At 50.3% G+C, this 115343-nt stretch carries 97 protein-coding genes and 1 pseudogene (1 of these 98 running past the window's edge); 63 read left to right on the plus strand and 35 right to left on the minus strand.

Going from position 1 to position 115343, the window contains the following annotated elements; all coding sequences use genetic code 11:
• Nucleotides 1-370: 370 nt before the first annotated feature.
• The 11 genes from ACO5JD_RS04890 (at nucleotide 371) to ACO5JD_RS04940 (ending at nucleotide 11982) form a co-directional block, all read left to right on the plus strand.
• Entirely contained in the window at nucleotides 371-1099 is a 729-nt protein-coding gene (locus ACO5JD_RS04890) for a GntR family transcriptional regulator (RefSeq protein WP_021625835.1), read from the plus strand.
• 302 nt (nucleotides 1100-1401) lie between these two features.
• Entirely contained in the window at nucleotides 1402-2859 is a 1458-nt protein-coding gene (locus tag ACO5JD_RS04895) for a YfcC family protein (protein WP_084170305.1), read from the plus strand.
• Nucleotides 2860-2943: 84 nt separating this feature from the next.
• Nucleotides 2944-4488 carry an amidohydrolase family protein gene (locus ACO5JD_RS04900; protein ID WP_021625833.1) on the plus strand — a complete coding sequence of 515 codons (1545 nt, stop codon included), beginning with the start codon at nucleotides 2944-2946 and terminating at the stop codon, nucleotides 4486-4488.
• Between the two features lie 8 nt (nucleotides 4489-4496).
• Nucleotides 4497-5342, plus strand: coding sequence for a sugar phosphate isomerase/epimerase family protein (locus ACO5JD_RS04905; protein ID WP_484988083.1), 846 nt, complete (start codon nucleotides 4497-4499; stop codon nucleotides 5340-5342).
• A gap of 57 nt (nucleotides 5343-5399) precedes the next feature.
• A complete protein-coding gene (locus ACO5JD_RS04910) occupies nucleotides 5400-6368 on the plus strand; it encodes an SIS domain-containing protein (RefSeq protein ID WP_021625831.1) in 969 nt (322 codons plus the stop codon).
• Between the two features lie 46 nt (nucleotides 6369-6414).
• Nucleotides 6415-7278, plus strand: coding sequence for a PfkB family carbohydrate kinase (locus ACO5JD_RS04915; protein WP_021625830.1), 864 nt, complete (start codon nucleotides 6415-6417; stop codon nucleotides 7276-7278).
• 342 nt (nucleotides 7279-7620) lie between these two features.
• Nucleotides 7621-9036, plus strand: a complete 1416-nt coding sequence (gene fumC, locus ACO5JD_RS04920) for a class II fumarate hydratase (RefSeq protein ID WP_035438402.1) — start codon at nucleotides 7621-7623, stop codon at nucleotides 9034-9036.
• A complete protein-coding gene (locus ACO5JD_RS04925) occupies nucleotides 8984-10021 on the plus strand; it encodes an ABC transporter substrate-binding protein (protein ID WP_484988085.1) in 1038 nt (345 codons plus the stop codon). Before fumC ends, ACO5JD_RS04925 begins: the two co-directional genes overlap by 53 nt.
• 94 nt (nucleotides 10022-10115) lie before the next feature.
• Entirely contained in the window at nucleotides 10116-10511 is a 396-nt protein-coding gene (locus tag ACO5JD_RS04930; RefSeq protein ID WP_484988087.1) for a hypothetical protein, read from the plus strand.
• Nucleotides 10512-10516: 5 nt separating this feature from the next.
• Nucleotides 10517-10903 (plus strand): ABC transporter permease subunit, encoded by a 387-nt coding sequence (locus ACO5JD_RS04935; protein ID WP_484988089.1) that lies wholly within the window; start codon nucleotides 10517-10519, stop codon nucleotides 10901-10903.
• 2 nt (nucleotides 10904-10905) lie between these two features.
• Entirely contained in the window at nucleotides 10906-11982 is a 1077-nt protein-coding gene (locus ACO5JD_RS04940) for an ABC transporter ATP-binding protein (protein WP_484988091.1), read from the plus strand.
• Here ACO5JD_RS04940 and ACO5JD_RS04945 read toward each other — a convergent pair.
• Nucleotides 11960-13168, minus strand: coding sequence for a cation diffusion facilitator family transporter (locus ACO5JD_RS04945; protein WP_484988093.1), 1209 nt, complete (start codon nucleotides 13166-13168; stop codon nucleotides 11960-11962). The two genes, ACO5JD_RS04940 and ACO5JD_RS04945, sit on opposite strands and share 23 nt — an antisense overlap.
• A 259-nt stretch (nucleotides 13169-13427) precedes the next feature.
• Between ACO5JD_RS04945 and ACO5JD_RS04950 the strand changes: the two genes are divergently transcribed.
• Nucleotides 13428-14237, plus strand: coding sequence for a MarR family winged helix-turn-helix transcriptional regulator (locus ACO5JD_RS04950; protein ID WP_484988095.1), 810 nt, complete (start codon nucleotides 13428-13430; stop codon nucleotides 14235-14237).
• A 206-nt stretch (nucleotides 14238-14443) separates the two neighbouring features.
• On the opposite strand, the gene ACO5JD_RS04955 is transcribed toward ACO5JD_RS04950, so the two are convergent.
• The 4 genes from ACO5JD_RS04955 to ACO5JD_RS04970 form a co-directional block, all read right to left on the minus strand.
• Nucleotides 14444-14761, minus strand: a complete 318-nt coding sequence (locus ACO5JD_RS04955) for a hypothetical protein (RefSeq protein WP_484988097.1) — start codon at nucleotides 14759-14761, stop codon at nucleotides 14444-14446.
• Nucleotides 14762-14827: 66 nt separating this feature from the next.
• Entirely contained in the window at nucleotides 14828-16306 is a 1479-nt protein-coding gene (locus ACO5JD_RS04960) for a 3'-5' exonuclease (RefSeq protein ID WP_484988099.1), read from the minus strand.
• Nucleotides 16307-16383: 77 nt separating this feature from the next.
• Nucleotides 16384-18255 carry a DNA helicase RecQ gene (recQ, locus tag ACO5JD_RS04965; protein WP_484988101.1) on the minus strand — a complete coding sequence of 624 codons (1872 nt, stop codon included), beginning with the start codon at nucleotides 18253-18255 and terminating at the stop codon, nucleotides 16384-16386.
• Complete coding sequence (locus tag ACO5JD_RS04970) at nucleotides 18252-20276, minus strand: DUF3825 domain-containing protein (RefSeq protein WP_484988103.1); 2025 nt, start codon at nucleotides 20274-20276, stop codon at nucleotides 18252-18254. Before ACO5JD_RS04970 ends, recQ begins: the two co-directional genes overlap by 4 nt.
• Nucleotides 20277-20475: 199 nt before the next feature.
• Between ACO5JD_RS04970 and ACO5JD_RS04975 the strand changes: the two genes are divergently transcribed.
• Entirely contained in the window at nucleotides 20476-21180 is a 705-nt protein-coding gene (locus ACO5JD_RS04975; RefSeq protein WP_484988105.1) for a phosphatase PAP2 family protein, read from the plus strand.
• A gap of 292 nt (nucleotides 21181-21472) precedes the next feature.
• On the opposite strand, the gene ACO5JD_RS04980 is transcribed toward ACO5JD_RS04975, so the two are convergent.
• The gene (locus ACO5JD_RS04980) at nucleotides 21473-22873 is read right to left on the minus strand and encodes a Na+/H+ antiporter NhaC family protein (protein WP_484988107.1); all 1401 of its coding nucleotides are present in this window, start codon (nucleotides 22871-22873) and stop codon (nucleotides 21473-21475) included.
• 204 nt (nucleotides 22874-23077) lie between these two features.
• Between ACO5JD_RS04980 and ACO5JD_RS04985 the strand changes: the two genes are divergently transcribed.
• From ACO5JD_RS04985 to ACO5JD_RS04995, 3 genes are read left to right on the plus strand one after another with little or no spacing between them, the layout of a single operon-like run.
• Nucleotides 23078-24034, plus strand: a complete 957-nt coding sequence (locus tag ACO5JD_RS04985) for a LysR family transcriptional regulator (protein WP_484988109.1) — start codon at nucleotides 23078-23080, stop codon at nucleotides 24032-24034.
• 8 nt (nucleotides 24035-24042) lie between these two features.
• Entirely contained in the window at nucleotides 24043-24951 is a 909-nt protein-coding gene (locus tag ACO5JD_RS04990; protein ID WP_484988111.1) for an RluA family pseudouridine synthase, read from the plus strand.
• A 48-nt stretch (nucleotides 24952-24999) separates the two neighbouring features.
• On the plus strand, nucleotides 25000-26571 hold the full coding sequence (locus ACO5JD_RS04995; RefSeq protein WP_021626398.1) for a 4Fe-4S dicluster domain-containing protein: 1572 nt from the start codon (nucleotides 25000-25002) through the stop codon (nucleotides 26569-26571).
• Nucleotides 26572-27422: 851 nt separating this feature from the next.
• On the opposite strand, the gene ACO5JD_RS05000 is transcribed toward ACO5JD_RS04995, so the two are convergent.
• The 3 genes from ACO5JD_RS05000 to ACO5JD_RS05010 form a co-directional block, all read right to left on the minus strand.
• Nucleotides 27423-27731 (minus strand): hypothetical protein, encoded by a 309-nt coding sequence (locus ACO5JD_RS05000; protein ID WP_035438705.1) that lies wholly within the window; start codon nucleotides 27729-27731, stop codon nucleotides 27423-27425.
• A 65-nt stretch (nucleotides 27732-27796) separates the two neighbouring features.
• Nucleotides 27797-28051 carry a hypothetical protein gene (locus tag ACO5JD_RS05005; RefSeq protein WP_484988113.1) on the minus strand — a complete coding sequence of 85 codons (255 nt, stop codon included), beginning with the start codon at nucleotides 28049-28051 and terminating at the stop codon, nucleotides 27797-27799.
• A complete protein-coding gene (locus tag ACO5JD_RS05010; RefSeq protein WP_484988115.1) occupies nucleotides 28052-28702 on the minus strand; it encodes an HAD family hydrolase in 651 nt (216 codons plus the stop codon).
• A gap of 119 nt (nucleotides 28703-28821) precedes the next feature.
• Between ACO5JD_RS05010 and secG the strand changes: the two genes are divergently transcribed.
• Complete coding sequence (gene secG, locus ACO5JD_RS05015) at nucleotides 28822-29070, plus strand: preprotein translocase subunit SecG (RefSeq protein WP_035438704.1); 249 nt, start codon at nucleotides 28822-28824, stop codon at nucleotides 29068-29070.
• 529 nt (nucleotides 29071-29599) lie between these two features.
• On the opposite strand, the gene ACO5JD_RS05020 is transcribed toward secG, so the two are convergent.
• From ACO5JD_RS05020 to ACO5JD_RS05035, 4 genes are all read right to left on the minus strand, one after another.
• Nucleotides 29600-31372 (minus strand): ABC transporter family substrate-binding protein, encoded by a 1773-nt coding sequence (locus tag ACO5JD_RS05020; protein WP_484988117.1) that lies wholly within the window; start codon nucleotides 31370-31372, stop codon nucleotides 29600-29602.
• A 218-nt stretch (nucleotides 31373-31590) separates the two neighbouring features.
• Complete coding sequence (locus tag ACO5JD_RS05025; protein ID WP_484988119.1) at nucleotides 31591-33633, minus strand: dipeptide ABC transporter ATP-binding protein; 2043 nt, start codon at nucleotides 33631-33633, stop codon at nucleotides 31591-31593.
• 80 nt (nucleotides 33634-33713) lie between these two features.
• Nucleotides 33714-34751 carry an ABC transporter permease gene (locus ACO5JD_RS05030; RefSeq protein ID WP_021626389.1) on the minus strand — a complete coding sequence of 346 codons (1038 nt, stop codon included), beginning with the start codon at nucleotides 34749-34751 and terminating at the stop codon, nucleotides 33714-33716.
• Nucleotides 34752-34761: 10 nt separating this feature from the next.
• Entirely contained in the window at nucleotides 34762-35754 is a 993-nt protein-coding gene (locus ACO5JD_RS05035) for an ABC transporter permease (RefSeq protein WP_484988121.1), read from the minus strand.
• A 432-nt stretch (nucleotides 35755-36186) separates the two neighbouring features.
• Here ACO5JD_RS05035 and ACO5JD_RS05040 point away from each other — a divergent pair, with 432 nt between their 5' ends.
• The 17 genes from ACO5JD_RS05040 (at nucleotide 36187) to uvrB (ending at nucleotide 53543) form a co-directional block, all read left to right on the plus strand.
• A complete protein-coding gene (locus ACO5JD_RS05040) occupies nucleotides 36187-37113 on the plus strand; it encodes an ABC transporter permease (protein ID WP_484988123.1) in 927 nt (308 codons plus the stop codon).
• Nucleotides 37114-37121: 8 nt separating this feature from the next.
• Complete coding sequence (locus ACO5JD_RS05045) at nucleotides 37122-38180, plus strand: ABC transporter permease (RefSeq protein ID WP_035438701.1); 1059 nt, start codon at nucleotides 37122-37124, stop codon at nucleotides 38178-38180.
• Between the two features lie 17 nt (nucleotides 38181-38197).
• Entirely contained in the window at nucleotides 38198-39220 is a 1023-nt protein-coding gene (locus tag ACO5JD_RS05050; protein WP_021626383.1) for an ABC transporter ATP-binding protein, read from the plus strand.
• 1 nt (nucleotide 39221) lies between these two features.
• Complete coding sequence (locus ACO5JD_RS05055) at nucleotides 39222-40235, plus strand: ABC transporter ATP-binding protein (RefSeq protein ID WP_021626382.1); 1014 nt, start codon at nucleotides 39222-39224, stop codon at nucleotides 40233-40235.
• 128 nt (nucleotides 40236-40363) lie between these two features.
• On the plus strand, nucleotides 40364-42265 hold the full coding sequence (locus tag ACO5JD_RS05060; RefSeq protein ID WP_484988125.1) for a peptide ABC transporter substrate-binding protein: 1902 nt from the start codon (nucleotides 40364-40366) through the stop codon (nucleotides 42263-42265).
• Nucleotides 42266-42505: 240 nt separating this feature from the next.
• Nucleotides 42506-42988, plus strand: coding sequence for a ribonuclease HI (gene rnhA / locus ACO5JD_RS05065; protein ID WP_484988127.1), 483 nt, complete (start codon nucleotides 42506-42508; stop codon nucleotides 42986-42988).
• 260 nt (nucleotides 42989-43248) lie between these two features.
• Nucleotides 43249-44460, plus strand: coding sequence for a 30S ribosomal protein S1 (gene rpsA / locus ACO5JD_RS05070; protein WP_484988129.1), 1212 nt, complete (start codon nucleotides 43249-43251; stop codon nucleotides 44458-44460).
• A gap of 145 nt (nucleotides 44461-44605) precedes the next feature.
• Nucleotides 44606-45682, plus strand: a complete 1077-nt coding sequence (gene pepT, locus ACO5JD_RS05075; protein WP_484988131.1) for a peptidase T — start codon at nucleotides 44606-44608, stop codon at nucleotides 45680-45682.
• Nucleotides 45679-45870, plus strand: a complete 192-nt coding sequence (locus ACO5JD_RS05080; RefSeq protein ID WP_484988133.1) for a hypothetical protein — start codon at nucleotides 45679-45681, stop codon at nucleotides 45868-45870. The genes pepT and ACO5JD_RS05080 overlap by 4 nt, the downstream gene beginning before the upstream one ends.
• The gene (gene coaE / locus ACO5JD_RS05085) at nucleotides 45863-46480 is read left to right on the plus strand and encodes a dephospho-CoA kinase (RefSeq protein ID WP_484988135.1); all 618 of its coding nucleotides are present in this window, start codon (nucleotides 45863-45865) and stop codon (nucleotides 46478-46480) included. Before ACO5JD_RS05080 ends, coaE begins: the two co-directional genes overlap by 8 nt.
• A gap of 135 nt (nucleotides 46481-46615) precedes the next feature.
• Nucleotides 46616-47593: a glutamate ABC transporter substrate-binding protein gene (locus tag ACO5JD_RS05090; protein WP_484988137.1), complete on the plus strand. Its 978-nt coding sequence runs from the start codon at nucleotides 46616-46618 to the stop codon at nucleotides 47591-47593.
• Between the two features lie 61 nt (nucleotides 47594-47654).
• The gene (locus ACO5JD_RS05095; protein ID WP_021626375.1) at nucleotides 47655-48314 is read left to right on the plus strand and encodes an amino acid ABC transporter permease; all 660 of its coding nucleotides are present in this window, start codon (nucleotides 47655-47657) and stop codon (nucleotides 48312-48314) included.
• Nucleotides 48311-49153: an amino acid ABC transporter permease gene (locus ACO5JD_RS05100; protein WP_484988139.1), complete on the plus strand. Its 843-nt coding sequence runs from the start codon at nucleotides 48311-48313 to the stop codon at nucleotides 49151-49153. The genes ACO5JD_RS05095 and ACO5JD_RS05100 overlap by 4 nt, the downstream gene beginning before the upstream one ends.
• A gap of 55 nt (nucleotides 49154-49208) precedes the next feature.
• Nucleotides 49209-49961, plus strand: coding sequence for an amino acid ABC transporter ATP-binding protein (locus tag ACO5JD_RS05105; RefSeq protein ID WP_484988141.1), 753 nt, complete (start codon nucleotides 49209-49211; stop codon nucleotides 49959-49961).
• Between the two features lie 61 nt (nucleotides 49962-50022).
• The gene (locus ACO5JD_RS05110; RefSeq protein WP_484988143.1) at nucleotides 50023-50781 is read left to right on the plus strand and encodes a gamma-glutamyl-gamma-aminobutyrate hydrolase family protein; all 759 of its coding nucleotides are present in this window, start codon (nucleotides 50023-50025) and stop codon (nucleotides 50779-50781) included.
• A 56-nt stretch (nucleotides 50782-50837) separates the two neighbouring features.
• Nucleotides 50838-51254 carry a hypothetical protein gene (locus tag ACO5JD_RS05115; protein ID WP_484988145.1) on the plus strand — a complete coding sequence of 139 codons (417 nt, stop codon included), beginning with the start codon at nucleotides 50838-50840 and terminating at the stop codon, nucleotides 51252-51254.
• Nucleotides 51255-51260: 6 nt separating this feature from the next.
• Nucleotides 51261-53543, plus strand: a complete 2283-nt coding sequence (gene uvrB, locus ACO5JD_RS05120; RefSeq protein WP_484988147.1) for an excinuclease ABC subunit UvrB — start codon at nucleotides 51261-51263, stop codon at nucleotides 53541-53543.
• 50 nt (nucleotides 53544-53593) lie between these two features.
• On the opposite strand, the gene ACO5JD_RS05125 is transcribed toward uvrB, so the two are convergent.
• The 6 genes from ACO5JD_RS05125 to ACO5JD_RS05150 form a co-directional block, all read right to left on the minus strand.
• Nucleotides 53594-55066, minus strand: coding sequence for a polysaccharide deacetylase family protein (locus tag ACO5JD_RS05125; protein WP_484988149.1), 1473 nt, complete (start codon nucleotides 55064-55066; stop codon nucleotides 53594-53596).
• A gap of 55 nt (nucleotides 55067-55121) precedes the next feature.
• The gene (locus ACO5JD_RS05130) at nucleotides 55122-56822 is read right to left on the minus strand and encodes an NAD(P)/FAD-dependent oxidoreductase (RefSeq protein WP_484988151.1); all 1701 of its coding nucleotides are present in this window, start codon (nucleotides 56820-56822) and stop codon (nucleotides 55122-55124) included.
• Between the two features lie 18 nt (nucleotides 56823-56840).
• Complete coding sequence (locus ACO5JD_RS05135) at nucleotides 56841-58124, minus strand: aminoacetone oxidase family FAD-binding enzyme (protein WP_484988153.1); 1284 nt, start codon at nucleotides 58122-58124, stop codon at nucleotides 56841-56843.
• Nucleotides 58125-58127: 3 nt separating this feature from the next.
• A complete protein-coding gene (locus ACO5JD_RS05140; RefSeq protein WP_232204053.1) occupies nucleotides 58128-58997 on the minus strand; it encodes an Mrp/NBP35 family ATP-binding protein in 870 nt (289 codons plus the stop codon).
• A gap of 100 nt (nucleotides 58998-59097) precedes the next feature.
• Nucleotides 59098-61254 (minus strand): LTA synthase family protein, encoded by a 2157-nt coding sequence (locus ACO5JD_RS05145; RefSeq protein WP_021626365.1) that lies wholly within the window; start codon nucleotides 61252-61254, stop codon nucleotides 59098-59100.
• Complete coding sequence (locus ACO5JD_RS05150; RefSeq protein ID WP_156894178.1) at nucleotides 61251-62273, minus strand: glycoside hydrolase family 25 protein; 1023 nt, start codon at nucleotides 62271-62273, stop codon at nucleotides 61251-61253. The genes ACO5JD_RS05145 and ACO5JD_RS05150 overlap by 4 nt, the downstream gene beginning before the upstream one ends.
• 179 nt (nucleotides 62274-62452) lie before the next feature.
• Here ACO5JD_RS05150 and ACO5JD_RS05155 point away from each other — a divergent pair, with 179 nt between their 5' ends.
• The 4 genes from ACO5JD_RS05155 to ACO5JD_RS05170 all read left to right on the plus strand — a co-directional run bounded on the left by ACO5JD_RS05155 (nucleotide 62453) and on the right by ACO5JD_RS05170 (nucleotide 65489).
• The gene (locus tag ACO5JD_RS05155) at nucleotides 62453-62821 is read left to right on the plus strand and encodes an ArsR/SmtB family transcription factor (RefSeq protein ID WP_084170342.1); all 369 of its coding nucleotides are present in this window, start codon (nucleotides 62453-62455) and stop codon (nucleotides 62819-62821) included.
• A 3-nt stretch (nucleotides 62822-62824) separates the two neighbouring features.
• Nucleotides 62825-63904 carry a nucleoid-associated protein gene (locus ACO5JD_RS05160; protein ID WP_484988155.1) on the plus strand — a complete coding sequence of 360 codons (1080 nt, stop codon included), beginning with the start codon at nucleotides 62825-62827 and terminating at the stop codon, nucleotides 63902-63904.
• 107 nt (nucleotides 63905-64011) lie between these two features.
• A complete protein-coding gene (locus ACO5JD_RS05165; RefSeq protein ID WP_021626360.1) occupies nucleotides 64012-64332 on the plus strand; it encodes a glutaredoxin family protein in 321 nt (106 codons plus the stop codon).
• A complete protein-coding gene (locus ACO5JD_RS05170; RefSeq protein WP_021626359.1) occupies nucleotides 64332-65489 on the plus strand; it encodes a glycerate kinase in 1158 nt (385 codons plus the stop codon). The genes ACO5JD_RS05165 and ACO5JD_RS05170 overlap by 1 nt, the downstream gene beginning before the upstream one ends.
• A gap of 35 nt (nucleotides 65490-65524) precedes the next feature.
• Here the strand turns inward: ACO5JD_RS05170 and ACO5JD_RS05175 are convergent, their stop codons facing one another.
• Nucleotides 65525-66946, minus strand: coding sequence for a lipopolysaccharide biosynthesis protein (locus ACO5JD_RS05175; protein ID WP_156894177.1), 1422 nt, complete (start codon nucleotides 66944-66946; stop codon nucleotides 65525-65527).
• A gap of 194 nt (nucleotides 66947-67140) precedes the next feature.
• Between ACO5JD_RS05175 and ACO5JD_RS05180 the strand changes: the two genes are divergently transcribed.
• The 5 genes from ACO5JD_RS05180 (at nucleotide 67141) to feoB (ending at nucleotide 73229) form a co-directional block, all read left to right on the plus strand.
• On the plus strand, nucleotides 67141-69852 hold the full coding sequence (locus ACO5JD_RS05180; RefSeq protein ID WP_484988157.1) for a phosphoenolpyruvate carboxylase: 2712 nt from the start codon (nucleotides 67141-67143) through the stop codon (nucleotides 69850-69852).
• Nucleotides 69853-69863: 11 nt separating this feature from the next.
• Nucleotides 69864-70187: a hypothetical protein gene (locus tag ACO5JD_RS05185; RefSeq protein ID WP_484988159.1), complete on the plus strand. Its 324-nt coding sequence runs from the start codon at nucleotides 69864-69866 to the stop codon at nucleotides 70185-70187.
• 53 nt (nucleotides 70188-70240) lie between these two features.
• Nucleotides 70241-70522, plus strand: coding sequence for a FeoA family protein (locus ACO5JD_RS05190; RefSeq protein ID WP_484988161.1), 282 nt, complete (start codon nucleotides 70241-70243; stop codon nucleotides 70520-70522).
• 102 nt (nucleotides 70523-70624) lie between these two features.
• The gene (locus tag ACO5JD_RS05195; protein ID WP_484988163.1) at nucleotides 70625-70846 is read left to right on the plus strand and encodes a FeoA family protein; all 222 of its coding nucleotides are present in this window, start codon (nucleotides 70625-70627) and stop codon (nucleotides 70844-70846) included.
• 121 nt (nucleotides 70847-70967) lie between these two features.
• Entirely contained in the window at nucleotides 70968-73229 is a 2262-nt protein-coding gene (feoB, locus tag ACO5JD_RS05200) for a ferrous iron transport protein B (RefSeq protein ID WP_484988165.1), read from the plus strand.
• Nucleotides 73230-73511: 282 nt separating this feature from the next.
• Here feoB and ACO5JD_RS05205 read toward each other — a convergent pair whose 3' ends face one another.
• On the minus strand, nucleotides 73512-74012 hold the full coding sequence (locus ACO5JD_RS05205; RefSeq protein ID WP_484988251.1) for a dioxygenase family protein: 501 nt from the start codon (nucleotides 74010-74012) through the stop codon (nucleotides 73512-73514).
• Nucleotides 74006-74287 (minus strand): dioxygenase family protein, encoded by a 282-nt coding sequence (locus ACO5JD_RS05210; protein WP_484988167.1) that lies wholly within the window; start codon nucleotides 74285-74287, stop codon nucleotides 74006-74008. The genes ACO5JD_RS05205 and ACO5JD_RS05210 overlap by 7 nt, the downstream gene beginning before the upstream one ends.
• Nucleotides 74288-74577: 290 nt before the next feature.
• Between ACO5JD_RS05210 and ACO5JD_RS05215 the strand changes: the two genes are divergently transcribed.
• The 8 genes from ACO5JD_RS05215 to ACO5JD_RS05250 all read left to right on the plus strand — a co-directional run bounded on the left by ACO5JD_RS05215 (nucleotide 74578) and on the right by ACO5JD_RS05250 (nucleotide 85167).
• Nucleotides 74578-75543: a lactate/malate family dehydrogenase gene (locus tag ACO5JD_RS05215; RefSeq protein ID WP_484988169.1), complete on the plus strand. Its 966-nt coding sequence runs from the start codon at nucleotides 74578-74580 to the stop codon at nucleotides 75541-75543.
• Nucleotides 75544-76434: 891 nt separating this feature from the next.
• The gene (locus ACO5JD_RS05220; protein ID WP_484988171.1) at nucleotides 76435-78162 is read left to right on the plus strand and encodes a hypothetical protein; all 1728 of its coding nucleotides are present in this window, start codon (nucleotides 76435-76437) and stop codon (nucleotides 78160-78162) included.
• 19 nt (nucleotides 78163-78181) lie between these two features.
• Nucleotides 78182-78937 (plus strand): ABC transporter ATP-binding protein, encoded by a 756-nt coding sequence (locus tag ACO5JD_RS05225; protein WP_484988173.1) that lies wholly within the window; start codon nucleotides 78182-78184, stop codon nucleotides 78935-78937.
• On the plus strand, nucleotides 78938-81307 hold the full coding sequence (locus ACO5JD_RS05230) for an FtsX-like permease family protein (protein WP_484988175.1): 2370 nt from the start codon (nucleotides 78938-78940) through the stop codon (nucleotides 81305-81307).
• A 157-nt stretch (nucleotides 81308-81464) separates the two neighbouring features.
• Entirely contained in the window at nucleotides 81465-82871 is a 1407-nt protein-coding gene (locus ACO5JD_RS05235) for a cation:proton antiporter (protein ID WP_484988177.1), read from the plus strand.
• A 97-nt stretch (nucleotides 82872-82968) separates the two neighbouring features.
• A complete protein-coding gene (locus ACO5JD_RS05240) occupies nucleotides 82969-83751 on the plus strand; it encodes a ZIP family metal transporter (protein ID WP_484988179.1) in 783 nt (260 codons plus the stop codon).
• 163 nt (nucleotides 83752-83914) lie between these two features.
• Nucleotides 83915-84676: a DUF3793 family protein gene (locus ACO5JD_RS05245; protein ID WP_484988181.1), complete on the plus strand. Its 762-nt coding sequence runs from the start codon at nucleotides 83915-83917 to the stop codon at nucleotides 84674-84676.
• A gap of 80 nt (nucleotides 84677-84756) precedes the next feature.
• Nucleotides 84757-85167 carry a flavodoxin domain-containing protein gene (locus ACO5JD_RS05250; protein WP_484988183.1) on the plus strand — a complete coding sequence of 137 codons (411 nt, stop codon included), beginning with the start codon at nucleotides 84757-84759 and terminating at the stop codon, nucleotides 85165-85167.
• 153 nt (nucleotides 85168-85320) lie between these two features.
• On the opposite strand, the gene ACO5JD_RS05255 is transcribed toward ACO5JD_RS05250, so the two are convergent.
• Nucleotides 85321-85746 (minus strand): Fur family transcriptional regulator, encoded by a 426-nt coding sequence (locus tag ACO5JD_RS05255; protein ID WP_484988185.1) that lies wholly within the window; start codon nucleotides 85744-85746, stop codon nucleotides 85321-85323.
• A gap of 155 nt (nucleotides 85747-85901) precedes the next feature.
• Between ACO5JD_RS05255 and ACO5JD_RS05260 the strand changes: the two genes are divergently transcribed.
• A complete protein-coding gene (locus tag ACO5JD_RS05260) occupies nucleotides 85902-86429 on the plus strand; it encodes a hypothetical protein (RefSeq protein ID WP_484988187.1) in 528 nt (175 codons plus the stop codon).
• 88 nt (nucleotides 86430-86517) lie between these two features.
• On the opposite strand, the gene ACO5JD_RS05265 is transcribed toward ACO5JD_RS05260, so the two are convergent.
• Nucleotides 86518-88176, minus strand: coding sequence for a DUF438 domain-containing protein (locus ACO5JD_RS05265; protein WP_484988189.1), 1659 nt, complete (start codon nucleotides 88174-88176; stop codon nucleotides 86518-86520).
• 243 nt (nucleotides 88177-88419) lie between these two features.
• Here ACO5JD_RS05265 and eno point away from each other — a divergent pair, with 243 nt between their 5' ends.
• Nucleotides 88420-89709, plus strand: coding sequence for a phosphopyruvate hydratase (eno, locus tag ACO5JD_RS05270; RefSeq protein ID WP_484988191.1), 1290 nt, complete (start codon nucleotides 88420-88422; stop codon nucleotides 89707-89709).
• A 463-nt stretch (nucleotides 89710-90172) separates the two neighbouring features.
• On the opposite strand, the gene ACO5JD_RS05275 is transcribed toward eno, so the two are convergent.
• A complete protein-coding gene (locus tag ACO5JD_RS05275) occupies nucleotides 90173-90709 on the minus strand; it encodes a hypothetical protein (RefSeq protein WP_484988193.1) in 537 nt (178 codons plus the stop codon).
• 523 nt (nucleotides 90710-91232) lie between these two features.
• A complete protein-coding gene (locus tag ACO5JD_RS05280; protein ID WP_484988195.1) occupies nucleotides 91233-91748 on the minus strand; it encodes a ferritin in 516 nt (171 codons plus the stop codon).
• Between the two features lie 162 nt (nucleotides 91749-91910).
• Here ACO5JD_RS05280 and ACO5JD_RS05285 point away from each other — a divergent pair, with 162 nt between their 5' ends.
• Nucleotides 91911-93305, plus strand: coding sequence for an MATE family efflux transporter (locus ACO5JD_RS05285; protein WP_484988197.1), 1395 nt, complete (start codon nucleotides 91911-91913; stop codon nucleotides 93303-93305).
• Between the two features lie 101 nt (nucleotides 93306-93406).
• Here ACO5JD_RS05285 and ACO5JD_RS05290 read toward each other — a convergent pair whose 3' ends face one another.
• The 3 genes from ACO5JD_RS05290 to ACO5JD_RS05300 all read right to left on the minus strand — a co-directional run bounded on the left by ACO5JD_RS05290 (nucleotide 93407) and on the right by ACO5JD_RS05300 (nucleotide 96675).
• The gene (locus ACO5JD_RS05290) at nucleotides 93407-94333 is read right to left on the minus strand and encodes a putative ABC transporter permease (protein ID WP_484988199.1); all 927 of its coding nucleotides are present in this window, start codon (nucleotides 94331-94333) and stop codon (nucleotides 93407-93409) included.
• A gap of 67 nt (nucleotides 94334-94400) precedes the next feature.
• The gene (locus ACO5JD_RS05295) at nucleotides 94401-94913 is read right to left on the minus strand and encodes a nitroreductase family protein (RefSeq protein ID WP_484988201.1); all 513 of its coding nucleotides are present in this window, start codon (nucleotides 94911-94913) and stop codon (nucleotides 94401-94403) included.
• Between the two features lie 976 nt (nucleotides 94914-95889).
• Nucleotides 95890-96675, minus strand: a complete 786-nt coding sequence (locus ACO5JD_RS05300; protein ID WP_484988203.1) for a hypothetical protein — start codon at nucleotides 96673-96675, stop codon at nucleotides 95890-95892.
• A 236-nt stretch (nucleotides 96676-96911) separates the two neighbouring features.
• On the opposite strand from ACO5JD_RS05300, the gene ACO5JD_RS05305 reads away from it, so the two are divergent.
• Nucleotides 96912-99095, plus strand: a complete 2184-nt coding sequence (locus ACO5JD_RS05305; RefSeq protein WP_484988205.1) for a family 78 glycoside hydrolase catalytic domain — start codon at nucleotides 96912-96914, stop codon at nucleotides 99093-99095.
• A gap of 815 nt (nucleotides 99096-99910) precedes the next feature.
• On the opposite strand, the gene ACO5JD_RS05310 is transcribed toward ACO5JD_RS05305, so the two are convergent.
• Nucleotides 99911-101137 carry an ATP-binding protein gene (locus tag ACO5JD_RS05310; protein WP_484988207.1) on the minus strand — a complete coding sequence of 409 codons (1227 nt, stop codon included), beginning with the start codon at nucleotides 101135-101137 and terminating at the stop codon, nucleotides 99911-99913.
• A gap of 245 nt (nucleotides 101138-101382) precedes the next feature.
• Here ACO5JD_RS05310 and ACO5JD_RS05315 point away from each other — a divergent pair, with 245 nt between their 5' ends.
• The 5 genes and pseudogenes from ACO5JD_RS05315 to ACO5JD_RS05335 all read left to right on the plus strand — a co-directional run bounded on the left by ACO5JD_RS05315 (nucleotide 101383) and on the right by ACO5JD_RS05335 (nucleotide 106338).
• Nucleotides 101383-101934, plus strand: coding sequence for a hypothetical protein (locus ACO5JD_RS05315; protein ID WP_484988209.1), 552 nt, complete (start codon nucleotides 101383-101385; stop codon nucleotides 101932-101934).
• A gap of 273 nt (nucleotides 101935-102207) precedes the next feature.
• Nucleotides 102208-103545, plus strand: coding sequence for an ATP-binding protein (locus ACO5JD_RS05320; RefSeq protein ID WP_484988211.1), 1338 nt, complete (start codon nucleotides 102208-102210; stop codon nucleotides 103543-103545).
• A gap of 43 nt (nucleotides 103546-103588) precedes the next feature.
• Nucleotides 103589-104839 (plus strand): PucR family transcriptional regulator, encoded by a 1251-nt coding sequence (locus ACO5JD_RS05325; RefSeq protein WP_484988213.1) that lies wholly within the window; start codon nucleotides 103589-103591, stop codon nucleotides 104837-104839.
• Between the two features lie 214 nt (nucleotides 104840-105053).
• Nucleotides 105054-106006 (plus strand): annotated as a pseudogene (locus ACO5JD_RS05330) (hypothetical protein).
• On the plus strand, nucleotides 105958-106338 hold the full coding sequence (locus ACO5JD_RS05335) for a hypothetical protein (protein ID WP_484988215.1): 381 nt from the start codon (nucleotides 105958-105960) through the stop codon (nucleotides 106336-106338). Before ACO5JD_RS05330 ends, ACO5JD_RS05335 begins: the two are co-directional and overlap by 49 nt.
• Nucleotides 106339-106612: 274 nt before the next feature.
• Here the strand turns inward: ACO5JD_RS05335 and ACO5JD_RS05340 are convergent, their stop codons facing one another.
• From ACO5JD_RS05340 to ACO5JD_RS05360, 5 genes are all read right to left on the minus strand, one after another.
• Nucleotides 106613-107152 (minus strand): hypothetical protein, encoded by a 540-nt coding sequence (locus ACO5JD_RS05340; RefSeq protein ID WP_484988217.1) that lies wholly within the window; start codon nucleotides 107150-107152, stop codon nucleotides 106613-106615.
• Nucleotides 107149-107643: a hypothetical protein gene (locus ACO5JD_RS05345; RefSeq protein WP_484988219.1), complete on the minus strand. Its 495-nt coding sequence runs from the start codon at nucleotides 107641-107643 to the stop codon at nucleotides 107149-107151. The genes ACO5JD_RS05340 and ACO5JD_RS05345 overlap by 4 nt, the downstream gene beginning before the upstream one ends.
• Before the next feature lie 27 nt (nucleotides 107644-107670).
• Nucleotides 107671-108204, minus strand: coding sequence for a relaxase/mobilization nuclease domain-containing protein (locus ACO5JD_RS05350; RefSeq protein ID WP_484988253.1), 534 nt, complete (start codon nucleotides 108202-108204; stop codon nucleotides 107671-107673).
• A gap of 34 nt (nucleotides 108205-108238) precedes the next feature.
• On the minus strand, nucleotides 108239-108772 hold the full coding sequence (locus ACO5JD_RS05355) for a hypothetical protein (RefSeq protein WP_484988221.1): 534 nt from the start codon (nucleotides 108770-108772) through the stop codon (nucleotides 108239-108241).
• 322 nt (nucleotides 108773-109094) lie between these two features.
• Entirely contained in the window at nucleotides 109095-109724 is a 630-nt protein-coding gene (locus tag ACO5JD_RS05360) for a PBECR4 domain-containing protein (protein ID WP_484988223.1), read from the minus strand.
• 783 nt (nucleotides 109725-110507) lie between these two features.
• Here ACO5JD_RS05360 and ACO5JD_RS05365 point away from each other — a divergent pair.
• The 3 genes in view from ACO5JD_RS05365 to ACO5JD_RS05375 are tightly spaced (each overlapping or abutting the next) and all read left to right on the plus strand, a layout consistent with a single transcriptional unit that may run on beyond the window.
• Nucleotides 110508-111935 (plus strand): hypothetical protein, encoded by a 1428-nt coding sequence (locus tag ACO5JD_RS05365; protein WP_484988225.1) that lies wholly within the window; start codon nucleotides 110508-110510, stop codon nucleotides 111933-111935.
• Nucleotides 111935-115072: a DEAD/DEAH box helicase gene (locus ACO5JD_RS05370; RefSeq protein ID WP_484988227.1), complete on the plus strand. Its 3138-nt coding sequence runs from the start codon at nucleotides 111935-111937 to the stop codon at nucleotides 115070-115072. The genes ACO5JD_RS05365 and ACO5JD_RS05370 overlap by 1 nt, the downstream gene beginning before the upstream one ends.
• On the plus strand, nucleotides 115059-115343 hold the start of the coding sequence (locus tag ACO5JD_RS05375; protein WP_484988229.1) for a hypothetical protein. Its footprint extends 1314 nt past the window's final position; only the first 285 of its 1599 coding nucleotides appear in the window; it begins with the start codon at nucleotides 115059-115061; its stop codon lies beyond the right edge, outside the window. Before ACO5JD_RS05370 ends, ACO5JD_RS05375 begins: the two co-directional genes overlap by 14 nt.

A 115343-nucleotide genomic window follows, 5' to 3' on the forward strand; every position in this document is an offset into this window, starting at 1 on the left:
AAGTCCCACCTTGCGCCTATCTACCTTTTGAGCAGGGTAGATGGTAAGGGTAACTTATGCCTTTCTAGCTGCATATATTCATATCCTCATGATAACAGATATAACATGCCATAACAACCAGAAATATTCAAAAATCGACAAAAATATAGTCCCTAAGCTGGGACTTCAACAAAATAGGGTCTAGTTAAACTTCGGAATCATGGGGCTGGCAATTCCTGACTTTGATGTTCCTGCAGGCACTCGTTTGAGCTAGTTTGTTAGTTGATGCGCCACCCTTGATATAAACAGCTGTATTATCGGCATGAGAGTAGACTACTCTCATGCCGATATCTGAGTGAAGAGACTTTTAGAAAGAAAAGGATGAGTCGCAGTGAAGCTCAATGAGGACGCACTTACGCCCCTTTATAAGCAGATAACGGATGTCCTTAAGGCGGATATTCAATCTGGTAGATATCATACTGGCGACAAAATCCCTTCTGAGGCGGAGCTGTCTCAAATTTACTCGGTAAGTCGAATTACTGTACGTCGAGCAGTTGAAGATTTGGCAAACGAAGGTTATCTCACTAAACGGCAGGGTAAAGGTACTTTTGTCAATCCGCGTAAACTCGCACGTAAAATTTGTCCTGAAAGCAATGTGCAGAGCTTTACGGAAGCATGCCGTGCAGATGGTCGTGAAGCGAGTGCACATGTATTGACCCGTGATGTTGTAGCTCCTAGCCAGGAAGCGCGGGAGTTTTTGCAGCTAGGAGATAGTGACGAGCTTGTTTATGTGAAGCGTGTTCGTTGCGCTGATGGTATACCTATTATGCTTGAGAATAACTATTTTCCCACGGACCGATTTGCATTTATGTTGAGTGAAGAGCTTGAGGATGTTTCGGAGTTTGAGCTTATCAAGAAACATCTGGATTTGACTCCCAGTGCAACTGCACTCTGTACGCTTGAAATTGTGCTTGCTGATGCCGAGAAGGCGGATGCGTTACAGGTGGCAGTAGGAGATCCGCTTTTCTATGAGGATAATTATTTCCTTGATGAATATGGGAACCCTCTCTTTTTAGGTCAACAATACATTGCTGGCTCTCGTTATATCTTCAACATTTAGTTGTGACACCAATTCAGTAGACCTTGATTCCAAAAAAATGTAGGTTGGAATTATCTACGCTTGATTTTCATGGAAAACCGAGTGCTTAAGATGTGTGCGGATTGGTTGTGCGGAAAGCACTGTCGGGCATAACTAGACAAGCGGTATCTACCGAATACCACTGATTTTCGACCGCTTACATGATATATAACGTTATATAACAACTTGATAATATGAATAGCGTATTCTTCACATTTAAATAATACGACCTATAACGTATTACGTGTGAGAGCTAAGTCGAACTTATGGTGGAGAGGAGACCTATGGCTACTGGAGAGGCTAAAGAGCCAAAGAAGAAGTTTCAGCTTCCTCACGTGTATACAATCGTCTTTATTTTGATGATTGCCTTTGCAATCCTTACCTGGATTGTCCCATCTGGTAGGTATGATCGACAGACAATTAATACAGCTGCTGGCGAGCGTGAAGTTGCTGTAGCGGGTACCTATAAGCCTGTAGATAAAATATATACTGATGAGGAAACGGGTGGGCAGGTCGATCTCCGACAGGGTGTTTTCGAATTATTCCAAGCTCCTACAAAAGGTATCCAAGAGGCAGCTGATGTTGTGGCTTTTGTTCTGCTTATTGGCGGTGCCTTTGCCATTATCAACAAGACTAATGCTATTAATGCGGGCATGAGTCACCTAATCGGAAATTTAAAGGATAAAGACATCATCATTATTCCTGTAGCGATGACGCTGTTTTCGATAGGTGGCACCACTTTCGGAATGTCAGAGGAATGCCTGCCTTTCTTTGCCATCTTTATGACCATCATGATGGGTATGGGTTATGACTCTATGACTGCCTTTATGGTGAGTTTTATGGGCGCGCAAACAGGTTATATTGCCTCCACGTTAAACCCCTTTAATGTGCTTATCGCCCAAGGCATCGTCGGCATTCAGGGCAATCCACAGCTATGGTTACGTGCAATTGTGTGGGTAGTACTTACAGTGCTGGCAATTGTGTGGGTCATGATGTATGCCCGTAAGGTAAAAAAGAACCCCACAAGCTCAATTACCTACCAGGATGACGCTGCAAAACGTGAGGAATTTGCAGTTATTGATCAATCCACGCCTGAGGAGTTTACTGGCCGCCAAAAGGGTGTTTTGCTTGTTTTTGCCGCAGGTATGGGCCTCATTGTTTGGGGCCTTATTACCAAGGGCTGGTATATGGATGAGATTTCAGCCGTCTTTGTGGGCATGGGCATTCTTTCGGGTATTGTGGGCGGTCTTAATGAGCGTGAGATGGCAGAGGCATTCGTCAAAGGTATGGCAGACTTCGCTTACGCTGCTGTCATTATTGGTTTTGCGCGTTCAATTCTCGTTATCGCCGAAAACGGCATGATTATTGATACCATCCTTGATTTCCTTGCAAATATGCTTGCGGGTATGCCCAAGGTTCTCTACACCTCCATCATGTATGTAGTACTTGGTTTGTTGAGTTTTCTTGTTCCGTCCTCTTCGGGCCTTGCAGCTCTGACAATGCCTATTATTGGGCCCTTGACCGAACTTATGGGGGTTAATCCCGAAGCAGCGGTGACGGCACTCGCCATGGCAAATCAGACCTTCAACACCATTAGTCCTACAGCAGGCATGACGGTTGCAGGTCTAGCTGTCTGCAAAATCTCCTTTGGTCAGTGGTGGAAAACCTCGTGGAAGTTTGTTTTGCTCGTGGCCTTGATTGGCATTTTGGTGACGGGTATTTCAGGTGTCCTTCCCGTCTAATCACTCTTAGTTTTTGATTGAACTAATTGCAGAGCAGACGCCCTTAAGTAGTATCTGCTCTGCTTTAAAAAAGGAGTGTCCTGCATGTCAGATCCTCTAGTTATTCTGTCACGCAATATCTTTGATGCAACAAGTGATACATCATTCGATGGTTTTGTTGCTGTTGAGGACGGGGAAATAGTGGCAACTGGTCCTCGGGGGTTCGCTTTGCCATACACTTCTCATGCCTCGCGAGTTATTGACGTAGAAGATAAACTTGTGATGCCTGGTCTTACAGATACACACACCTTTTTTTCGGGATGGGTGCTTGATAGTCTGGGTTGCAATTTAGCGAGGATAAAGACTGCGGCCGAAGGCATTGATTGCCTTACGCAATGGGCTCATATGATTCCTGAGAACCAAGTAATCTTTGGGCATGGCTGGAATCCTGCTTTGGAGCTTCATTCAAAAGCATGTCTACTTGATGAAGCCTTTCCTTCGCGTCCTGTGGTTGCATTTTCTCGAGGAAGAGGAACTTGCTGGATGAATGAGGTGGCACAAGAACGCTATCTTTTTACCCCAGATGCATGCTGGTCAGAAATGATTTGGCGTATGATGCCAGAATATTTATCACTTCCCGAGATGTCAGAACTATATATTAATTATCAGCATATGCTGAATGCACGTGGTGTGACCCAGATTAAAGAAATGGCATTTGATGACTACTATGGCTTCATAGATGTCATGGAGGAGCTTGCTCATAAAGAACGATTGACTGCTCGTGTTTCACTGATGAGCCAACCTGTTGGAGCAGGAATAAATCTAGCTTATGGCCGTGCGCTGCGCGAACACTTAACGGATGGCTTTTTAGGATTTAGCGGCTACAACCGTATGACCGATAGAGGAGTAGCAGACGGTTTGGCTGAGTATATTAATCCCTATACAAGTAGCCCTTCTGAATGTGTCAAAGTACCTGTGGAGTGGGAGCTTATTGAGCGAGAGACTCTTGCAGCTGATGCAGCAGATTTTCGTTATTCTTTGCACTGCCAAGGTGATGGAGCAGTGCGTCATGCAATTGAACTCTTTAATCGTTGTAAAAAAGATGCTAGTGGTCACCTTGTTAACCGTCATGCGATTACGGATAACGAATGCACCAGTCCTGGTGATCTTGAGTGTTTTGGTGTAATGGGCGGTATCTGTGAAGTCTATGCGCAAATTCAGATACTTGATTCTGTAGAAGACATTCGACAGATGGCGCTACACCAAATTGGACCAGAACGCTTTGCATATTTTTGGAATCGTCGGAAGATGCAGGATTCTGGTATCAAAATTTGCTGTGCCACAGATTTACCACTTCTTATCCCGCATTTAGGCGAGTCTATTTATTGCGCTTGTGGTGGCTATTTTAATGATGGGGGTCAGGCAAATGTCGCAAACACGCTAACTATTCCAGAGCTTTTGCGTGCTTGGACTGTGGGTGGTGCATATGACTGCTATTCAGAGCAGCTGGTAGGTACTTTAGAGGCGGGCAAGCGAGCAGATCTTATTGTTGCAGAAGCTAATCTTCTTCATCTCAATCCAAAAGTTGCACGCAATATAGGAGTAGCGCTTACTTTGTCTGATGGTCGCATTGTTTATGAGAATCTTTAGGAGCAACGATGAGTGAACATCTAAAACGTAATCAACCAGCGGGGATGAATATTCATTGGTTGTTTTATTCGTTAGATGATTTCCTTGACTCTCAACAGCATATAGGCTTTGAAAGCATTGAACTTTGGGGTGGTATGCCCCATGTTGAGCTGGATCGTCTGAGTTATTTTGATGCGAAGGAGATTCGCTACAAGATTGAAAAACGTGGCATGAAAGTGCATGTCTTTACACCTGAAAATTGCACTTACCCATATCAATTTGCTGCAAAGGGTGAACGTTATGTGCAGCACACCTATGACTATTTTACCAATGGCTTACGAATGGCATCTGAACTTGGTTGCGATGTGATGGCGGTCAATAGCGGTTGGGGATATTGGAATGAAAACCGCGAAGAAGCATGGAAACGTAGTCGCGAGATGCTTCATCGTCTGGCAGAGTTTGGCGAAACAGTTGGCGTAACACTTGCGATGGAGACTTTACGTCCCCAGGAAAGCCAACTTGTGATCAACATTGCTGACGCGCGTAGGATGTATGACGAGGTTGGTCATCCCAATCTGAAGTTGATGATTGATACCTGTGCTATGGCAGTATCAGGGGAAACTATTGCCCAGTGGTTTGAAGAATTTGGCGTAGAAAATATTCGTGATATCCACTTTATTGATGGCACACCATATGGACATCTTATTTGGGGTGATGGAAATCGCGATATGACAGCGTATGTCCACGACCTCAATACCTATGGATATGAGGGATATTTAGGGCAAGAAATAACTGACTTTAAATACTTCAATAATCCCGGTGAAGCGGATAAAAAGAACTTTGCGGCATTTCAGAAGTTTTTTGTAGATGATTAACGCGCAGAGCAATTACGACAATCGCATATATGAAGTTATGTATTAGAAGGGAAAAATATGAATATACATGAAATTATAGAAGCAGTAATTGCTGAGAAAAGTGCCATCAAGCAGGTTTACTGGGTTGCATGTGGTGGATCCATCATCGATCTTTATCCAGCTCACTGTCTCATGCAGACTGAGAGTTTGACTGCAGAATCCGGCTACTATACAGCTCGTGAATTTACCACAATGGTGCCTCGTCGTTTGGGGGAACAAAGCCTTGTCGTGCTTTGCTCTCACTCTGGCGGAACACCTGAGGTCATGGCTGCAGGTGAGTTGGCTTGTTCTAAAGGTGCCTCTGTTATAGCGCTCACCAATAAGGCAGGTTCTGCTATCGATAGCGCAAAGTGGCTCTGCTGGGTTTATGCTTGGGGCCATGAGGTTCCGACCGCAGAGATTCCCCTAGGTATTGGCTTGCGCCTTGCTGCCGAAGTCATAAATCAGCAGGATGAATACGTCGACTACACTGCGCTTCAGCAGGGTTTGCGACAGATTGATGAAATCATTGCCACAGACCGTATCAAGATAAATAACGAGATGAGCGAGCAGTTCGCTGCTCTTTGTAAGGGCCATCCCTTCTTCTACATACTGGGCTCGGGCCCGACTTTCAGCCAGACCTATGGCTTTGCAATTTGCTCGCTTATGGAAATGCAGTGGCAGCACTGTAGCTACATCCATACAGCAGAGTATTTCCATGGACCCTTTGAATGTACAGAGCCTGGCGTGTTCTATTTTCTGCAAATGAGTGATGGTGCCCACCGTGATATGGATCAGCGTGCGCTGGATTTTTTGCAGACCCATACAGACACCCTGATGGTACTTGATGCCAAGGATTACGGCATGGATGCCATTGATGTGTCGGTGCGTGATTATCTAGAACCGGCAATGTTTTACATGATGAACTGTGAATTGCGTGCTGCTCGTGGACGCCTCTTTAATCACGATCCAGATATACGCCGGTATATGGGCAAAGTCAGCTACTAATAAATCCCCGCAGTTTTATGCGGCTCCAGATACGAGAGGACTGACGATGAAACAGATGAATGTAAGTGTATGTGGCTTTGGCGATAACGTAGTTGATTGTTATGAGCATACGGGCACCATGTACCCTGGTGGTAATGCGGTAAATTTTGCAGTATATGCCAAGAAATGCGGTGCTGAGCGTTCTGCTTATATGGGGATTTTTGGTAATGATGCTGCTGCAGAACATGTCATTTCTTCGCTGCAAGATGAGGCTATTGAACTGGTCAAATGCAAGCAGCTTATTGGCCCTAATGGTGCGGCACGCGTGACTGTTGATGATCAAGGAGACCGCATTTTTCTTGGCTCGAATGAGGGCGGTATTCGTGGCGATGCACGTTATGTGCTTGGACGTTTTGACTTGGAGTATCTCAAACAGTTTGATGTGGTTCATTCAGGAAACTATTGCTTTACTGAGCGCGAATTGCCAAAGATTCATGATGCTGGTATCAAACTATCCTTTGACTTTTCAGATGATTCAAGCTGGGAATATTACCAGCAAATCGCGCCCTATGTAGACTATGCTTTTTTCTCCGCAAGCGAGCTTTCTGAAGAAGAGACTCGAAATCAGCTTCGGCGTGTGGCAGAGTTGGGGCCTTGTTTTGTTTCCGCGACGCGTGGTGTTTGGGGTTGCCTTGCTTATGATGGCAATCAGTATTATCGCCAAGAATCCAAGCCGGTTGCGGAGATGCATGATGCAATGGGTGCAGGTGACGCTTTTCTGACCGCATTTAATGTCAAGTGTGCTGCCTTAGTCAAGCAGAACAAAACGGGTGCAGATGCTTATGCTGAAGCTCTCGACTTTGCAGCGGGTTTTGCTTCTGAAGTCTGTGGCCTTGATGGCTCTTGGGGTCATGGGACTCCTATTGCCTAAGGGATGTGAATGATGGCAAAATCTCCCGTTGGACAGGTATTTTCTAGAAAGTTAAATTTTTTAGCCCTGAGGAGCCAAATTTAGTCGCATCCCGACCAAAAATGCGTCCATGGGGCTAAAAGATTTAACTAAGCAAAGAAAACCGTGGTAAGACAAGACTTCCACAGTAAGGTAAGACTTTCCCAGAAGGTAAGACTTCCACAGAAGGTAAGACTTTCCCAGTAAGACAAGATTTTTTAGCTGCTAAAAGAAAAAAGATAGTCAGACACACATATATCCCATAGTCCTATTTAACTGGCACTGCTACACTCGACTCATCCAAGCATGACGAGGGGAGAGAGCATGGGCAAGAGTAGCGAAATGCGCGTTGAGCACGATTCGATGGGCGAGATGTTAGTACCTGCCGATGCACTTTGGGGTGCACAGACCCAGCGTAGTCATGAAAACTTTCCCATTGGCACCGAGTGTATGCCCATCGAAATTATTCGTGCTTTTGCGCGGATCAAAAAAGCCGCTGCCCTCGCCAATGCTGAGCTTGGAAGTCTTAATCAGACGTGCTGCCAGCTCATTTGCCAAGCAGCTGATGAAGTGCTTGCAGGTAAATGGGACGAGCAATTCCCTTTGGTGGTGTGGCAGACAGGATCGGGCACCCAATCCAATATGAATATGAATGAGGTGCTTGCCACCCGAGCAAATCAACTTGCTTTTGAGCAAAACATCGTCCTTGATCAGCCTATTCACCCTAATGACACGATTAATATGTCGCAATCGAGTAACGATACCTATCCGACCGCTATGCATGTTGCGGCAGTCTGCGCGTTACAAGAACAGCTGCTTCCTGCTCTTGATTGCCTCATCTCCACATTAGTCCGTCTTGAAAAAGAAAATCAGGGTGTGGTGAAGTGTGGCCGTACTCATCTGCAGGATGCAGTGCCCATAGGTTTTTGGCAGGAAATCTCAGGTTGGCGTGGTTTACTTGAGGGTGCAAAAGAAGAAATTTTGGCAAGCTTGAGTGGACTTTTGCGCCTTGCTTTGGGTGGAACTGCGGTGGGTACAGGATTGAATGCACCTGCAGGTTTTGCTGAATGTGTAGCAACACAACTAGCGGGTCTTACTGGATATGGCTTTGTTACTGATCCAAATAAATTTAGGGCACTTTCTGCTAAAGATGCACTGGTTTTTTCGCATGGAGCACTTAAAGCGCTTGCAGCCAATCTCATGAAAATTGCCAACGATATACGCTGGCTTGCGTCGGGCCCACGCTTGGGTTTAGGTGAGATTTCTATTCCTGCCAATGAGCCTGGTAGTTCAATCATGCCAGGTAAAGTTAATCCAACTCAATGCGAAGCGGTGACAATGGCTGCTGTACAGGTTATGGGTAACGATGCCACAATCGGTATCGCGGCTAGCCAGGGTAATTTTGAACTCAATGTCTTTATGCCTGTTATTGCCTATAACTATTTGCAATCTGTCCGTTTACTTGCCGACGTTATGAATTCTTTTGAGCAGCGTTGCGTAGCAGGTATCAAGCCTAATATCGACAAAATGGCAGACAATCTCTCTCGTTCTCTTATGCTCGTAACAGCGCTTTCTCCTGAAATTGGTTACGAACATGCAGCTCAGGTAGCAAAAAAAGCATATTCAGAGGGTACAGGCTTGCGCGAAGCTTGCATAGAACTGGGTTTTCTAACAGCGGAGCACTTTGATGAAGTCTTTCATCCTGAGCATATGGTCTGGTGCGAGCGCCGAACTGATTGATGCGGCCAAGAAGGAAGGTTCCCTCGTGGTCTACGTCTCCTGTGAGGAGGACTACGGCGCAGCCGTCTGCAACCACTACCAGGAGCTTTATGGCATTGAGACTTCCTATCAGCGTCTGTCTATCGAAGAGGTAGAGGCCAAGATTGAGGAGGAGAAGGGCAAGCCTTCTGGTGATGTTTGGTTTGGTGGCACTACTGATCCTTACAACGTTGCTTCCTCCAAGGGTCTGCTTGAGAAATATGAGCCAGAGAATGCCAAGCACCTTATTGATGAGTCCTATAAATCCACCGAGAATGACTGGTATGGCATCTACAAGGGCATCTTGGGCATCATGTACAACAAAGAGGAACTTGAGCGCCTGAAGCTCGATGCCCCCAAGGATTACGATGACCTGCTTGATGAGAAGTACAAGGGTCTTGTCTGGATGGCCAACTACAACACCTCTGGTACAGCCCTGCTTTTCCTGAATACCATGATTCAAAAGAAGGGCTCCGAGGAAGCTGGTATCGAGTTCCTAAAGAAGCTTGATAAGAATATCGCTCAGTACACCAAATCTGGCTCGGGTCCTTCCAAATCTGTGGGTACTGCAGAGTGCACCATTGGTATCGGCATGCTTCACGATGCTATTTACCAGATTGTTGACAACGGCTATGACAATATTGGCCTGCAGGTTCCCAGCTCTGGTGCATCTTATGAGATTGGCGCTACTGCAATGTTTGCTGGTTGTGCTCATCCTAATGCGGCAAAGCTTTGGCTTGAGTATGCATTGAGCCCTGAGTGCGTTGGCCTCGCCCAGAGCAATGGCTCTTATCAGTTCCTCGTTATTGATGATGTTGAGCAGCCCAAGGTTGCTACAGAGTACGGCCTTGATCCTGACAATGTCATGAAATATGACTTTGAGGATGCAAAGAAGAACAGCGAGAAGTACAAGAACAACCTTATGCAGGCCTTGGGCGGTGGCGACGATCGCTTTAAGACCGAATAAGGCCCGTTAATTGCTTTTTAGAGTTTTGAATTTCTAGGGCCAAGTGGGTACATACCCGCTTGGCCCTAACTGCCGATGGGAGGTAGATTGCCTCATGGTAAAGGCTAAGACAAAGCAGGGCGCTGCACTTGATAGGGCAAAATTCTTTGGCGACCCCGTCATGGTAACCACAATTGTGGTGCTTATTGCCTTGCTTGTGCAGTTCATCCTGTACCCGCTTGCGATACTGCTGGTGGACTCCGTTATTACCGATAAAGGCCTGTCTCTTGAGGTCTTCCAACGCATTTTTAATATGCCGTCCTTCAATAAAGCAATCTCAAATACGCTGAAGGTAGGTTTTGTCGTTGGAATCCTGTCGGCACTGGTAGGTCTGCTATTTGCATATGTCGAGGAGTATGTTGAACTCAAGACAAAGTTTTTGACGGGGCTTTTTAAGGTGGTCTCTATGTTGCCTGTTGTCTCGCCGCCCTTATTATCGTCTTTGTTGTGAGATCTTTGCCTACTGGTACACGTTCAGGTATCTCGGCTTTGCGGCAGATTGACAAATCTATTGAGGAAAGTGCCTACGATATGGGTGCTGATAGCTTCACAGTATTCAAGACTGTGACGCTGCCACTTATTAAAGACTCGTTCCTCTCGGGCTTTGTGACAACTTTTGTCCGCTCGATTACTGCAATTTCAGCGGTAATTCTTTTGGTTTCGCCCAAGATTTTGATGATTACTGTCCAGATTAACGAGTTTGCAGGTAAGGGTCAGTATGGTATTGCCTGCGCCTTTGCCACCATCTTGATTATTATCACCTACGCATCCGTACTCATCATGAATGCAATCATCAAGCGTTGGGGCAAAAATAGTGTCGCCAGGCGCGTTGAGGAGGACTAACAATGGCCAAGGAAAAGCAGAGCGTCCGTTTGGAACATGTATCCAAGATTTATCAGGACCCTAAAACGGGTAAAGATTTTTATGCTGTACAAGATGCCAATCTGATGATGGAGCCTGGCTCGTTTACTTGTCTGCTGGGCCCTTCAGGCTGCGATAAGACTACGATTTTGCGTATGATTGCTGGTTTTGAGAGCCCTGATGAGGGTGAGATTTTTATGGGCGAGGCCCCCATCAACAAGCTCACACCCAACAAACGAGATACAGCGATGGTCTTCCAGAGCTATGCTTTGCTTCCGCACTACAACATTTTTGACAACATTGCCTATGGCCTTAAGTTGCGCAAGCTAGATGCGGCAACCATTAAAGATAAGGTTGAGCATATCATGGCGCTTGTGGGTCTTGAAGGTATGGAAGATCGCATGACCAACCAGCTTTCGGGTGGTCAGCAGCAGCGCGTTGCGTTGGCTCGTGCGCTGGTTATCGAGCCGGGCGTGCTGCTTTTTGACGAGCCGCTTTCTAATCTTGATGCCAAATTGCGTGTGGATATGCGTACCGAGATTCGCCGTATCCAGCAGGAGGCGGGCATCACCGCGGTCTACGTTACTCACGATCAGTCCGAAGCAATGGCCATTGCCGACCAAATCATCATTATGAAAAAGGGCGTGGTCGACCAGATTGGTGGTCCGCACGAGGTGTACAACCATCCCGTTGATGAATTTGTTGCTGACTTTATTGGTGAGTCAAACTTCCTTCGTGGCAAGCTTTCCGAAAAAATGGGTGACACAGGTGTTGTGGAGACCGGGGGCTTCAAGGTTCCCGTGACGGCTGTCAGCCATCTAGAGCTGGGCGCCGATGCAACGCTGGTTTTGCGTCCCGAGGCATTGACCTTGGCTGATCATGGTCTGCTTAAAAGTGAGGTTGTATTATCTCGCTTTATGGGCGCATATCAAAACTATCATGTTCGTATTGGTCAAGCGTTGGTCAAACTTGCTGTATATAACCCTCGTAACAAGAAGATTTACAACGTGGGCGACACAGCATATGTGGACTTTAACCCTAAGGATGTTCATGTTCTTTAGGGCTGACATCATCGGCAATATGCAGGTAGCCCTCGTCAATAACGATTGAGAGTGTGCTATTGCCAATGAGAGGCTTGAGCACTCTATTTAAAGCCTCACGTAGCTCATCGTCTGTCATAGGTAAGCCTTGTGGGCGCGTGCAATCAAAAGAGATTGTCGCGCCCGTTTTTTTGTCACTAAGCGAACCCTCGACATGTATATCGTGGATGGTCAGGCGGGGATCGATTGAGCGTATGCGGTGGGCGATGCTGTTGTGCAAATCGGTATGCTCGGGGTCGCAGGTGATGATTGGGTCGTAGTGCAATACCAGATGAAGACCATCTTGGGAAAGAAAATCCTGCTCTATCTGGTCGAGGATTTTGTGGGTTTCAAGTGGGTTGCGCTCGGCTGCCATCTCGACATGTGCGCTAGCAAACTGCCTACCAGGACCGTAGTCATGCACCATGAGATCATGGGTAGCAAGTACTCCTGGATAGGAAAGAATGCGACGACGAATGTGTTCAACTTTTTCTGCACTAGGGGCGCGGCCCAGCAAGGGGTCAACTGTATCTTTGACAAGCTGTATGCCGCTATAGATAACAAAAGCAGACATCGCAAGGCCAGCCCATGCATCAAGATTAATACCAGTTAAACGTGTAATGATGACAGCACTTAGCACACCAGTGGTCGTGAGGGCGTCATTACGAGAGTCGATAGCCGCTGCTTTGAGGGTCTCGGAGGAGATCTGCTTGCCTACCTTGTGTGTGTAGTGCATCATCCAGAGTTTAAGCAAGATAGAGACAAGCAGAGCAATGCCAGTAAGTATGCCAAAATCAGTGGGACTGGGATAGATGAGTTTTTCAATAGAGCTTTTGAGTAGCTCAATGCCCATAGCCATGACTAACAGTGCCACTACCAGTCCTGCAACATATTCATAGCGACCATGCCCATAGGGATGCTCAGCGTCAGCAGGTCTGCCAGCTAGTTGGAAGCCAACAAGCGAGATAATATTGCTCGAGGCGTCCGAGAGGTTGTTGACTGCATCGGCTATGACCGAGACAGAACCTGCAGCAATACCCGCTATAGCTTTTGCGGTGGCTAAAGCAACATTGCAGATGATACAGACGATGCTTGCATGGCGACCGATTGCAATGCGGTCGAGTGGCTGTTTGCTCTGCTCTGCTTTTTGTTGTTGATTGTTGGACATGCGTTCTCCATAGCTATTGACGATTAGCAAACAGTGTACCCTCCGATTGCCTTTTTTATAGGTACATGGATTGATATAAACTGCACATCTTGTATATAAGCAGGACAAATTCGTGTGAATCAGCTGTGTTTATAAGGGATGTTGCTTGGGTAGTTTAGACTTGTTTTGACAGCAGCTGGCTGTCCGGAAAAACCTTGACATGGGGTCGGGGTCGTGTGGAAGCGCGGGTGCGGGAGCACCGGAAGAAAGATGCGGGTATATGAACGATAACGAGATGATGGATCCGGCACGCGAAACTTTGCCTGAATGGGCCCAAGAGCCGGAGATGACGGAGCAAGTAAAGGAGGACTCCGCAGCAAGCAAGACAGATGATGACAAGTTGTTTATGGACGAGTTGATGAAAGCATCTCGTTTGATGCGTCAGCGTCAGCGCATGATGGGCGACGAGCGTCGCGATGCTGCTGAGCGCGATCGTGAGGGTCAGCGTGCTCTCAAAATGTTGACTCTCAAGCCTGAGATGGAACAAAAAGAAATGGCAGAGCTGATGGGTACTCGCCTGCGCGCTTTGGACGAACTGTTGGCTGGTCTTGAGAAGCGGGGCCTAGTTACTCGTGTGCAGCCCGAAGAGCCTGACATGCGTATTGTACGAGTTTCTTTAACCGAGGAAGGCAAAGACGTTTCTGAGGATGAGAGCGCCGATAGTGTAGAGCCTGCTTTGATTCCTGGCTTTGCTGAAGAAGATCGCAAGGACTTGGTCGAACTGCTCAAGGGTCTTAACGCATCATTGGAGGCTTTGGGCCTGCGCGATGAGGATCGTGGACCTCGTGGAGGCTTCCGCGGCGGTGACCGTGGTGGTTTCCGTGGTGGACACGATGACAATAGGCGCAGCGGAGATCGTGGCGGCTTCCGCGGCGAGCGTAATGACTACGGTGGTTTCCGTGGTAATCGTCCCAATCATAGTGCTCGCTATGAGCACAATGACCGTGGCAACCAGCGCTTTGGCGGTCGCCGTAGCGGAGGCTTTGGCAGTGGTGGTCGTAGTGGCCGTGGCTTTGGTAGCAGCAACTAAAAGTTCTGTGATATATGCACGTCTTCAGCACTCCTTCCTGAGGGGGTGCTTTTTTTGCAGGCTCTTTTTGTGTGCTATTTGTTTGGCGCGTATGTCCCAATTTGTTTGGCGTGTATGCTTCCTTCGCAAATGGTTCAAGTTTCGAGCGCGGCAATCGCAAAAGGGCAGGTCAGATTTTTCCAAAGCTCGAAAGATGAACCATCTTGTTAAAGTGTGGCTACAACGGGTTCAAGAAGCACCTTTTGACTCGCATCGGGTTCAATATGCACCCTTGCGACGATTTTTATCTGGGGTTTCTCGAGTCGTTTGGTACGGTTTTGAACCGTCTGCATTAAAGGGAAGACAACGGGTTCACAATGCACCTTTTTATTTGCAGCGGGTTCATAAAGCACCCTCAGTAAAAAAGTGAGCAGCATTTTTGTTGAAGCAGAGCGACGGTTTTGAACCGTTTGCGAGAGAAGGATGACTGCTTGTGAAGATGCGCTGCCTACGAAGATGCGCTGCTTACGAAGAGGACGAACCACCTACGAAAGCGGATGCACTTTGCCTCATAAACCTTGTTCCATAGAGCTGTTGCTATAAAGCTGTTGCTAACTAAAGCAGGCAAGCGAGATGGAGTGGGTGGGGAGTTTGCCAGTAGCACTCATTTGGGCGAGCGCCACTGCAAAGCAGGCAAGCCCGTGAGCCAAACCAGTCTGGTCTACTACGCTTAGGCGTGCTTGAATGACCTGCGGATTGGCGTTGCTTTCGCCTGCAATAGAGGCAACAAAACCCCCTTGCTCAACACTTCCTATACGTACAGCTAACTTAAGATGCTCGGGTAGTTGAGATGCCGCTTGAGTAAGCCAGGAAGCAGACCAATTTGCAAGTTCGAGAGAGCCTCCCTGTGCAACTGTAGAAAGAGGCGCAAGCAATGCTTGCTCGAGTTTTTTGCTCGCAGTTTTGAGCTTGGGCGAGTGCTTTGTCTGCGTACGATTTGCATCGTTTGATTTTGTAGTTGTGGTCGCAGCGCCCGCTTTTTTGTTAGGCGTGGTTGTGTGTGGGGATTCGGCTCCTGCATGCGTGGAGCTCGTAAACATATTACGGAGAGCAAACTCGGCTTGTACCGTGCGCAGCATCAGGTCGGTATCATCAAGACCAAGGTGTTTCTCTGCTTCTCCAGTATCCAATGTTCCGCGGCGACGTGCCCAGTTTTCTAGTGAAGCAGGGCGAGATTCGCGGGGCAGCCCTACCATATCCTTGTCAATACGACGGCAAATATCGCGTGTGTCGATAGGTATAATCTTGCCTGCTTTGCGTGCTTCGGCATAGCCGTTGAGATGCAGCATCATCCAAGAATCCTCAAATGAGGCATTGTGTGCCATAAAAGGATACTTAGAAAGCAGGGCTACCAGCTGTTTTTGTAGTTCTTTGTCCTGACGCAGGGGCTTTTTGCCAGCAAGCATATCGGGGGTAATGTGATGGACACGTTCCATCGGAATCTTACGGCCAGCCCATGCATCAGGAAGTCCACAGTAGACAGCCCGGTCATTTTGGGGAGTTGCTTCGGGCGTGAGCTCCATGGTTTCCCAGCCAATATTGATGATGTAGCCGCGGTCAGGGTTACGCCCAGTAGTTTCGAGGTCAATACCAACAACGGTACCCTTGACGGGGGCAGCAACATAAACCACAGCAAGGTTGTCCATAATGCCGCCGACTTCGCGTTCGACCTTTTTGAATGAGCGATGCTGTAGTGCAGCTACACCATGGACAAGGTCGGATTCAGTCATACCCCGTGAAAGATTAGGGCTGTTGGATTCGGCACGACGAGTGGCAAGGGCAACTGCCTCTGGTGCATCGGAGGTTTCTACCAGATCACAAAGAGTGCGATTGCGGTCGGCTAGCTCACGTACTAAATCAAAGGAGAAAGACTCCTTGCCCAATGGTTGTGAAAACCAGTCATCGCGCAGTACCTTAATTGCTTCCTCGGTCTTGAGACGCTCTGATTCAACGGCGGAAAGACCGTCAGCAAGAAGAAATTCAGGAATAAAAAATGAGCCGGCAAGTTCAATAGCTTGACTAACGTTCATTGTGCTCCTTGTGGTGCTAATTTAGTGTATGGAGCCACTGGACATCCAACTGCCCCATCTTTTTTCTGTCTTAGATTCTACCCCTCAATCAGGACACCCAAAAAGCGCTCTCCATAGCGTTTTGCTTTTATTTCACCAACGCCAGACACTTCAAGCAGCTCAGACATTGTTTGCGGTTTGAGTCTGCACATATCCTCGAGTGTGGAGTTATTAAAAATAATATAAGGAGGAACCCCTTGTTCATGCGCAAGGGTCATGCGGAGACTGCGTAGTTTCTCAAAGAGTACTTCGTCTTTACTATTTTGGGAAACAGAGCGAGTTTTTTTGCGAGTCTTGCTTGAGGTTGTGGGACTTTGCTCTTGAGCTATGCGTAGTATAAAACGCTGACCATCTGTTTTTGAAGCACTACGAAGAAAATCCCCACTGTGCTTGCTAAGACCGATAGTGGGGTATGCTCCGTTGCTACGTTGGAGAATTTCTTGATTTACCAGCTCATCTATTAATTCATGCATCTCAGGAATAGGCGTTTTGGGCATAATGCCGTAAGTCGAGAGTTCCTCGAGCTTGTTATTGAGAATACGTCGATCTTTGCTTCCTCTGAGGATTTGACAAATCATGCCTGCACCTAGATTCATGTTGCGCTGCGCAAGGCGTGCCACACAAGAGACAATTTTGAGCGCTTCTACGGTGCAGTCTTTTTCTTGCCACTCCTTGAGACAATTGGAACAGTTATCGCAATGATCTGCAGTATTTTCGCCAAAATATGCCAATAGTTGTTGGCGCAGACAGCTTGTTGATGTGGCGTAGTGAGCCATATCTTGGAGCCTGCGTTCGTCATGTGCGATGAGCTTGCTGGTCTCTTCAGGGTCCAAATCATCACGACTAACTGTTGAGATAAGAAACTTTGCAGTATGCAAGTCGCGTGGAGAATACAGCAAAAGACAAGTAGCGGGACTATCGTCACGACCCGCTCGCCCTGCTTCTTGGTAATAGGCCTCCATCGAAAGTGGCAGATTGTAATGCACAACAAAGGCGACATTTGATTTATCAATGCCCATGCCAAATGCGTTGGTTGCTACGATGACTTGTACGCGATCAAAAAGAAAATCATCCTGATTTTGCTTGCGCTCATCAGCTGACATACCCGCGTGATAACGCGCGGAGGAGATGCCTCGAGCGTTTAGTTCCTCGCAGATATCATCAACAGTGCGACGAGCTTGACAGTAGATGATGCCACTGGAGCCCTTTTGCTTTTTGATGAAATGTAGAAGCGCGTGAAGCTTTTCTTTGCTACTACGTGGGTGTTCAACTACAAAATGGAGATTAGGACGGTCAAAACTGGCAATGACGCGCAGCGGATTGATGAGTTCGAGTGACTGCAAGATATCATTTTGAACGGCTTTAGTTGCAGTGGCTGTGAGAGCGCAGATAACAGGGCGCTCAGGGAGTTGCTCGATAAAGCTGTGTATTTCTTGGTAAGACGGGCGAAAATCATTGCCCCATTGAGAAATGCAATGCGCCTCATCGACGGCAAGCAGGCTGGGTTTGCATGTCGTTAAAGTGCTAAGGAGACGGGGGTCACCAAGGCGTTCGGGCGCCAAATAGAGGATGCGCAGTTTGCCGCTACGAAGATCAGCAAGCGTGTTTGCCTGCGACTCCATATCAAGGCTGCTATTGAGGTATGCTGCCTGTATGCCCAGCTGGAGTAAGGCTCCTACCTGATCTGTCATCAGTGAAATCAAAGGTGAAACAACCAGTGTCATGCCGTCTGAGAGCAGCGCTGGTATCTGATAGCAGATAGACTTGCCAGCAGAGGTAGGCATGACGGCAAGCACGTCACGACCATGCAGAATGGCATCTATGATTTCGCACTGATGCAGCCGAAAGTTTTCGTAGCCAAAGACCTGCTGGAGCACATCTTTGGGCGATGCGTAGACTTGCTTTGTCATGCTTCAAGGGTTCCCGAGAGCCAGCTAGGCATTTGAGCTGATACCACGCGAGCGCATGCATAGGCATCACGCAAGCAGAGCGTCTTCAAGGGGCATAGGCGACCTGCTTGGTATTTGGCTATAAGAGCTGCGTAAACCTGGGGATTTTTCTGCTCTGCCGTTGTTTTTTCAAGTGGAAGCAACAGGTAATTTTCACTTGTTTGAGGATCCCAAATGGGCGCCAGCTCGCGGAATGAGGCTTTTGCGCGAGCGAGCGCGCGTGTGCAGGCTTCTGTTGTAATGTGCGCGCGAGGATTGTCGAGAAGTGTGGTTTCGTATGGCAGATAGAGGTCCTCGAGAGAAGAGATATAACTTGCAGGGGCAGGGGGCGTGCCCCAGCTGGCAAGGCGAGAATCTGTCGCCGTGAGCGCCGCGAAGAATTCCGCGGGCTCAGACTCTGCGGCTGAGTCCGCATTCATGAGACAGAAAATCTCCTGGTAAGCTGTATTTACCAGACCCGTATTCCAGAGTTTTTGCTTGCCGTCGGCAGACGCTACAATGCGGTTCTGCTCAAGTGCGCGAACAAAGTTGACACTGAGATATTCACGCAGAATAGGTAGGTCATCCTCGTTCGTCTCACCCCAAGCTTCATGAGCTGCAAGTGAAGAAAAGCTTTGACAAAATTCTGTCCAGCTTTCGAAATGCAGATGTCTAGAGAGTTCTAAGGCGAGATTACGGCGACGATAAGGCGCCAAAGAGGTGGCAGAGATTGCCATCCAGAAGTCCTGTGTTGTACGAGGGGTTGTGGCTGACTCTATAGGCTCTGGAGCTGTTATGTGCTCTGTATGTGTCTGGACATCAGAGATAATCCAGCGCTTGCCTGCGTTTAGACCATTACTGCGTTGGAGATACACCTCAATAGGTTTTTTGTATGTATCGTGATAGCGCAAGGGGAAGTGAGCATCATTGCGAGTGTAACTCACATTGCCAGTGGCGCGGGCGACCTGCCAATCTTCTTCTAGTGTTGATAGGACGTCAGCCCCTAAGGGTAGCGCTAGGGCGAGCTTACTCATGAGTTCTTCAGGGCAACGCACCTCAGGCCAGAATTGCTTGGGCAGGGCACGCTCTGCAGCACTTTGAGTGGGAACAGTATGAGTAGGAATAACGGCCTGTGACGTAGGACTAGGCTCGGGAGTTATGTGCTCGGATCTGGGAAGCAAGTCTTCTTCTAAGATTTTTTCTTTTTCCAAGGTTTTTTCTTCCTTCAGGCTGCCTGCATCAGCTCCAGATTTGGAAACAATAGTGAGATGAATTGAGGGCTGAGGGGTCAGAAGGGGAGTGATGGTCTCGACTTCTGCTTTAGCGTCGACCTCTGCTTTGGCCTCGGAGTTGGTTTCATTTTCAGTTTTTGCTTCTATTTTGGCGGTTGCTTCAATTTCTGTTTCTACCTTAGCGCTAACACCAGCTGCTGCTCCAGCTTTGGCAGGGGCATCCGCTGCCGCTCCAGTGGAAGCATCGACAGTCTGGCTTTGCTCAAGCTCGTCCTGGACTGTTGTCTTTGCAACACCTATTTCATCCTGTGCAGACTTTTTGGCAGTTGCTTCCTCGGATTCTGTCTTACTGACTAGCTCAGGTGCAGCAGGCTCTTCTTTTGCTAGTTCCTCATGCAGGGGTTTTGGCGGCTCGCGATGAACGGGGCGCACAGGTTTAATCTGAGCCTTTTTGCGTTTCCAAGGCTTGCCACCTTTTTTGGGTGCCTCATCTTCAGCAGCTGTTTTTAGCGCGGCCAACGCTTCATCAAACTTAGGTTGTGCCTGTAGCGTGGCATATACGCGCCCACCCTTAAATTTGGTTAGGCTCACAAACTCAAATTTTTCCAAAAGCTCCTGCACAGATTCGCAGTCTAGGTCATAAGGAGTAATGCCATCTGCTTGCAATACTTCTTCGATGCGTGGCAAAAAGATTTGCTTGCCTTGACCAAATGCCTCAAGAAACAGACGGTACAAATAAAGCGCGTTTCCCGTGCTAATTCGAGATGTCATGATATCCTCTCAAAGCTGTAAAACAACTCTTGTGAGGAGTTGTAAAAGTTCATGTCTGGCAGTGTACGTACTCTATGGTAGCGCCCACAGGGGACATAAGTTTGCGACGTTACGATGCCTTTATTCTTAGTTAAGGATAAGCAAAGAATTATTGGACAAAATAGTTAACGCCTCAATGAACGGCGAGCGGAGATTTTGAATGGATAATGAGTTGCTTTCACAAGAAGCCCAAGAAGTGGCTGAGAAGGGTCGGCGCCTTGCATGGGCAAACCGGCGCTCAGTAATTTTTGCTATCTGTGTAGTAATTTTTTTGCTATTGCTAGAAGATGTGTGGGGCGGCGAGATATTGCGTCTTGATCGTCTGGCATACCACTATATCGTTGAGGATTTGCGGAGTGATTTACTTACGCCAATTATGCAAACGATTACGAGCCTAGCAATGCCAGTAGTGTTAGTAGTGGTATGGATTGTTGCGTCTGCTTTTGCGCCAGGGCGTCAGCCGGGACGGTGCATGTTGTTCAATTTGGCAGGTGCTTCTTTGCTTAACGTTTTGCTTAAACAGCTGGTACAGCGCCCGCGCCCTGAGGGTTTTCGCCTCGTGGCGGAGAGTGGTTATAGTTTTCCATCGGGACACTCGATGGTGGCGATGGCTTTTTATGGTCTGCTTGCTTATTTGGTATGGCATTACGAGAAAGATCGCGTAATGCGTTGGGTATGGTCAGCCTCACTTGCGCTCGTGGTGCTAGCTGTGGGTGTAAGCCGCATTTATTTGGGTGTGCATTATGCATCTGATGTGTTGGCTGGCTTTTGCGTCTCGATGGCTTGGTTGGCGGTGTACACCAAGGTAGTTTGCCCGCTTTTCTTGCCCGAACCAGCTGAGCTGTCCTTACGCTCCCATGTCTAAAATCTGGTGCAGTAAACATCCTTTTTCTCACGTCGGGTTCAATAAGCGCCTTTCAACCCACATCGGGTTCAAAAAGCACCCTTGCGACAATTTTTACCTGGGATTTCTCGAGTCATTTGGTACGCTTTTGAACCGCTTGTGAGAAATGCTATACAACGGGTTCAATAAGCATCCGCAGCAAAAAAGTGAGCAGTGCTTTTGTGGAAGCAGAGCGACGGTTTTGAACCGTTTGCGTAAGGATGTGCGCAAAGACACATGACGCGCAACGTAAAAGCGGTGGAATGCGCCGCTATTATGCGACCTTCGGAAGAGCATCTATAGTGCCACGGACACGGCGGACATCATCGTGTTCGGCAAGACCCAGTAAACGTCCCGCTTCCGAGGCAACGAAGTTAGGATCCTTGCGAGACTTAAAGGACAGCAGCAGCGTCCACAGTGGAATGAGATATAACAGGAAGGCCCACACAACGCAGCTGGCGGGGGCACCTACAAAAGAAAGAATAGCTGCGCAGGTAATCGACCAAGGTACTAGCGCTGAAATCACCACAACGCTGTTTTCCAGGTCAAGTGCCAGAGCAGAGCCATCGCCTTCGACATCGTCGCAAAGCTGCTGGGTTAGCATGACTGCCAAAGTCTGCTCGCAGCTAATAATTGCAGTCAGCGCCGAGGTAATAAGCACACTTACAAAGGGCGTATAGCGCTGGGAAATTTTATTAATTATGCCGCGCATACCGCAAATAAGGCCAGTGCCTTCAAAGATGGTTGCGTAGCTGCCAGCAATAGCGATGATGGCGATAATTTCGAGCATTGTGTGAATACCGCCGCCGTCAACCATATGTGCCAAGGCAGGATTAATCGAGTGGAAGCCATCAAAGTAAAGCGCTGGCAGCTCACCTACAGGGATACCCTGGACAAAGACGCAGATAATGCTTGCCAACGCGAGACTTACCAGCATGGTCTTGTGTACGCGCACCTTAAAAGCAGAAAGCACAACAACAGCAAAAGCAGGAAGCAGGACTACAGGTGACATATCAAAACTTGATGAAAAAGCGGCAGAAACATTGGGGATCTTGCCCGAGCCTGCACTAAATATGCCTATCAGTACGTAGAGAACGCAGCTGCCTACAAAAGGAACGATGCCTGTGCGCAGCATACGTTTAACATTGTCAAAGATGTTGGTATCAGTGATGGTTGCTACGATAAAAGCGCTTGATGACATAGGGGAGCAACGGTCGCCGCAATAGGCTCCAGCCAAAATTGCACCGCCAGCAAACATGGGATTAACACCCATAGCATGAGCGATGGTCATGCAGATAACGCCCATTGTTGCTGCTGAACCAAAAGAGGTGCCCATGAGTGTTGACATTGCTGAGCAGAGCAAAAAAATTGCAACCAAGCAAAGCTGCGGAGAAATAATCTGGGTTGACAGACAGACGATAGCTGGAATAGTACCTGCTGCACGCCAGCTTGCGGTAATGGCTCCAATGATGAGCAAAAGAAGAAGTACGGGGCGAACCTTGGATACGCCCTGCTTGATCATGCCAAAAAGTGCACGAGGGCTGTTGCCACGAAAGAGACCGTATGCCAAAAAGATAATGAGTCCAATTGTGAGTGATACAACAAGAGGAATACCTGAAGTGAGCGTGACTAAAAGCATTACGACGAACAATCCAAGAGTAATGTACTCAGCCATGCGGCAAGTCCCCTTCAATTCATACTCTTACACACAGGGTTATTGTTGCCGCATTAGAACATTGAGTCCAACTGTATTTAGATGTATTATATACAAATATAATTTGTGTTAAAAAAACGTCAGAATGCGCCAAAAAGCGCCAAGCAAAGTTAAGTTATTGTTCAGTATGAGCTCAGAAATGTGCCTACTTAAGAGAGGGAAGATATGAACTTTAGCTCCTTTGATTACTTTATTGCAGTTGCAGAAGAACTTAGCTTTACTCGTGCGGCCGAGCGGCTCAATGTAACTCAGCAGACGCTTTCTGCTCATATAGCTGGTCTTGAGCGCGAGTTGCATGTGAGATTAGTTGATCGCCATGTGCCCTTGGCGCTGACATATGCTGGTGAAGAATTTCTTGAACATGCGCGGCATTTCCAGGCTGAGCGTCGCGTGATGGAGCAGGAATTTCGCGATATTTCTGGCAACCAGCGTGGTCTTTTGCGTATTGGTGTGGCGTCTACGCGTGGTCACATTATCATGCCGCGTGCTATTGCCAGTTTTCAGCGTCGCTATCCTCAGATTACGGTCAGCTTGTATGAGAGCGAAAACCAAGACTTGGTACAGCTGTTGCGCGAAGGACGCGTTGATATGGTTGTGGCAACAATCGAACCCGATGCACAGGGATTGGTGGTGCGAGATTTGTACGATGAGGCAGTTATGCTGCTTTGTCGTCAAGATTTGCTTGAACGCTACTATCCTGGTCACGTAGAAGAAGTGGTGGCAGAGGCGGCGAAGGACGGTGGTCTCAAAGCACTAGAAAAGCTGCCGTTTTTGCTGGTAGGAGAGGGAGATGTACCAGGGGCGGTGCCTCGCCAGGCTTTTCGTCGCGAAAACATTCATCCTGACGTGCGTGTGATTTCCAAAAATGCTGAAACCCTGGTGGCACTGGCATACCGTGGGGTAGGTGCTTGTTTTTGCTCATCTGAACTGGCTCACACGAGTTTTCCCAACTCAGCAGAAGCAGGTATGCGTCTTATAGACCTTGGTGAGGGCGCAAAATATCCCATCTGTGTCGCATGGCGCAACTCCCCCCATACGTGGTCTATGGTTACGGCCTTTTATGATTTGCTCCAAGTCAAAGTTAGGGATGGCAAGGGCTGGTCGGCAGAAGATCCTATCTAGGAGCTGCAATGAGCAAAACTCAGGCATTTCATGTGATCTCTGGTGGAGGGCAGCTACGCTTTGTGCCTACAAAAGAGATGCTGGCAGGAGAACTTCTTGTGGCAGCAGGCATTTCTAGACGGCAGACTCAGCGCATCTTTGCCGAAGGACGCTTGCGTTCGGCAGAGCAGATCCTGCATCCTGAGGGCATGCTCAGTGCTTGGGAAGAAGTAACGCTTCAGCTAGCCGTTAAACCAGTGCAGCAGCTGAATCCATCTGCAGCGGAAGGCTTTTCTTTGCTTGCGGCGGATGAGTTTTTCCTTGCAGTCGATAAACCTGCGGGTATATTGGTGCATGGAGATGGAACAGGAGCTCCCAATCTGAGCGAGCGAGTTGCAGGATATCTACACACGCAGGGTTATGCTGTGCGGCCTCAGGCAATTCAGCGTCTCGATGTGGCAACGACGGGACTTGTGATTTTCTCTCTTACAGAGGAATTCCAACCTGCCTTTGATACTCTGGTGGCAAGCAGTGCTTTGCATAAAAGCTATTTGGCTGTGGTCTCAGGCGTTTTCCCCTTGCATATTCATCAGATAGATGCAGCTATCGGTCGCGATCGTCATGATGCTCATCGCATGCGTATAAATCCCTATGGAAAAGAAGCGCATACTCGTGTTCATGTACTTCAACGCCGCAATGGTTTGAGCTTACTGGAGCTTGAGTTGCTCTCTGGACGTCGCCATCAAATTCGAGTGCATCTTGCTTCTGTGGGATTTCCTTTGCTAGGAGATGGCCTTTATGGTGGAGCGCCACACCCTGACGGTCTGATGCTGCATGCTTGGCGTGAGGAGTTTGAGCATCCAGTAACTCAGCAGCAAATAACGCTCGAAACCGCCTTTCCAAAACGCTTTGTCAAGCTGGGCTTTACTGCGTCATAATAGGCTTTAAGAATTGGGGGAGAAATACGGCAAAAGAGAGAGGCAACCATGGCTGATACCATGCGTGGCGTGTACACCAACCTAACTAAAATTAGGCGTGATGTGTTCCGCGAAGTCGCAAAGATTTGCTATAGCATCCCGAGTCATCCCGAAAGTGGTGATGAATATTTTGATGATGCATTTGAAAATCTGCCGTACAAGATTTTGCCTGGTGATGTAGCTACCTATCGTGAGTCAGTTTTTCTTGAGCGTGCTATTATTTCCGAGCGCATTCGTCTAGCTTTGGGCCTGCCTTTGCAAGGTGTTGACAAGCCCCGTCGTGTTTCTGAGGGAATCAAAGAAGCTACAACGAACGGTTTGGACTACTATAAGCCGCCACTGATTAACGTTATCAAGTTTGCCTGCAATGCTTGCAAAGACAATGTGTATGAAGTCACCAACAGCTGTCAGGGCTGCCTTGCGCATCCTTGCCGTGAGATTTGTCCCAAGCAGGCGATTTCGTTTCACAACAAGCGCGCGGTTATCGATCAAGACCTTTGCATCAAGTGTGGCCGTTGCGCTCAGATTTGTCCTTACCACGCAATTCATCATCACGTGCGTCCCTGTGCTGATGCCTGCGGCATGCACTGCATTGGTTCTGATGAGCATGGACGTGCTGAAATTGATTATGAAAAATGCGTTTCTTGCGGCCAGTGCCTCATTAACTGCCCCTTTGGCGCTATTGCCGATAAGAGTCAGATTGCGCAGGTTATATTCTCCATTCTTCAGGGAGAAGAAGTGATCGCTGCGGTTGCGCCTGCCTTTGTTGGCCAATTTGGTGGTAAAGGCAATGTTGGCAAGCTGCGTGAAGCTTTCAAGTTATTAGGCTTCTCGGGTGTTGAAGAAGTCGCTTTGGGTGCCGACCTCTGCACGGTACAGGAAGCCGAGGATTACCTTTCCGAGGTACCTGATAAGCTGCCGTTTATGGGCACATCTTGTTGTCCTGCATGGGCTTCTATGGCAAAGAAGGAATTCCCCGAGCACAAGGAAGCTATTTCAATGGCGCTGACTCCGATGGTTTTGACAGCGCGTATGATTCGTAGCCAGCATCCCAATGCAAAGATAGTTTTTGTAGGGCCTTGTGCAGCAAAGAAGGGCGAAGCGCTTCGCAAGTCTGTTCGCTCTGAGGTTGACTTTGTGTTGACCTTTGAGGAAATGGCAGGCATGATGGAAGCCAAGGATATCGATTACCTCAGATTGCATGATGACAATAAGAGCGATTTTGATGTTGCGAGCGCCGACGGTCGTGGCTTTGCGGTCGCAGGTGGTGTGGCAAACGCGGTTGTCAATGCAATTCATGAGAAGTACCCTGACCGTGAGGTGCCCATCGCAAATGCTGAGGGTCTTGATGAGTGCCGCCAAATGATGAAAGATGCCATCAAAGGCAAATATCCCGGCTATCTATTGGAGGGTATGGCCTGTCCTGGTGGCTGTGTGGCTGGTGCTGGTACTTTAGTACAGATCAAGAAGTCAGCCTCTGCAGTTAAGCGTTATGCCAAGAGGTCGCCACACAAGTTTGCTACCGAAAATGAATACCTCGATCAACTGGAGAGCCTTACGGCTGATTTTGATTCTGAGTAAGTAATTTGCGCAAATAGGTATAACCAAGCAGAGCTTATGTTTAACGTGCTCTGGGATATATGGCACAGAGCTTATAGGATAAAAGTGTGCCTGATTTTAGAGGCGTTGACATAGGTCAGCGCCTCTTTTCGGCTCTGAGCGTATAGGGAAATGCCGTGGTCTGACACATACGCAGGCGTGCAACCGATAAGTGGTAGAGGAAAAGATGCTTTCCAACACATGCAAGTTTCGCTATTTGGAATACGGGTGGGATACACACCACAAACACAAGCCACAAATATCAACCGCAAATGGTTCATCCTTCGAAGTGAGCAAACGTAAAACCGCTGGTCATTTTTTTCGCAAGTCTGAAGGATGAACCATCTATCGAAACGAACCATCTATCGAAATTTTGGCAGTGCGGGGAAAGGGGTTCATCGTGCATCGCCTCTAAAGCTCCTCATTCACTGCCCCATTTGGGAAGAGGGTTCCTCTTTCATCATCCCACTCGGAAAGGGTTCCTTTTCCACGTTTGGCTTCACAAAAGGCCTGGAAAATTTTTTGGTCAATGATGAATCGTGAACCGAATTCCGATGGAGCTGATGAATCGTGAACCGTTTTCGACCCGTTGCAGCTTTGCGCCGTAACACGTAGCGCGTTGAGGGTTGTTGTGGCCTGCTTCTTAACAACTTAAGGCTGTGTCTGGGGTCATCTCAGGCTCTATGTATGACGCATAATCAGACACACTTTTTGTTCTGTATGCATGGCTTTGCTTGCATTTTTGTTCTGCTCTTATGACTAAGGTCCGCTGACTTACGCCAGCGGACCCCGAGTCGTTTTAGAACTTCGTACAAAACTACGATCGGCTTTGCTTACGCGCTCTTCTCACCAGAAATAGATGCGTAGAACTTGGAGTCGGAGAAGACATCCTTGATGGTTTTGCCGTGGATGAAGGGAAGAGCCAAGAACTCGTCGACCGTAGGAACCAAAGGACTGCAATCTACAAAGTGATTCTTGCTATTACGCCTGCTGGTGTCCTGTGCACGCCACGCCTCGAAGTTAACGTCGGTCAGGTAATAGACATTGCCGTCGACCTTCATATACACTGAGTGATTGCAGTGCAGATAGTCGGCGAGCTCGTCGTAATTAATCTCGAGTGCCTCAGCAGCTTTCTTGCCCATGTGTGCCACCTTTCCTCGGATGAGCGATGCTTCCATAATCCAATAGTAGCCCGAAATTACTGTTTTTATACGCACAGCCATTTACCGATAGGTAAGCGTTGTATTCGCGGGATTTTCTGAGGAAAAAATACAAAATCCGCAGTTGATTGCCCAAAAAAATAAGCATAAATGATGCCTTGGTGAGCATGCTTTGAAGGCATTGTGAATATCAAGAATTTGTTGGTTTCTTTTTTGCTTATGCGTTTTGTAGGATAAGCAAATCGCGTCTGCCTGCGGCGTGTGCCAAGCATATTATGCTTCATCGTTGCTTTGAGTTTCAACTAGCTTAGGATTGTCTGCAGCAGTGCTGTTGTGTCATTGACAATACGTGGCGCTCCATGCTCAAGCAAAAAGTCATGGTCACGGAAGCCCCAACCCACCACAATACAGTCACAGCCAGTATTGTGAGCGGTATCGATGTCAACTTCTGAGTCGCCAATGTAGACACAATCAGCTGGTGCGAGTCCAAAGCTTTTGAGCGCTGCTTGTACCATGTCGGGAGCGGGTTTGCGCCGCACGCTTTCGCGCTCACCGACGGCAATATCAAACCTACCAGGGAAATACTGCTTCACAAGTTCCTGAACAGCGAAATCGCCCTTGTTAGAAACCACAGCGCAGCGAATATTTTGCGCGTGTAAGGCATCGAGCAGCTCATATATACCTGGATAGGGGGCAGTTGCCTGTGCGCAGTGATCTGCATAATAAGCTTTGAACTCTGCTAGGATTTGCTGTGTTAGCGACTCAGGCGTATGTGCGGGTACCGAATGTCCAATGAGAAACTCCATACCATTACCTAGATTGCGGCGAGTTTCTTCATGACTTTTTTTGGGCATGCCGTGGAGCTCGAGGGCATAGTTAACCGAGGACCAGAGGTCCTCAAGGGTATTCAAGATGGTGCCATCCATATCAAAAATTGCTGCTGAATAAGCCATATGTATCCTTAGTCTTGAAACGATGTGGCAAGCACTAATAGATGCTATTCTGCTAGAATTCTATGCTATCCGTCTTGGAGTTGGTATGCGGTTGTGTCTACCGCGTGAAGGAGTCTTTTGTGAACGTGCTTAATATCATCCTTGTTGTTCTGCTTATTGCTTCTGGTTTGTTCACGGGGTTGCTTATCCTGATGCACTCTGGCAAAGGAACAGGCGTCTCTGACATGATTGCTAGCTCCATGTACAATTCCGCTGCTGGCTCTGCTGTTTGGGAAAAGAATCTTGACCGTTTGACTGTTATTTCTGCGGTGGTCTTTGGTTTGTGCATCGTGATTATGGCCCTGACTTTCCCTCTTGGCACCATCTAAGCCCTGCTTACATCGCGTACGTCCAAACCCGCAGTTTCCCCTGCGGGTTTTTCATGCCTTGCGCCACTGCGCCATGTCAAATGCTACCGGTTATTTCATCCCCTCGCTGCTTTGCTTGCCAAAATACCGATCATTTCATCCAGCGCGGCCCTATTTGCCAAACGCCACACATTCTTTCAACCAACACGGCCTTGTTTGCCAAAAGCCACATATCATTTCAAATGACGCAGCTCTATGTGCCAAAAGCCACGGATTACTTCAAAAAAATGTCAGAAGTCACAGATCTCTTCATTGCCATCAACATTTGTGCAGGTAGATTTTTTTCGCGTGAAATGCAATGTGGCTTTTGGCAAAAAAAGTGAAATAGAACGTGGCTTTTGGCGCTTGGGCATGAAACGACATGTGGCGTTTGGCAAGCAGGGCGGGGCGAGGCTTGAGATGACTCGCAACATATCGTGAATCTCGCGGCAATAAAAAGAGAGCCTCCCGAAGGAGGCTCTCAGCCGCGCTTATTTGGCGTAAGACGAGCTTACTTTGCCCAACCGATGTTCTCGGCCTGGATGCCGGAGAGCAGAGCGGGGCCCCAGTTGGCAAGACCAGCCTTGCAGAGCATGCAGTCTGCACCAGCGTACAGAGGGATGAATGCGTAAGAAGCGAGAGCTTCTTTCTCAGCCTCGTTGAAGGCCTTCATCTGCTCAGCGTGATCGGAGATGCCGGTGACAGCGACAAACTTCTCGTCGAGCTCCTTGGAGCCAGTGTGCGTGAAGTTGGAGAAGCTGTCGATGCCAAAGATCTGCTTACCGTTGTTGTAGGAAGCATAGCTGGAGTTCCAACCAAGGAGGAAGGTATCCCAGTTGCCGCCGGTCAGAGTCTTGGAGAACTCAGAACTAGGCTTGTTGTCGATGTCAATCTTCATGCCAGCATCCTTAGCCATCTTCTGGATAGCGGCTGCACGATTCTTGACGGTGTTGGAGTCACCAATGGCGGTAAAGGTAAAGGCGACCTGCTTGCCGTCCTTCTCGTAGTAACCGTCCTTGCCCATGGTGTAGCCAGCATCCTCAAGGGTCTTCTTGGCGGCAGCAATCTGCTCGTCGCCAGGCTTGGGATCAGTGACATCCTTGGGCAGGTTGCTCTCATAGCCGTCCATCCAAGGCAGAATAATCAGCGAGCCCAAGCGCTTCTCAGACCAGTTAACGCCCTGATAGACGATGCCCAAGATGGTCTCGGTGTTGATGCATTGGGCGAAAGCCTTGCGGACTGCAATGTCCTTGAGGCCCTCACGGGAAGCGTTGACCTCGATGCAAGCAATGCTGGGGGAGTCGCCACGACGTACTTCGGTGTTTTCCATACCCAAGAAGTTGGAGAGCATCTCGGCAGTACCGCTTTGACCAGCTTCAGTTGCGTCAATCTCACCATTCTTGAAGGCGTTGAACATTGCCTGAGCGTCCATCTGCTTGAAGGTGATGGACTCGAGTTTAGCCTCATCGCCCCACCATTTGTCATTGCGTACAAAGGTAATTTCAGTCTCGTCGGCCTTGTCGATGACGAAAGGACCGCAGCCCCACTCGTTGTGCCAGTTGTTGACCCATCCTTCGTTGAAGACCTTAGGATCAGCAGCTGCGGGATGTAGAGCACCCATCAGAGCCTCATAGGGGTAGTAAGGTTTATCAAAGGTGATGATAGCCTGCTTGTCATTCTCACCCTTCTCGACGCTTGAAATCTGATCAAAGCCGTCGGTACTAGAAGGAGTAAAGTCCTTGTTTTGGCCATTCATGCAGGTCCACAGGGCCTTAATAGCGGTCCAATCGATGGGGGTGCCATCGTTAAAGACTGCCTTCTCGGCGAGATTGATGGTTACAACCTGCTTACTGTCCTTATCTTCAACAGAGCTGGACTCAACAAAGTTGGGGTTGGGCTTGAATTCCTTTGCAGTAGGATCGCAGTCATAAAGAACTGCAGCCTGGTTGTAAAGGCTCCAGAACCACCTTATGTAGGTGGTGTTGCCATTTACGCTGAAGTAGTTGAAATCCGGGCCAATCTCGGTAACGGGGAGCACGAGGGTGCCGCCGTCCTTGATTGCATCGCGCTCGAGCGGGTTGTTGTAGATCTTGCCCTTCTCAGGGATGGGAAGCTTATCAAGCGGGGTGGTTGCGGGAGAGCCGTTCTGGGGCTCGATGCCTGCGTCGCCTGCGTTAGAGCCAGCGCCGCTGTTGCCAGACTTGCCGCAGCCAGCCAGACCAAGTCCGGCGATGGTGGCAGCAGTGCCTGCCATACCCAAGAACGAACGACGAGAAAGTGCCATGTTTCCTCCAAAATGTCAGCGAACAGGTAACTGGTGCTGAAAAAGCACCTTTTGGTGCTCCGCAATATCCTATTAGAAATCACATAAAAAGTGGTGGCATATCTGTGGATAGACGTTTCTAGTCTGTTACATAATGCCAAGAATGTCCTGTACATACAAAAAAGTGACCCGCAAATTGCGAATCACTTTCAGCTTGTTTATTTGCAATGAAGCTATGCTTAACCCTTATGGCCAGAAAGGAGACTAGAGGAGGAAACCAACTTGCCATCCTGATAGACCATGCGCTCGCGCGTGCGTTCAATCTTGGGGTCAGGAATGGGGATAGCAGAAAGCAGAGCCTGAGTGTAGGGATCTTGCGGATTGGTAAAGACTTCCTCAGTATCTCCCTGCTCGACAATCTTGCCTAGGTGCATAACGGCAACACTGTCGGAGATGTGGCGAATAACTGCCAGGTCATGGGCAACAAAGAGATAAGAAATCTTGAGCTGTACCTGCAGATCTTCAAGCAGGTTGATGATACCTGCCTGAATGGAGACATCCAAGGAGGCAATAGGCTCATCAAGCAGCAAAATCTTGGGGCTGGTAGCAAGGGCACGTGCAATAGCAATACGCTGACGTTGCCCACCTGAGAACTGAGAGGGGAAGCGGTCAACATAGTCGGGATTGATACCGACAAGATGCATCAGTTCACCGATACGTTTATTTATATCCTTGGGTGCCCACTTTTGCGCACGTAGGGGTTCTGCCAGCACATCATAGATGGGCATACGAGGGTCAAGCGAGCTCATGGGATCTTGGAAGATAACTTGCAAATCACGCCTAAGCTCGCGACGCTCGCGGTTGTTTTTAAGGGTTGCAATATCCTTGCCCAGTACAGTAATGCTGCCGCTTTCAGGTTTAACGAGATCCATGATCTGCATCAGGGTGGTGGACTTACCCGAGCCAGACTCGCCAACCAATGCCAGTGTCTCACCCTCATGGAGCTTGAAAGAGACATGGTCAACAGCGGTCATCGTACCCTTGTCACGACGAATTAAACCCTTGCCCTGAACAGGGAAAGTCTTTACCAAATCCTTAACCTCAAGGACAATGGGTCGCTGATCGCGAGGTACTTCGGCCCACTTGGCAGGCAAGGGCTCAAGCTCGGGATATACATCCTGGAAGTTTAAGTGGCGATCGCGGATGGTTGCGAGCTTGTGACAGCTTACAAGGTGGCCTTCGGCAGCATTAAAAGGATCAAGAGTTGGCTCAATCTCAAAGCATGATCCGCTTGCCATGGGGCAACGCGGTGAGAAGGGGCAACCCTTGGGAATAGCGGCCAGTGAAGGGGGATTGCCCTTGATGGGAACCAGACGATGCTCAGCCGCCATGTGGGGTTTGGGAACAGCACCCAAAAGGCCCATGGTGTAAGGATGAGAAGGCTGGTCAAAGATCGTATCGATACTGGCGCGCTCGACAGCACGACCAGCATACATAACCAAGACATCGTCTGCGGTGCCCGCGATAACACCCAAGTCGTGGGTAATTAGGACAACAGCGGCGCCCGTCTCACGTTGGGCTACGGCGAGTACATCTAAAATCTGTGCCTGAATGGTTACGTCGAGTGCTGTGGTAGGCTCGTCTGCAATGATGACATCAGGGTCATTAGCAATAGCAATGGCAATAACAACGCGCTGACGCATACCGCCAGAAAACTCGTGAGGATAGGCGTCCAGACGATCCTCAGGGTTGGTAATACCAACCATGGTAAGCAGTTCGATGCAGCGATCATGTAGCTGCTGATTGGTCATATTGGGGTTATGAATTAGCAAAGTTTCTGCTAGCTGATCACCAATACTAAACATAGGTGTCAAGGCAGACAGAGGGTCTTGGAAAATCATTGAGATGGATTTGCCGCGGAAGGCTGCCATCTCCTCGTCCGTCTTGCCTACCAGCTCTTCTCCATCAAATTTGACCGAACCAGTGACATGAGCATTGTCATCAAGAAGGCCAATCAAAGAAAGAGCAGTTACCGACTTGCCTGAACCCGACTCGCCTACAATGCCCAAGGTGCGCCCGCGCCAAAGGTCAAAGTTAACACCACGTACGGCGTCGACTCGGCCTGCCTCGGTTGCAAAAGACACCTTGAGGTTGCGAATACTCATGATAGGGTCGCCCTGAGGGGCGCCCTTGGGTCCGTTATTTTCAAGCAGCTCATAGCGCAGGGTATCGTCCTTGGCGACCCAAGAGGTCTGCGTGCTTGTACTTGTCGTTTCGGCCATTTTGTAGCTCCGTCACTTTCATTTGTTGTGCGCTCGCAGGTGAGCGCGCCATACCCAAGACGTTAAATCGTGAATTGTCTTTAAGCCTTAGCGGTCTCGGTAGTAGCTGCATCCTCTTCGGCGTCATCTTCTACAGTGCCGGCAGCGCGGGAATACGGATCGATTGCATCGCGCAGACCATCGCCGATGAGCTGCATACTGACGCAGAGCACAATCAAAACGATAGAGGGAATGAGAATAACCCAAGGGGCAGAAAGCATGGCAGATGAGCCCTGGCTCAAAAGGTAGCCCAAGGATGTATCGGGAGCCTTGATGCCTAGACCCAAGAAGCTATATGCGGTCTCGGAGTTAATACCGCCAATAACACCCAATACCGTGTCCAAAATCAAGATGGAGCCAAGGTTGGGGATGAGGTGACGAATAATGGTCTTGATAGGGGAGACACCCATGTATTTTGCGGCGCGAACATAGTCGCGTTCACGCAGAGAAAGCGCCATGGTACGCAGGGTACGGGCGTAGCCAATCCAACCAAAGGCAGTCAGGCCCACAATCAGCATCCACCAGCCCTCAGTACCACTGGAGGCACGGACCACCATAGCTACAAGCAAAAAGCTTGGGATGATGAGTAGCATGTCGAGGAACCACATGCCGATTTTCTCAGGAACGCCGCGGACATAGGCAATAGAGGTGCCAACAATTGCAGCGATGATGGTGGTCAGCACAGAATAAATAATGCCAATTGCCAAAGAACGGCCCAAACCATGGACAACGCTGGCAAAGAGATCAAAACCACCGCCGTCGGTACCAAACCAGTGCGTCGCATTGGGGGGCACATTGAGTGCCGTGAAATCGGGATCGGTATAGGTAAAGGGCGTCATATATGGCCCAAAAATAGCGAGAATAATCAAAATAATCAGGATAACAAGACCCACCATAGCGCTGCGCTGGCGCACAAAACGGCGGCCAATAAGCGAAAAATAGCCAATGCGTTTGACCTCGCCGCCGGAGCTACCTAGCTCGTCAGCCAAAAGCTCGAGCTCTGCGTTGGTGAGGTGGGTTTCGTCAGTTTTTGCGTCCGTATTTTCAGGGGACGCAACCTGTCTTTTTTCTTCAGACATCGTGCTCTCCTTAGCTCATCTTGATTCGAGGATCGAGTGCTGCAGCAAAGAGGTCGGCAAGCAGAGCACCGACGAGCGTACAAGCACCACTGAAGGCGGCAACAGCAACCGCACCATGAATATTGTTATTGTTGATGCAGTTGATGAAGTATTCACCAAGGCCGTGGATAGCAAAAATCTTCTCGGTCATAACGGCACCAGTAAAGATGCCAGCGATGGAGAAGGCTACAGATACGGCAGTAGGAATCAAAGATGCACGAAGAGCGTGCTTGCGAATAGCCTGCTTTTTTGTGAGACCTTTTGCACGAGCAGTGCGCACATAGTCAGCATGCATTTCGTCAAGTAGATATGTACGCTGACCCAAGTGATAACCAACGGCACTGATAATAGTAAGCACGATGGTTGGCAGCAAAATGTGCTGGAGGAAGTCGAGCAAACCAATAAAGAAGTTGGAACCGCTATAGCTGGAAAGTCCCGTTACATAGAAGATGCGTGTGCCAGTCGCGGTATTGACCTCGATTGCAAAAAATACAATCAGAATTGCCAAAACAACAGTTGGGATAACCATAAACAGCGAGGCGACACCGCTCCAAAAACGGTCTTGCCATTGATATTGGCGTTGAGCGGTGTAGACACCTAGGCTCACGCCGACCACGATAGAAATAATGGTAGCAAGTAGCATGAGCTGGACAGAAGCGCCAATGCGGGAAGAGATTTCGTGGTTAACCGAAGCGCCCGTAGGAGTCTTGCCAAAGTCACCCTTGGTGAGGATGTCGCCAATCCACTTTTGATAGCGCTCCATGATAGGCGTCTTATCGTTGAGGTTGGCAGCATCAAGCGCCCACTCGATGGATTCTTGTGGGGGACGTGGAGTACGAGACTCATAATTAGAACGTGGACTCATAAAAGCTGAGGCCAGAAAGTAAGTGAGCGAGGTTGCTACAAAAATCATAACTATGTAGTTCAAAACTCGCTTAACGACGTATCCGACGAATCGCGCCATGAACGCTCCCCATTCCAGTCCGCATCGTGTTTGATGCGGGAGACGTACAGTTACTTGTTAACTGCTGCCCCTTCTTGCATTATGCGTACATACAGAAGACCCAGACGAGCAGTCTGCTGTATAACGCAGCTAGGCATGCCAATTAAACAGTGGGGTAATAGGGTACCTCATAGACAATGGGCACGCAGCACAGCATTCGATATTTTATCATGTTTGAAATTTCTGCAGCAAATTTATGAAATTTTCTTCTGCGTACTAGGAGCTTGCTGTTCATCTTTGCTAAACCTTCGAGCCCCCTAAATGAAACCCCCCTGTAATCCATCCGCAATGTGGGTTAGCAAAGATAATTTAAGTTTTGTTTAGACGAGTCTGCGTTATTCCACAAATTTTTGATGCGAACTGGGGATTTGTATCCGGCGACAGGAGAGCTTTATGAACTCAAAAGAAGTTGCCTACATCATTAAGAGGGTCCTCTTTGCTTTTGTCACAATCTGGGCAGTCATTACAATCACTTTTTTTGTAATGCACTCTGTACCAGGTGGACCCTTTGCGAGTGAGAAGGCAGTTACGCCTGCTGCAAAAGCAGCACTTGAAGAGAAATTTGGTCTCGACAAGCCCTTGTTTGAGCAGTATCTCACCTACCTAGGTGGTGCTGCACACTTTGACTTTGGTCCCTCGCTCAAACAGCGCGGTCGTGAAGTAACCACTATTGTTGCCGATGGCATGAAGACTTCAGCAAAGCTTGGTGTTATTGCGCTGATTATCGCTACAGCATCAGGCGTTTTGCTTGGCGCTCTTGCTGCACTGAGGCGCAATACTGTCGCTGATAAGATCATCATGGTTATCACGACAGCGTTTGTATCGATGCCGTCATTTATTATGGGCACGCTGTTCTTATTACTTTTTGCCATTGAACTGCATGTGCTACCAGCAAACGGTGCAGCCAAAGGTGGCCTGATACTGCCCATTGTGACCTTGGCGCTTTATCCGATGGCATATATTACGCGTTTGACGCGCTCCTCAATGCTTGATGTATTGGGACAGGACTACATTCGCACTGCCAAGGCAAAAGGCGTTTCTCAGCGCAACATTATTCTTAAACATGCTCTGAAGAATTCCTTGATTCCCGTTATTACGTATCTGGGGCCCGAACTTGCCTACATCACTACAGGTTCGCTGGTTGTTGAGCAGATTTTTGCGGTGCCTGGCATTGGTCGTGCATTTGTTAACTCAATCACTGGTCGTGATTACCCGCTCATCATGGGTACCACAATTATTCTCGCCACACTCATTGTGGTTATGAACCTTGTAAGTGACATTTTGTATCGCGTGGTTGATCCGCGCATCAGCCTGGATTAGGAGCGATGATGAACAAGAATCCCCTGAGTATGCAGGTTGACATGGACGATTTTCTTCCTGCATCTGAGGAAGAAAAGTCCTACATGGTGCAAATGCGCGCCAGCTCGACCTTCTTCCGTGATGGTTGCAAGCGTTTTTACAAAAACAAGGTTGCCTTTACTAGCTTGGTAGTCATTGTGTTGATTGTCATCTCGGCTATCGTGCTGCCGATTGTGTGGCCATATTCCTATGATGTGCAGCTGGGTGTTCAGCCGGGTAAACCTGTTGATGCTTCTTATAACAATTTGGCTCCGATGGAGTATTCCCGCAGCGAACAGCAAATGATGGAAGACGGGCAATTTGTCTTTCCACATATTTTTGGTACTGACGCCTCTGGTCGTGACTACTTCATTCGTGTAGTTTACGGTACCCGCATCTCGTTGGCAGTAGGTTTCTTTGCCTCCATCATCGTGTTGATTGTGGGTCTGACCATGGGTTCCATCGCAGGTTTTGCGGGTGGTCGTGTCGACATGGCAATCATGCGTATCGTTGACATCATCTACTCCCTGCCCGATATGTTGATGGTTATCTTGTTGGCCTCAGTTATGCGAGCAAGTTTGGGTAGTGCCTTTGAGGGTACGGTGTTTGCAAAAATTGGTTCGAATATTTTGTCGCTGTTTATCATTTTTGCTTTGTTGTATTGGTGCTCGATGGCACGTCTCATCCGTGGCCAGATTTTGTCTTTGCGTGAGCAGGAATATGTTCTTGCAGCTCAGGCGGCAGGTGCTAAGGCAAAGTGGATTATTACCAAGCACCTGATTCCCAACTGCATTTCTATCATTATCATTTCGACAGCACTGCAAATTCCCTCTGCCATCTTTACGGAGAGCTTCCTGTCTTTCTTGGGCTTGGGTGTCAACGCTCCTATGCCTTCGCTGGGATCCCTTGCTTCTGATGCTCTTAACGGTATTTCAAGCTATCCCTCGCGTTTGGCAATTCCGGCTCTTGCCATTTCTCTTATCGTCTTGGGTCTTAACCTCTTTGGCGATGGTTTGCGTGACGCATTCGATCCCAAGCTTAACAACTAGGAAGGGAGGGGATTTAGATGGCGCTTCTTGAAGTAAAGGATTTGCATACATCCTTCTTTACGGATGCAGGTGAGGTAAAAGCAGTTAACGGTGTAAACTTCAACCTCGATCACGGCAAGGTGTTGGGCATTGTAGGCGAGTCCGGCTCGGGTAAGTCGGTAACCGCATACTCCATCATGCAAATCTTGGCCCCTACGGGAAAAATTGTCAGTGGCTCTATCAAGCTTGACGGCCAAGAGCTAGTGGGTGCGGGTGAGCAGGTCATGCGAAATGTGCGTGGCAACAAAGTCTCAATTATCTTCCAGGATCCGATGACCTCTTTGAATCCCACCCTGACCATTGGTCACCAGTTAATGGAAGCCATTCTTTTGCATACCGATCGTACGCGCGAACAAGCAGAGGCGCGTGCCATTGAGATGCTGAGCTTAGTTAACGTCAATGAGCCTGCAAAGCGTATGAAGCAGTACCCACACGAGTTTTCGGGTGGCATGCGGCAGCGTGTCATGATTGCTATGGCGCTCGCCTGCGAACCCGATATTTTGATTGCAGATGAGCCAACTACGGCGCTTGACGTAACGATTCAGGCACAGATTCTCGAGCTGATGCAAAAGCTACAGCGCGAGATGGGCATGGCAATTATCATGATTACTCATGACTTGGGTGTTGTTGCCCAAATGTGTGATGAGATTGTTGTTATGTATGCGGGCTCTTATTGCGAGCGAGGCACCGCAGACGAGATTTTCTACAACCCACGTCATGAGTACACTCGTGGCCTGCTTCGCTCTATTCCGACTTTAGGATCGATGGGCCAAAAGTTGCACCCTATTACGGGTACCCCGATTGACCTGCTCAATCTTCCTGAGGGCTGTCCTTTTGCCCCTCGTTGCGAAAAGGCCATGAAGATTTGCATTAAGCACCCTGCCGAGTCGATGGATATCAATGAATTCCACAAAGCGTCTTGCTGGCTTAATGTCAAAGATCTCTACGAAAAGCAACAGTCTGCTTCTGTTGTGAGTGCTCAGGAAGGAGGCGAGGCATAAGATGGCTGACGAAATCAAAGCCTCTGCAAACGAGGAAACTCCTTTGGTTGAAATTCGCAATCTCAAGAAATATTTTCCCGTAAAGACAGGCTTCTTTGGCTCGACGCCGCTTAAAGCGGTCGACGATGTTTCGTTTTCGATTAAGCGTGGCGAGACCTTGGGCTTGGTAGGTGAGTCTGGCTGTGGCAAAACTACCGTCGGCCGTACCATTTTGCACTTATATGAACCCACCGCGGGTCAGGTTATTTACAACGGCAAGCCTGTCAATTCCAAGTCAAAAGAAGAGATGGCAGAGTTCCGCCGCAAAACGACGATGGTCTTTCAAGATCCCTATTCCTCGCTGAATCCTCGTATGACGGTTTCCGATATTATCGGTGAGCCTCTGGATGTACATGGTATGTACAGCTCAAAAAAGGAGCGCATGGATCGCATCCTCGAACTTATGGATCGTGTAGGTCTCAACTCCGAGCATGCCTCGCGTTATGCCCATGAGTTTTCAGGTGGTCAGCGTCAGCGTATTGGTATTGCGCGCGCTTTGGCAAGTGGTCCTGAGTTTATCGTCTGTGACGAGCCCGTTTCGGCACTAGATGTCTCCATTCAGGCACAGGTCATCAATATGTTTGACGAGTTGCAAGACGAGCTTGGCCTGACCTATCTCTTTATTGCTCATGACCTACTGGTGGTGCGTCATATTTCCGACCGTATTGCTGTTATGTATTTGGGCAAGATGGTTGAGCTAGCAGATGCTGCTGAGATTTATGACCACCCCATGCATCCCTATAGCAAATCTTTGCTTTCTGCAGTACCCATTCCCGACCCCAAGATTGCTCATGCCAACAAGCGAATTCCTTTGCAGGGCGATATTCCAAGTCCTCTGCATGCGCCGTCGGGTTGTCCGTTCCGTACTAGATGTCCGTTTGCAAATAAGAGTTGTTCTGCTTCCATGCCTGAATTCAAAGAAGTTAAACCAGGTCATTTTGTAGCTTGTCATCGCGTGGAAGAGATTAATTCTTAAGCATATTAATTCTTGGGTTCATCTTGGTTTCTGTTGCACTAAAAGTGCACTGAAATACTTGGTAACAGCTCGCTGTTATCAGAAGCTGGACAGTATCAAGTCTCAGGTCCGATAAAGGGGGAGTTAGCATGTCTCAGCTCACACGTAGGAATTTTGTTAAGACTGTTGGTCTGGCTGGTCTGACCTCGATGCTCGCTGCATGCGGCAACGGTGGTGGATCTGGTGCCGGGTCCGCAGCTGCAGGCGAGACCGTTGACAGCATTAGTGTTTGCTTGGCTTCCGAGCCTGACAGCATTGATCCCGCTCTCAACTCTGCAGTTGACGGCGCTACGATGATTTCTCACCTTTTTGCTGGTCTTGCAAAGTGGGAGAAGGATGGCAAAGGCTTCAAAATTGTCCCCGACTGCGTCACTGAGCTTCCCAAGGGTGAAGATACTGGTGATGGAAAGCTCACCTATACCTATACCTTGCGCGACGGCCTGAAGTGGAGCGATGGCAAGGATCTTACGGCCAACGATTTTGTCTACTCTTGGAACCGTGCTGCAGGACCTGTACTATCTGGTGACTATAACTATATGTTTGACCAGATTGATGGCTATGCCGCAATGTGGGAGTCCAAGGAGACAGGCGAGACCAAGAAGAATGAAGAGACTGGTGAGGACGAACCTGTTCTCGAGTTTGTGAATCCTGACGCCAAGCTCAATGTCACTGCCAAGGATGACAAAACTCTCGTAGTTGTTGCGTCCAAGAGCTGCGAGCCTTACTGGAATGAGCTACTTGCCTTCCCGACCTTCTTCCCTGTTCGTGAGGACATCGTTAAGAGCGATAAGTGGGCGACTGATCCTTCGACCTACATCAGCAATGGCGCCTACAAGATGACCGCGTGGGATCACAACTCGGTCATTACTGTTCAGAAGAACGATAATTACTACGATGCTGACGCTGTCACGATGAAGGAGATTCAGTTCTACCTCTCTGACGATGCCAATAACATGCTATCCAACTTTGAGAATGGCACGTGGCAGCTCATCGATGATGTTCCCACTAATGAGATTGCTTCTCTGAAGGATAAGTATCCTGATGAGTTCAAGGTTGATGGTCAGCTGGGCACCTATTACGTCAACTGGAACGTCAATCTTGAGATTCTTCCTGCTGGTACCAAGCTTACCGGTGTCGAGGCCGAGAATGCGCGCGCCGAAATCCGCAAGGCAATCGCTCTGCTCTTTGACCGCAACCACATCATCAACGATATTGCTCAGGGCGGACAAGTACCTGCTTCTTCCTTTGTTGCTATGGGCATGACTGATGCTGACGGTTCTCAGTTCTACGAGAACGCTGGTGACAAAAAGAAGAATGGTTATATCGGCTACATTGATGTTTCAGACAAGTCTCTGGAGAAGAACTTTGATTCCGCTATTGAGACGCTGAAGAAGTACTACAAGTATGACGAGAAGCAAAAGACCTTTAGCGACTTCCCGTCTCTGACCTATCTGTACAATACCCAGGAATCTCACAAGATGATTGGTGAGTACCTGCAGGCAGCCCTATCTGGTATCGGCATCAATATCAAGCTGGAAAACCAAGAGTGGAACACCTTCCTGAATACCCGTAAGAACGGTGACTACGGTATTGCTCGTAACGGCTGGTTGGCAGACTACAACTACCCGATGACCTTCTTGGATATGTGGACTACGCAGTCTGGTAACAACGACGTCCAGTTTGGTAAGGGAGCTCACGCGAGCGTTAAGGCCTATAGCATTGATACCACTGATGTGGGCGGCGACCTCAAGGTTGAGAATGGTACTTGGGCTGAGACCTATGACAAGCTGATTGAGGCTATAAAGGCTGAGACCGATACCAAGAAAGCCTACGCTATGATGCACAAGGCCGAAGATTTGCTGATGTCTACTGGTTGCATCTGCCCTCTGTACTTCTACACTGACCTCTATATGGTTGACAAGAACCTCAAGGGCTTCTTCAGCATTCCTCTGGGCTACAAGTTCTTTACTTACAGCACGCTCAAGAAGTAGTTTGCATGTAGATTGTGGTGCGCTTGCGCTGCATGAGCTGGAATGAGAGGTGGCTGCCTTCGGGCGGTCGCCTTTTTTGGTGTGTTACCTGCCCTGCTGATGAATCGTGAATCCTTTTCCGCTGTCGGGGGAGAATCGTGAACCCCATTAAGCGATGGCAGCGGTGGCATGAGGGCGGCATGAGATGTGTGGAAGTTCCATTTACCTATAGACTAGGGAGAGCAAAAAAGGAGGGCGTAGATGCGCGTGACGATATATACCGATGGATCAAGTCGGGGCAATCCAGGCCCTGGTGGCTATGGTGCAGTGCTCATATATATAGATAAGCAGGGTGTAGAGCATCGTCGCGAGTTATCTGCGGGTTATCAGCGTACAACCAACAATCGTATGGAGCTTATGGCGGTCATTGCGGGTCTTGAGGCGCTTAAAAAGCCTTGTGAAGTAGAGCTGCATTCCGACTCCCAATATGTTGTTAACGCTTTTAACAAGCATTGGGTAGACGGCTGGAAATCTCGCGGTTGGAAAACCGCCTCAAAGCAGCCTGTCAAAAATCCCGATCTTTGGAAACGCCTCCTACAAGCAAAGCAGCCCCACAAAGTGAGCTTCATATGGGTCAAAGGACATGCAGGTCACGAGCTTAATGAGCGCTGTGATGAACTGGCAACCAAGGCGGCAGATGGTGAGTTGGGCCCCCTTCTTATCGACAAAGGTTTCGCTGATTAAGCCAAACTATGTTTTCTGCAAAAAAGTGCATGAAACTTATGGCTTTCTGCTTGAAATTAACCGCCGTTACAGGGTAATCTATGCTTTGTGTGAGTTCTGCCCACACACTGTATCTGTTGGCCCCCGATAGCAAGGTCAGTTTCCACACGTGCGAGGTTGCACGGCGAGCGGGTGCGTTGCGGCGCCCATCGTACGTTAGACAGCGCCCTACGGCAGCGATCACCGCGATCGGGGCCCCGTTGTTCGAAAGGGGTCCACCTTTGAGTGAGATTCAAAACTCGTCCGTCTTTGCGTTGGATGAAGTATCCGACGAGGAGATGAACAAGCTCATTGACGGCACCATTACTGCCTTTGATGAGGGCGACTTGGTCACTGGTACCGTCGTCAAGATTGAGCATGATGAGGTTCTGCTGGACATTGGCTTCAAGAGCGAGGGCGTTATTCCTTCTCGTGAGCTCTCCATCCGTAAGGATGTTGATCCTTCCGAGATCGTGCACCTTGGCGATCAGATTGAGGCTTTGGTTCTCCAGAAGGAGGACAAGGAAGGCCGTCTGATTCTCTCCAAGAAGCGTGCTGAGTACGAACGTGCTTGGAATAGCGTTGAGGAGAAGTTCAACGCCAACGAGAACGTCGAAGGCGAAGTTATCGAGGTCGTTAAGGGTGGTCTTATCCTTGACATTGGCCTGCGCGGCTTCCTGCCTGCTTCTCTTGTTGACCTTCGTCGCGTCAAGGATCTTGCAGCATTTATGGGCACTCGTATTGAGGCTCGTGTCATCGAGATGGACCGTAACCGCAACAACGTTGTCCTTTCTCGCCGTGTTGTTCTTGAGGAGGCTCGTAAGGCCGAGCGTTCCGACATTCTCTCCAAGCTCAAGCCTGGCATGCACCTCAAGGGTCAGGTTTCTTCCATCGTCGACTTTGGTGCTTTTGTCGACCTTGGCGGTATCGACGGTCTGGTTCACATCTCTGAGCTCTCTTGGAACCACGTTAACCACCCCTCCGAGGTTGTTAAGGTTGGTCAGGAGATTGAGGTTCAGGTCCTTGACGTTGATCTCAACCGCGAGCGTATCTCCTTGGGTCTCAAGCAGACCACCGAGGATCCTTGGCGTGTTCTCGTCAAGAAGTACCCCGTGGGCGCTATCATCGAGGGCGTTGTTACCAAGCTCGTCTCTTTTGGTGCCTTTGTCGACTTGGGCGACGGTGTCGAGGGTCTCGTGCACATCTCCGAGATGGCACGCCAGCACGTCGATCAGCCCAGCCAGGTTTGCAGCGTTGGTACCAAGGTCCAGGTCAAGGTCATGGAGATCGACCTCGACCGTCGTCGTATCTCCCTGTCGATGAAGTCCGCTGCTGAGACTCTCGGCTTTGAGGTTGACGTGACGCCGCTTGAGAACCCCGAGGCCGCTGAGGTCGCCGAGGAGCAGGAGCCCGAGGCTGTTGAGGCTGAAGTCGAGGCTACCGAGGCTGAGTAAGCTCGCGTTTTGTCCAGTTTGCTCGGATACATAGTTCGTTTAAGCGGAGTCGCCTTGTGTGGCTCCGCTTTTATTATGATGAGAGTAATTCTTTTGCTTAGCAATTGCTTGCCTCGGCGAGCGTTTTCGAGTTTTAGGAGCATCCATGGTAGAACAGAATATGAGTGATGTAGCCCAGCGACTTATGAGGTACTGCTCTATTTCTTCACCCTCAGATGCACTCTCTCAAAGCGAAGTTCCCTCATCTCCTGAACAGCATACGATGTCAGCTTGTATTGCAGATGATTTGCGTGAGCTGGGAGCCGAGGATGTAAGCATTGACGAACATGCCTATGTTATTGCTCATTGGCCAGCGAGCGTGGGCTCAGAAAACCTGCCTACCTTGGGTTTTTGTTGTCATGTTGATACCGTGCGTCAGGTGCATAATGCTCCTGTTTGTCCCCAGATAGTGACCTATCAGGGCGGTCGCTATGTGATTGGACATGATAGCGAGGGTAATGAAGTCGCCATCAGCCCAAAGACAAATCCTCAGCTGGCTCAGATGGTAGGCGAGCAGCTCATCTGCGCAGATGGAAGCACTTTATTGGGTGGAGATGACAAAGCAGGCTGCGCAGAAATCATTTCTTTGCTTGCTCGTCTCAAGGACAATCCCAGCCTGCCACATCCACGCCTTGCCGTAGCTTTTGTGCCTGATGAGGAGATTGGCCACGGTGCTTCTCTGCTTAATCTTGAGTGCTTTGGCGCGCGCTGGGGCTATACCATTGATGGCGGTCCGATGGGGGAGTTTTGCTATGAGACCTTTAACGCCGCAGAGGCACATCTCAAGGCGCGCGGTGTTTCGGTGCACACGGGCACCGCAAAAGGTTTGATGATTAATGCTGCCGAATGTTTGATGCATTACAACGAGTTGCTACCAGCGCAGGATCGTCCCGAATATACCGAGGGGCGCGATGGTTTTTATTATCTCGAGCGGATAAGTGGCGACTGCGAGGCAGCGACAGCTGATTACATTATTCGCGACCACGACGCTGTTAAGTTTGCCCAACGCAAGCAGTTGATGCAGGATGCGGTGGATTATTTTAATCAGCGCATAGATCCGAAGTGCTTAGTATCGGTATCCATGATCAGTATCACAATCTTGCAGATATTGTGCTACTTCCCGAAAATACGCCCCTTATTGAGCGCGCCCGTGCTGCATACAAGACTGTGGGCTACGAAATGAAGTGCATTCCCATGCGAGGTGGTACTGATGGCTCGCAGCTTTCTTTCCGTGGGTTTGCATGCGCAAATCTTTCTGCCTGCTATTACAATGCACATGGACCCATGGAATTTGTTCCTGTTGGCGAACTCGAGAGTATGGTCGATATGCTCCAAGAATTGGTGGCGCTTTATGCCCAACCCCATGCCTAGAACAAGCAAAGCGCGGATAGTGTTTCTCGTAGGTGGCATTGCTTCGGGAAAGTCAAGCGTGGCATCACAGCTCGAACAGTTGGATGCTATACGCATTGATCTTGACCAAATTTCGCGTGAGGTATTGGCTCCTGGTTCCGCCTTGCTTAAACATATTGCAAAGGAATTTGGAGCAGATCTTATTCAGGCAGACGGAAGCCTTGACCGAAAAAAGTTGGCCCTAAGGGCTTTTGCGACAGCTGAACGTACGGCGGCTCTTGAGGCACTCGAGCTGCCAGCAATTAAAAATAAGCTCGTAGAGCAGGTCAAACGTATTCAGGCAGCCCAGATACAGGTGCCCTGTGTTGTGGTTGAGGTTCCACTTCCCGATAAAATGGGACCACTTTTGAAGCTTGCGGATGAGGTGCTTGGTGTTATCTGTCCACTGGAACTTCGTCGTGTGCGCGCAATTGGCCGTGGCATGAGCGAGCAGGACTTTGATCGGCGTGCTGCGCGTCAACTCAGTGATGCTGACTTACTGGCCCTCTGCGATAGTACGCTCGACAACTCAGGTGACCAAGAAGGCCTAAAAGAACAAGTACAAAACTGGTGGAACGAACGTTTTGTGTAGCATTTTTTAGCGTCACGTAATGAGCAAGTTACACGATGATTTTTGCAGGTATGAGCAGAACTCGACTTGGGTACAGTAAAAATCTAAGCGAGCATTCTGTCCGATGAAGCTTGCTCATCACGAAAGGATTTACTTATGGCAATTCTAGGCTCTAATCTTTCCCGTCGCCAAGTCTTTGGTTTGGGTGGTATCGCATCCGTTGCCGCCTTTGGCCTTGCAGCTTGCGGTGGTCAGTCGGCTGATGCACCCAAGGATAAGGATGCTGGAAGTGCTGTTGACGAGACTGTGCAGATTGATGCCAAGACCTACGATGGTGTGATTTCTGCTGGTAATACCGCTGATGATGCTGCAATTACGGCTAATAGCTGGGCAAAAAAGATTAAGGATGCTGGTGAGTTCCGCGTTGGCGGCGTGGATACTTCCACACTGTTTGCTCTCCGTGATCCCGAAAGTCAAGCAATTCGAGGTTTTGATGCAGGTCTTTATCAGCTGCTCACCCGTTATATTTTGGGTGATGAGTCAAAGGTAAAGTTCACGCAGGTCACCTCTGATACTCGTGAATCTTTGCTTCAAAATGACAATGTTGACGCTGTTTTTGCGACTTATTCCATTACTGATGAGCGCAAGAAGCTTATTTCTTTTGCTGGTCCCTATTATGAGAGTCAACAGGGTATTTTAGTAGCTGCTGATAATGCTGACATCAATGGCATTGATGACCTTGCAGGTAAAAATGTTGCCGCTCAGTCTGGCTCTACAGGCCCCTCTATTCTTGAGAAAGAGGCGCCCAAGGCAAATGTTCAAGAATACAAGACCGATGAGGAAGCCCGTCGCGATCTTGAGCAGGGCCGCGTTGATGCTTACGTTATCGATATGACCATGCAGATTAGCTCTATGGCTAAAAATCCTGGTAAGTATCGTATTGCTGGTGATGCCTTTGGTCCTGTTGATGCCTATGGTATTGGTCTTCCCAAGGATTCTGATGGAGTTCAGTTTGTTAACGGGTGGCTCAAGGCCATCGAAGATGATGGTACATGGGAGAAACTCTGGAAGGTTTGCATTGGCGACCGTACCGACATCAAGGATGTTCCTACGCCTCCCGCAATTGGGGCCTAAGTTTTTGTAAGTCTGGCCCCCGTGCTGCTAGCGCGGGGGCTTTATTTTGGGAGGAGTGTGAATGGGGATTTCTGAGCTGCTGGCAGAGTATGGCAGCAAATATCTCTTGGCTCTTTTGAGTACCTGGCAGCTGACCCTGGTCTCATTCGCCCTGGGTATGATACTTGCTATTGTTGTAACCATCATGCGCGTGTCACCTGTCAAGCCCCTGCGGATGCTTGGTGACTTCTATGTACAAGTGTTTCGCAATATCGCAGGTGTTTCTCTGCTTATCATTGTCTATTATGCCCTGCCGTATTTAGGTTTGGTGCTCAAGCCTCTGACCTGCGTAATTATTACGGTTACCCTCATTGGCTCGGCTTTTGGTTCTGAGAACTTCATGACAGGCATCAATACAATTGGTGTAGGCCAAATTGAGGCGGCGCGTTCTATTGGTTTGAACTTCTTCCAGATTATTCGTCTTATTGTGGTACCTCAGGCCTTGCGTTCGGCGGTGTTGCCCATGACCAATCTGCTGATCGCAGTCATGCTTACAACCGCGCTAGGATCGCAGATTCCTCTCAATCCTCAAGAACTCACGGGTTTGGTGAGTTACATCAATACTCGTACTACAGGTGGTATTACGACTTTTTTGATTTCTGCTTTGGGATATGTCCTCACGGCACTGGTGATTGGCTATGTTGGCAATCGCCTTGACAAGAAGGTGAGGATCCTGCGATGAGTGCACAAGTTTCTGTACGTGATTATCTCTACGAGGAGCCAGGCCCCAAGACGCGCCGTGCCATTCGTGTGGGTACGACTATTTCGGTGGTAGCGCTTGTAGCTCTGCTTGCTTTGATAGTGCGCAGTTTTGCGGTAGCAGGCCAGTTGGACCCAAAGTACTGGTCTTTCTTCCTTTCGCCTGCAACTTGGCGTTTTTTGGGAATGGGGCTCGTAGGAACTATAGAAGTAGCGCTCACTGCTGGTGTTATTGCGTTGGTACTGGGCTTTGTACTGATGTTGATGCGGATGAGCTCCTATGTTGTTCTGCGGGGTATTGCGCGCGTAATCACTGAGTTTTTCCGTGGCGTGCCGAGTTTGTTGCTGATTTACTTTTTCTTTCTAGTCATTCCCCAGTACGGTTTTAAAATGAGCACCTTCTGGATGATTACGACGCCTGTCGCACTGGCAGCGTCTGCGGTACTTGCTGAAGTTTTTCGTGCAGGTATGAACGCAGTTCCTGTGGGTCAGACAGAAGCAGCACTTTCTTTGGGTATGCGACCTTTCATTGTCAAAATGAAGATCGTTTTCCCTCAAGCCGTGCGCATCGTTATTCCTTCGTTGATTTCCCAGCTTGTAGTTGTAGTTAAAGATACAACCGTGGCCTACGTGGTTAGCTTCCCTGATATGCTGCAAAACGCCCGCGTACTAATTGCTAACTATGATGCCTTGGTATCGACTTACCTTGTTATTGCAGTGGTCTACATCCTGATTAATTACGGTGTCAATCAGCTGGCCATATATGTTTCCAAGCGCAGTGGCGGCAAGATTGTGACCCAGACCAATATTGATCCTGTGTGAGCTACACGCGTGCGGTCAAGAGGATTTTGAGCTCAAAATACGAAACGGAGTCATCATGAGCAGTACCGAGCAGACCCCTGTCATAGAACTTCGTCATGTTGACAAACACTATGGTCAGCTACATGTACTCAAAGATATCAATCTGGCAGTTAATAAGGGAGAAGCACTCGTAGTCATCGGACCGTCTGGTTCGGGTAAGTCGACTATGTGCCGCACTATTAACCGCCTTGAAAGTATTGATTCTGGCGAAATTCTCATTGATGGTCAGGCACTTCCGCAAGAGGGCAAGGAACTTGCAGCCATGCGTGCAGGATTGGGCATGGTATTTCAGAGTTTCAATCTCTTTGCGCACAAGACCATTCTTGAAAATGTCACGATGGGGCCCATTGAAGTGCTTAAAGTGCCGCGTAAGGAGGCAGAAGAGCGTGCAATGACTTTGCTTGCGCGTGTAGGCGTAGCCGAACAGGCAAACAAAGTGCCCGCGCAGCTTTCTGGTGGTCAGCAGCAGCGTGTCGCCATTGCACGCTCTCTTGCAATGCAGCCCAAGGCAATGCTTTTTGATGAGCCTACCAGTGCCCTTGACCCCGAGATGATTAACGAGGTACTTGATGTTATGGTTGAGCTTGCGCGTGCGGGCATGACGATGATTGTGGTTACCCACGAGATGAGCTTTGCTCGTCGCGTGGCAAACCGCGTTGTCTTTATGGCGGATGGGGAGATTATCGAGCAAGGTACCCCCGATGAATTCTTTGATCATCCCAAGACTGGGCGTGCTCGTGAATTTCTTGACTCAATTATGGGACACTAGGCCCCTATTGGTGATAGGGTAGTGAGCGTTTGCAAGACGAGCTTTTAAGAAAGGTTGTAGCGTGGATAAGAAGGTCAAGCGTCCGAGGATTTGTATTCCGCCCCGAATGGAAGAGCGGACTGCTCCCGTGCCGGTTGATAATCCACTCACTCCTCTTGAGGGTGGTGCCTCTGATTTTGTTGACGCTATTATCGCTGCAGGTGGTATGCCCGTCTTGATGCCTATGACTCATGACGAATCCTTAATTGCTGAATATGTGGAGCTCTGCTCTGGTTTGGCAATTCCTGGTGGGGAGGACGTGGATCCCAAGCTGTGGGGTAATCAGAATCCTTATGACGAAAGCCTACTCAATCACGACCGCGATGAGTTGGAGCTTGCGCTTATCAAGGGTTTTCGCGGGGCAAATAAGCCTATCTTTGCTACCTGTCGCGGTATGCAGATACTCAATGTTGCCTATGGCGGCAGCCTAGATATGGCCATTGAGAAACGCCAACCTCTGCCTGGAATGATGCTTTGGCATCACACAGGTATCTTGGCATCGCCGGCACACCCCATTGATATTATCGAAGACTCCTTGCTCTATCACTGTGTGGGTGATGCCACTACAGTTCAAGCCAACTCTTCACACCACTGTAGTATTTTGAAGCTGGGCGCAGGGCTCAATCAGACTGCTCAAGCCACTGATGGCATTCCTGAAGCGATTGAAGATCCTAGTGCGCGTTTTGTACTCGGGGTGCAGTGGCATCCTGAGTGTACGTGGCGGCGTAATGAGACCGATGCGTGCATCTGGCGTTCGTTTGTTGACGCTTGTAGAGCTTAGCCAGACTACACACAGCGTTCACGTCTATACTTGAGCTTACAAACAAAGGAGCTCCTATGAATGACAAGTTGTATGAGTTGCAGCAAAAAATCAACCTATGGATGCAAGGGCGTAATGGCGCTGATACTCTGAGCAATACTAGTATCTGGTTGGGCATTATTGTCTATATTATTGGACTGATTTCGCATGTGCGTGTGCTGAGCTTTATCGCATTGGCATTGGTGATTTATGCCTTCTTCCGTATGACGTCGCGCAGTCTTGATACACGTGCCAAAGAAAATAAGGCATTTCTCAAGCAGGTTGGTCCCTTGCGCCCTTGGTTCAAAAACCCTGCAGCTGCGTGGAAAGAGTTCCGGGGCTATAAACACCTTAAATGCCCTGATTGTGGCCAGCGCATGCGTGTTCCTCGCGGTCGCGGCAAGCTGCGCGTTAGCTGCCCCAAGTGCCACCACAAGTTTGAGTGTGAGTCTTAATCCACCATGCCTGAAGATGCCAAGCAATTCAAATTACAGGGTCATACAGGTGTAGATGCAGTACGAGAGCGCTTTGGCGGGGAGCTAAAGCGCTTTGGTTTAGACCATGGTGATACGCCTCTCAAGGTTGTATCTGATTATGCTCCTGCAGGTGATCAGCCCCAAGCTATTGCGAGCCTTTCTAAAGGTATCCGCGATGGTCTGCGTTATCAGACTCTTTTGGGAGTAACGGGCTCGGGCAAAACCTATACGATGGCAAAAACTATTGAGGAGCTCAATCGTCCGACACTTATCATGGAGCCCAACAAAACGTTGGCAGCTCAGGTTGCAAGTGAGATGCGCGAGCTTTTTCCCAATAATGCCGTTGTCTATTTTGTCTCGTACTATGACTATTATCAGCCTGAGGCTTATGTCCCGCAGACTGATACCTTTATCGAGAAGGACGCTTCCATTAATGAAGAAGTTGAGAAGCTCCGCCATCAGGCGACAAGTTCTCTGCTTTCACGTCGAGACGTTATTGTAGTTGCTTCGGTGAGCTGTATCTATGGTATTGGTAGTCCTCAGGATTATGCGGGCTTGGCGCCTAATATCAGCAAAGATGTGCCACTTGAGCGCGATGAACTTATTCGCAATCTTATTGATGTGCAGTATGACCGAAACGATTATGACCTTGCTCGTGGTACATTCCGCGTGCGTGGTGACACGGTTGATGTCTATCCACCCTATGCAGACAATCCTCTGCGCATTGCTTTTTTTGGTGATGAGGTAGAGACCATTGCCGAGGTAGATAAGGTAACTGGTGAGATTGTACGCGAATTTGATGCAATTCCCATTTGGCCTGCAAGTCACTATGTGACAGAACAGCCCAAGGTACAGCACGCTCTGCAATCTATCAACGAGGAACTCGAAGCACGCGTGGCTGAACTCAAAGCAGCAGACATGCTACTTGAAGCTCAGCGACTTTCTCAGCGTACAGGTTATGACCTTGAGATGCTTGAAACCATGGGTTTTTGCTCGGGTATTGAGAATTATAGCCGTCACTTGGATGGTCGCAGGCCAGGTGAGCCGCCCTATACCCTTATCGACTACTTTCCCCGTGATATGCTTTGCATTATCGATGAGAGCCACGTGACGGTACCGCAAATCCGTGGCATGTACGAGGGAGACCGTTCGCGCAAGGTGACCTTGGTAGAGCATGGTTTTCGTTTGCCATCTGCTTTGGACAACCGACCTCTGCGCTTTGATGAGTTTGAGCAACGTATTCCTCAGTTTATCTATGTGTCGGCAACGCCAGGTGATTATGAAGAGAAGGTTTCTCAAAACGAGGTTCAGCAGATCATTCGTCCAACAGGTCTGCTTGATCCTACAGTAGATATTCGTCCCGTACGTGGACAGATTGATGATTTGATTGATGGGATCAAGGCACGTATTGCCAAAAAAGAGCGTGTGCTGGTGACTACGCTGACCAAGCGTATGGCAGAAGACCTCACTGATCACCTGCTTGATGAGGGTATTCGCGTTAATTATATGCACTCTGATACCGCAACACTTGACCGTGTAGAGATTATCCGCACGCTACACGAAGGCAAGATTGATGTCCTCGTAGGCATTAATCTGCTGCGTGAGGGTCTTGATATTCCTGAAGTATCGCTCGTTGCTATTTTGGATGCCGATAAGGAAGGTTTTTTACGCAATCGTCGTTCGCTTATCCAGACTATGGGTCGTGCTGCTCGCAATGCCCACGGTGCTGTCATTATGTATGCCGACAAAATGACTGATTCGATGAAGATTGCTATCGATGAGACACGTCACCGACGTGAGCTGCAGGAAGCGTTTAATGCTGAGCATGGGATTGTGCCGCAAACTATTCACAAAAGCCTTGGCGATATTAGAGGCTTTATTGAAGATGCAGAAGCAACGTTGGCCGGCAAGGATCGCTCTCGTGGTGATACGCTCGGTCATGGAGCCTTTTTTAGCGGACAAGATGAGGCTGCCCCAGAGGCAGCCGAGAGCAACAATCACGCAGCTGCCGAGGTACTTGCAGCAGAGCTTGCAGATCTCCCTGCTTCTGAACGCGAATTTTTGCTTGCCTCATTGGAGTCCGAGATGCAGCAGGCTTCGGAGGAAATGGACTTTGAACGTGCAGCGCGGCTACGCGATCAACTGGTAGCCATCCGCACTCGTCTAGAGGGAAGTAGTGCCGAGGATGTTATCGGTCGTCTTAAGAAGACCGACCGTAAAGGTTCTGCTCATGCAACAAGAAGACGGTACCGCCCGCGTAAACACTAACGCGTTTGGTACCGTCTGCGCATATACCATCTAAATTTGGATAAGCTGCCTTATGCCGTTGCTCCGTCAGCAGATTCGGCTTTGTCATCCTTGGCGCCTGCTTTGCCTGCATACTTACTATTGAGCTCAAACAACTCGTCAATCGTGACAAACTTAAAGCCTTGCTCCTTAAGATAGGGAACAGCATTTTTGACGGCCTCGATAGTCTGAGTACGATCCCCGCCACCGTCGTGACAAAGGATAACCTGTCCTGGCTTGGCCGACTTGATGGTGTTTTCAATGCTTTGAGCACCAGGACGACTCCAGTCCTCGGTATCGAGGTTCCAACCAATCTCTGCGTCAATCATGCCACTGAGTGTATTGACAATCTCGCCATAGTAATTGCCGCCAGGTGCACGGAGAATATGGCTCACCTTGGTATCCAGGCAATCTTCAATTGCTTGAATGCCTTTGGTGATTTCGTTTTTTTGTTCTTCAGCGGTCATAAAGGTAAGGTTGACACCCTGACCTGCACCCGCAGCGTGATCCCAAGTATGGGTAGCTACTTGGTGCCCCTCGGCATGTTCACGCTTAACGGTATCGGGATGCTCAACAACCTGATTGCCAATAACAAAGAAGGTGACATGGATATCGTTTTCTTTGAGAACATCCAGCAGCTGAGGGGTGGTCTCCCAAGGACCATCGTCAAAGGTTAAGGCTACGACCTTTTCATCGCCTACATTTGCATTGATGATGTGGTAGCCAGCGTCAATTGGTTCTTTGGTAGTCTCACTGACTGTCTTGCCTGATACCTTGCCAGTACGCGTAGACTTTTCGCCCTCGCTGCCCTTGCTATAAACGTGTAGTGCGCCTCTGAAGTAGCTATCGAGCGTGCTGGAATCATCACTTTTGGTCTCAAAAGGAATCTTTTCGGTCTTTTCGCTATATTCCTCGGTAGTATCGGCACCATCAGAGATGGTTACCACAGCATTAGCAACGAGCTTGCTTGCAGGATTGTTGGTCTTTTTGCCGTTGATAGTGGCGGCAAGCATATCGCCTTTGCCTTCGGCAGCAATACTGCCATCAACTGCCATGAGATTGCCGGGCTTGGGAGAAGCAAGGCCATCTTTGACGGCACCTTGCAGGGTGGTGCCTGCATTGACACGATAGGTAGCTCCATTGATGCTCACATCAAAAAGAGGTGGGTTGCGTACAAGATAGACACCTGTGGCACCTACGCCCGCGACAGCAGCAAGGGCAGCTACTGCTTTGAAAAGTCCACGGCGAGTCATACCCTCCGAAGATTTGCTGTGTGCATAGGGAGACTGAGACTGCCTGCTATATGCGCTGGAATCCAGCAAATGTGCCTGATTGGAGGCTGTACGCTGAGTATGCTGTGCACGGTTGGTATGAGCAGTTCGACTGGCTCGAGGAGTAGTACCTGCTGCATGAGTGGCGGCGGGGCGCTGAGTCTGCCGTGGCTGAGGATTGGCGTTGGAACGGCTTTGCCTTTGAGGCTGAGGGTTGTGTTGCATCTTATCCATAGTTACCCCTTTGAAACTTTCAGAACTGAATACCATATTATCAGTTCGTGCAAGTCTAATTCACAGTTTTCCAACTCTCCACCAAAGCAGTTGCAATACGGATACCATCTGTAGCCGCACTCATGATGCCTCCTGCATAGCCTGCACCTTCACCTGCAGGCCATAAACCTGCGCAGGATACAGACTGTAGGTCTGCTCCACGGGTAACACGAACAGGGGAGCTTGAACGTGTCTCTGCTGCAGTAAGAACCGCAGTTTCTTCATTAAAGCAGGACAAACGGCGTCCCAGCAGAGAGATTGCAGCACGAAGTACCTCACTGACATAGTTGGGGAGGCAATTATCAACTTCTCCCCATACCACACCGCGAGGGTAGGTAGGCATTACGTCAGCAGCTCCAGTAGAGGGTTGACGTGCAAGAAAATCGCCTACTAGTTGAGCGGGGGCTGCATAACTGGATCCACCAAGCTCAAATGCTTTATGCTCACAGCGGCGTTGGAGTTTGATGCCCTCCAAAGGATCGTCTCCTGGCAAATCACTGGGAAAGACATTGGCAAGCAAGCCAGAGTTGGCATTGATACCATCACGAGCAGCAAAACTCATACCATTGGTGACAACTGCATCTTTTTCGCTTGTAGCGGCTACCACATAGCCACCAGGACACATGCAGAAGGTAAATGCACTTCGCCCCCCAATGTGCTCAAGGTTTGAAGGGAGATGAGCAACGAGTTTATAGGGTGCGGCTCCAAGGATTGGATCGCCCGCAAAACGTCCATACTGTGTACGGTCAACATCTGCCTGTAGATGTTCGATACGTACTCCCATAGCAAAAGTCTTGCGTTCAAGGGCAATGTCATTGTCTTTGAGCAAGGCAAAAACATCACGAGCAGAATGCCCACAACTAAGCACTACATCGCTGGTGTCGATTTGCTCTTCTCGAAGACTGCCGTCAGAGAGAGTTTGAGCTACTTTGACGCCGGTAATACGACGTTCTCCCTTGGTGCCCTTGTAGATGATGTCGGTCATACGACAACGGCAGCGCAACTCTCCACCCAGATCGCAAATACGCTGGGCAATGTGGGCGACAACCTGAGGTAGGACATCACTGCCCACATGGGGGTGAGAGTCCCAAAGGATATCTGCTGAGGCACCTGCTTCAACAAAGGTATCGAGTACCAGCCGGTGAAGTGGGCTCTTGGTGCCTGTAGCAAGTTTTCCGTCCGAAAATGTACCTGCACCACCTAGTCCAAACTGGATATTGGATTCACTATCAAGTTCTGCGCCTTGATTGAACGCATCTACTACATGGCTGCGTTGTCGTGCATCGTCACCACGCTCAATCAGAATGGGCTTCAGTCCTGCTTCTGCAAGTGCAAGTGCACAGAAAAGACCAGCGCACCCAGCACCCACAACAACAGGACGTTTATGAGTTAGCATAGCTGGCTCAATGTTTGGCCAGTGTAAAGGCTTTTCCTCTACCAGCTTGACACCACGATTGTCGCGACGATGTTCCAAGCGACGTAGAAGCTCGCGCTCGGCGTTGGCCCCACCACGTAGAGTTGCCCTGAGCGTGTAATTGAGCTTTAGGCGGTCTTTCTTGCGTGCATCTATAGAGCGCCGCTGCAAAATGATTGAAGTTATATCATCGGGAGCCAAATGTAGGCGGCGAAGCAGAGCAGCATGGCAGACCTGCGTCTCTGCGGTTTTGTCACCATGCATATCGCGTGGGGAAAGCTGGATACCCGAAACTTCAATCATTTACTTTGCCCCTTACCCTTAATGCAGCTGAGCTGCTGCATTGCCTGCTACCATGCCACTTTTCCATGCCCAGGCAAGGTTAAAACCACCACAATCCGCATCAATATCTAGTGCTTCTCCACAGGCAAAAAGTCTAGGGCAGCTTTGAATCGCAAGCGTTGTCGGTTCAAACTGATTAATTGCAAGACCACCACGGGTGACTTGTGCCAACTCAGGATGAGCAATACCGCTTACGCGTAGCGGGAAGCCCTTTACCAAGGCAAGGGCGTAGCTCAAAGGATCTGCTTGTACATCAGAGCTGGGGGCGTCTGCGCGGTCGTCATCTGCTAGAGTCCATTGCTCGCGCGCAAGCTTGATAATCTGCGCTGCAATCAGAGGGTCAAGTATGCCATCAAGGCACCCATCAACTAGCTCTCCGGTGAGTTTGGGATCTGTAATTTGACGCAGTTCAGAGGCGTTGCAGTCGGGGGCGAAATCCAGCGTAATCACATCACCTGGCTGGGCATGGCGGGAAAGGTTAAAGCATACAATGCCCGAAATGCCGTAGTCCCGCAGTAAGACTTCTCCGCGCTCGCGGGCTTGAGGGAAGGTACCTCGATAGATTTGAGCGATGACTTCGGCTCGTCTCCCGTTTAGGCTTGCAAGTGGAGAATTTTCACATGCAAGAGGTGCGAGTATAGGCGACTCTGCAACTTGTTCAAGGTTCAAGCCTGCGGCAATGCGAGAGCTTGCACCACCACCAACGGCAATAATGGCCGCGTTAGCGATCAGGGAGCAATACTGTGCAGGCTCCCTCGTTTCATCGAGAATCTTGATAGTGCAATTGTCATCATTTATCTCGACTTGCTCGACTTTGCGTCCGCAAGCAACAATCACACCAGCTCGTTCGGCGCAGGCAAGCAGCACATTGCGCACACTAGCTGCCTGACGTGATGCGGGATATAGGCGATCCTCTTCAAGTGTCCAGCGCAAGCCGCATGCGTTCCAAAAACCCAATACATCATTAAGCCAGCTGCTGTCGCAAACTTCAGCAACAAATTCAGGATGGTTGTAGCGTTTTGGCGCAAGTGAGATATTGGCCAAATTGCAGCGACCATTCCCCGTAGCAAGAATACTCTGAGCTGCCTGCAGTTTTTGCTCGATAACAACGGTCTTGGCACCTGCCTCAGCAGCTGTAATGGCTGCAACCATCCCTGAGGCACCTCCACCAATGATGCAGACATCACAGTTTTCTGGGAGGGTAGTGTTGCGCGCCTGATCGAGCAGGCGCGCTTGTTTTTGCGCGCGTGAAGATCCCTTCATGTCTTAGTTCCCAAAAAGAGAGCTGGCCTGCACGATGCTATCAACGGCATCTGTCAGCAGATTTTCGGGTAAATCTTGCTCGAAGCTGCCCTTATCGCAGCTTGCTGCCAGTGTGGGATCGATAGGCAGGGAGCCCAATAGGGTCAAGCCATCGCGCTTGGCGGTTTCTGCGGTCTGGCTCGGTCCAAAGACCTCGATATGCTTACCACAGTCGGGGCAGATGGCATAGGCCATGTTTTCCACTAAACCAAGCACAGGGACATCCATCCGGCGCGCCATATTGACAGCCTTGGACACTACCATCTGCACCAAACCCTGGGGTGCGGTAACGATAATGAGACCATCAATAGGTACCTGCTGAAAGACAGTCAGTGCGACATCGCCCGTTCCAGGAGGCATATCGACAAGTAAGTAATCAATCTCACCCCATACGGTCTCTTCCCAGAACTGCTTGAGTACACCCATGAGGATGGGGCCACGCCATAGTACAGGGTCAGTTTCGTTTTCGAGTACGAGGTTGGTTGATACTACGCGGATACCGCCCTTTGTGGTGACGGGAATCATCATATTGAGTTCCGGATCACCCATAATGCGCTCATCTGATAAGCCAAACATCTTGGGGATGGAGGGACCCGTAATATCGGCATCTAGGATACCAACCTTGTATCCCTTGCGTGCAAGTTCGCAGGCTAGAATGCCCGTGACGATAGATTTTCCCACTCCGCCCTTGCCAGAAACTACACCGATAACATGCTTTATGCGACTGTAATCGTTGGTCTTAAAATAAGGAGACTCCTGGGGAGCTTTGCCAAAGGTCGCCTCAACCTCGCGGCGTAGCGCCTCTTCCTCTTCGGGAGTCATTTCATCTGCCATGAAGTATCCTCTCTCGACAACGTTCATCAATGTTTTAATCCTACCCGCTTTGTATGTGCATCACTCAAGTAGAACCAAGCTTTATGTGATTTTTTGGCACCTAAACAAGACTACCAAAGTCTCGGTAGGAGAGATAACGCAGTTCTTGCAGGGTTTTTGCGGCAGCACTGTTTTTATCCTCGTTGAGGCCATGCCATGTACCTTTAAGATCGCAGTAGCCAAAAAGATTGAGTTCGGAGAGTTGATCACGGGCGCCAAGCTGGGCTTTTTGATGCGCAGTGAGTGGTACACCTATCTGCTCGAGACTTTGCGCGGCAAGGTCAGAAGCACTAGCGACTTGGTTTTGCTCTGCTTGGCTGCCGCCCGCGATTTGATAGTTTGCCCAGATGAGGTAGTCACTTTGGTATAGACGCTCCTCGTGCGTCACCGTGTCTTCGCCTGTATAGAGGGCATCGTTTATGGCATTAGAGAAATAGGGCTGATGATCGCCAAAAAAGACAAGCAAAACGGGGCGGTTGAGCTGGCGAAGCTGGTTGACAAAGCCCTTGAGGGCCCGATCGGATTCTCCGATGCAGGCAAGGTATTCTTTGACGAGACCATTAGTGGTGTCATTGAGTTTAGCATTGCCAAAGCTTTTGTATGGCGACATTTTGTCGGCGGGAATACCACCTTGATCGTAGCCACTGTGATTTTGCATGGTGACATTAAAGATAAACTGTGGCTGCCCATCAGATTGCAGCATATCCAAAATCTTGTCGTAGCAAGCTTCATCACTCACGGTATTGTGGAAACTTTTGGCATCCTTAAAATCGTCAATATCGTAGAAGTGCTCAAAACCCATGGCTTTATAGCTGCGGTCACGATCCCAGTTTGAAGCGAGATTGGGATGTATGGCCGAACAACGATAGCCCTGCTTGGCAAGTTGACGGGGCAGAGTTGCAACCTTCTTGAAATCGTAGAGGGTATAAGGATATTTGCCGTTACCCACAAAAGCCATGGATTGCCCTGTAAGGAACTCAAATTCGGTGTTGCAAGTGCCACCACCATTGACGGACACGGCAAGTTTGCCACGGCTGAGGACGTCGGTTAAACCCTGCTTGAAGTACTCAGGTCCTTGGTAGCCGCCAAAATCGTCGTAGAGCGAAAGGTCGGTAAAGGTTTCATTCATGATAACGACGATGGAAGGTTTTTGCTCTTGCCACTGTGTCTGAGCTGCGGAAAGTCCTGTGTTTTTGTCTGCGATTTTTTCATAGCGAGCAACGAGGTCGCTCTCCGCTTTTTTGGCGGCTTCAACAGAATACCCCGCTGGTTTTTTGATGGGTAAATCTTGTGCTTCTGCAATAAAAGAGGGTAGGAAGCAGTACGTTTTGTGATCAAGAAGTTGCCATTCCCACCAATATTCCACCTTGATATGCAATTGAGTTTGGTAGTTAGGGACAAGCAGCACAAAGGCAAGTGCCGCTGCTGTCAGTCCCGCGGCACTCCAATGACGTAATAGACGAGAAGCAAGACTTGTGTGGCTCTGCTCGTGATAAAGAAGTGAGCAGCAGAAAAGGCCCAGCGTCGCACAGATAAAGCCGAGGAGCATATGTGCTTCGAGTTGGTAGTTGTAGCCGCCACTTACCGCTGCAGCAGTACCTGCTGCGTAGAGGTCACCTATGCTTAATACGGTACCCTTGAAAGTCAGTACAAAGCCTTGCACCATTCCAATACAAGTAAAAGTTATCACGACGATAGCTAGGGCAATCCCTGAGCCCAAAAAGAGTTGGTATATTAGGATTAAAACGAGCAGTATGAGCAGTAGCTCCAATGCTGCAGCATGTGGCATAACAAAAGGAAAAAAAGTATTCCAGGTGAGTTCAAGTGCAAACAAGGTGCTGACGCAAATCCAGAGCAAAAGTTTTGCTTGTACACCCAGCCAACTCTTTTTTCCGCGGAGTTTTTCACGTTCGATGTGCCGTTCGTAAAGTTGTGGCGCAATAAGACGACGGCGCAGGCTTGCATGTCCGCAAAACCATAGAGCGTAGGCGCTGATTACAGCGATGAGGACGCTGTCTGTATAAGGCCAGATCAGCAGACAGACAGCAATTATTCCAGCTATGACAGCAAAAAGACCAGCCCAAAGGGTGTCGCTTACCCGTGGCAATTGCATATTGGTTTGCTTGTCTGGGTGTCGACGCGCTTTTGCTATTTCGGCGCAGAGTACGACTGCAGATGCCGTGAAGGCTGCAGCCGAGATGAGCGCCTGCGGTGTCATTTGTTAGCTTTCTTGAGGATGGGTGTGAGATCAAGGTCAAGATCAACGGGTCCCTCAATGCCAGCTACGCTACCTGTGCTGGAGTATTGCCAAATAGCCATCCGAATGGAGGTGGAGGGCATGCTGGCATATTCGGCATACCAAAAACCGCGAGAGGCGAGTTTTTCGGTATCAAAACCCATGAGTCCGCTGGCATTGCCGTAGACCATAGCAGAATAGCCAGCCTCTTCGATGCGTTCGCAGAAGGCAACGGCAACAGCAGTGCGATCGTCAAAACTCATCTCCTGAACACGTTCGGTTTTGAGGTTGCCTGTCTCAAAGTCAAAAACAACAGGGTAGGAGATAGTGGTATTTTTGATGGCTTTGAGCACGAGATCTGCTTCTTCTCGAGCCTCATCAGCTGTCATTGCTTGAGAGTAAAAATACACACCGACTTTAAGTCCTGCTGCGCTCGCGCCAGCGAGGTTTTTCTCGGCAGTCTCATCCTCAGCAACTTTGCCAATGTCGGCACTGCGGTAGCCTACGCGAATGTAAGCAAAGTCAATGCCGTCAGCAGCAACACGATCCCAGTCAATGGTTCCTTGATGCTGGGAGACATCAATGCCTGTGTAAGAGAGGGTTTTCCCGTCTGAGACATAACTGATACGACCCTTATTGTCGGTTTTAAGCTTTGACCAGTCATAGGGATTGTCATAGAGCTTGGAAGCATCAACACCTGTATTAATCTGGTCGTGAGAGGCGGGTGCCTGACAGGCGACCAGACGAAAAACCATAATGACTGCTGCTACTACTAATACAAGCAATACGGGGAGAAACACAGAGGAACGCCTACGCTCATTGCGGCGACGCGGGTTGACGGTCTTGCGGCGAGCTGCAGCATTACTACGGCGAGTATCAGGACTCTGCCTTGGGGTGGAAGGAGTTGTTCTTCTTCTCGAGCGGGCGGTATTGGCGCTGACGTGTGCGTGACGCTGCCTATCTCTGCGCGCTGGCATTTGCTCGCGTCTTCTAGCTGCCAAAAGCTCACCTCCTTGCCTGCCTTGCGTGGCTTGTGCGTGCAGGCCTCACGTTTTGCTTATCAAAGGCATCGATCTTGAGAAATAGTGTCGATGCAGAGTTCTCACTACTGTAGTTTAGCGCGCCTCTGAAAGACCTGCGATATACTCACAAACCAAGATAAAGTTTATGGAGGATGCTCATGTCTGAAACACCTCATCATGATGAAGAAAAGCCCGCCTTGGTGTCAGATGCCGAGCTTTGTGAGCTGATAGGCGATGATGATTTAATCTATACCGCAACGCAAATTTTTGATGCGCTTTCGGATTACACACGCTTTAGGATTTTGGGGGCACTGTCAATGGGGGAGCGCAGTGTCAAGGAACTCGAAGAGGTATGTAATGTGTCCCAATCGGCGGTTTCACATCAGCTGCGTTTGTTGCGTGACCGCGGTCTTGTGTCGGCCAGGCGCGAGGGCCAGCGTTCGGTGTATACCATTGCGGATGATCATGTAAATACGCTTTTGCGCGTCGGCCTAGAACATGCCGGCCATACGTTTGAGGGAGTTTAGTAGATGCTCAAGGTAGATCATGCAGTGCTGCATGTTTTTGATTTGGATACGGGCTCGTGCATATTGTCCGAACGCGAATTAGATTTGAGCGAGCGTCAGCCGCGCTCGTACGTGCAGCGCATGATGCGCAAGGCAACGGGTAGCCCTGATAACAACACAGCAAGGCTTGATACAGCATCAAACTTGGGATCCGAACTGCCACGTTATGTACAGGGCGCACGAACTCTTGTAGACCTATCGCAAGATATTGCTCGCGAGCTATGGGAACAACTTCGCTTGAGCGAAGAAGCGGCGCCCTGCGATTTGCTGGTAGCCGACTTTACTGATACTGAGGCGGCAAATGCGACTGCAGGGACAAAAATTGATGTTGATGATGACTTGCCTTGGGATGATGAGGAAGTAGAAGATCGTAGTCGCCGTTTCTTGGGCATTATGTTGCTTCCGCGTAAGCGCGCCTTTGTGCATCAGGTGATGGATATGGGTGGTGTCTCGGCAAGTGGACTTTCGACCAATGATACTGCTTTGCCCAATCCTACACAGAAGTTGTCACACTACTTGGTGATTGATATGGATAATCTCGAAGTAGGGATTGTTGACGAAGAAGTGCAGCTTGCAGGCAATCCTGTGCATCTGCTCTCCCAGACCTTGCTGCGCTGTGAGCCAGCGCCTTCCCCGCGCAAGGTAGTAGATACTGTGGTACGTATTGCAGGCGATATTGCCGAGCAATACGGTGAGCCAGCAGCGCTTGCTATGGCTGATGCTAAAGACTATGTGACTCATAGCGCGCAGCAAGATAGTGCGATTACGCCACGCGAGATGGGCGAGCAAGTATTTGCAGACAAGCCCGAGCTCGCAAGTCGTTTTGAAGTGGCAGTGCAAAAGGAAGCTTTGCCCGAAGAAGTTCATTTGCGTGCTTCGGCAGCAAATCGTTTGGCAAAAAGTCACCGTATACGTACTGATACAGGCATCGATATTACCTTCCCGTCTGCTTATGCCTCTGACCAGCACTACATTGAGTTTGCACAGGACAGTGAGGGCGGTATCCAGATTACAATTCATGCAGCGCATATCGAAAATCGCTAATTTTTGCTTGGCCTACTTGGCGATGGTTTGAAAGTAATGTGTGTGGGTAAGTTTTAAATTGGTTTAAGAACTTACAAAGGCGTGTTGCCGATGAGAGATGAGAAGTTATGGCAAAGCTTGAGCTTTTTTATAAACAAAATTGTCCGTGGTGTCACAAGGTCATGGATTTTATGGATGCTCACCATATCAAACTTGAAATGCATGATATTTACGGTGAAGAAGAGGGCGATGTCGAACGTGCTCGCCTGATTGAGCTTGGTGGCAAGCGCCAGGTGCCTTGTCTTCTTATTGATGGCAAGGCTCTCTATGAGTCCAGTGACATTATTGATTATTTGGGTCGTGAGTTTGGCATTGCTGACGATACCTCTGTAGATACGGATATCCCTGCAGGTACTGCCTGCTCGATTGCTGGTGGTTGTAGCTTCTAATGAGTAATCTGCCTAACATCAACACCAAGGTTTTGATAGCCATCGACTCCTTTAAGGGTTCTGCGACCAGTGCAAAAGCGGCTGAGTTAATAGCACAGGGTGTGCAGCGGGCCTGTCCGCAAGCTCACATCCATTGTGTACCTATCGCTGATGGAGGGGAGGGTACGGTTGATGCGCTTTTGGCTGCACGTGGTGGCGAGCGAAGAACGCTCCAGGTAGAAGGCCCTCTTGGGGGACAGATTGAAGTCTCATACGGTATTTTGTCTGATGGCTCTGCTGTTATGGAAGCTGCTTCTGCTGCAGGTATCGGTCTCAGCTCTTGTAGCGAAGAAGATGCATTGCACGCCTCAAGTTTTGGTCTTGGGCAGATGATTTTGGATGCGCTTGACCGTGGGTCAGGTCGTATTTATCTAGGTTTGGGTGGTACTGGCACAAGCGATGGTGGAGCAGGCCTTGCCCAAGCACTGGGTGCTCGCGTGTTGGCGCTAGATGGCAGCGAGGTGAATAGAGGCTTAATTGGCTTGCGTGATGCTGTGCGCATTGACCTTTCTGGTTTGGATTTCCGTCTCAAGGTGACCGAGATTGTTCTGCTGACCGATGTGACAAATCCTTTATATGGACTTGATGGCGCAATACACGTATATGGTCCCCAAAAAGGACTTCCCCAAGACAAGTTGGGCATTTTTGATTCGTGGATGATGCGCTACGCCCATGCGATGATGGAGGCTGTGGGTAAGGATAAATCCCGCATGCACGGTGCAGGTGCTGCGGGGGGTCTGGGGTTCTGCTTGGCTGCTTTGTGTGGGGCTACTCCCAAACGCGGCATCGAAGAAGTGCTTAATGCCATCGATTTTGATCATATGTTGCGCAGTGTTGATTTGGTTATTACAGGCGAAGGCCGCATGGATGCACAAACTGCATCAGGCAAGGCTCCGGTAGGTATTGCTCGTCGGGCGCGTTCGCGCGGCATCCCTGTGATTGCAGTGGTTGGCAGCCGTGCAGACGACCTTGGCGCGGTTTGGGGTCAGGGTATCGACTTGGTAATTCCTGCAGTGACAGCACCCATGACGTTGGAGCAAGCTTGTGCCAGAACAAGCATCTCGTTGCCACTTGCTGGCGAAACTGCTATGCGTGCTTTTATGCTTGGACACCACTGACACACATGATGTTTGTCGATGATTAACAGGGCGCCCTAGGCACGACGACGGATTGTGACATATTGGATGGCGAGCAAGATGAGCAAAACACCCATCGTGACTAGTGAAGCATAGACAGCGCCTCGCAGCTTGAGTACATGTACCAAGCCATATGAAACGGGTACCGAAATTGCAAAACCTAAGGTATAAAGCTTGGTTACCGATTCTTGTTGGCGCAGTACGGTAATAATCTGATACAAAAAGTCGATAGCAGCAGCAAGGCCGCCCGAGATAATCATCGCGTAAATGAGGTCACCAAAACGCTCAAAGTCAACGCCATAGAAGAAACTCATGACTTTGATGCCAATGACACCCATGACCAATGCAACGGCGGCAGTTACGGCGGCAGTGACTCCTAGTACGGCGAGAATGATTACGTCGAAGCGTCTTCTACCACTGGGATCCGCCCAGACATTTGCGAGGCGAACAAGCTGTGGCTTGTAGACAAAGCCGATGGTCATAATGATGGCGTGCGCAGGGAAATAAATTGCGTTGTAGTAGAGCTGGTTGTCATAGGACAAAGCGCCTTCCATTGCAAATTTGGGCATGTTGTCGATAACGGCATAGAGGAAAAGTGCTGCTGCAGCTGGAAAACATTGGATAAAGATCTCGCGAATTTCGACGAATTCGGGTGCGCGCGATTTGGGTGTTTCAAGAAGCGCCAAAGGCAGTGTCGCAAAGAGAAAACTGGCTATAGCACTAATCAAAAGTGCCATACTTGCCATGCCTAAATTGCGGGTCAACAAGAGTACGACGCTGCATGCAATGAAGGTTGCAGATGAGCGCAATGCCTGAGAAATGCCTGCTAGATAGAGTTTGTCTTGCTGTTGTAAGCGTCCTTCATAGACATCGGCCAGTGCGTCTATCATGCGGAAGCCAAAAACACCAAAGCAAATTTGATTCATTTGATGGTCATATCGGTGTAGTGCACACCACGCAACGCCTACAGCAACCATCAAAGCACAGGCCAAGAAACGCTGAATCTGATATGCCGCAAAGCTTTGCTCTTCGTGTACATCAGAAACTTGGAAGGTGCGCGCTCCATAGTTGCCAATAAACATCAACATCATGCCAGTCACGTATGCCATCGAAAACATGCCGGCGCCTTTGACGCCTACTAGCTGCGTGACCACAACTGTTAGAAAAGGAAACTCTGCACCCCAAGCGGCTAGGCCAAGCGAGTTCCAGATGTAGTCGCGCTGTGTGCGTCCTGCTCCATATAGCTCTACAGCATCGCCAAATTCATGGCGGGTAACCGATTGCAGCAAGCGGTCCCACCAACTGTTGATAATGCGTACCAAAGGTGAGGGCTTATGTGCAGCAGGACTTGGTCTGCGGGCATTACGAGCTGCACGAACGCGACGGGCTTGGGCAGCACGAGCACGTCTTTGCTGAATAGTGGAAAATGCTTTGTTCACTCAGAACCCCTTTTGCGGCTGTTTGTCTGGAACTGATTGTAAAGCTCAAGTTTGGATATGACCGTAAATTCTGAGTTTCTTTAAGGTCGAGATAAGGTGACATGTGTGCAACGCGACAAAATCGCGCTATGGTATCTGGGCATGTGCAAAAAGCGCAACAACTTGCGCTCACATACTGCACGGAAGGGGCAACGATGCAAGAACAGGGGAGTACGGTACCCCAGGGTAAAAGTGCTGCTGCACGAGCGTTTGATGCGGTAGATGTGCCCGATCAGATTAAGGACAACCTTTCGCTTTTTCTGCGCTTGGTAAGCACCATCATCAAAGAAAACGATCCAAGCTTGCTTGCAACCTTTGAGGATTTGCTTGCCGATGAGGCGGATTTGGACAACAAGAGCTTAGATGTCAGACAGCGCGAATCGACCTTTGAAGATGCGGTGAGCATCATAGATTCACTGCCGACCGAGCAAGCAACGCTCTTAATGCGTGCGTTTGCAACTTTCTTTCACTGTGCAAATATTTGTGAGGAGAGTTATCGCGTACATGCGCTCAAAGCTCGTGAGGCCGAAACCAAGCCTTCTGTTGAGAGCGATCCTGTTAACGAGCTGACGGTTGCTTATCACGAACTCACTCTTGAGTGTGGTAAAGAGGAAGCAGATCGTCTGCTTGAGCGTCTAGAATTTCATCCTGTGTTTACGGCGCACCCTACTGAGGCGCGTCGCAAGGCAGTTGAGGGTAAAATTCGCCGTATTGCCAATTTGCTTGAGGAGCGTTCGCGTCTATCAGGCATTGGTTTGGTGGAAAATGAACGTCTGATGTTGCAGGAGATTGAGGCACTGCTGCGTACTTCTCCCATTGCACTCAAAAAACCCACGCCCGTCGAAGAAGCCGATACGATTTTGGGTATTTTTGATGCGACGCTTTTTGATATGGTACCCGAGGTATACCGCCGTTTTGATGACTGGGCACAAGGAGATAAGGCCGGTTTGCTGCCGCCTAAATGTCCCGCGTTTTTCCATCCTGGGAGCTGGATTGGCTCTGATCGCGATGGCAATCCTAACGTAACGGCCAAGGTGAGCCGGGCTGTAGCTGAGAAATTCCGCGTGCATGCGCTTGAGACTTTGGCGCAGCATACACATGATGTGGGCCGCAATATGACACTTGATGTGTCGACAACTCCGGCGTCTGCAGAGTTGCTCAATTTGTGGAATCATCAAGTCGAAATGAGCGAGGGGCTAACGAGTTCTGCTCTTGAGCGTTCGGCGTTTGAGACTCATCGGGCTGTTATGCTGGTGATTTCTCAGCGTTTGCGCGCAACGGTGAGCCGCACGGCAGATGTGATGTATCCATCTGCGGAGGCATATATAGAGGATTTGCGGGTGGTGCAAAGATCGCTTGCTGCGGCAGGTGCCGTGCGTACTGCTTATGGTCCCTTACAAAAATTGATTTGGCAAGCGCAAACCTTTGGCTTTCATCTGGTCGAGATGGAGTTTCGCCAGCATTCCGTCGTGCATGCTCGAGCACTGGCGGATATCCATGAACATGGTCGTTGGGGCGAACGTGGTGAGCTTAATCCGATGACCCGCGAGGTGCTGGATACCTTTCGTGCAATCGCGTGGATCCAGCGGCGCAATGGTGTTAATGCTGCGCGCCGCTACATTATCTCGTTTTCTAAAACTGCAAAAGATGTTGAGGCGGTCTACGAGTTGGCGCGTCTTGCTTTTGCACATGCTGAGGATGTACCTACGCTCGACGTAATTCCGCTGTTTGAGCAACTAGAAGACTTGCAGAATGCTGTGTCGATACTTGATGAGATGCTGCGTTTGCCTGCAGTTCAGCGTCGACTTGCCCAAAATGGTCGCAAACTTGAGGTTATGCTTGGCTACTCTGATTCTTCCAAGGACGCTGGTCCTACTGCTGCAACTTTGGCGCTGCACCAAGCCCAGGGTGAAATTGCCGTTTGGGCCGAAAAGAATCACATTGACCTAACGCTTTTTCATGGTCGTGGAGGTGCTGTTGGACGAGGCGGAGGTCCCGCAAATCGTGCGGTATTGGCTCAACCCAAGGGCTCAGTTAATTGTCGTTTCAAATTGACCGAGCAGGGAGAAGTCATCTTTGCCCGCTATGGTGATGTGACGTTGGCTCGTCGCCACGTTGAGTCGGTTGCGGCGGCAACTCTGCTGCAGTCTTCACCTGCCTCCGAGTGGACTAATACAAAATCCACCGAGCGCTACTGGTCGATGGCGCGTGATTTGTCTGAGTTTTCACGCGAGCGTTATCTTGATTTGCTTGAAAGCGAGGGCTTTGCCGAATGGTTTTCTACCGTAACACCTCTGACTGAGATTGGCTTAATGCCCATTGGCTCGCGTCCTGCCAAGCGCGGTTTGGGTGCCAAGTCTCTTGATGACCTGCGTACGATTCCTTGGATTTTCTCTTGGAGCCAAGCACGCGTGAATCTAGCTGCGTGGTATGGCTTGGGTACTGCTTGTGAAAAATTGGGCGACCTTGACAAACTGCGCAAAGCATACTGTGAGTGGCCACTGTTTTCGACCTTTATTGATAATGTTGAGATGTCGTTGGCAAAGACGGATGGCCGTATTGCTCGTATGTATCTTGAGCTGGGTGGGCGTGAAGATTTGACGGCAAAGGTGCTGGACGAAATGATGCTGACTCGTCGCTGGGTATTGAGCATTGTTGGCGATGAGTGGCCACTACAACATCGCCGTGTGCTTGGCCCTGTGATTCGTATGCGTCTGCCCTTTGTAAATGCGCTTTCGATTACGCAGGCACGTGCGTTGCGGGAGGTCCGTGGTGGCAAGCTGACCGATGCTGAACGCGAGCGGCTCATCTATTTGATTTTGTGTACCGTATCTGGAGTCGCTGCTGGCTTACAAAATACTGGCTAAGCAGGACGAGTATGACAGCTGCGCTCGCGTCTGCTCCGTGGGCATTTCTGCTGCGGGCGCTTATTGAACCCTCTACAAATAAAAAGGTGCATTGTGAACCCGTTGTCTTCTATTTAATGCAGACGGTTCAAAACCGTACCAAATGGCCGAAGAATGCCCAGGTAAAAATTGGTGCAAGGGCGCTTTATGAACCCGATGCGGGCAAAAGGGTGCGTATTGAACCGCCTGCAAGTAAAAAGGTGCATTGTGAACCGCTTGCACAGGGTTCTGCTTATTTTTTTCGCGTAGAGAAAAAAAGTAACTTGCTACTCCTTAAGTTAACCTTATACTACTAGGAGTTAAAACTGGTAAACATGTCTGAAAGGGTTTCAGACGCTGGGGAGGAAGCATGGAAGCCGTTATGAATCGACTAGTTTCTGAGTCCGCTCCTCATACGGCAAGTCCCGCAGGAGCGCAGCTGCCGTTGAACTTGGTACATGAAGGCGAAACTGTTCACATCCTTAAGTTGCGTGGTGATAAAGCAACACGTCAACATCTCATTGAATTGGGCTTTGTTGAGGGTGCTCAGATTAAGGTCATTACACATGCTGCATCGGGCGTTATCGTTAATGTCAAGGGTGCCAACCTTGGCATTGACTCTAGCATGGCTCGCCGTATTACTACTTATTAGGGAAAACGCCGCCTCATGCGGCACTCCATAAGCGTCTTTATTTGGAGACGTCAGATGTTTATGTTGTCGCAGAACTCGCGGCCAAATCAGGAGGGGAGAGGGATGGCTACTCTCAAAGATGTGAAGGTTGGAAGCAGCGCTGTTGTTACCAAACTCACAGGTACAGGCGCTATTAAGCGCCGCATTATGGATATGGGTCTGACCAAGGGTACCGAAGTTTATGTGCGCAAAGTCGCACCCTTAGGCGATCCTATTGAGATTACCGTGAGAGGTTACGAGCTGAGCATCCGTAAGGATGAAGCAGAAAATGTTGAGGTTGTGTAATTAGAGCAACTTATCAAATTTTTTTGCATAAAGAGTTCGGCTCGTCTAACAAAATGGCAACGCCACGTGCCCAAAACCGTGGCAGCGCGCTTCGTGCGTGCAGCAACAAGGAAGGTTTGGAATGGCAGACAAGACTTACATTGCGCTTGCGGGTAATCCTAACTGCGGCAAGACAACACTTTTCAATGAGCTGACAGGTTCTAATGGCTACGTTGGCAACTGGCCAGGTGTTACCGTTGAAAAAAAGCAAGCACCTTGGCGCGCTGATAAAGAGGTTGAGTTTGTCGACCTCCCAGGCATTTATTCCCTGTCTCCGTATTCTCCCGAAGAGACGGTTTCTCGCGACTATCTATTGGATAGTCATCCTAATGCGACGATTGACCTTGTCGATGTAACCAATCTTGAGCGCAATCTCTATCTCACCACGCAGATTCTTGAGACGGGTTGTCCTGTGGTAGTGGGTCTCAACATGTGCGACTTGCTCAAAGAGCGCGGTGACGTTATTGACACCAAAGCTTTGTCCGAGAGGCTTGGTGTGCCTGTGCTAGAGGTTTCAGCTCTGCGTAACCAGGGGCTGGATGAGTTAGTGAAGACTGCTGTTGAAGCTGGTAAGAGTGGCAAGGTTGCTACTGGTGTTAAATGCTTCCCCGCAGATGTAGAGGGTGCGCTCAGCAAGATCGCAGCTCGTATTGAAGGCAAATGCGCTGCTAACTTGGTGCGCTGGTACTCTATCAAGGTTTTTGAGCGCGATGCTGTAGCCGTCGACTCACTGAAGCTTTCCCAGACAATTCTCTCTGAACTCGATGCAATCATATCTGCAGTTGAAACTGAGCGTGAGGATGATGCTGAAAGCATCATTGCTTCTGAGCGTTACGAGTGGATTGCTGGTGTTATGGATGCCTGCGTTAAAAAGGCACCAAAAAAGCTCACTCGCTCTCAGAAGATTGACAAAATTGTCACCAATCGTTTCTTGGGGCTGCTTATTTTTGCATGCGTTATGGTCGGTGTATATTGGCTTGCTATCTCGACTGTTGGTACGGGCGCTACTGACTGGGTTAATGACAACCTCTTTGATGAGGGTTGGGAATTCTTTGGCATGGAGATGCCCTCGATTCCAGCTGTTGTGACGGGTTGGCTGGAGACTGCGGGCGCAAGCCCACTGGTCACGAGTTTGGTAGTTGATGGCATTGTTGCAGGTGTCGGTGCTATTTTGGGATTTATACCTCAGATGGCCGTGCTGTTTGTCATGCTTTGCTTCCTTGAGGATTGCGGCTATATGAGCCGTGTTGCCTTTGTTATGGACCGCGCGTTCCGCCGTTTTGGTTTGTCTGGCAAGTCTTTTATTCCTATTTTGATTAGCTCTGGTTGTGGCGTCCCCGGCATTCTTGCTACCAAGACAATTGAAAACGAGCGTGACCGCCGCATGACCACTATGGTTGCGACTTTTATTCCTTGTAGCGCCAAGCTGCCCATTATTGCTCTGCTTATGGGTGCGTTGATTGGCGGTGTTAAGGCATGGTGGATTGCACCGTTGTTCTACTTCCTAGGCGTGCTTGCGGTTATTGTGTCTGCCATCATGCTCAAGAAGACCAAGCCTTTCTTGGGCGAGCCTGCTCCCTTTGTGATGGAATTGCCTGACTATCACTTCCCCTCAATTAAGTCTTGGTTGTTGCATGTGTGGGAGCGTGTTAAGAGCTTTATTGTCAAGGCAGGCACCATTATCTTTGCGTCGACGGTGGTTGTGTGGTTCCTCTCCAACTTTGGTCTTGCTGGTTGGGAAGGCGGCAACGGTGCTTTTGGTTATCTACCTGGCATGGAGGGTGCTCCCGACGAGTTCATTGACTACTCTGTGCTTGCTGGCTTCTCTGGTCTCATTGGCTGGATTTTTGCACCTTTGGGTTTTGTCAGCTGGAAGGCGACTGCTATGACCGTTATGGGTCTGGTTGCCAAGGAGAATGTTGTTTCTACCTTTGCTACGCTTACGTCTTTGGGCGATGCAGGTGAGACCGACCCTTCCATGTGGGTTGCTTTTGGCCAGATGTTTGCTGCTAATGGTGTGGTTAATACGGGCGCTATGCTTGGTTTTGTTGCCTTTAATATGCTCTGTGCACCATGCTTTGCTGCTATGGGTACCATCAAGCGTCAGATGGATGATCCTAAGTGGTTCTGGGCAGCCATTGGCTATGAGTGCCTCTTTGGTTGGGTTGTCGGTCTAATGATCAATCAGTTCTATGGTCTGATTGTTTATGGTAGCTTTAGTTTTTGGACGGTGGTGGCATTTGTGTTGCTAGCGGCTATGCTATTCCAGCTTTTCCGCCCAATGCCTAAGTATGAGCATGTTGATGACAAGATCCTGACGAAGCTTGGTGAACAATCCCAGTAAGGTTTGTTTCCCCCGACTTGAATTTGCACGTTGTAACTTGGAGCTGTATTAGAGGTTGATTCTGATACAGCTCCTTTTGTATCTATCCCGATCTCAGCTTGGGATAGTTTTCCGCAAGCCTCTTGCTTGGAGATATCCGATAAATCTGCAGGTATAAGGGTAGATGACCCAACCTCAGGCTGGGTCAGATGGATAAGCAAAACCCTCCCGCATCAAACTCCGCTACGCGCTGCGTAGCTTTTGGAGTACTCTGCGGGAGGGTAACTACTGCGAGTCTTTGTGTCACTTACCACTGGGTTCAAAGAGATACGAAGTCATCGACATACTGCCAAGTTCACGATAGTTATTAAATGTGCCAATACGGTCACCTACTTGTACTGTACCAAGCGCAACAAGAAACGGCAAATAGTGGTCGCGCGTAGGAACAGCAAGCTTTGCACCGGGTAGCTGCTCGTAGTGAACAACTTTTTCAAACTCGCTATTTTGTACAGCATCAAAAATTGACTGATCAAATTGATCTGCCCAGTCAGTACCGTTGGGGTTGCCCCAGTCGGTCATGCCTAGGTTATGTACGATATTTCCACTAGCAACAATGAGTACGCCTTCATCCCGCAGGACACTCAAACGGCGTCCCATCTCATAGTGTTCATCGTCGCTGGCACTCATATCCACGCCCATGGGAACTACAGGCACATCGGCATCGGGATACATAGTATTGAGCACACTCCAAAGACCGTGATCAAGACCCCATTCGTTGTCGGCTTTACCTGCTTGTCCTAGCAGTTCGAGAACTCGTAAATGTCACCCATTGGTTGGTATTGCACCTGATAAAGCTCCTTGGGAAAACCGTACATATCCATAATTTGTGGGTTCATGGGATCTGTGCGGACGGGAACCTTACCGCGAGCGGTCCAATGAGCCGAAATCCCAAGAATAACTGTGGGTTTTCCGATACGCTTGCCGACTTCGCGCCAGCCGCGTCGGGCGCGGTTATTGCCAATAGCGTTCATAGGGGACCCATGTCCTACAAAGACAACAGGCATTTTTTCGTCAATCATGGTAAGTCCTTTCTTAGGTGTCGCATCGCAACGTGCTTATTTATTTTCAGATGCTCTGATTATGGCGCGCAACCCTAGCTGTCCGCAATGAAAAGCTGGGGTGACGAGTGGTTGCAAAAATAAAAACTGCTCATTCTGATTAACGACTCTAATACTTCCCATGTTTGTGTCTCAACTGCGTTACAGCTGCCGCCACCGTCATTTACTGCGCGCATAATACTTGCATGTTCGTGCGGGTTGTCTTGGCATCAAGTTTTACCGTGACAACAAGCAGCAATTTGGAGGTGCATATGAAGGCAAGAAAGATCGGTATTATCGGAGTAGGTCATGTTGGTGCTCATGTAATGTTTGATATGGCAGTCCTAGGTATTGCCGATGAAATTATTCTTGTAGACATTAACGACAAAAAGTCTGCCTGCGAGACTCAAGATCTCTTCGATAGCTTGTCTTTGTTACCTCATCGCGTTCGTGTTCGTGTGGGTGATATTAAGGATTTAGCCGATGCTGATGTGGTAGTAAATGCTTCGGGTAAGGTCTCTCTGCTTATTGGTAGCACTGATCGTACGCGTGAGTTGCGCTACACCATCCCTGCCGTGCATACTTGGGTCGACCGCCTGCGCAAGTCCGGCTTTGACGGTATTTTGATTGATATTTCTAATCCTTGTGATGTGGTTACACGTGAGATTGCCTTGGGCTTGGGGCTTCCCAAGGGTCGTGTATTTGGTACGGGTACTGGTTTGGATACGGCGCGTTTGGTATCGCGCTTGGCAGAAGAGACGGGTATCGACCACAAGTCAATTACTGCTTTTATGATTGGCGAGCACGGGAGCGCACAGTTCTGCCCGTGGTCGTGCGTGAGTTTTGCCGGCGTGCCCTTAAGCGAGATGGCACAACGCGACGAGAAGTTCGCTTTCGATTACGACAAAGTAGAAGACCTTGCACGTCAAGGTGGTTGGATTACCTTTGCGGGCAAGCAGTGCACGGAGTACGCTATTGCGTTGACTGCCGCGCGTATGGCTCAGGCTGTGCTACATGACGAGAAACTCATTATGCCTGCAAGTGCTTTGCTTGAGGGCGAGTACGGTGAGCAGGACATTTACGTGGGTATCCCTGTAGTAATTGGCGCTGGTGGCGCCGAGCAGGTTCATGAGTTGCCACTAACCGCAGCAGAGCTTGCGCACTTCCATGATTGTTGCGAGAGCATTCGCACCAACATGACACTTGCTGATGAGCTATACCCTGAAAAGCAAGCATAGGCCCATCATATTTGAGCTGCAATACTGATCATAAGGCGTGCTTATCAAATGGTGGGCACGCTTTTAGCATTTAATTTTGATTCTCTATCAAGCAGGTAAGCTGCGCTATCTGGAGTGCAGGCAGGATACCAACCGCAAACACAAACCGCAAATGGTTCATCCTTCGAAGTAAGCAAGCGTAAAGGTCGCAGGTCAGATTTTCCAAAAACTCGAAAGATGAACCATCTTTCGAAACGAACTATCTATTGAAATTGTGACGACGTGGGAAAAGGGTCACCATCTCCACTCAAGACTCGAACCATCTGTGGTGATATCCCTAGAGGAGGGACGATCTTACGACTCATCTCAGGTATCGCCTTTTAGAAAGTAGCATTTTCATACCCCTCTTCGCTCTGAGGGCCGATGTGCGCCATTTAGGGTCGTTATTGAATAAGATATTTATATTGGAAATATAGACCTAGGCCATTTACCTGCAGGTTTGTTATAACTGCAAGATGCGACAAAACACGGGAAAACAGCTGTCCTTCAAAACAGCTCTTCTACCAGCAGAAATGCTGCAACACAAATTTCAGCAAATGGCGCATATCGTGCCTCAGAGCGAAGAGGGGTCAAAAGATCGCAGGTATATTGCGCCATGTCCGGCGTGACGCGTGCCCCCACGATACACTTTTCCTATATGCCGGTTATTTTGGTGTCTATTTTATAAGGCATGCATATGAAGACTGCCGCTGGGCGGAAAAGATCTCCGTTCAAGGATTAAGAAAAAGTCTGAATGATGTTAACTCTGGTATACTTATTGAGTTAGTTCAAGGAAACTTGCGAGTGGATGAGAAACAAACTCCAATAGAGGATGACTTCTCATCCACACTCGCAGTGGAATAGGAATTGACTATGGGTAATGCCAGCAAAACAGATTCCTTTGTTGCACAAAAGCTCCAGGAAATTAAAGCGCATATCAGCTCTCGAAAAAAGACAGCTACCGCTGCAGTCGTGCTCGTAGCGATGGGTCTGGCGGGCACGCTTGTAGTTCAATCTCCTCAATTCAAATCTGTTCAGGCGCAGGAAGGAAGGCCTGCTACCACTTTGAGCGCCAAGCAAAACAATACCAAGCAAAATACCGTTGCCGCCCAAGCTGACTTTTCACAAGCTGCAATACCTCAGGAAAAGTCCGAAACCGTAACTGTTCAAGCGGCCCCTGATGGCAGTTTTCACGATACGCGTGTAGCGGTTCAGCTCACCAATCCCAGCGGTGCAAAAACACTGCGCGACCAGTCAAATCTTTCCGAGCTCGAAGAGGATGAAACTAATGCTCAGCCTACAAAAACGGCTCAAGGCTTAGTGTGGTCAAGTGCGGGATCTACCCTCAATTACAAAGGTAAATCCACACAGAAACTGCCCTTTGCTCTGCAGATTAGTTACGAGCTTGATGGCAAGACAATCACCGCCGATCAACTTGTTGGCAAAAGCGGTCGCGTCAAGATTCACTATCAATTTGAAAATCTCACAAGTAAAGATCCAAAGCAGTGCGTGCCTTTTGTTGCGCTTTCTGCTCTTATGCTTGATGGCGAGAAGTTTAGCAATGTGCAGGTCAGCAATGGTAAGTCCATGGATATGAACGAGCGTGTTGTGGTACTTGGATATGCAATGCCCGGTTTGCAGGAAGGCCTTAATCTCGACAGAGATAAGCAGGACATCCCCTCGTCGTTTACCATCGAAGCTGATGTTAAAGATTTTGCACTTGATGCTGCGGTGACATTGGTTTCAACTGATGCCCTCAACGATTTCAAGTTTGAATTTGGTGAAGATGCAAGTGGCTCGATGGACAAACTCAAAGATGCTAGCTCGCAGCTTACATCTGGCTCGCAGTCACTTGCTGATGGTATGGATAAGTTAAGTTCAGGTGCGGGCACCTTGTCTGATGCCATAACAACAGTCCAAACTGGTGCATCCCAACTCTCGGAAGGCGTGAGTGCTTATACGAATGGCGTTGACCAAGCAGCTACGGGGGCCACGGCCTTACAGGGTGCACTAGATGCTGCGGCAGGGGAGGCACAGTCCCAGGCAGCAGCAGCTCAGGACACTCTTTCTCAGCTGCAAACGCAGTATGCAGCAGCTTATGAAGCAGTTCTTGCTGACCCGACCCCTGAAAACCTTGCTGCATTAAATGAGATTGTCCAGGCGCTTGCTCATACGTCAAGTATCGCTGGTCAGGCGGCGGGTGCAGCAGCAGCTTTACAAAATGACCAGCTTACTCAGGGTGTTTCTTCACTGAGCACAGGTCTGGCTGGACTCAGCGATAACAGTAAACATCTCAAAGATGGCGCATCCCAGTTGAGCGATGGTCTTTCCCAGTTGAGTGATGCGAGTAGCAAGCTTGCAAAAGGTGCTGACAAGGCAGCAGAAGGATCCACCGCGCTTGCTGAGGGTTTCTCGCAGCTTGACAGGCAGGGCATTCAGCGTATTGTCAGCCTCTATGAGGACGATATCATTGGCCTTCGTGATCGCATAAAGTCGCTACAGGCAGCAGGAAAACGCTATGACAATTTCAGTGGTATTGAAGCTGGCACCAAAGGCAGTGTGCGCTTTGTAATCAAGACTGCAGCCATTGGCCTAGATTAGCAAGACGATGGGAAACAATATGTTTGACCAGGTAATTACCAAAAATCAGCCATCTTTAATTACGTCTCCCACAGATGTATATGTGAGTGTCTCGCGCTTGTTTAAGTCCTACGGTACGGGCGATGCGCATATCACCGTTCTTGACGGCATCGAGACAAACATAAACAAAGGTGAGATGTGCGTTTTGCTGGGTCCATCGGGCTCGGGAAAGTCAACTTTTCTCAATCTGTTGGGAGGCCTTGAGCAAGCAGATCACGGGAGCATTCGTATTGCTAATACGGATATTTGTCAGCTCAATAGGCGAGATCTTATTGAATATCGTCGTCGTGAGCTGGGATTTGTTTTTCAGTTTTACAATCTACTGCCAGACTTAACAATTCGCGAAAATGTCGAAGTCTGCGCGCATCTCAGCAAAAATCCGCTGCCTGTAGACGATTTACTTGACCGCTTGGGTATTACAGCGCAGGCAAAGAAATTCCCACGTCAGGTATCGGGTGGACAGCAACAGCGTTGCGCAATTGCTCGTGCGCTTGCCAAACGTCCGGGTTTGCTGCTTTGCGATGAGCCTACGGGTGCACTCGATTACGAAACCTCTCTTGATGTGCTTGACGTGCTTGAACGTGTGAACAAAGAGTTTGGTGTGACGATGGTTATCGTGACTCACAATGATGCAATTGCGCAGATGTCACATCGTGTTATGCGCCTGCGTGAGGGCGTCTTTGTACAAGACGAGCTTAATACTCAACGTCTGCACGCCTATGATTTGAGCTGGTAGATGCCTATGTCTCCCTTGATGCATCGTATTTTGCGCCAACTTAAAAATAATTTTGGTAAGTACCTTGGACTCTTCCTGATGATTGCGTTTATGATTGCGTATATCTCGGGCTTTTTGACTGCGGCAGATTCCATTCATAGGCAGCTTGCTGAATTGCCTGATCGCTACCATTTGGAAGACGGGCGTTTTACCGTAACACATAAGTTAGATGAGCGCCAGATTGATGCTGCCGAAAAAGGTCGTTTTTCTTGGCTGGATCGCTTGACCTTATCGTTGGCGGATGAAGACACCAATCTCGATAATTATGAGCAGCTTACGGTTTATCCGCTGTTTAGCCACGATCTTAAAGCAACCATTCCAAATGACCCTGTTAAAAATAAGCGTCCTATTAACATGCGCATTTATGCTGCGCGTGACAAGATTAATTTGCCACAGATTCATGCGGGGACATTGCCCAAGGCAGATGATGAGATTGCCATCGATGTTACATTTGCGCGCAATCATCAACTCAAACCTGGCGATAGTTTTGATCTTGCGGGGCACAAGCTGCAGGTGAGCGGCACGGTGACACTGCCTGATTACACCACACTTTTTGAGAAGAATTCCGACTTTGTGATGGATGACTTTACGTTTTGTGTGGGTGTGCTTACGCCACAGGGTTACGCGGCTTTTGCAGATCAGCCCGAGACCTATAGTTACGCTTATAAATTTGATACGGCACAACTCGATTTGGCACAGCGTACAACTGCCGAACGAAACTTGCTGCGCGCACTATCGCTCGCAGATGCTCATGTTACTGACCTTGTGGACGTTAAATCCAATCAAGCTGTGAATTTTGCCCCTAAGGATACCGAGGGCGACTCCCAAATGTGGCAGGTTTTTTACTACATCATTGTGGTAGTTATGGCATTCATTTTTGTAGTACTTACGGGCGCTAGCATTGAAGCCGAATCTCCCGTCATTGGTACTTTGTTGGCATCGGGCTACAAACGCAGCGAACTCATGCGCCACTACGTTATTTTGCCCATGCTAGTTGCCATCGCTGCAGCTATTGTGGGGAATTTAACTCAGTCTGTCTTTATCCAATTTACTTATGACACCTATAGCAAGAGTTATAGTCTGCTGCCCTTTGAACTGAGGGCTAATCCAGGGATTTTCTTCCAGGTGACGGTAATTCCAGTGTTGTTGCTTTTTATTATTACGGTGCTTGGTCTAGCTTCAAAACTCAAATACACGCCACTAGCCTTTTTGCGGCACGAAGCTACGCGTACCCGCCGAGGTCATGGTTGGCCTCTGCCTGCAAGTTGGCCTTTCTTTAGTCGTCTGCGTCTGCGTGTGCTATTCAATAACATTGGCAGTGCATTCACAATCTTTTTTGGCATCTTTGCGACAGGAATTTTGCTGGTTATGGGTTTGGGTATGATGCCGATTATCGAGCACATGGCAGGAAAAATGGCCGATGCCGTGCCGGCCAACCATGTTTATACCCTGCGTCGTTCTGTAGAGTTGCCCGCTGAGGACGCAGCGCTGGCATACCAAGCAGAAAAAGTTGAGTTTGCAACCCTTCAGGTTTCCAAAAAATGGAATTGGGGCCCGATGGATATTACAGCCTACGGCATTGATGAGCAGGATCCTTATTGGAAGGAGTTTGATGTACGTGATGGAAAAGTGGTTATTGGCGGTGGGTTAGCGCAAAAGTCTGACCTTGCTGTAGGTAGTACGCTTGCGTTGCGTGATGCTTATCATGACAAGAATTTCTCGGTAGTTGTCTCGGCAATTAGTGATAATAAAATCGATACGAATGTATATATGAGTCGTGAAAAGCTCAATGAACTGCTTGGCAACAAGACAACAGATTTCAATGGCTGGGTATCCGATAGAGAGCTGCATTTTGACAAACATGATGTGTTAAGTGATTTAACTCCAGATGCCGCAGGTAAGATGGCGGATCAACTGCGCGAATCGATGGGTGGCATGATGGGCTTGATTATGTCAGCGGCACTTATCATTTATGCCATCGTAATTTATCTGTTATCAAAAACGGTGCTTGAGCGTAGTTCACGTGCAATTTCTCAACTCAAGGTATTCGGTTACCGCAGTGGTGAACTTAGCCGTGTGTATATCCATGCCATCACCCTGTGCGTGATGTTGTCACTGATATTGACAGTTCCTGTGATAAAGCTTGCCTTTACAGGGATTTGCGAGCTGCTCTTTATGGATTACGATCTTATGCCCGAGATTGTCTTGCCGCCGATGCTGTATGCGCAGTACATACTTATCGGTCTAAGCTGTTATGCGGTGGTAGCAATTGCCAATCATGTGCATTTGTCGCGTGTGTCGTTAGCTGTTGCACTCAAGAGCCAGGAGTAAAACACATAGCTTTAAGGCCTGCGTTGTGAGTTGCTGAGGAGCTGTTTTAGCTGCTTTTGTGTGGGAACGTGCACGTGTGAATGGGTGTCTGTGGCAGCAAATTGCGGCAAAGGCTAAAATAGCGTGCTATTCGATTTGTCAAATTCGAGGGGGACTTATGCTGACGACCCTCTTTCTTCTTTCGGTTGCTTTGCTTGTAGCGTTTCTTGCGTCGATTGTTGCGAGCATTATTCCTGGGCGAGCAGTGCCTGAGGTTGTGATTTTGGTATTTGCAGGTGCCATTTTGGGCAGATGGCTACCGATTGCAAACGATACAGGTATGGAATTTATTTCCGAACTTGGGATGGCATTTCTCTTTTTGATGGCGGGTTTTGAAATCGAGCCAACAAAAATGTCGGGGAAAATGACTCGTCATGCCATGCTTTCATGGCTGGTATCTTTGGGATTGGCGCTGCTCTTTATTCAAGGGATTTCCTCTGCACGTTTTTCGGGAGTTGCTGGCTATGCCTTTGCAATTGCACTAACTACCACGGCATATGGCACACTTGCGCCTATCATGCGCGAACGTGGGCTGCTTGGCACGCGCGTGGGGCAGGTGGTAACGGTATATGGTGCGCTTGGCGAAGTATTGCCTATTGTTGCGATGGCTTTTTTGCTGTCAACCCGTGATCATGTGGAGACCAGCGTACTACTGCTGTTTTTTATAGTGATGTGCTTGTTAATCGCGACTTTTCCTCTGCGCGCAAGAAAGCTTGGTGGCAAATTACAGACTTTTTTGCGAAGCAATGCAGCAGATAGTACCGAGGCAGCTGTACGCGCCGTTACTTTGCTTTTGGTATTCCTTGTATTTTCGGCAGAGCGCTTGGGCTTTGATGCAGCGCTAGGGGCGTTTGCAGCAGGTTTTACTTTGCGCGGTCTGTTGCCTGCGGGCAACGATCATCTTGAGTTGCGCTTGCGTGCGATTGCGAGTGGCTTTTTGGTACCAGTGTTTTTCTTTGTGTCCGGTGCAGCGATTGATTTGACTGCGGCATTTGCAGATTTGAGACTGCTTTTTGGCTTCATTGCTTTGCTTGTGCTGGTGCGTGGAGTGGTAGTAGGAATCTCTCTGAATATGTGTTCCGAAACGCGTTCAATGAGCTGGCAAGAAAAGTTTTCCGCTGCGGCATACTGCACGATGGCTTTGCCTTTAGTGGTTGCGGTTACACGAGCTGCAGTAAATAGTGGCGCAATGGGGGTTTCTGAAGCATCGGTGTTGGTCACTGCAGGTGCATTGACAGTGCTGCTGATACCAATTCTTACCTCGCTAGTGCGCGTTACTAGTGCGACTCATCCCGTGGAGGCAGCTCGTGAAATTGCAGCTCATGAGCCTGTTTGGGAAGTTATCGAGCAACACCGTTTGGAGTTGCGTCGAGAAGAACAGCGTCTGCGAGAGCTGCGTCGCCATGCACGCAAACATAAGATTTCCTCGACTGATTATTTGGCAACTGGTCATTTGCATAGGGATAAGCAGTTTGGCGAAAATGCTCGCCACAAATCACATTCGCAACAAACAAATTCAGACTAATTTGCAATCGAGCGTAAAGCTCCAAAGCACGTGGGTATACTTTCGCTTGGATTATTAGCGAAGGTTTATCCTCGTTTTGCTCCGGAGGCTTTCTTCTATGAACTATGCAATTGTTATTGGCTTGCTCATTCCCTTTTTAGGTACATCGCTGGGTGCAGCGTGCGTCTTTTTTATGCGCAACAATCTTTCCGATAATGTAGACCGAATTCTCACGGGTTTTGCTGCAGGTGTTATGGTTGCGGCATCAATTTGGTCACTGATTATCCCTGCCATTGAGGGTTCAGCATCGTTGGGTAAATGGGCGTTTTTACCAGCCTTTTTTGGATTTTGGCTGGGTATTTTATTCTTACTATTTTTGGATCATGCTATTCCACACCTTCATGTGCGGGCAAATGAAACAGAAGGTCCCACTTCTAATCTGCGCCGTACTACGATGATGGTGCTTGCAGTTACCATGCACAATATCCCTGAGGGAATGGCTGTTGGTGTTGTTTATGCAGGTATGGCTTTTGGTGGAGCAGGGATTACTGCCTCTGCCGCGGCTGCGCTTTCTTGGGGTATTGCAATTCAGAATTTCCCCGAAGGCGCCATTGTGTCAATGCCTTTACGCGAGGAAGGGGAGAGCAAACTCAAGTCATTTGTGCTGGGTGTGCTATCTGGCGCTGTAGAACCCATTGCTGCAGTTATTACTATTTTTGCGGCAAAACAAGTTGTTGCCATGATGCCAATCCTGCTGTCTTTTGCAGCGGGTGCCATGATGTATGTTGTAGTAGAAGAGCTGATCCCAGAAATGAGTGCGGGCAAGCATTCTAATGTTGGTGTGCTGGCATTTGCTTTAGGTTTCACTATTATGATGGCGCTTGATGTCGCTTTGGGTTAAGGCTTGGGCTACATTTCTCGTCGTTTGATGATTTGAGGTTCCTAGGGTTGTGCTGTCTTTACGCAGAACAATTTAACCAGAATAACTAAGAGTTGACCCAAACAAGTAAACCATGTATAACTCTCTTGTTATAAGTAAGTATTAGCTAACAAGGGTGAGGGACATGGGAGATTCACTTTTGCTGGGGATGCGTTATCATCCTGATACGCTAGATAGTCCTGCCACCCCAAATTCTGTCTCTAACGGTGAAAACATTCATCAGTATGAACGGATTGAAGCGGCGCTTGCCCGTGAGTTAGTGGGTCGTCTAGTAGTTGGTGCTGCAGGAGTTATTTCTGGGATAAAACCAGCATCTTTAGTAAATTATGTCCCCCACGTTCTTGAATCCTATGGAATTCATCCGCGTGCAGCACGTGCAGCAGAGCGTGAAGCCATTCGCTGTTGTGCTCGAAATCTCGACCACTTTGGCTTGCGTTTGATTGTGCTGGATCGTCGTGGCGGTAGGGTAGTTCTCTTCATTTATCGTCCCTGCGCCTTAAACCAAGTACTTGCTCATTCTGATGTGCGCTCCCTGCTTACTGTCACAGGATACGATATTCGTTCTCTCGATACGGTGGTCTCCACCCTGCGCCAGCGCATGGCAAATTACTATGGCGCAGATAGTCATCGCGTGGCAAGCTTTCCGCATGAAGTTGGTCTTTTGCTGGGTTATCCCGCAGAAGATGTTAGAGGTTTTATGGCTGGCAAAAAGGAAAGTTGCCGAGGCCCTTGGAAAGCTTATGGTGACGTAAAAACTGCACAAGCTCGCTTTCGGTATATTACCAACTGCGAGCGTCATTGCCGTGAGCGCTTTGCTGCGGGTGAGTCCTTTGCGGAATTACTTGCTCAGCCAAGTGTTATGCACATCCCACAGTCTGTCCTGTAATGACCGCATCTAGCAGGCAATTTGGTATCAACTCGCAAATGCGATGGTACATATCGAGAGTCCTTTGATTGGAGAAACAAATGAGCAAACTGGCAGTTGTGTACTGGACAATGACTGGTAACACAGAAGCTATGGCCCAAGCCGTAGCTGACGGTGCGACTGATGCCGACGTCATCGCTGTTGCCGACTTCAGTGCTGATAAAGTTGCAGACTACGATGCTTTTGCTTTTGGCTGTCCTGCGATGGGTGCGGAAGAGCTTGATACTGATGAATTTGAGCCTGTTTGGGATGAGTGCTGCTCTGAGTTTGGCGATAAGCCCGTCGGTCTATTTGGATCTTACGACTGGGGTACGGGTGAATGGATGGAGACTTGGAAGTCCAATGCCGAGGAGGCGGGCGTCAAAGTGGTTGATACCGTTATTGCCAATCTCGAGCCTGATGACGATGCAATTGAGGCTCTTAAGAATCTGGGTGCAAAGCTTTCTGCTTAATTGCTGTCCAGCGCTGAGATAAGAAACTAAATCCCATCAATCAAAATGGCAGGTGTGTTTATGCCGCACCTGCCATTTTTTTGAGGAATTTTTTGTCATGGCCGGAGTACTGAACGTAGCCATATTGTTTGTACTCAACGGTATTATCTTTGACTAGTCCTCGTACTTTGCCAAGCATTCTTCGCAGGTGCCATAAAATACGGTCTGCCACGGATCAATCCTAAATCCGTGCTCTTTTTCGATATGCTCACGAATCCCAGATAACTCGTCACAGTGCAGATGAATGAGCTTGCCACACTCGCGGCAAAGACAGTGAAAACATGCTGGTTCATCGTGATCGCCCTGATCACCCACGTATTCATAGCACGCAGCATGACCACGAGCATCAGGCATTTTATGTACCTTACCCTCACCCTCAAGCTGCATAAGCGTGCGATATACCGTTGCGACACTGGTAGAATAACCGTCCTCAGCAACGGTTTGGGCAAGAGTTTGGGCGGTGATATGATTGCCGGCATTCTTTCGAAGCGCAGAAAGAATTGCTTCACGTTGTTTGGTTTTGTAGTGCTGCCTTGTCATATTTGCCTTCAACTTTCTAGCTATCACACGACAAATTGTAGCGGTTAAACCACTGGATTTGAGAACGATTGCATATCGTAGCACGACACAAGATTGGTTAAACTAAAACAAGCAACTCTTTGCATAATTTGTATATGGCAAAAAAGGGAGTTCTTATGGTTAGCATCGATATGATGATTGGCCAAGAAGAAAAAGATGCACTGGTTCAGTTGGCCTTGCGTTTTCCGATATACAAAAGTCGTACGCGTAAGGTTCGTATTTTTGCTGCAGTAGTCGCAGTAGCATCATTTGTTTTTGTGCTGTTGGACTACGGGTTTTGGTTCAGAGCATTAATGGCAGCTGCAACCATATTTTTTGTTTGGTATGCCGTAATAGGTTACAAGTGGGCATATAGCAGGAGTTTCAAGAAAATACAGCGTTCGATGAACGAGCGTCTTGTGTCAAACAAGCATCACTATGAACTTGATTCACAAGGTATCACTTCTACTTCTAATGTGGGTAAGACCCAAAACAACTGGGAAGCTTTTGAAGTTTGGGGCATTTATCACTCATACGTATATATTCGGCGTTTTGATGGTGGGATAGTGCTGATTGACCAACGTTTGTTGGTTGACAGCGAGCGGGAAGAGCTTTTTGACATACTAAAAGCCGCAGGCGTTTCGCGCGATTCTTATGCGAAATAACCTGCGACTAATAGCAGTGTCGAAATGTGTTGATGCCCTGCGTTTAACATCTAGCATTTAGTGTTGAACATCGAGCGTCTAGCGAGAACTACCATTCTTGGTCTTGGCGCTTCTCAAGCTCATCCATAACGACATCAGTTTTCTTGGGCGTCGGTACAAAATGCTCATGAGCGGCGGTAAGATCCTCAACAAATTCAAGTGTGCCTAGGTAGCTACCCTGCTCGTCACGAACAGCGATGTAACGGACAAGTAAATCACGACCATCGCGTTTATGCCAAACCTCAAATGAATTTTGTTTGCCCGCACGAAATTCATTAAAGAGCCAACGCACCATGCCTTCGACCTTGGGCGGGTGGCAGCTATAAACGGGACGACCCAAAGCAGTTAAGGGACGCTTAAAATCCTTAGCACCTTCGTTGAAGTAAGAATTATTGTCATCGGTATCTACAAAGCTAATCTCGCCAGGAATTGTGTTAAGCAGAGCACGAAGCTGGGCTGCTGTCATGCTGCCGCTAGGAAGTACAACTTTTTCAGTAGTAAGTTCTGCTTGTGGTGCAGCAGGGCGAGCAAGTTCCCAAGCGGGTGCCTTTTCCACTAGACAGGGGGCATAGTCACCTAGGTCAAAGGCGATATTTTGCCATTCTTTCTCACTGAAGTTTGCGGCACAAATAGGAAAGAGAATATGAGCCTCTTTGTAAATCATTTCTTTTGCACGCTGCAAAACAGCACGAGTGCGGGTAATCCAGTCTACATTGGGAGTGCTCCCTGCAAGTTGTCGCAACTCATCACGAATCTCATCGTCAACAGTCCACATAACATTTGCGGGTCCTGTAATGTTGTAGCGATTTGCCAGCATGGGATACAAAAGATCGCCTTTTTTGGAATAGTGGATTGAAATGTGGCGTAGCTTTTGGATATCAGCTTGTGCTCCTACCAAATCCTGTTTATCAAGCTCATCTGAAATTTTATCAAGCAGCGCAGCAATTGCAGAGTTTTCACTCGTTAGCAGGTTAAGGGGATGCCCCGGAATAGCACTGAGCGTTGTGGCTGTGGTGATATGAGCGGTGGCTTGGGCGTGATTGCTTTTGGCTTCGTCAGAACTCCTACTGACTCTGTTGATAGCAACTTCATCTTTGTCTTTGGCAAAAGCAGCTTCAACCGCGGTGGCAGCGTTGCTCATCATGGACTTCATTGCGGCTCCGTCAATTTCTTCGCGGGTCGCACCATGAAAAAGTGCAGAATGTACATCGCAAAGGCGGGTAACCTCAGGCAGGGGAGTGCCTTCCGCAATAAGTTCTTGCTCGGCGGTCATAATTTCGCTAGCGTCGACATCGCTAAACTTTGCGGCAAAGTCTTCGCGCACGCTTTCTAGGTCTTCACCCTCAGTGAGCCTGCGAACATAGGATTTTAGTAAAGCGGAACGTTCATCGGAGTTTGGTTGGCTTTGCTTGGCAAGCAGATCGGCAGATGCTGTAAGGGAGGTTGTCTGGCTTTCTTTGACGGCTGTTTTCTGTTCGTCTTCCTGTATGACTTCAAAGCCAGACGCTTCAAGTTTGGCAACAACTTCATCTAGCTTAAACTCTTTGATAGCACAGCCCTTGGGGATAGTCATCACGCGTCCCACAGTATTGAGTGCCATAGGTTTGGCGATATCGCGAAAACCAATCTCTTGCATCACATCTCGAAGCTCAGGATAGTCCTCAACAAGATCGTGGATCGTACGGGATAGTTTGAGTTTCTTTGTCATGAGAAACCTCTCCTTAAGGTTGGACGCCAATGTCAAATACAGTTGTGTTAGGTAGTACTGCTTTTATAGTTCTTTGATATACCCTATGCCGGGTTCAAAGTATTCCAACGATGACTCGAAAAATAAAGTTTCCTTAATCTGACTTTTATCATGAATTTTGTATTTTTAAGTGTATGAGATGGCTAACTAATGGATAACCTACTTGGTGTGTAGGAAATATTCCACCGCGTGAAAGGGGTTCGTATGAGCAGGATCGCAAAAGTATATGGTCGCGAAGTTTTGGATTCCCGTGGCAATCCCACGGTTGAGGTTGAGGTAACTCTTGAGGATGGCAGCTTTGCTCGTGCTATCGTGCCCTCTGGCGCATCTACTGGTGAGTTTGAGGCTGTTGAGCTGCGTGATGGTGACAAGGGTCGCTATCTGGGCAAGGGTGTTTCGCAGGCTGTTGCTCATGTTAACGATGAGTGCCAGGTTATTGTGGGCATGGATGCTCGCGATCAGCGTGCTATTGATCATGCTTTGATTGCTGCTGATGGTACTCCTAACAAGGGTAAGCTCGGTGCAAATGCTATTTTGGGATGCTCTCTTGCTGTCGCTCGTGCTGCTGCCATCTCGGCTGGTCTGCCTCTGCATGAGTATTTAGGCGGTGCTGGTGCTCATACCCTGCCAACCCCAATGATGAATGTTCTCAATGGTGGCGTACATGCTGATAACAATGTCGACTTCCAGGAATTCATGATTATGCCGGTGGGTGCACCTACCTTTAAGGAAGCGTTGCGCTGGTGTGCCGAGGTCTACCACACCCTTAAGAGCGTCCTCAAGGAAGCTGGCCTTAACACTGGTGTTGGCGATGAGGGTGGTTTTGCCCCCGACCTCAAGACTAATGCTGAGCCCTTTGAGTACCTGATGCGCGCTGTCAAAGAGGCTGGTTTTGAGCCAGGACGCGACTTTATGTTTGCCATGGACCCCGCAACCTCTGAGGTCTATAACAAGGAAACAGGTATGTATGAGCTCAAGGGTGAGGGTCGCACGCTTACTACCGACCAGATGATCGATTACTGGGAGGAGCTTGTTGATAAGTATCCCATCATCTCCATTGAGGATGGTTTGGCTGAGGAAGATTGGGATGGCTGGGTCAAGTTGACCGAGCGTATTGGCAAGAAGGTCCAGCTTGTCGGCGACGACCTCTTTGTTACCAATACCGAGCGCTTGGCAAGGGGCATTAAGCTCGGCGCTGGCAACGCGATTCTCATCAAAGTCAACCAGATTGGCTCTTTGACCGAAACCCTTGAGGCCATCGAGATGGCCAAGCGTGCTGGTTATACCGCCGTTGTGTCCCACCGCTCGGGTGAGACCGAAGATACCACCATCGCCGACCTTGCGGTGGGCACCAATGCCGGCCAGATCAAGACTGGTGCGCCTTGCCGTACTGACCGCGTGGCCAAGTTCAACCAGCTTTTGCGCATTGAGGACAATCTAGGTGAGGCATCGGTCTACGACGGTATCAAGAGCTTCTATAACCTAGGTAAGTAAGCTAACTGGGATTGGATGTTTGACTAGAATCGGACGTTTTGCTTATGTAAGCAAAACTGTATAAACCGCGGGTGCCCTTATTGGCTTCCCGCGGTTTTGTTTGTCTGAGCAAAACATGTCAACTTTTCTGAGTCCAAAGGCTTATGCAATCTTTTCGAAGCCACATTTTCTGGCACCGGTGAGTAAAGATGGGAGTCCAGGTGGTTCATCCTTCGGCCTCGTGAGCAAAGATGGTTCACTTCTCGAGTTCCTGCAAAATCTGACCTGCGCTTATGCAAAGGGGGAGTTCGAAACTCGAACCATCTTTTGTTGGAGGCGTCGAAACATGAACCAGCTGTTGCGATGAAGCTTTGTTACCGTTTCCACCTCATATAGGCAATGGAATCAGACAGGCGTTTTGCTTATATGCTCAATCTGAACATGACTGAGTATCCGATTAAGTTACGGTCAAATGGCTAATGAGTTAGCTGGCACTGCCTTCTGTCTCTGAGTCGCTTGAGATGGTCATAGGAATATTTGCTATCTTGTCGATAGAGCGCAACTTACCATCACCAAAATCGATATATATCAGACCTGCACTTTGGTTATTTGGCATGCCCATATCAAAGGAGTAGGCAAGATGTGCTTTGCCGTCCGCGCCGCCATCATCACGATGCAGAATATATATGTTGGGATCTTGGGTGGCTTCTACCGTGCCGTTAATCTGCTTTTCATCTTGGGGATTTGCCTGCCAAGTGATTGTGCCCGTTTTTTCATCAGGATGAGAAAAGCTTACCGATGTTTGTGTATCGCCTTCAAAGGCGCCAGGATATTTTGTAGGGGTGCCGTGGCTTTGATATGTTCCCGTCAGTTTGAAACCTTCTTTTGAAGCGATAAGGTAGGCTTGGGCCTCTTTTTGTGCTTTGGCCATAAGTCCTGCAAGTATGCCTACTACAACAAGGAGCAGCACAATAATTATCTCGCGCCAACGCTGCTTGAGGAGTTTGCCCATATTTTTCATTATGAGATCCTCACATTCTTAAACGAATGAGAATAATAGATGGGATGAGTGCATCCACGATAGTAAACATGTTTTTTTCCTTTTGCATCATAGTAGTAGACTATATATGGAGCAATAGCATATTTTGTATTTACACTTACGGTGTAATAATGCTTGTCTGCGGGGATATTCACACTAAATGAAGTTGCTGTCGGTGATGTGACTCTCTTGCTCAGTGGAAGAGAAACTCCCATTGATCCGAACGGTGTACCAAAAGCAACTGTTACTGAGATAGAACTTCCGCCATCTGGGGCAATTCATTTTGGGACTCCCTTCTTTGGCTGGGAAAACACTCTTAAAATGCAAAATAGTATTGAATCCTTTCTGGATGTTTAATGTTTTCTTAAATACTGGAAGTGGTAAAAAATAGTTTTATTTGTAAGAGTGCTGTGTATAGAAAAAGCCTAGGAGTCGATGTGACGTCCTAGGCTTTGCTTGTAAAAGCCGATCGCGTATACCGCATGTCATTGCATGCAGGTAAAACTTACATTGGTAGGGTAGGAGCGATAAAAGTTCTTGTTTGGTACTCGCGATCCAGCGCAAACAGACCCTGAGGCGTGGTACCAAAGAGCTTCATATTGGAAATCATCTCGGCAGCATTAGCTTCTTCTTCGCCCTGCTCTTTGATAAACCAATCCAGTGTCTGCATCGTGCGGAAGTCATTGACCTCCTTGGCAGCGGCATAGCAGTCATTGATGAGTGAGGTGACATATTCTTCGTGCTTGAGACCTTCTTCTAGTGGCTCGAGATCATTCTTAAATACCTTGGTAGGCTCCTCAAGAGCAAGCATCTTGACATTTACACCGTTATCAATGAGGTAACGGCGCAAAATCTTGGCGTGAGAGACTTCTTCCTGAACCTGAATCATGTACCAGTTGGCAAAACCCTTAAGACCGCGCGCCTCATAATAGTCCGCGAAAGTCAGGTAGTAATATGCCGACCACAGCTCCCTGTTGACTTGATAATTGAGTTTCTCGGCAACCTTTGCATCGAGTGCCATAGCAATCCTTTCCTTGTGATGAGTGCGCCTTTGAGCACATATTTGGTATACCCTGCGTGTCTTTAAGATTTCTCAAGATTTTGAACTAAGCATGTTTTGTCGGTTTTTTTATAGCTTGCACATAGCTGGGGTACAACGGTATAGAGACAAAAAAGAACGGAGATGGCTGGCGTGACGGTAAGTAGTCCAACATTACAGGCGGACGAGGAAGCAACACAACGCAAACGAGAAGAGATGCTCACTCAGCCCGTTGGTCCTCTTATCTTGCGTTTGGGCGCACCATCAGTGATTGCCAACATCGTAACAACCATTTATAACCTTGCAGATTCATTTTTTATCGGACAGATTTCGACTGCCGCAGAAGGTGCTGTAGGTGTGGCATTCTTTGTCATGACCCTTATCCAAGGTATTGGTTTTTATTTTGGTCAGGGTACGGGCAACGCATTAGGGCGCTACCTTGGCAAAGATGAGCGCGAGCAAGCGCAGCGTATGGCGACCACGGGTCTTGCGTTGTCATTTGGTTTTGGCGTGATTCTTGCTGTGGTGGGAACGATTTTTCTTGAACCTATATGCCGTTTAGCAGGGGCGACTGAAACTATATTGCCGCACGCAAAAGCTTATGTGACCCTCATATTGATTGGCGCACCATGGATGGCAGCATCGCTGACAGCCAACTTTCAGCTACGTATGGAAGGCGAGTCGTTCTGGTCGATGGTGGCATTGGTTACTGGAGCCATATTGGATTTTTTGCTCGATCCAATTTTTATTTTTGTGTTGCAGATGGACATCGCTGGTGCAGCTTTAGCGACGATTATATGTGAATTGATTAGCTTTTTGATGATTGTGATTTCGTCGCAAAAATTGGGTGTGGCACCGTACGACTTTAGGCTGCTTAAGATTGATGGCAATTTGTTGCGAGAAATCAATAACGGAGGTTTACCTTCACTTGCGCGCCAGATGGTATCGGGCGTGGCGACAGTGGCACTCAATCATGCTGCACGGCCTTTTGGCGATGCGGCAATTGCGGCGATGGCTATTGTGTCACGCGTTTCAAGTGTGGGCAATTATGTGCAGATTGGTATTGGCCAGGGTTTTCAGTCGCTATGCGGTTACAACTATGGGGCAGGCAGAGGAGACCGTGTACGCAAAGGTTATTTCTTTGCGGTGCGTGCCTGCATAATTGCAGTTGCTGCGGTGAGTGCGATGGTGTTTGTTTTTGCGCCACAGATTGCAGCTGCCATGCGTAACGATCCTGAAGTGATTGCAATTGCAACGGTAGCTTTGCGTTTTCAAGCAGTAACTTTGCCGATTACCGGTATTGCAATGATTACGAATTTTATGTTGCAAACGACAGGACGTATGTGGCGTGCGCTTTTCTTGGGTCTGGCGCGTCTGGGCATTGTGCTGGCTCCCATGGTTACGCTGCTGCCGTTGGCATTTGGTTTATTAGGTGTTGAGATGGCACAGTCAGCTGCAGACGTGGTGACCGTCTGCATTGCCGTTCCGATGGCTCGAATAGCGCTGCGTGAGGTGGGTGTGGTGCAGCCAATAGAGTAAAGTTCGCAGCGCGAGGTTCTGCTTGTCAAAAAGCGTTCTCGTTATTCGCACATTCAAGCACCAGAGCTGCATGTTCATCTTTGCTCATCGGTGACAGGTGGTTAATTTGCTTCTAGATTTTGGAAGCGGTTTGCAATGAACTCATCGGTATAGTGCGTATCTACCCAAACTTCAAAAGCATTTGCGGGTGGAATTCCCATTTCGCGCGAGACCTTGCGATCAAAACAAAATATAGTCATCCAAATATCAAGGCTGAGATAGGTTGCCAAGAGCACGATAAAGACAAACTGTCGCTTCGAGTGAAAAATGCCAATGCCGTAGAGCAAGCTTGGCATGATGGTGCGCGTCCAGATGAGGCCAAGCAGACCCCAGATAACAAGAAAACGCCAGGCCACATAGGGTGTGATGTGGTCAGGAAGGTAGATATAGGTCCAGGAGTGTGCGTGGATGAGATGCTCCATGCCCCAGCCAGTGATTTGCTCGAGCGTGCCGCCGACAACGGCTCCCGAGAGGAATATCTGCAGGTCATTGGCATGGTGACGGCGTAGAAAATATGCGTTGAAAGTTAGCAGCACCGCGCCAAAACCATACAGCGGAGAAAACGGTCCCCATACGAGACCAGCACGATTTTGGGTGAGACCAGCTGTAATGAGCATCCAAATTTCTTCCAACACCAGCCCCAAAATGCTGCAGAGGAAGAAAATCATGATGACTTGCCACCAACCGATGGGCGTGGCATCAAGAAACTCCTCGCGCAGCTTGCGCACAACATCATTTACGCGACGGCGCTGCTCACGCGAAAGGCGAGGGTTTCTGAGGGTATAGAGCGTATTACGAGTGCCGCGCGCTCGTCTCCAAGCGCGCGCTGTGGCAATCTGGATTTGAATGTCTTCATCAAGCTTTTTGTTGGCGCTGAGGCGGTCAAGTTCTTTGCCGCCGCCGAGCCAGTTCCAGAAGTTGCGAATAATCCAAGCAATTAGCCTGAGGACCTCAAGTAAAACAATGAGGCCGATGATAGTCCAAAGCACGGCCTCTCCTTACTTTTTGGTCTTGGGCATTTGGATGTGTAAATGTTGCTGTGGCGCACTTGTGTTACTAGAGATAGCTAACCGTTTCAGACAGCGGTTTGCGTGACTCATGATTTTTGAGAGGCGTGCCGTTGGCTGCAGCATGTCCTAAATCAAGCAGAGCCACAGGCACTTGCTGCTTAGGCAAGTCGAAAATCTGCTGGGCTTGCTCGGGGCTAAAGAAATTAATCCAGCAGCTCCCCAAACCTTCGTTTGCTGCAGCAAGCATCATATGTGTGGTCACGATTGCTACATCCTCCGCCCCTGAATCCTTGGGGCTTTGAGGATAGTGGAAGACAGCGTCGGCGTCATAACACACTATCAAGACGATAGGGGCACCGTACCTGCAAGGTGTTATTTCATCTATTTTGGCGAGGGCGTCAGAGCTCTTGAGCACATAGATACGCTGCGGCTGACTGTTTTTTGCAGTAGGTGCAAGACGACCTGCCTCAAGAACAGCTGCAAGCTGCTGGTCATCGATTGGGGTGTCGGTGTATGCCTTGCAAGAGTAGCGAGCTTGTACGAGTGAAAGAAAGTCCATAATGCATCTCCTTTTTGCTGCTGTAGTTAGCTTAGCAAATTGGGGTGATATGTCTGTTGTTTGATAAGAAAAAGTGCAGGAAGGATAGGAGAGAGGTAATGAAGAGGTATATTAGCGAAAGACTGGCTATTTGTAGGAGAGCTCTCATTATGAAAGCTCTCCTCAATTTTATGGAACAACTCTCCATATGAAAGCTCTCCTCAATTCCTACTAATTTCTGGGAATTATGCTTGACAGCAATAAGTAATCCATGTATAACTTTTATTGTCAAAAACGAAAGGGGGCCGAGATGATTCAAGCAGTAATTTTTGCAGTAGCTGTAAGCGTCTTGGGCCTCGCGATTCAGAATTTTCTTCTGAGACGAGTTGTTTAAACCTGGCCGAGGCTGTGGACCCTCTCCCCACAGCGATAAGCCCTTCATAACCGCCGACGTTCCCCCTTTCTTGCGTCGGCGGTTTTATTTTTGCTGAGATTTTGGGATATAGGCAAAAAAGTGTCTAACTGTATTTCTTATATATGGCAGATAAGAAAATCTATCTCGGAGCAGCAGCTGTTAAGTATTTCGCCAAGGAAGTTGCCGCTTATAAATATAGTAAGAATATCAGAGGATAGCTACCCCTCTTCGCTCTGAGGGTCGATGTGCGCCATTGCCCTGTTTTTGAGTCTCAGTGTTTTCGCTGGTAAAAGACCTATTTTGAAAGGCAGCTATTTTCCCGTGTTTTGCCGCACTTTTTGGTTTTAACAAACTCGCTGGTAGATGACATATGTCCATATTTCAAACATAAATATCTTATCCAATAACAGAGCTAAATGGCGCAAACCGTCTCTCAGAGCGAAGAGGGGTGTGATCAGAGGTTTTCTACCGAGTGGTTTTGCTTGATTGAAATTTCACCCAAACTGAGGTTGGGATAGATTTGCACCTATGTTTAGGCAAGCAGAACGAGATGCAGGTTGACAGTTCAAGACGCCTTGCAGCTTACCAGTCACTGCTCCAGTCAGTATCGCTGCTGTCCCAGCCACCAAAATCAAAATCCCAGTCGTTATCGTCCCAGTCATCGTTATTCCAGTCATCATCACTGGTTTTGGATTCATAGCGAGGAACATTCGAATCGGATAAGTCAGAGGTATTCTTGCCCTCAAAATACTCATCGGCATTGTTTTCCAACACGTCAGGTACCTCAGAAGCAGAGGTCCAGTCGTTGCCAATTGATTGATACCAACCATGGTCGTAGTAGTAATAGTCGTTGTTATAACGGTAGTAACCCTTGCTGTGCGTACCAGCAGACATTGTCGCTACAACAATAGTAATAATGACGATGATGATTAGGGCTAAGACAATACCTTTTGCAGTATTTGATTTGTCGGAGCTGTTTTGGTGTTGCCTCGATCTGCCGCTCTGCTTGCGATCCAAAATTTCGGCACGCATTTTTTGATAAATTTCGTTGACGGCATAGGCTTCGTCGTCGCCTGAATAACGAATGACGCGGGAGCCGTCGGCTTTGTTTTTATAGACAATAAAATTGCCATCCGTTGGGTTTTTGTAAATGCCAAAAGCGCGAGGTTCCTTGTAATCCTGTCCAATGAAAAAGCGCATCTTTTCCAGCGGAAGCTTGTGCGCGTGGGCAAAGGCAAGCAACTCTTCAATGGTTTTTGGCACACCGTGACCGCTGCGGGTCATATGTTCGTTTGGCGCTCCGCAATACGGGCAGCGTTCGTCAGTCTCATCGATATAGTTGTCGCAAAAATCGCATTTAACCTTCATGTGACAGCCTCCTCGATGAAGCGTTGGGGGTAAGAATGTGGTGCTTGCTTGAGAATAGTGTATCCTAGCCCACCCAAAGCGGGTGAGGCTGTTAATGTTGCGCACGCGAACGTTTGCAAATTGCAGTTAGGCGTATCGCGTTAGAATGGATATGTGCATTACCTGCGCAAATTCGGCGCATGCTGCGTTGGCTGGCGCGGAAAATGTCTCGACACAGATGAGGCATAGGAGGAACTATGACATATGCACTGGAGACTGCTACTTGGATTTCGGGACCTGAGTTTGACTATGGTTCAGATGGAGCAGGCTACTTTGATGGACATCACAATCATATTGTGAAGACTGATTTTGACTGCGATACGCCCGAGGGCGCGACGTTGGAGATTGCTTCGCTGGGCTATCGTGTGGCGCGCATCAATGGTCAGCGCGTGGGTAAAGACGAACTGGCGGGGGAGTGGACGCGCTTTGACAAGTTAGTTTATTTTGACCGCTACGATATTTCTGATTTGCTCGTAGCTGGCAAGAATAGTATTGAAATAGAGTTGGGCAATGGTTGGTATAACCCTGCTCCAATTCCTTTGCAGGACAGGCAGAGTCTGCGCGATAACTTGGCAGAAGTGGGTACGCCTCAGGTATTGGCCGCGGTTGTTGCTGCCGATGGTACGACGTTGACCCGCACTGATGCAAGCTGGGTTTGGTGTGAGGGGCAACTGACCTTCAACAATCTCTATCTTGGTGAACATCGTGACCTAGGATTTGAGGGAGCAGAATGGGGCGCGGTTGTTGCACGGCCCAATACGCGCGTATTGACACCGTCGGTGGTGCCCGCATGTTCGCGTGAAGGTGTGGTTATGCCAGGCGTAGCACGTGAATTTGCTGATGGCATTTTGATTGATATGGGTCAGATGCTCGCAGGTATTATTGAATTCCGCTTTCACGCACGTGCTGGTCAGAGGGTCACCATCAACTATGCTGAGCAACTCGATGAAGAAGGTAGGTTACTCTTCCCTGCAAATGAGCTTATTCAGCAGGACGTGTTGACCTGCATTGAGGGCGAGAATTTCTTTACCAATGAGTTTTGTTGGCATTCCTTCCGCTACGCCTTTGTTGAGGGGCTTGCTATGGAGGATTTGGAGCACTTTGATGCCTACTATGTGCATACGGCGCTGACCCAAACGGGAGATATTGTCACAGACAATGTCTCTTACCAGCGGCTATTTGATGTTGCACGCCGTACAAAGTTAAACTGCATCCATGGTATTTGGGAGGGTAGCGCGCACGATCGTTTTGGCTACGGTGGCGATATGGTTGCGCTGTTTAATTCGAATGCTTTTCTTTTTGATACGGAAGGCCTGCTAGACAAGACACTTGGTGATTTCTCGCGTGATCAGACTGCACGAGGCGGTGTACCTGCGACGGTGCCTGGAGCTGGCGTTGGCAGTGCGTGCCCTGCGCCTGGAGAAGGTCCGCTGTTGTGGCAGCTTGCCTATCCCTATTTGGCTGTTCGAGCAGATCAGTGGTACGGCAGGAAGGATCTGCTTGAGCGTGAATGGCCTCAGCTGGAGCGTTTCTCTCAGTATTTGTTGAGTTTTGATCCAGCCGAACTTGCCCAGTTTTGTCTAGGCGATTTGGGTGGAGTTGGCGATAGTGATGGCGAGACACCCGACCATGAGTTTGTTGGTTGGTGTGCGATTTTATGGGCTTTGGGCTGTGTAGATGAGGTTGCTATTCGCCTAGGCAAGCAAAACCAAACACTTGAAGCAGCTATCGAAAAGCTGCACAAACAAATTGTTGAGCGTTTTGCCCATGCTGATGGCAGTTTTGGCGATGGTACGCAGACCTCATATGCTTTTGCAGCGGCATTGGGTCTGGGAGACCGGCGCAAGCTCACCCATAAACTGGCAGATGCAATTCGTGCAAACGATGGCGTTGTGAGCTGCGGCATGTTTGGCTCGATGCTTGCCTGTGATATGCTCAATCGTTTTGGATTAGACGAGTTGGTTGAAGGTTGGTTGCTGCGTGAACAGTCTCCAAGTTTCTTGGATATGCTATCTGAGGACTCTGGTTCGCTTAAGGGGAGCTGTGGGGGCCAGATTATCTCGCGCAACCACGCGATGATGTCGGGTTATGTGCAGTGGATGGCGCAGGCGCTAGGTGGTATACGCGTGGCAGATGATGCGGTGGCGGCAAATCATCTGGTGATTTCGCCTTTCTTCTCGCCCAAGACAAACAGTCTGACCTGCTCGTATGTGACGCCGCGTGGACAGATATGCGTGGGCTGGGAACGGCAGGTAGCAGGTATTGCGCTGACAGTGACCGTGCCTGCGGGGACGGCAGCAGACGTTTGGGTTGATGGTGCTATCACCACAATTCCTGCCGATAATGCGCCAGTAACTCAGGCTTTCCTTATCGAAGCATAGTCCGCGCCTAGGATCTGCCTGCTTACCCACCAGATCTGCCGGCCTGCCCTCCGCTGGCCGGCAGGTCTGCTTGCCAAAAGCCACACTTCATTTCATCTGTCGTAGTCCTGCGTGCCAAACGCCACGTTCTGTTTCATGCTAGGTGCCAAAAGCCACGCTCTACTTCACTTTTTTAGCCAAAAGCCACATATCTCTTCATGCCCAAAAAATTTACCTGCGCAAACGTCAGGTCCTTTGAAACAGAATGTGGCTTTTGACATTTTTTCTGAAATGATGTGTGGCTTTTGACAAGCAGAGCCGTGTTAGTTGAAAGAATGTGTGACATTTGACAAGCATCGCCGTGCGAGATGAGATGGAGTGTGGCTTTTGGCATTCGAGGGATCCGAGAAGCACAACTGCTAGTCAGCATGAAGCCTTCCTCTGAAACTTTTCTGCGTTTGCGCAGGTCGGATTTTCGTAAATTCAGGAACTTATTTAGTTTGGTAAAAAAGTGTCAGGAGAATGCTCATTTTGGTAGCAATGAGAGCGAAGTATCGCGTATCTCCCGCTGCGTGCTACCATACATCCATAAAGGGGGGGCTGGCGCACGCTAGCTGAGATTGGGTCCAGTGCGACCCTGACCCGTAGACTCTTGATCTAGGGAATGACGATTGCCCGAAAAGGAAATCCATGGGTGCTCTGAACAGCACCTTTTTCATTGGTTCACGAAAATGCACAGCGGGTAGTTCACGAGAATGCTCGGGGATGCGTGGAGCCCTAGGCGGACTTGGCAGCCAATCGGCGAGCGGTCGGCTGCTGGCTGTCTTGCGAGTTGCTCAGAGGTCGGCATCCGATGCCATCAGCTCCGCGATATTGAGGTGTGTGACGCCGTTTCGCGTCGTGGGGAGTGGATCCAGTGTGAGCAGGTATCGCGGCCAACCGTCCCTGATCATCGAGAATGGTCGGAACTCCCTCTCTGCTACCTTCCAATCGGCGATACTCATCGACACCTGCACGTAGATGTAGCGCTGGTTCTTCCGGGCGATGAAGTCCACCTCCAGCCTGCCGACGCGCCCCACGCTGACTGTCCAGCCGTGACGCCTTAGGTACTGGTAGACTACGTTCTCGAGGGCTGGTCCGTAGTTCACTTGGTTGTCTGTGTTGAGCGCGTAGTAGAGTGAGAGGTCGGCGAGGTAGTGCTTCTCGCCACCATGGAGACTCTTCCTGCTCTTAAGGTCGAACGTGGGGCAGCGGTAGAGTACCTTGGCAGCCTCCAGGTAGCCGGCGTAGCGCGAGACCGTCCTCGCGAGGACAGGCGTCCCCTGGGCCTCGCGGAGCTCCTCGGCGATGTTGGTGAAGTTCGTCGGCGCCGCGTAGTTGGAGACCATGTATGCCATGACGCGGCGGAACGCTTCGGTGTTGCGGACCTTGCCAGCTCGTCTGCGGATGTCCTTCTCGACAATCTGACCGATGACGTCGCTGACGTATGCGGAGCGCGCCCCAGGGTCCGGGAGCCGCACGGCGCCCGGCATGCCGCCCTCGCGCAGGTACCGCTCGAACTCCGCGGGCACGGGACCGACCTTCTCGCCGAGGGCCCTCCTCATGCCGAGCCACTCGGGGAACGCTAGGGTGAAGAGCTCCAGCTCTACGTATCGCCCGGTGAGCTTGGTGGCGAGCTCCCCGGAGAGGAGGTAGGAGTTGGAGCCCGTGATGAAAATGAAAGCGCCTTCGAGCCTCCATGCCTCGATTACCTCCTCGAAGTCCTCGATGTTCTGAACCTCGTCGACGAAGAGGTAATGGCCGTGCGGACTGTTTCCGAGGGAGGCCTCAATGGCCGCGTCGAGGGTGTTTGGGTCCCTCACACGCCGATATCTCCTCGCATCGAGGTCGAGATAGGCGATGCGGTCCTCGCTGACCCCGTGCTCCCGCAGCTCTTCCATTACGGTCTGCATGAGGCATGACTTGCCGCAGCGCCTCATACCCGTCACGACCTTGATGAGGTCGGTGTCGTAGAACGGCCTCAGCCGCTCGAGGTACAACTCTCGCCTATAGAGCTCCGTCATGATGCTTCACCTCCCAGAAAAAGCTCATTTAAGGATACATAACTTGTCAAAATTTACAAAGTTTGTATCCTTAACGTGCGTTTTCCGCTGAGGATGTCGGCCATACCCTCAACCTCGTCACATTATTACGCAGGCTCGCGGATCGCCTTGTATAGGGGAGGTGTCGTCCGAATCCAACTAGAGGGTGGAGCGCGTCGACGATCGGCCACACGGAGACGGGAGGCCTCTCGGACTGGCTCTGCTCGATGCTCTCCGAGGCGGACGCGGAGTCAGCGGGGGCAAGGGGGTTCGCAGAAGGCGCCACGAGGTGCGTGATGCTGGCGACTTGCTCGGAGGCGAGCCCCAGCCAGCCCTGGAGGACGCTCGTGCTCTTCGCGGGCGTGCTCTGGGGACGGAAGCGACGACGACAACGAACGACCATGGAGGTCTCTGATGAGGAAGCTCTTGATCGGGGTGGCAATGCTGCTCTGGATGATGATAGCGGCGACATCGTACGGCTGCTGCGTGGTGGCGGCGCGCTGCGACGACGAGGAGGGGACGCGATGAGCGGGGGTTCCATGCCGCACCTCACCAAGTGCGCACTGGTGCACGGGCTCATAGACTCCCTCGCGAGGGCCGACCCGGACATCGGCGAGATGGTACGCGAGGACCGCCTCGGCTTCGAGGGGCCGGGCCTCTGGGCGCCGGTGGACCACGTCGTGGTCTACGCGGATGACCTGAAGGCCGACGTAACTGACCTCACTGCCCTGCAGACCATGGTGGCCATTGCGCAGATGCTCGACCACGTGGTGGTGTGAAACGAGCCAGCCGAGCACTTCGACCCGGAGAGGAGACGAGGCGAGCAAGAAGCGCTAACTGCTAACCAGATTCCGAAATACCAAGGAGGGGATGCGGGCAAATCGTCCGCATCCCCTCAGCTTTTCAATCAAGATTGCCCTCCGTCTCCGTAACGACGCATGAACATTTTTGGCACTTCGGATTAGTTATTTGTCTAGTTTAATGGGAATATAGACACTTTTCTCAACATAAAAATGCTCTATACTACATTTATCAGGAGATTGGAGCATGTGATGGAACGCACGGCAATGAGGGACCTCCTTAGGTGGAAGGACGACCCAAACCGCAAGCCGCTCCTCATGTTCGGCGCGCGCCAGGTGGGCAAGAGCTATCTGATAGAGCAGTTCGCGAGGGAAAACTACGAGAGCTACGCGCTGCTCAACCTCGAGGAGGACCCCAGGCTCGTCCAGGCGTTCGAGGGCAGCCTGGAGCCTGAGAATGTCATGAGGAACCTCAGCCAGGCACTCGGGTTTACGCTCGACGTCAAGGGGATGCTCTACGTCTTCGACGAGGTGCAGGTGTCCAACCGCGCGCTCACGGCGCTGAAGTACTTCCAGGAGGGTGGCTTCCCACACCCCGTCGTCGCCGCCGGGAGCCTCCTAGGGGTTGCGGTTAACCAGAGGGATTACTCGCTGCCCGTGGGCAAGGTCAACACCATGGTCCTGCGCCCCATGACCTTCGACGAGTTCATGGTGGCCACCGGCCACAGCCTCATGCTCGAGGGGATACGGCAGGCTTACGAGGACAAGGCACCCTACCAGCTGCACGACCAGGCCATGGACCTCTACCGCGCCTACCTCCTCGTCGGCGGCATGCCCGAGGCGGTCGACGCCTACGCCCGCACGGGCGACGTGCGCGAGGCCACGCGGGTGCACCGCGACATCCTCAACCTCTACCTGGCCGACATGGCCAAGTACGCCCCCAGCCCCACCGACGTCGCCCGCGCGCGGGACGTGTGGAACAGCGTGCCGGGCCAGCTCGCAAAGGAGAACCGCAAGTTCCAGTACAAGCAGGTGCGACACGGGGGGCGCGCGAGCCAGTACGAGGGGGCCATCTCCTGGCTCCTCTCGGCGGGGCTCATCACCAAGTGTGTGCGCGTCTCGTCAGGGCAGGTGCCCCTCAGGCTCCAGGAGGACGCCTCGGCCTTCAAGGTCTACGCAAACGACACGGGGCTGCTCTCCACGATGTCCGGGGTCCCCGCCAGCGCCCTCTTCGACGAACGGGGTCGGTCGCTGCTCGGCGCGGGTGGCCTCACGGAGAACTACGTGGTGCAGGAGATGGTCGCGCGCGGGATCGAGCCGCGCTACTGGACGAGCAACGGCCAGGCCGAGGTGGACCTCGTGGTCGAGGATGGGTTCGCGAGGGCCGTCCCCGTGGAGGTCAAGTCTACGGAGAACGTCCGGTCTAGGAGCCTCGGTGTCTACCGGGAGAAGTACGAGCCTACGAGGTCCGTGCGCATCTCGGCAAGGAACTTCGGCGAGGGCGAGGTGGAGAGCGTCCCCCTCTACGCTGCTGGGTGCCTTGCCGACGAGCTGGCCGCGCGGTGCCAAGCCTCGGGGATAGTCGGCTGACAGAGCCGGGCGGACGCCCGCCACGTTGAGAGGGCAAAAGGGGATGGACGACATCGCTCAGAAGGAACTTCGGCTCTTCGAGGCCCTCCTCGGCTATCGCGGCATCCAGTCGCTCATGGACCTCGCCGCCGAGCTCCTTGGTAACCCCCTCTTCTTCTCCGACCGGGGCATGAGCTATAGCCTTGCCAGCAGCTACGACGGACCGCAGGCAGACCTCTTCCGCGCCGCAACTTCCGGTGATCAGGAGAACGTCGAGCGGCGCGTGTACGATGCGGCGCGAAAGGGCTACTTCGACTGGATCTACGCACATGACGAGCCCATCGAGGGAACTGCCATCGACGACCCGTGCCATTACCTCAGCGCCCGTGTCCGTGACGGAGCAGACGCCATTGGCCACATCTGCGTGGTGGACCTGCGGAGGCCCTTCGAGGAGGGGGACAGGGAGCTCCTTCCGGTCGTGTGCCAGTGTGTGGCCTTCGAGCTGCGCCGGAAGGCCGACACGAGCTCTTGGACCATACCCTATGGCCCGCTCTTCTCGGGCTTGCTCGCCGGGGGCGGAATGGGGGAAGCCGAAGCGCGGCGCCAGGCTGAGATGGACGGCCTTAGGGTCCCCGCACGCATGCTCCTCTTGGTCGCCCGTGTCACGGACAGCACCAAGGCGGTCTCACTTGCCTTCTTGCGCTCCCAGTTGCTCCAGGCGTTCCCGGGCTCGTTCGGGATCGTGCGGGAGAACGAGTGCGCCCACGTGGTCAACGCCGAGGCGGGGGTCGACGAGGTTGAGCGAAGGATTGCCGGCAGTGTCTACACGGGAGGCATGGAGGTTGGTTTGAGCTGGGAGTTCCGCGAGCTCACGGGCATCCATACGGCCTACGTGCAGGCTGATGCCGCCCTGCGCCTCGCACCCATGTCAGGAGAGGCGGCCCCAGGCACCGTGCGCCTCGCGCGGTTCGCTGACGCGATGGTCCCCCTGCTGGCCGAGGCGCTCCAGTCTCCGCATTCTTCCGTTCCGCTCGCCGCACTCGTCATGCCCGAGGTGGCCCTGCTCGCCGAGACGAACCGTCGCGACGGCACCGACCACCTCGGGGACCTCGCCTCCTATCTTGCTTGCGAGGGAAACGTGACGCGGGCCGCCAGAGTCCGGCACGTGCACAAGAACTCGATGTACTACCGGATCGGCCGCCTCCAGGAGCTCTCGGGCATAGACCTGTCGGATACGGGCGGGCACCTTGCCCTGAGGCTCTCGGTCGAGCTGCTCAAGGCGTCCAAGCTGTCGGGCAGGTCTGCGCACCGATGACGTCGTTTGGACAAAGCGCACAAATATAGGTCAACAAAAACTGGCTCAAGCACCTACAAACAGGGGATATACCTGCTCACACTCCTTGATGTGTCGTACTCCAGCACGAATACGTCTGAGGAGGACCATGCCCGAGAACGCCCACGCCCTACCCTTCGACCCCTGGCACCCGTTGCCCGACCCGCCCGCAGCCTCGTACTCCTATTCGCTCTCGATGCATATCAGCCCCTACGAGTTCACCAACTGGCGTGACGAGGCCACCTCTTGGAAGACCACCTGCTACCTGCACGCGGGCCTCAACCCCACCGACACCTACAAGATCAAGGGTCCCGATGTGCTGAAGTTCCTGGGCACGGTCACAGCGACCAACATGGACCACTTCGAGGTCGGCCGCATCAAGCACGGCGTGATGGTCAATGACGAGGGCACCGTCATCACCGATGGCGTCATGCTGCGCACAGCCGAGGACGAGGTCACCACCTACTGGATGGCGCCGATGCTCAACTTCTACCTCGACAACAAGGCCGCCGGGGAGCTCGACGTGACCGGCGAGCTCGTGACCGACAGGATCTTCCTCTTCCAGATCGGCGGGCCCCTCTCGCTCGACGTCGTGGAGGCGGCCACGGGCGAGGACTTCCACGACATGAGGCACCTGCGCTTCGCGACTCCCAGATCTGCGGTCACAAGGTGCAGGTCTGCCGGGTCGGCATGGCGGGGACGCTCGCCTACGAGGTGCACGGCGACATCCAGGACGCCCACGAGGTCTACAACAAGCTCTGGGAGGTCGGCCAGCCCATGGGCATGAGGCGCCTCGGCTCGCACTGCTACACCATGAACCACGCCGAGAACGGCTTCCCGCAGCTCAAGGTCCACTTCCTGGAGCCGTGGAGCCGTGTAGCCGGCCTCATGGACTATCTCAACTCCATTCCCGGCATGGAGTTCCAGATGATGACCTGCAACGAGAACTTCATGCAGATCGAGGGCTCCGCCTCGGGCAGCATCGAGAACTTCTTCCACAACCCCTACGAGCTCGGCTGGGGCCGCATGATCCACTTCGACACGACCTCTTCGGCCGCGAGGCGTGCGAGAGGATCGCTGCGGCACAGGACACGCGCAAGATGGTCTCGCTGGAGTGGAATGCCGACGACATCGCCGAGGTGTTTGTGAGCCAGTTTCGCGGTGAGGGCGAGCAGCCCTACCGCTTCATCGAGCAGCCGACCGACGCCGACTACTGGATGGGCCCCAACGTGCACCACGACTACGTTCTCGACGCTGATGGCAACAAGATCGGCACCTCGATGGGCCACCAGAACGCCTGCTACTTCCGCCGCATGATCTCCATCGCGAGCATCGACAGGGACTTCGCTGAGCTCGGCACCGAGGTCTACGTGCTCTGGGGCAACCCCGACGAGCGCCAGATTAAGATCCGTGCCACGGTCGCGCGCTATCCCTACAACAACGTGATGCGCTCCGACTCGACCGACGTGTCGAAGCTATAAGGCGCAGAAGCTTTATCTGTATTTGCCAGTGGGCCGCCGAATTCTTGGAGGCTTACTGGCATTATCACAAATTTGCAGGTAAACGGCTTGTTCTAAGCCCGTCTAAGGCATGTAATAGACCCAGGTGGTCCCAGAGCCCATGGATTTCGCGCTATTGCTACGACCCGAAGTGTCAGAAAAGCAGGATTACCTTCGCCACGAACCTCATCCACAGGATGAAGAACTTGCCTATCGCTTTTAGCACACGCTTGGCCACGCCCATCTCACACGCTCCCTAGAAAGAGTCCTCTTCAACATAGACGTTAGCAGCCAGGGTGGACATAAATTCGTAGCTGGCTTCTGTCATGCCGAGAGCCGTGCAGACGCGCTCCTTGGCGTCGGGCCCGCCGGCGACGCCGGGCATGTTCGCTATCAGGTGGTCGTGCAGCCACACAGCCCTTCCCGCGACACACCTTGACGGCTCGTCGGGGTCATGGAAGAGATCGGTCGTCTCATCGAATTGCGACATGTCGCAGAGGTCGCCCCCCATGCGGACCCACTGGAGCCTTCCGTCGAGCTCGATCGAGCGCGCCTGGGCCAGCTTCTCACCGGAGAGCACGTGGAGCCTGCAGCCGCCGGACCTCTGGGCGAGGGGCATACACTCGTTGGGGTCGGCGGTCATGCGGTACCAGCTCGCCTCCACCCAGAGCCCGTCGACGACAGTGACGCGCAGGTCGGTGAGGGCGTTTGGCCTCTCGAGGGCGCTGTCCGTAGTGAGCGCGTTGGTGTCGAACTCCTCGACTGTCCAGTCCTCAAAGCACACGGTTATCCTCATTGCTCGCTCCTCTCTCCGCGCCTCGTCTGCTGGCGCGCCTGGCTCCTGCCGCCATGGTGGTGGTCACCGTGCCGCGTGCTCCGCGTGGTGGGGGAGTCGTCCGCCCTGCGCCGCCCGACCGTGGTGCTAGCCGATCGCTCGAGCAGGATCCCGTGCTCGGCGCAGTACCGCCTCGCCCGCCCGATCCTCGTCGCGGTCGTCTCCCGTCCGGGCTTCCCTTGCAGTCTCGATGCGGCGGCGTCCATGGAGGCGAGGCTCCTGAAGCCGCCGCGGGAGACGACGCCCACCGCCTCCGAGAGGGCTGCGAGCTCGCGCAGGTCGCACATCTCGATGGCGCCTGCCACCACCTCGCGCACTTTCCGGATCGTCAACGGCTCCGGAGCCCGTCGCGTCGGGCTTGCGAGCCAGCGCTCCGCCTCGCGTCTCGTGTAGGACGCCCCGAGCCTGGAGTCGCCCACCTGGCGCGTCGGGGTCTCGGCGAGTGCGTACACTCAGTCGCTCCTCCTCGACGCTGACTCTCACACGGTGATGCCCATCTCAACAAGGGCTGACCGGAAGTCGGCGGGGTTGCGGGCGATGTCCTTGGCCACCTCGACGCGCACGCGGATGTCGGCTACCCACGAGTAGTCACCTCGCGACACGAGGTCGTGCTCATTGATGTGAACATTCCTGCAGGCATACGGTTCGGAGTTGGGAATGACGCCAGTCTCCGGGTCCTTCGGCTCGTCCTCGAAGAACGAGAGCCCGTGCTCCCGCGCGATTCTCTGAGCCGACCTCTTCAGCGCTCGGGGCTCGGGATCCTGGAGCCTTCGACTGGTCTCGAGGTTGGTGTTGTTCACGATGACGTGGGCGTGCGGGATGTGACTCTCGTCGTTGTCGTGGTAGACGACCGCCACCTCGTAGTCGCCGAAGTTCTCGCGGATCCATGACATGGTGACAGACCAGAGCTCTGAGAGCCCGATGGCGTCGCGCGGATCGGGGGAGAAGACGTAGCCTTGTAGGGGGCGTCGTTTCCGAACGCCTCGCGGGTCCCGTCCATCGCTGACGCCCAGTCGTAGGCGCTGTACTCAGGCATTCCGTCCCCGTCTATGCTTGCCATCGGGGCGTCGAGGTTGAGGAAGTTGCGTGCCAGAACCCGGCCCTCCTTCTCGAGATAGCGCTGGGCCGCACCGAGGCGCGTGTGGCCGGAGATGGGCTTGACGAGGGGCATTGCTCACCCCCGGAGACGACGGGCATGTCGGTGAGCTCGGCGGCCTGGCGTCTGACGGAATCGGCGTCCGAGCGCATTTCCGAGAGCCCGTAGGAGATGCTCTCAAGCGCCTCGGCGAGGTCGAGTGCGTCGACGCCCGATTCGCGCACCGCCTTTGCGGTGGCGTTGAGCGCGTGCGTGGACTGGTTGAGGAGGTGACTGAGTGCACGGACGTTGCGGACGTAGCGCGCGAGGGTGGCGCGGTCGAGCGCGAGCGAGCGGGAGGAAACGGCGCTGGGGGAGGCGGTGCCGGCCTGGACGAGGAGTCGCACTGTGTCGGAGACCGAGGTGCCGAGGGAATCGGCAAAGCCGCGTAGGGATGACATCTCGTCATCCGAGAGCATCACGTGGAGCTGCGCTGTCCTGGACATGTCCCTCCCTACCGTTCACGTGTACAAGGGCTCCTGATAATCCTAGGGGCGCGGGGCCTTCCCCGCAGGTGCCACCCCTGACGATGTGTCAGGGGTGGCACCGCGTCGCCGAGTGAGGGATGTAGGGGCGAGGTGCCAAGGGGAGGGGCGGAGCCGCGGCCCAAGGCGCGAGGTTCGGCCGTCCCGAAGGCGACGAGGACGAGCTATTCCATGGACTTGTACATGGAATAGGCTACTTGCTATTATGGACTTTCAGGGCTGGTGAGTCCTTCTTACAAGACGGTGGAGGGCTTGAGGGGCACATAAGCTGTTAGATAATGGTTTAGGGGATGAGTTCGTCTAAACCCTTGAGCTCATTGGGAAGCGAGTGAACTATGTGATGCCAGTCAACGGTGCTGGCTGTCCGTATTGCGGTGGTGTAATAGGGCCACCTAATCGACTTCGAAAAGACCCCCACCACCTTGTAACGGTCTCCGCGTTTTACCTCTTTTCCGACTGGCGATGATAGGAGCGTCATAGGATCGAGATACTCGCCCTCGTAATTCCTGAACCCCATGCAGGCTTGTTGGTCACCAGCAAAAACCTCTGCGTCGACATTCAGCCGTGAGCCGTTTGGTCGACCGAATTCCCTTGCAGAAAGATCTGGCCTGAACATCGACAGGGAGGCTCTGAGCTTCATCGCGGCAAACCCGCTGTTGTCCAGAGCGAGATCCGCCTCAGAAAGGTTGTGTCCCGTGCACTTCCGCCAGAAGTACATCGCTGATACGCTCTTTGACTGCGTCCTGACTCCAGTGAGATGCTTAAAACTCCTGGCCAGAAACCTAAGTTCTAGGTAATCGACCTCGCTGCCTTGTAGGCCGACCAATAGTATGTTCTTGTCTAGGAGGTTCTCCTGGTACATTTCAGCTGCCTGAATGATCTTCTTGATGGGTGGCTTTTTGGTAACTGACAAAGATAGCTCCTGTTTAGATGCATTTCCACCATGACAGCGGCTCGCTCGCTTGGCCACAAGGCGCATGTGACCATTCACGAGTGGCTCTCCCAACATTGTTGCATTATCCCATCATACAGGACTGTCCGAGCTTGGTTGCCTGTTTACCCGCCTTATGTCGTTACGGGGGTTGACGGTGACGTCATGAGATCACTCGCCCTGCTGAGGGGGGGGGTGGGTGAACGTGCGACAAAAAAACGCGCACCATGGGTACGCGGAGGAGTCGATGGTGGTTTTTCTGTCGCCCGCCGACTGTGGGCTCATGCGTCCCACTAATGCAGGGTTTTTCTGTCGCCCGCCGACTGTGGGTTCATACGCCCCACTAGTGTGTCGGAGTTTTAAGTCGTCCGTCGACTTCGATTCGGTTTCACACACCCGTGTCGGGTTTTACGTGCCACCACACGGAGCCTAAGCTCAAGCAGACTATACCCCAAAAGATGTCTCTAGATAGGTGCGATTGGGAATCTTTTTTCTCCGCTTCGTCTTGCCTTCATATAGAAGCGCGATTATTCGGTGACCTCCCTTGTTTGGTGTGCAGTTCTTTGGTTGAGGTGCCCTTGCTCTGACGGTTCCGTCCTTTTACTGCGACATGGCTGAGCCGTAATGGTGGCTGATCACTACGTTCGCAGTGTGAGCGTTAGGAAAACCCTGGTTCTAAAGCTATACTCTTACGTACTTTTAAACAGGTGCGTTTGCCTCGCCGTCGTGCGGGAATAGCTGCGCCGTGATTGAGGGTAGGGGGGTATGGAGTTTGACGATTCTGCACGTAAGATGCAGAAGATAAAAGGTTTGACTATCAAAACCCCCAGCGGTAAGAGCCTCACTCTCACAGAGCCTGTCAGAGCCGATTCGCGGAGTGTTGTCTTCGAAGAAACTAGTGACCAGATGCTGGTCAGGTTGTTTCTTCCTACGGGTTCCGATGCCCTTGACACAGACTTATATGACAGGCTCGGCTTCCTAAGCACGGCCAAGATGCCCGATGATGTGGTTGTCATTGAAGATCTCATCAGGAAACCCTATGTCGGCTATACCACAAGGAAGCCCGAGGGATATCAGCATCTAAGCCCCTTTCTCGTGTTCAGGGGCAATTCGTCTTATAGAAGCTGGTACAACAAGGGACAGGGCCTGCGAGGCAGGCTATCGATTGGCCGTGCAATAGCAAAGCTGTTCTATGAGCTCGAGGGAGCAGGGCTCACCTGTTGCGAGGTGTCAGGGGAAACAGTACTCGTGAGGCCAGGTGGTATGGCCTCGGTAAGAATGCTGGATGCTGGCAGGATGTATGTGGGGGGAAAGATCTCCGCGCCAGTTATTGAGGGGCATTTTTATGCTGCCCCAGAGGTGCTTGACGGGGAAATGAGTCCCGGGGAGCTGTCCGACGACTATGCCCTGGCGCTCATCATATTCGACCTGCTTCACATCAATCGGCCTCGCCCAAACAACGTTGCGACGAGTGCGACCGTGGACAAGTACGATGGCTTTTATCCAATAAGGCTCTTGCGCGAGAAGGCGATGCAGCTTCGGAGCGCCATCCATGATGATCCTGCCTTCACGAACAGCATGAGGGACCTCTTCGATAGGTGCATCTGTGGAGGTAGCGAAGGTAGAGCGTTGCGTCCGTCGGCGCTCGATTTCGAGATAGCGCTTTTAGATGCAAGCAACAGAATTGTGCAGTGCCCGAAGTGTGGGGCGTGGTTTTACCAGCAAAACATGCAGAACGGTCATGACTTGTGCCCATGGTGCAACGCTCACGTGATGCCTGCCCCGAGGTTGGACTTCTACGAAGCGCTGTCCCGGGGGGAGGACTACAGAACGTCAAAACTACTATCAAAGCGACTTGTCAGGAGTTATATCCTTAAACCAGGCATCAACCCCATCCCCAACTACTACGTATTCGGGCAGAGCAGCTCATTTGAAGAGGACGGCATCTTCGATGATTGCCTGACGATAACGAAGGACTCAGAAGGGTGTCGCGCCCTCAAAGCGGATTCGAAGTCGAGCATTACTGTCTATAGGCGTGCGACGAAGAGGGGGTACGGACTCGGAAATGCGAGAAGCATGCGCCTGCAGGAAGGGGACCGAATCTTCTTTGGCGAGGCAGACCAGACGAAGACCATAATTGGGGATGAGACCTACTTCCTTTCGTCAATGGCAGAGTTCAGTGAAGCTTTATGATGAACATTGCAGATATCAGCTCTGCGAAGGGGCAGAAATTCAACCTTGAGTGCTCAAGTCCACCTACATCCTTCAAAGAAGGATCCCTGGTAAGGGTGGATGCTACCCGTCGCGACTGCGTATTCATAGTGAGCCAATACGGCGTGGGGGAGTCTGCTGGGCCAGTAACCTGTTTTGCCAGCAAGCTTACGGCTGAGTATCTCCATGAGTTGGCGCGTGGGGAAGAGTGTCTTGCTTTTCGATGCCTATTCTCCCTCAATGGGGTCGAGGACGATGTGCTTGTGGTACAGGCTTACACCTTCCAGTCGATTACGGAGTACAAGACTCCAATCGAGATAGCCGTAACAGAAGAGCTCGCGAGCCAGCTCCCGATTGACAAAATCAGCCATTCGTACATATGGGGTCAGCTCGGCAATCCAGCCCTGCTGTGCATGAACTACAAGACTGCAAAGAGGCGGAGCGAAGGACTCAGGTTCATCGACGGCAAGAGATACCTCATTGCGGACAGGACCTCAAGAGGGATTGTTGCGACTGGAACCCACTACCTTAGATCCAAGTATGACGTTCCCATCGACATATTCGTTGCGCCCCAAATACGATTCGTTTCAGAATCTGAGAGCATGGGAGAGAATTCCCTGTTCATGGGCGATTTGGACGCAATCTCGAACCCTTCTTCCTATTTTTCCCGATGGGACGCTTATGATCGGCTTAGCAAAAAGTTATCCGATTCGGAAGCGGAAGAGTTCGGTCGCCAACGCTACAGGCTAGTCTCCTCGAGGCGAGAACAGCGGGGCACAAAATATGTTTTCGCAACCGACAGTGAGCTCAATGACGAATACATAGGGCGTGAGCTTGGCGTCCCGGTCCCCGATTCATACCACGGACAAGGCGGAAAAGCCACTGAACGGCTCATGGGAGTTGGCAGGGTGGTTAGCATATCCGGCCGTGAGCTGACGACTCTCAAGGAATATGAGGACGACACCGACTTCATTCCGCCGTCGGGCGACCTGAAACTCAATACTACCGGCGACAGGGTCATCATCAGGCGCAGGGAAGCCGCCCGCGACCGCATGCTTCGCAACCAAACACCCATACCGGGACTTGTGAGCCTAATTGAGAGCGGAAGGTCGGCCTATGAGCTTCCCAGCGCTTGGGGTGCCAACGCAGGTATCACCACGGAGCTGAGGAGAAACTTTCCCCGCGCCTCAACACTCAATGCAGAGCAGTCTGATGCTCTGTCGCTGGCGATTAACACGCCGGATATTGCGGTAATCCAAGGACCGCCGGGAACTGGCAAGACGACAGTTATCAAGGCAATCTGTGAGAGATATCGTGAGATCTTTGAGCGAAGAGAAAGGGAGAGCGCGGAGACCGACCCGGACCATCGGCTGCTGAGTCCGAAGATACTGATCACCAGTTTTCAGAACGAGGCAGTCGATAACGCGATCTCGGACCCTCTCCCGCGAGACATACCTGCCTACAGAAAGACGTCCAAGAGGGCAACGGACGGAAGGAGGAAACAGTACCTCCGCTCGCTAGAAAGATGGTATAACGAGCTGCGCTCAAGTGTGTCCGAGTCCGTCAGCAGCAGTGTGGTACATGACTACGTCGAAAGAAAAAGCGTGCTCGAAGATGAGTTCCTCTCGTTCAAAAACGCTGGAGAGCCGACGGACAAGGCCAAAGAGCTGATTGACAAATACCTTAGCTTCGAAGATGTCCCGTATCCAAAGGACCTTGTAGTTGCTGCCAAGATGATCTCTTCGGGCCTCTTTGGCAATGTTAACGAAGATGAAGAGGATCCCATTGTTGCGAAGATTGAAGACCAACGGACGTCTATCGACGAGTTCGGAGATGGAGGCGCGAGAAGTGCTCGAAAGCTTGCTGCCTATATCAGGATGAACGATGACCTGGATATCTCCGACGCTATCCTGAAGGCCATAGAACTGGTCGGCGAGGATAACTTCACCGAGGACGATTTCATTGCCTATGTCCAAGCCGTTGACGAACTGAAGCAGATGTTTTGTTGTAGCTCCGAAGACGTCGAGCTAGAGAATAGGGAAAGGACCAACGAGTGCATCCTGACCCTGGCAAGCTTTTTCGCCGACCACTACGCCAACACGCTTTCAAGTCTGGACGACAGGAAATCAATCATCCTCTACGAGTTCCTTGAGCATCTGGAACAGAGCTATGAGTCGTTAGTTGAAAAGTATTCGATGACGACTGCTGCGACATGTCAAGCAAGCATGGATTTGCACGAGGCCTCCGACAGAATCTACGACCTTGTAATCGTTGATGAGGCGGCGAGGGCCAATCCCCTCGACCTGTTCATACCAATGTCCATGGGAAGAAAAGTAATCCTCGTGGGCGACCAAAAGCAGCTTCCGCACATGCTCGAACCTGACATTCTCAACTTGCTGGCTGACGAGCTTCCGGATTTCAATCTGAGCGACATCGAAAAGAGCCTCTTCGAGCGGCTCTTCGATATGCTGTCCGAAGGGCAGAGGCCTAAATCAGTCATGCTGACTCGCCAATACAGGATGCACCCAGAGATCTGCCGTTTCGTAAGCGAATCGTTCTATGACGGACTGCTCGAAACTGATAGTAGCGTCACGGCCGATATGAAGTCCTGCTCACCTTTTATCAATGAAGGAAAGCCGCTTGCCTTTATTGATGTCCCCATCACAAAGGGACGGGAGACCGGTGGAGCATCAAAGAGCAGAAAGTGCGAGGTCGATGCAATCGGCAAAGGGGTGAAAGAGATTCTCGGAACGGACAAAGGCCGAAGTGTTGGCGTGATAACGTTCTATTCCGCGCAAGCGAAGTTGATCAAAGACCATCTGATTGGGATGCTTAACGATGAAGAGCGGGACTACGTAGAAGTAGGTACGGTGGATGCATTCCAGGGCAGAGAGTTTGATTACGTTTTGTTGTCCTGCGTGCGCTCAAACTCCCCGAAAGACGGTTCTGCACCAAAGGTGGGCTTCCTCGAGAAGCCAAACCGACTCTGCGTGGCATTCAGCAGGGCGATACGCCAGCTTACTGTTTATGGTGACTCGAACACGGTATGCCAAACCCCGTGCTTCTCTAGGCTGCACGAGATATGTCGTGAGGGAGGTGGCTACCTTGGCTCGTATTGACATCGTAAACATGGGAAACTTCTATCCCAACCCCCAGGCAATCGATGTTGCGCTACCCGCATTCGCCTACGAGTGCGAAGCGAGCTTACCGATGGAGAACTCTCTAGATGCCTACGAGGAGGCAGTGCTCAAGCTTGTTTCGCTTGGTATGAGCCCCAGGAGCATCGCCAATGCTCTCAACGCCTCGGAAAGCATGGTTGAGGTAATTCTCTCTGCTCTCGAGGGAGAGAGGTATGCAAAGAGGAGACCGGGGAAGCCTTGGGAATTGACC

It is taken from the genome of Olegusella sp. (assembly GCF_057238325.1).

What these genes read in the sequence shown, in the direction of transcription:
- ACO5JD_RS04895 (WP_084170305.1), top strand. Translation starts at nt 1,402, where the DNA reads ATGGCTACTGGAGAGGCTAAAGAGCCAAAGAAGAAGTTTCAGCTTCCT.
- ACO5JD_RS04900 (WP_021625833.1), top strand. Translation starts at nt 2,944, where the DNA reads ATGTCAGATCCTCTAGTTATTCTGTCACGCAATATCTTTGATGCAACA.
- ACO5JD_RS04905 (WP_484988083.1), top strand. Translation starts at nt 4,497, where the DNA reads ATGAGTGAACATCTAAAACGTAATCAACCAGCGGGGATGAATATTCAT.
- ACO5JD_RS04910 (WP_021625831.1), top strand. Translation starts at nt 5,400, where the DNA reads ATGAATATACATGAAATTATAGAAGCAGTAATTGCTGAGAAAAGTGCC.
- ACO5JD_RS04915 (WP_021625830.1), top strand. Translation starts at nt 6,415, where the DNA reads ATGAAACAGATGAATGTAAGTGTATGTGGCTTTGGCGATAACGTAGTT.
- fumC (WP_035438402.1), top strand. Translation starts at nt 7,621, where the DNA reads ATGGGCAAGAGTAGCGAAATGCGCGTTGAGCACGATTCGATGGGCGAG.
- ACO5JD_RS04925 (WP_484988085.1), top strand. Translation starts at nt 8,984, where the DNA reads ATGAAGTCTTTCATCCTGAGCATATGGTCTGGTGCGAGCGCCGAACTG.
- ACO5JD_RS04930 (WP_484988087.1), top strand. Translation starts at nt 10,116, where the DNA reads ATGGTAAAGGCTAAGACAAAGCAGGGCGCTGCACTTGATAGGGCAAAA.
- ACO5JD_RS04940 (WP_484988091.1), top strand. Translation starts at nt 10,906, where the DNA reads ATGGCCAAGGAAAAGCAGAGCGTCCGTTTGGAACATGTATCCAAGATT.
- ACO5JD_RS04945 (WP_484988093.1), bottom strand. Translation starts at nt 13,168, where the DNA reads ATGTCCAACAATCAACAACAAAAAGCAGAGCAGAGCAAACAGCCACTC.
- ACO5JD_RS04950 (WP_484988095.1), top strand. Translation starts at nt 13,428, where the DNA reads ATGAACGATAACGAGATGATGGATCCGGCACGCGAAACTTTGCCTGAA.
- ACO5JD_RS04960 (WP_484988099.1), bottom strand. Translation starts at nt 16,306, where the DNA reads ATGAACGTTAGTCAAGCTATTGAACTTGCCGGCTCATTTTTTATTCCT.
- recQ (WP_484988101.1), bottom strand. Translation starts at nt 18,255, where the DNA reads ATGACAAAGCAAGTCTACGCATCGCCCAAAGATGTGCTCCAGCAGGTC.
- ACO5JD_RS04970 (WP_484988103.1), bottom strand. Translation starts at nt 20,276, where the DNA reads ATGACATCTCGAATTAGCACGGGAAACGCGCTTTATTTGTACCGTCTG.
- ACO5JD_RS04975 (WP_484988105.1), top strand. Translation starts at nt 20,476, where the DNA reads ATGGATAATGAGTTGCTTTCACAAGAAGCCCAAGAAGTGGCTGAGAAG.
- ACO5JD_RS04980 (WP_484988107.1), bottom strand. Translation starts at nt 22,873, where the DNA reads ATGGCTGAGTACATTACTCTTGGATTGTTCGTCGTAATGCTTTTAGTC.
- ACO5JD_RS04985 (WP_484988109.1), top strand. Translation starts at nt 23,078, where the DNA reads ATGAACTTTAGCTCCTTTGATTACTTTATTGCAGTTGCAGAAGAACTT.
- ACO5JD_RS04990 (WP_484988111.1), top strand. Translation starts at nt 24,043, where the DNA reads ATGAGCAAAACTCAGGCATTTCATGTGATCTCTGGTGGAGGGCAGCTA.
- ACO5JD_RS04995 (WP_021626398.1), top strand. Translation starts at nt 25,000, where the DNA reads ATGGCTGATACCATGCGTGGCGTGTACACCAACCTAACTAAAATTAGG.
- ACO5JD_RS05000 (WP_035438705.1), bottom strand. Translation starts at nt 27,731, where the DNA reads ATGGGCAAGAAAGCTGCTGAGGCACTCGAGATTAATTACGACGAGCTC.
- ACO5JD_RS05010 (WP_484988115.1), bottom strand. Translation starts at nt 28,702, where the DNA reads ATGGCTTATTCAGCAGCAATTTTTGATATGGATGGCACCATCTTGAAT.
- ACO5JD_RS05020 (WP_484988117.1), bottom strand. Translation starts at nt 31,372, where the DNA reads ATGGCACTTTCTCGTCGTTCGTTCTTGGGTATGGCAGGCACTGCTGCC.
- ACO5JD_RS05025 (WP_484988119.1), bottom strand. Translation starts at nt 33,633, where the DNA reads ATGGCCGAAACGACAAGTACAAGCACGCAGACCTCTTGGGTCGCCAAG.
- ACO5JD_RS05030 (WP_021626389.1), bottom strand. Translation starts at nt 34,751, where the DNA reads ATGTCTGAAGAAAAAAGACAGGTTGCGTCCCCTGAAAATACGGACGCA.
- ACO5JD_RS05035 (WP_484988121.1), bottom strand. Translation starts at nt 35,754, where the DNA reads ATGGCGCGATTCGTCGGATACGTCGTTAAGCGAGTTTTGAACTACATA.
- ACO5JD_RS05040 (WP_484988123.1), top strand. Translation starts at nt 36,187, where the DNA reads ATGAACTCAAAAGAAGTTGCCTACATCATTAAGAGGGTCCTCTTTGCT.
- ACO5JD_RS05045 (WP_035438701.1), top strand. Translation starts at nt 37,122, where the DNA reads ATGAACAAGAATCCCCTGAGTATGCAGGTTGACATGGACGATTTTCTT.
- ACO5JD_RS05050 (WP_021626383.1), top strand. Translation starts at nt 38,198, where the DNA reads ATGGCGCTTCTTGAAGTAAAGGATTTGCATACATCCTTCTTTACGGAT.
- ACO5JD_RS05055 (WP_021626382.1), top strand. Translation starts at nt 39,222, where the DNA reads ATGGCTGACGAAATCAAAGCCTCTGCAAACGAGGAAACTCCTTTGGTT.
- ACO5JD_RS05060 (WP_484988125.1), top strand. Translation starts at nt 40,364, where the DNA reads ATGTCTCAGCTCACACGTAGGAATTTTGTTAAGACTGTTGGTCTGGCT.
- rnhA (WP_484988127.1), top strand. Translation starts at nt 42,506, where the DNA reads ATGCGCGTGACGATATATACCGATGGATCAAGTCGGGGCAATCCAGGC.
- pepT (WP_484988131.1), top strand. Translation starts at nt 44,606, where the DNA reads ATGGTAGAACAGAATATGAGTGATGTAGCCCAGCGACTTATGAGGTAC.
- ACO5JD_RS05080 (WP_484988133.1), top strand. Translation starts at nt 45,679, where the DNA reads ATGAAGTGCATTCCCATGCGAGGTGGTACTGATGGCTCGCAGCTTTCT.
- coaE (WP_484988135.1), top strand. Translation starts at nt 45,863, where the DNA reads ATGCCTAGAACAAGCAAAGCGCGGATAGTGTTTCTCGTAGGTGGCATT.
- ACO5JD_RS05090 (WP_484988137.1), top strand. Translation starts at nt 46,616, where the DNA reads ATGGCAATTCTAGGCTCTAATCTTTCCCGTCGCCAAGTCTTTGGTTTG.
- ACO5JD_RS05095 (WP_021626375.1), top strand. Translation starts at nt 47,655, where the DNA reads ATGGGGATTTCTGAGCTGCTGGCAGAGTATGGCAGCAAATATCTCTTG.
- ACO5JD_RS05100 (WP_484988139.1), top strand. Translation starts at nt 48,311, where the DNA reads ATGAGTGCACAAGTTTCTGTACGTGATTATCTCTACGAGGAGCCAGGC.
- ACO5JD_RS05105 (WP_484988141.1), top strand. Translation starts at nt 49,209, where the DNA reads ATGAGCAGTACCGAGCAGACCCCTGTCATAGAACTTCGTCATGTTGAC.
- ACO5JD_RS05115 (WP_484988145.1), top strand. Translation starts at nt 50,838, where the DNA reads ATGAATGACAAGTTGTATGAGTTGCAGCAAAAAATCAACCTATGGATG.
- uvrB (WP_484988147.1), top strand. Translation starts at nt 51,261, where the DNA reads ATGCCTGAAGATGCCAAGCAATTCAAATTACAGGGTCATACAGGTGTA.
- ACO5JD_RS05125 (WP_484988149.1), bottom strand. Translation starts at nt 55,066, where the DNA reads ATGGATAAGATGCAACACAACCCTCAGCCTCAAAGGCAAAGCCGTTCC.
- ACO5JD_RS05130 (WP_484988151.1), bottom strand. Translation starts at nt 56,822, where the DNA reads ATGATTGAAGTTTCGGGTATCCAGCTTTCCCCACGCGATATGCATGGT.
- ACO5JD_RS05135 (WP_484988153.1), bottom strand. Translation starts at nt 58,124, where the DNA reads ATGAAGGGATCTTCACGCGCGCAAAAACAAGCGCGCCTGCTCGATCAG.
- ACO5JD_RS05140 (WP_232204053.1), bottom strand. Translation starts at nt 58,997, where the DNA reads ATGGCAGATGAAATGACTCCCGAAGAGGAAGAGGCGCTACGCCGCGAG.
- ACO5JD_RS05145 (WP_021626365.1), bottom strand. Translation starts at nt 61,254, where the DNA reads ATGACACCGCAGGCGCTCATCTCGGCTGCAGCCTTCACGGCATCTGCA.
- ACO5JD_RS05155 (WP_084170342.1), top strand. Translation starts at nt 62,453, where the DNA reads ATGTCTGAAACACCTCATCATGATGAAGAAAAGCCCGCCTTGGTGTCA.
- ACO5JD_RS05160 (WP_484988155.1), top strand. Translation starts at nt 62,825, where the DNA reads ATGCTCAAGGTAGATCATGCAGTGCTGCATGTTTTTGATTTGGATACG.
- ACO5JD_RS05165 (WP_021626360.1), top strand. Translation starts at nt 64,012, where the DNA reads ATGGCAAAGCTTGAGCTTTTTTATAAACAAAATTGTCCGTGGTGTCAC.
- ACO5JD_RS05170 (WP_021626359.1), top strand. Translation starts at nt 64,332, where the DNA reads ATGAGTAATCTGCCTAACATCAACACCAAGGTTTTGATAGCCATCGAC.
- ACO5JD_RS05180 (WP_484988157.1), top strand. Translation starts at nt 67,141, where the DNA reads ATGCAAGAACAGGGGAGTACGGTACCCCAGGGTAAAAGTGCTGCTGCA.
- ACO5JD_RS05185 (WP_484988159.1), top strand. Translation starts at nt 69,864, where the DNA reads ATGACAGCTGCGCTCGCGTCTGCTCCGTGGGCATTTCTGCTGCGGGCG.
- ACO5JD_RS05190 (WP_484988161.1), top strand. Translation starts at nt 70,241, where the DNA reads ATGGAAGCCGTTATGAATCGACTAGTTTCTGAGTCCGCTCCTCATACG.
- ACO5JD_RS05195 (WP_484988163.1), top strand. Translation starts at nt 70,625, where the DNA reads ATGGCTACTCTCAAAGATGTGAAGGTTGGAAGCAGCGCTGTTGTTACC.
- feoB (WP_484988165.1), top strand. Translation starts at nt 70,968, where the DNA reads ATGGCAGACAAGACTTACATTGCGCTTGCGGGTAATCCTAACTGCGGC.
- ACO5JD_RS05210 (WP_484988167.1), bottom strand. Translation starts at nt 74,287, where the DNA reads ATGATTGACGAAAAAATGCCTGTTGTCTTTGTAGGACATGGGTCCCCT.
- ACO5JD_RS05215 (WP_484988169.1), top strand. Translation starts at nt 74,578, where the DNA reads ATGAAGGCAAGAAAGATCGGTATTATCGGAGTAGGTCATGTTGGTGCT.
- ACO5JD_RS05220 (WP_484988171.1), top strand. Translation starts at nt 76,435, where the DNA reads ATGGGTAATGCCAGCAAAACAGATTCCTTTGTTGCACAAAAGCTCCAG.
- ACO5JD_RS05225 (WP_484988173.1), top strand. Translation starts at nt 78,182, where the DNA reads ATGTTTGACCAGGTAATTACCAAAAATCAGCCATCTTTAATTACGTCT.
- ACO5JD_RS05230 (WP_484988175.1), top strand. Translation starts at nt 78,938, where the DNA reads ATGCCTATGTCTCCCTTGATGCATCGTATTTTGCGCCAACTTAAAAAT.
- ACO5JD_RS05235 (WP_484988177.1), top strand. Translation starts at nt 81,465, where the DNA reads ATGCTGACGACCCTCTTTCTTCTTTCGGTTGCTTTGCTTGTAGCGTTT.
- ACO5JD_RS05240 (WP_484988179.1), top strand. Translation starts at nt 82,969, where the DNA reads ATGAACTATGCAATTGTTATTGGCTTGCTCATTCCCTTTTTAGGTACA.
- ACO5JD_RS05245 (WP_484988181.1), top strand. Translation starts at nt 83,915, where the DNA reads ATGGGAGATTCACTTTTGCTGGGGATGCGTTATCATCCTGATACGCTA.
- ACO5JD_RS05250 (WP_484988183.1), top strand. Translation starts at nt 84,757, where the DNA reads ATGAGCAAACTGGCAGTTGTGTACTGGACAATGACTGGTAACACAGAA.
- ACO5JD_RS05255 (WP_484988185.1), bottom strand. Translation starts at nt 85,746, where the DNA reads ATGACAAGGCAGCACTACAAAACCAAACAACGTGAAGCAATTCTTTCT.
- ACO5JD_RS05260 (WP_484988187.1), top strand. Translation starts at nt 85,902, where the DNA reads ATGGTTAGCATCGATATGATGATTGGCCAAGAAGAAAAAGATGCACTG.
- ACO5JD_RS05265 (WP_484988189.1), bottom strand. Translation starts at nt 88,176, where the DNA reads ATGACAAAGAAACTCAAACTATCCCGTACGATCCACGATCTTGTTGAG.
- eno (WP_484988191.1), top strand. Translation starts at nt 88,420, where the DNA reads ATGAGCAGGATCGCAAAAGTATATGGTCGCGAAGTTTTGGATTCCCGT.
- ACO5JD_RS05275 (WP_484988193.1), bottom strand. Translation starts at nt 90,709, where the DNA reads ATGAAAAATATGGGCAAACTCCTCAAGCAGCGTTGGCGCGAGATAATT.
- ACO5JD_RS05280 (WP_484988195.1), bottom strand. Translation starts at nt 91,748, where the DNA reads ATGGCACTCGATGCAAAGGTTGCCGAGAAACTCAATTATCAAGTCAAC.
- ACO5JD_RS05285 (WP_484988197.1), top strand. Translation starts at nt 91,911, where the DNA reads ATGGCTGGCGTGACGGTAAGTAGTCCAACATTACAGGCGGACGAGGAA.
- ACO5JD_RS05295 (WP_484988201.1), bottom strand. Translation starts at nt 94,913, where the DNA reads ATGGACTTTCTTTCACTCGTACAAGCTCGCTACTCTTGCAAGGCATAC.
- ACO5JD_RS05300 (WP_484988203.1), bottom strand. Translation starts at nt 96,675, where the DNA reads ATGAAGGTTAAATGCGATTTTTGCGACAACTATATCGATGAGACTGAC.
- ACO5JD_RS05305 (WP_484988205.1), top strand. Translation starts at nt 96,912, where the DNA reads ATGACATATGCACTGGAGACTGCTACTTGGATTTCGGGACCTGAGTTT.
- ACO5JD_RS05310 (WP_484988207.1), bottom strand. Translation starts at nt 101,137, where the DNA reads ATGACGGAGCTCTATAGGCGAGAGTTGTACCTCGAGCGGCTGAGGCCG.
- ACO5JD_RS05315 (WP_484988209.1), top strand. Translation starts at nt 101,383, where the DNA reads ATGCTCTCCGAGGCGGACGCGGAGTCAGCGGGGGCAAGGGGGTTCGCA.
- ACO5JD_RS05320 (WP_484988211.1), top strand. Translation starts at nt 102,208, where the DNA reads ATGGAACGCACGGCAATGAGGGACCTCCTTAGGTGGAAGGACGACCCA.
- ACO5JD_RS05325 (WP_484988213.1), top strand. Translation starts at nt 103,589, where the DNA reads ATGGACGACATCGCTCAGAAGGAACTTCGGCTCTTCGAGGCCCTCCTC.
- ACO5JD_RS05335 (WP_484988215.1), top strand. Translation starts at nt 105,958, where the DNA reads ATGGTCTCGCTGGAGTGGAATGCCGACGACATCGCCGAGGTGTTTGTG.
- ACO5JD_RS05340 (WP_484988217.1), bottom strand. Translation starts at nt 107,152, where the DNA reads ATGAGGATAACCGTGTGCTTTGAGGACTGGACAGTCGAGGAGTTCGAC.
- ACO5JD_RS05355 (WP_484988221.1), bottom strand. Translation starts at nt 108,772, where the DNA reads ATGTCCAGGACAGCGCAGCTCCACGTGATGCTCTCGGATGACGAGATG.
- ACO5JD_RS05365 (WP_484988225.1), top strand. Translation starts at nt 110,508, where the DNA reads ATGGAGTTTGACGATTCTGCACGTAAGATGCAGAAGATAAAAGGTTTG.
- ACO5JD_RS05370 (WP_484988227.1), top strand. Translation starts at nt 111,935, where the DNA reads ATGAACATTGCAGATATCAGCTCTGCGAAGGGGCAGAAATTCAACCTT.